The following is a 114,733-nucleotide window of genomic DNA, read 5'->3' on the forward strand; positions in this document are numbered from 1 at the left end:
GGATGACGATCGGGACGCCGCCGATCTCGTGGAGGTCGTTCATCACGCGGTCGCCGCCGGGCGCGAGGTCGGCGATCTTCGGCGTGCGCTGGGAGATTTCGTCGAAGTCCTCGATCTCGAGGTCGACGCCGGCCTCGCGGGCGAGCGCGAGCAGGTGAAGCACGCCGTTGGTCGAGCCGCCGATCGCGGTCTGGAGCGCGATGGCGTTCTCGAAGGATTTGCGGGTGAGGATGTCCGAGGGGCGGCGATCCTCTTCGACGACTTCGACGGCGAGTTCACCGGCGCGGCGGGCGACCTCGTAGCGCTCCTCGTCCTCTGCGGGCGGGGAGGCGCTGCCGAGGGGTGCGAGGCCGAGCGCTTCGGAGATGGACGCCATCGTGTTCGCGGTGAACATGCCGCCACAGGAGCCCGCGCCGGGGCAGGCACTGCGCTCTAAGTCGTCCAGCTCCTCGGCGTCCATCTCGCCGGTGCCATAGGTGCCGACGCCCTCGAAGACGCTGACGATGGTCACGTCCCGGCCCTCGTGCTGACCTGGCATAATCGAGCCGCCGTAGAGGAAGACCGAGGGCAGATCCGTTCGGATCGCGGCCATCATCATCCCGGGCAGGTTCTTGTCACAGCCCGCGACGGTGACGAGGCCGTCGATGCGCTCGCCGAACGTCACGAGTTCGACGCTGTCGGCGATGAGTTCCCGCGAGATGAGCGAGGCCTTCATCCCCTCGGTTCCCATCGAAATCGCGTCCGAGATGGTGATCGTGCCGAACTCGATCGGCATCCCGCCGGCTTCGTCCGCGCCCTCGAGTGCGGACTCGGCGACATCGTCGAGGTGAACGTTACAGGGAGTGATGTCGGCCGCCGGGTTCGGCACGCCGATCATCGGCGAGGAGAGATCGTCGTCGTCGAAGCCCATTGCGCGGAACATCGCCCGGTGGGGTGCCTTCTCCGCCCCTTCGGTGACCTCGCGGCTCCGGAGGCGTTCGTCTTTGCCGTAGTCGAACTCGTCGCTGCTCATGCTCGGACCTTGCGTCGGGAGACCATAAGTCACCGTTTGTCGGTCGTTCTTTCCACGGGTGGCCCCGAGAGTGACCGCGGGCACTGCGACCATCCGGTCACAGTTTGTCCAACTCGCGTGACGTTCACAGATTCTTACCGATCCTGGAGGAAGAAAGTTTATACCCTCCCATTTATCTCATCGAAGCATGGCACGCGACGATCCGGTACAACAGGATTCGGACGCACAGTCAGCCAACCAACTCCCTAATCTCGTGACGATCGTTGGTCGCGGGGTTCCCTCGATGTTCGAAATCGCCGTCGACGGCGAGATCGAGATGGTCGCAGACGACCCCGTTTCCGAGGGTGTCGTGGTTTCTGAGAAGGTTGCAGAGGGAACGATTGATGTGGGTGTCCAGCGATTCCGATTCGACGGCGAGATGGCGAACGTCCACGTAGTCGACTGGAACGGTGTTCCCGCGCCGGAATCCGCGAGTACGCCGACGGTCCACGTCGAGTACGGCGCACCAAGTCGGTAATCACTGCGTGTAACGCCCCTATTCTGCGGTCTTCTGTCTTCTGTCTACTGCCTACTGTCTGCCATCTCCTCTCTGCTAGCTCACAGTGACTGTCGTCAGGCGTTGCCAGCGCCGAAACCTCCTTTCCAAGACCGACCGATAGTGTGTACATATGCCGAACGCGAGCGACCCGAGCGTTGGCCCCACCTCACAGGCCGACAGAGAACACGGCATCACTGTCAGCGCCGGCGCTCGTCTCCACGTCGGCTTCCAGAACCTCTCGCTCGCTCGCGAACGACTCTACGGCGGTATCGGTATCGGACTCGAGACGCCCCGCGTCACCGTCACAGCAACTCGCGCCGACAAACTCGTCGCCGACGACCCGCTCGTTCGTGAGTACGCCGAACGGGCTCTCGACGTCCTCAACGTCCCAGGTGTCGAGATCGGACTCGAGAAGCCACTGCCACGACACGTCGGTCTCGGGAGCGGGACCCAGCTCGCCCTGTCTGTGCTCGCGGCGACGGCTCACGCCTACGGCCAGAATCCACGAGTCAGGACGAACGCACCCGCACTGGGCCGGGGCGGCCGCAGCGGCGTCGGCGTCGCCACCTTCGAGAACGGCGGCTTCGTCGTCGACGCGGGCCACCCGACGAATCGCTTTACGACTGCCCCACCCGAGGAGGGCGACTGGACAGTGCCACCCGTCGTCGCCCGCCACGACCTCCCCAACGACTGGTGCTTCCTCGTGGTCGTCCCTGATGCCGACCCCGGCCGCAGCGGCGAGAACGAGGATGCCAGTATGCGCACCGTCGTCGAACGCGCCGACCCCGCCATCGCGGACGAACTCGCCGGCGTCGTCACCCGGAAACTGCTGCCCGCCGCGGCCGCAGGCCGACTCGAGGCCTTCGGCGAGGCGATCCGCGAAATCGGCCGGAAGAACGGCGCGTGGTACGCGGACGCCCAGGGCGGCGTCTTCCGCCCACCCGCCGGTGAACTGGTGGAGGCACTCGAGTCCTGTCCGGTTCTCTCGGGGATCGGGCAGTCCTCGTGGGGTCCAGTCGTCTACGGCGTCACGGATCGCGGCCACGCCGAGGAAGCGGTCGCCGCGGCCGAGGACGCACTTGCAGAACGCGGGCTGTCGGGTGAGGTACTCGTGTCGCGTGCGGCACCAGTCGGGACGGGTGCAGAGGTTCGGATCGACGGCGAGTGAGGAACGCGAGTGACAGACACTCGCCAGACGTGGCACTTTTGCTCCGGGCGTTCGTACACCCAGGGTATGCAGTTCTGTGACGACTGCGGCTCGATGATGATGGCCGAGGACGACCGGATGGTCTGTACGAACTGTGGCGCCGCGAGCGAACGCGACCGCGAGCGCGAAGACGAGTTCGTCACGACCGAGTCCCAGACCGACGACGAGGTCATCGAGTCCGACGAGAACGCGAACTTCGAGGGCAAGCCGAAGGCGACCGACGTCGTCTGTGACGAGTGTGGCACTCAGGAAGCCTGGTACACGCTGAAGCAGACCGCCTCCGCAGACGAGCCACCCACACGATTCTTCAAGTGCACGGAGTGTGGCCATCGCTGGCGGGGTTACAACTGAGTCAGGGCCGGAACCTCACTCGGCGCTGCCACACCGGACGCAACGTTCACAACGCCCCTCCCATACCTCTAAACGAACGCATAGAGACAGCGGAAACTCACACAGCGCCAGACACAGACACAACCGACATCCAGCCACTCAGCCACCCAGACACCAGACCCAACCAATGCCCAACGGGCCACAACTACCCGGCGTCGAAACCGAGGACACCGCAGACCGCATCGTCCTCCACGTCGACGCCGACTGCTTCTACGCCGCCTGCGAGCGACTCCGCGAGCCCGAACTCCGCGACGAACCCGTCGTCGTCGGCATGGGCTACGAACCCGGCGACACCATCGGCGCCGTCGCAACCGCCAGCTACGAAGCCCGCGAGTTCGGCGTCGAAAGCGCCCAGGCAATCTCGACCGCACTCGAGTCCCTGCCGCGGCGCGCCGCTCTTTCACCAGACACAGAAGACCACGATCCGGACCTGACCGAGGACGAGACCGGCTACTACCGCCCCGTCGATATGGACTTCTACGAGTCCGTCGCGGCCGACGTTCGGGAGATCCTCCACGACTGCGCGGACATCGTCCGCGAGGTGAGCATCGACGAGGCCTACCTCGACGTGACCGAGCGCACCGCCTGGGAGGTCGCGGACGGCTTCGCCCGACACGTCAAGGACCGCATTCGGCGCGAGGTCGGCGTCGTCGTCAGTATCGGCGTCGCGCCGACGATGAGCGCGGCGAAAATCGCGAGCGACTTCGACAAGCCGGACGGGCTGACCGTCGTCGAACCCGGTGCGGTGCGGGAGTTTCTCGCCCCGCTGGATGTCGAGTTGCTCCACGGCGTCGGTCCCGTGACGGCGCGCGAACTTCGGGAGATGGGACTCGAGACGGCCGCCGACGTGGCCGCGGCCGATCCCGATCCGCTGGTCGAGCGCTTCGGCGAGCGCGGTCAGGAACTCTACGATCGCGCCCGCGGCGAGGACGAGCGCCGTGTCGAACCGAAGGGTGACCCCAAGAGTTTCTCTCGGGAGTCGGCCTTCGCCGAGCCGGTCTCCGACCCGGAGCCCAAATACGAACAGATCGAGACTCTCGCGGCGGCCGTCGCCGACCGCGCCCAGCGCGAGGGGGCGCTGTACAGAACCGTCGGTATCAAGGCCGTCCTGCCGCCGTTCGACGTCAACACCAGAGCCCGGTCGCTTCCCGGCCCGGTCGACGATCCCGACCTCGTCGAGCGGATCACCCGCGACCTGTTCGCCGAGTTCGAGACGGAGCCGGTTCGAAAGCTCGGTGTTCGCGTCGCCAATCTCGAGTTCGCGACGGCGGATCAGACGAGTCTCGACGGCTGGGACGGCGCGGCGACAGCGTCCGGTGAGTCTGAAGCAGAGATAGCAGATGTGCGGACTGGTGGGGCAGAATTGGAGGAAACGGAGGGACTCGAGTCCGGTTCAGGTTCAGGTTCAGATCCAGATTCTGGTTCAGAGTCCGAAACAGCATCCGACGCGAGGCCGGAGTCGGAGTCTGACACCGGTCCGGAATCGAACTCCGAGACAGATGCCGTTGCCCGCTACGAGTTTGAAGCCAAGGCCGGATCCGAGGCGGGATCCGAACCCGAGCCTGAACCTGAAACCGAACCCGAGCCCGAACCCGAACCCCACTCCAAAACCGAATCCAGCCCCACTACGAGCGCTGATGGACAGGAAGCACTGACGGCGTTCACCGGTAGTGTCGAACACGACCGTACCACAGAAGACGCAACCACTGACGACGATAGCACACCAGTCGGAACCAGCGATGAAGCCGAGCCCGAATCTACCCAGTCCAAAACGGAGTCGCCTCGGTCATCCCATCGGATACCCGAGGACCAGACAGTACTGGCTGATTTCACATAGTTCCGAGAGGGCAGTGCCACTAACTACCCGCCCCAGTTACCTGGAAAACGGCCGTTCTCGAACCGGCCGACGTTCTAACTGGTCGGAACGACGAGAACACTGATATTATAACAGTTCCCGCACAACGGCAGCGTAGACAGTACGCTCTCGATCGTTTATGACTGAGGATTTCTACGACCTTCTCGAGCTTTCATCCGACGCCTCCCAGGAGGAGATCAAAGACGCCTACCGCGAGAAGGTCCGCGTCTACCACCCCGATTTGAACGACGACGACCGCGCGCAAGCGCAGTTCGTCGCCGTCAAGAAAGCCTACGAAATCCTCAGCGAACCGGTCGAGCGCCAGGCCTACGACCGCCTCGGACATAAAGACTACGTCGCCAAACGAACCAGCGGCATCCCCGACCCCGAAGTCTGGGCGAGTTCGGACGACGACTCGAGTTCGAGTACGGGTACGGGTACGAGTTCCAGTTCCAGTTCTGACACGGGCTCACGCTCGAGTAGGAGTAGCAAGCGAACGACGAAGACGACAGCTGGGCGGTCTTCGACATCGACATCACGGTCGACATCGACGAGTGGGGGCAAAACCGGAGGAAGCGAGCGGAGTAGCAGCCGAAACCGAACGAAGCGCGACTCGTTCAAGTCCAGTCGGAACTCCCGCTCTCGGTCCAGTTCTAACGCCAATACAGGCTCCAGGAGTGGCTCCGGATCCAGTCGGAACTCGAGTTCGTCATCGAGTTCTACCTCTCGTTCCCGGTCCCGTTCACGCTCCGGTTCCAGCACCAGTTCGGGCGGTTCCAGCTCGAGTTCGAGCGGCACCTCGTCCAGTTCCGGCCGCCGGTCGAGTGGGTCGTCGGGGTCGGACTCGAGTTCGTCTTCATCTTCGAAGACGAATACGAGCTCGAATTCGCGTTCCCGAACGAAGACAGAGACGGCGTCGGCCAGCACCTCACGCGGGACAGCGACCAACCGGAACTCGAGGACACGCACACAGCAGGGGTCGGGGACAGCTACTGGTGGGCAGAAGAGCGGAACGGCGAACACCACTGACACCGCCGACTCGAGTACAGCCGCTGATTCCGATTCCGATACCGACGACTCCAACACCCGCTTCACCTGGCTCCGAACCAACCCCCTCGCTCGCTGGTGGCGTCGCCAGCGCTTCGGTCTCGCCTTGCTCTGGCTCTCGGTGCTCGTCTACCTCGCCGGTCTCGCCGACTTCGCGCTCGGCAACGAGACGGGACTCGAGTCGCTCCGTGCCGAACTGGCTGCCGTCGGAACGGACCCTGCCGAGATCTGGGGGGTACTCGAGAGCAGTCGGTACGGCATCGACACCGGCGCGGTGTTCGTCCAGCGCTCGGAGATCGTGACACCGCCAGTCGCACCGATGGAGTGGTACGCTGCGCTGGGTGGGTTCGTCGCGCTCGTGCTCGGGGCGATACTCGTCGTCCGCCTCGGCTGGCGTGAGGAGACCTGGCGGCCGCTCTCGATCGACGAGACCATCCTGCTCGCGATTGCGCTCGGGATTTCGACGACGCTGGTCGGCGGACCGCTGCTCGCCGGCGCGGTGTTGATGCCGTTCCTGTTCACCGTCATCGTCGCGCACACGCGTCGCGGGCCGGGTTGGACGCCGTCGTACGCGTACGTGCTGCCGGTGCTCGCGCCGCTGTGTGGGTTCGCCGCCGGGCTCGCGGGCTACGCGACGCTGCCGGTCGATCTGGTGTTGTTCGTCGTCCTGCCGCTGCTCGGGGCACTCGGGCTCCCGTTGCGGGCGACGATCAGAAAGCACCTCGGCCGCTGAGACGCTGGAAACGGACGCAACGGGACGGAATTCAGCAGCAACAGCAGTACGTCTACCCGATCCGCGTCGCCACGCCCTTCGTCTGTCGATAATCACTCGCCAGAATCCCACGTAGCGTCTCGACAATCGCCTCGCGGTCGTCATCATCCCACTCGGATGGATTTCGAATCGGGACGACCATGAAGCCGCGGCCGCGGATTTCGGTCGCGTGAAGGTCAGCCATATTCAGGTCGAACCGTCGGCGCTGCGTCGTGTACTCTCGGAGGACGTGATCCGTCGCCTGTTCGCCGACCGGCAGCAGAATGTGGGCGTTGATCGCCCGAAGTTCGGCATCGAAGTAGCGCTCGAGTTCCGCGTAGTCGCTCGCAGTCGGCTGGTGACCGTCCGGGAGGCTACACATGTGGACGTAGCTCAGGTAGCAGTTCTCGAGTACGGGCCGGTCGCGGGGGCCGCTCGCGAAGTCGATGTCGGGGTCACGGAGAACGCCCTGAATCGCGTTTCCGTTCGCGATTTCGGTGAAGGGCACGCCGGTTCGCTTCCCGCCGTGGAGACCGGGATGGTCGCCGATGACGTGGAAGTCGGCGTTGGCGTCACCGTAGCCGAAGACGGCGGTCCGTTCGTTGGGGCCGCTCCGATCGAACGGTGGTCTGAGTCCGAACGGGTTGCTCGTCCTGTCGGTGACGTTTTGCACGTTCGTCCGAAGGAGTGGCTGGCTCATAACGGCCGCGGTTGTGGTCTATTGCGTCTGTGTGTTATAGTAGCCACTGGAAGTCACTGCACACCTGATCGCACGATAGCAGCGCGGTTCGGAGCCAGCGCGGTTCGGAGCGAACGAAGTGAGTGAGAATCGCGGACGAGGAGCGGGGAACAGCGTGACCCGCGAGCGAGTGAAATGCGCGAGAACCGCGGACGTCGATCAGTGTGTAACTAGTTCCAGTTGTTACTAGAGTTGCGCTGCTGTTCGTTGGCGCGGTTCGTTGGCACTGTTCGTGCAGCAGACTACCCGTCACGATTCGACAAAGTACTGCCGTGCGCTTCGGCTATCGAGTTCCCACTGTAACAGTTCTCTCCACCCGGCCGCTGTGGATCACTCGCGGTCCGCTGTCAACGGTCAACGGTCAACTGTCGGCTGTCAGCTGTCGGCTAACCGCCTGAATCTACTCCTGTGATCTGTCCGACCGATTCGGACCGCCCGACCTGTTCGATCCGTCCGACTCGTTCGACTGGATCTCTGGACCGCCACCCTCACGCTCATCCGCACTGTCGGATCCCGTCCTCGCTGACTCATCCACAGTGTCTTTCCCCTCAGCTGTCGGTGTCGACTCGTCGCTGTACTCGTATTCGTACTGCTCTGTCTCCCTCTCGTCCGACGATACCTCAGACTCGGTGTCATCACTGACGGTAGTGTCCGGGTTCACGGCGGTGGTACTCGAGTACCCCGAGTCCTCGGTCTGGGTGTGATGCGGGTCGATTGCCAGTGTCGAGCCGATGAGCGTCGAAAGGCCGCGCCGAAGCCGTTGGGAGACTGCGGAGTCGGAGATTCCGAGTTCGTGGCCGAGTTCGACGAGTGTGGTCTCGCGGGGAACGTCGAAGTACCCCGATTCGTAGGCGGCGATGATCAACTCCCGCTGGGCGGTCGTGAGACCGAATCGCTGGTCGTCGCTCGCGCCGACGGCCTCGTGAAGCTGGAGGAGTTCGATCGGGATCTCGCGCTTGACACAGGCAGTGTAGAACGCAGACAGGGAGTCATAAGAGGGGAATCGAAGCCGAAACGTCCACTGGTCGGCGGTTCCCATGGCGTTCGTTACGAGTGCGTCACTCTCCTGGATCGATGCGAGAATTCCGTTGACGGTCGTTGCCCATTCGATTTCGACGAGGACGGTGTCGTCGAACTCGTCGATAATCGAGACACCGGCAACCGTCGACCGGGACTCGAGTGTCGTGACGACGGCGTCGGCGACGTCACCGGGGACCCAGAGGTAGGGGATCACCCCTTCGTTCGTTGGAATTGTCGTTTCGATAGAGACTGTCGCATCGCCTGTGCCGGCGGTATCCAGTACAGAGCCAAGCGGAAATGTCGTTGCTGGAACGGCGACGGTGGCGATAACACTCATCTGTCGGCGGTGGTGCCGATAGTGGTCGGCTGGAGGTGTGGTCTGGCGGTCACGGGGGGATCTCTCGGATGGGGTTGGTCAGCTCTCCCTCGGCGATGCATACTGACTATCTTCGCTGATATATTCCCACGGACTTACAAGTAAGTCCTCGTTAGATATCGAAGTCGTTTATCACAGTCGTGGCAGTCACCCCGAGCAGAGAGTCCGGTCGCCGTTCTGTTGTGTACGTCCGCTGTATTCCGATACCGGCGCGTTCCTGCCGGCGGTTCATATCCAGTGACGGTGACCCATACTCGTTTCGCGGAGGATTTATATTTGGCCGCTGTCTCTCTGGTTACAAATGTATCAGGTCGGCCATTACGGGGCTGCCCTGCTGGTGTACGCGCCGCTTGGGACTGCGGTCGCAGTTGGGGGGTACGAAGGGCTCGCACTCATTGGCGGAGTCATCACTGTCGCGCTCTCGACGCTGCCGGATTTCGACCAGCAAGTGCCGCTGATCGACCATCGTGGACCCACGCACACGGTCGGGTTTGCGCTGCTCGTTGGGATCCTCGTTGCGACGGCCGCTGCCCTGCTGGTCGGCCAGTCGTCACCGTTCGTGGGGCTCGGGCTGATTGCGTTCGCGTTCACTGTTGGGACGCTCGCAATCGTCTCACATCTTCTTGCAGACGTACTCACGCCGATGGGGATCCGTCCGTTCTGGCCGCTTTCGGGCCGACACTACACGCTTGACCTGACGCGGGCAGCGAATCCGGTCGCGAACTACGTGTTGTTCGGTCTCGGCGTCGGTGCCATCGTCTGTGCGGTCGGTGTCGTGGCGATGATCGGGTGATGGACTCCGTAACTTCTAACCTGTGTGCCGTGGCCCGAGAAACGGAGTCTCGTTACTGCTGGGTCCGATAGATCGCGACACCGAACGCGAGAAAGAGCACGCCGGCGAGGACGAGATACAGTTGATCGAGAGCGGGGTTGAGCGTCATCACCGCACGACGCCCGAGGTAGGTTACGGCGAGCGTGAGGACGGTCATCCCGGCGAGCGAGCCGAGAAGTGTCCGATCCTGTCGCCGCCAGTTAGTCACCATGGTGGCAACGATGACGGATGCGAGCAGCGAGAGGGTGACGCCGTACTGGAGCAACTGTACCGTCGGAGAGTAGTCCGAGACGAGCCCCAGATCGGTCGGGCTAAGCGCGACGTGCAGTGGCAGTGAGATCAACCCAAGCGCCAGCACTGCAGGGATGTGAGCGGACCGAAGGCGTGGTTTCCAGACGAGTGCCGTCGCGACGACGAACATTGCGAAGATGAGAATTGCAGTCCAGAAGTGCAGCGAGAGAATCTCCATCTCGTAGCTCAGAACCGTCTCGCGGCCGAGGTAGACCTGAATCGGCGTCAAGACCATCCCGAGGACGACGAGCGTTGCGACGCGGCGGTCAACGTCAGGGCTGCGCCACGCCGAGACGGCGGAGCCGACGATGGCAAAGCCCGCGAACATGGCGACGAAGCGGTGGAACCACTCGTAGAAACTCGGCAGATTGGCTGGCAGCAGGTTGAACGGCCCGGCATCACACTGCGGCCAGTTCGCTTCACAGGCGAGTCCCGACCCAGTTGCCTTCGCGGCGACACCAAGCAGGATCGTTCCGGCGACGAGCACGAGCGTCGTCGCGAGCAGGTGCGGCACACCGAACCTGGCGATCAGCGAGCGAAGTCCCCTATCGGCGGTTTGGCTGTCGGACGACACGAATACGCGGGGGTTAGGACCAGCCGTACTTACATTGCCCGAGTCGTGGTCAGTCAAAGGTCACCGAACACGTACAGGCCCCTCCATCAGGACTGTGGCGCCGGATCAGTGGTTCGTCGGATTCAAGACGCCGCCACGCCAGCACCCGGCATGGACAAACGCGCGCGACTGGACGACTATCTCGAGCGCAACGAACTCGAGTCGGTCTGGTTCGCCCGACCGAACGCCTTCGCCTGGCTTACCGGCGGTAACAGCGTTGTCGACCGGGAGACGCCGACCGGCGTGGCCGTCGCCGGCTACGACGGCGACGACGGCGACGACGTGCGGATCGTGACGACGAACAACGAAGCGAACCGAATCGAAGCTGAGGAGCTACCGGACCTCGACGCAGACACCGTCTCCGTCGAGCAGTTCGGCTGGCACACCGACTCGCTCGCCGAGGTGATCGCCGCCCGCGTCGGCGAGGACGAGCGCGCTGCCGCCGACATCGACATTCCCGGTCTCGAGCGAGTCGATCCGACGCCGCTCCGGCAACCGCTAACCGAACAGGACCAGGAGCGCTACCGGCGACTCGGCCAGGAGACTGCCGCTGCCGTCGAATCCGTCTGCCGAGAGCTGCGGTCGGGGGACAGCGAACACGAGGTGGCCTCTGCACTGCGGGTTGCGCTCTCGGCACGGAATATCGAAGCCCCAGTCATCCTCGTCGGCGGCTCCGAGCGCGCACAGCGCTATCGCCATTATACGCCGACTGACGCCGAACTCGGCGACTACGCGCTCGTCTCGGTGACGACCGAGCGGGCCGGCCTCCACGCGAGTTGTACCCGAACCGTCGCGTTCGACGCACCCGAGTGGCTGATTGACCGCCACGAAGCCGCCGCACGCGTCGAGACAACCGCACTCGCCGCGACGCGCAAAGCCGCCGCCACCGGCGGCACAGCCGGCGACGTGTTCGGTGCGATTCAGGACGCTTACGACGAGGTCGGCTATCCCGGTGAATGGAACGAACATCACCAGGGCGGCGCTGCCGGCTTTTCCGGCCGCGAGTGGATCGCAACGCCCGACCATGAGGCGAGCGTCGTCGCGCCAATGGCCTACGCCTGGAATCCGACTATCGAGGGCGCGAAAAGCGAAGATACCGTGTTGCTCGCTGATGGTGAGTTCGAGGTCCTGACGACAACCGATCGCTGGCCGACGACGACGGTGCAGGCTGTTGCATCTGCTGGTGAAACTGCACGCGGGCACGGAGGCGAAGGCGAAACAAAAAGCGATCTCGAGCTCGAATTAGAACGAGAACTCGAGCGCCCAGCCGTACTCGAGTTAGACTGACTGGCCAACGAAGGAGCTCCCAAACCGTAGTTGCGAGGAGCGGCCGAGTTTCGGCAGACAGCGGATGTCAGACGTGTTATCGGCCGCGGGTGTCTGACGAGTCGGTGTCGGGGGATGGATCCGTGTCGGCTGCTGATTCGTCGACGGTTGTGTTTGTGTCCTCAGCTGCGTCGGTGTCGTCGTTGTCAACCGTGATAGTCACCGGTTCGGAGCCGTTGGCCTGGGAATCACCAGTTCCGCCTGCGGAGCGGTCGAGTACGCGGTCGAGCGTAAAGATGGTGTTCAGTTCCTGCTGGACCTGGTCGACGACGCCGCCGACGAGGTCGCTCGGCTGGATTGCGGTGTACTCGTAGGGATTGTTCCCCGCGCCTTCGCTGGCGCGTTTCTGGCGTGTGACGCGCTCTTCGTCGTGGAGTTCGGCGAGGGCTTCGCGAACGGTACTCGGATAGAGACCGGTCCCCTTCGCGACCTCCTCTGAGGTGCTTGCGGGGTGGGCGAGCAGGTGGACGTAGATTTTCGCGCGGGTTTCGGTGTCGAGGATCCACGAGAGCAGGTCGACGATACGTTGGTCGACTTCTTCGACGGCGGCTGTTCGCACGCCCTCGCTGGAGTCGTCGTTCTCGGTTGCCTCACTGGGTTCGCCCGCCTCGTTGGCCACGTTGGCCACGCTGGCCTCGTTTGTCTCGCTGGTTTCGCTGGGGCTGCCAGCACTACGGTCGGCTTCACTCCGAGTGTCAGGGTCACCATTAGCATCAGCATCAGCATCAACATCAACGTCGGCGTCTGCGTCGCCGTCAGTGGCGTTGACCGCTGTCGAATCGGGGACGCTCCGACCGTCGGCTCCCGTCTCGTCGTCAGCCTGGGCAGACGGCCGGCTGTCACCCGTGGTGTCGTCCACCTGTCGCTCGGTTGTATCGTCTGGATCCATGTGTCCTCTTGCCCGGGACAAAGTCTCGCTGCTGGTTAAACCTTTGTGAGCGCCTGTAGCGGGTAAATCTCGGCTGACGCGCCGATTGTGACCGTCCAGTTAGTGACTGGGTCGTCCGGAGTGCCCAGTCCAGTATCACTTTCACTCCGGTAGCACACACCTTTTAGCCTCCCCGTTAGTACAAGGGGATGATGACGTCGTTCCAGTCGACACTCGGTGAGGAATCGGGGATCGCCGAGGAGCTGGCGGAGAGCCAGCAAGCGATCTCCATCGCCGAGTTCTTCGAGAAGAACAAGCATATGCTCGGCTTCGACAGCGGTGCTCGAGGCCTCGTCACGGCCGTCAAAGAGGCCGTCGACAACGCGCTTGACGCCGCCGAGGAAGCCGGTATTCTCCCGGATATCTACGTCGAAATACAGGAGGAAGGCGACTACTACCGCCTGATCGTTGAGGACAACGGACCGGGACTCACCAAGGAATCGCTGCCGAAGGTCTTCGGGAAGCTCCTCTATGGCTCTCGCTTCCACGCCCGCGAACAGTCCCGCGGACAGCAGGGGATCGGTATCTCCGCCGCCGTGCTCTACTCTCAGCTCACGAGCGGCAAACCCGCGAAGATCACCAGCCGGACCGAAGGCACAGACGAGGCACAGTACTTCGAACTCATCGTCGACACGGACGACAACGAACCCGAGATCAGCGTCGAGGAGACGACGACCTGGGACCGCCCACACGGGACGCGCATCGAACTCGAGATGGAGGCGAACATGCGCGCCCGCCAGCAACTTCACAACTACATCAAGCACACGGCGGTCGTCAACCCTCACGCCCGACTCGAGCTTCGCGAACCCAAGGCACACTTCAAATTCGAGCGGGCGACGGATCAGTTGCCGAAGGAGACCGAAGAGATCCGCCCACACCCACACGGTGTCGAACTCGGGACCGTGATCAAGATGCTCGCGGCGACCGACTCCCAGACCGTCTCCGGCTTCTTACAGGAGGAGTTCACCCGCGTCGGGAAAAAGACCGCCGAGTCGGTCATCGACGCGTTCCGCGACCGTCACTACGGCCGCGAGATGCGCTGGCGGCCGCCCGAAAGTCACGAGTCGGTCGATCTCGACGCAGCAGTTACCGACGCCACCGCGAACAAGGGAGCAGACGCGACGGCTGCGTTCGCCGGAGCAATCGAAGACGAGGTCGCCGACTTCGACCGAATCGCTCACTACGAACTGCGCGATGTCGTCGACTCCGCGGCTGACGACGTCGAAGACGAGCACGGAACGACGTTCGGCGACACCGTCCGCGAGAACGCCGTCGACGCAGTCTGGCTCGAACTCATCGACGCCGCACCGGCGGACGATGACGAAGCAGCCGAACCAGCGGCCGACGACGCTATTGAGAGCGAGTCCCGCCTCGTCGCCGACCTTTACAACCTCGCCGACGACGCCACGAGCACCCGTAAGGACGACGAGGTCATCCAGGCCTTCGCCGTCCGACTCGCCGGCACGTTCGAGGACGAAACCGACGACGACCCGCGTCACCGGCTCACCCACACGACGCTGCGGGAGTACATCGACCGCGCGGCCGAACTCACCGAGGAGTACGACGATGTCGCGTTCGGCGACACCGCCCGCGAGAACGTCGTCGAGGCGATCTGGGACGTGATGGCTACCGTCCCCGATGACCCGCCGCTCGTGCGCGAACTCGAGGGCGACCGCGACGCGACGAGCGATCTGGTCGACGGAATGCGTGCAACCGACATCATGGCCCCGCCGACGCGGTGTCTCTCACCCATTTCCGACGACCTCATCCAGGCCGGCCTGGAGAAGGAGTTCGATGCGGAGTTCTACTCCTCGGCGACGCGAGACGCCGAAGTTCACGGCGGCGATCCGTTCGTCGTCGAAGCCGGCATCGCCTACGGCGGCGAACTGCCGGCCGAAGGCAGCGCGAACGTGATGCGATTCGCAAACCGCGTCCCGCTGGTCTACCAGCGCGGCGCGTGTGCCACGACCGACGTGGTCAAATCCATCGGCTGGCGCAACTACGGGCTCGACCAACCCGGCGGCTCCGGACTCCCCAACGGCCCCGTCGTCATCATGGTCCACGTCGCCTCGACGAACGTGCCGTTCACCAGCGAATCGAAAGACGCCGTCGCGAACGTCCCCGAAATCGAAGACGAAATTGAGCTCGCGATCCGGGAAGCCGCCCGCGACCTCAAAAGCTTCCTCAACAAGCGCCGCTCGATGCAAAAGCGCCGGAAGAAACAGAACGTCCTCGGCACCATCCTGCCCGAGATGGCCGAGAAGGTCGCCGAGGTCACCGGTCGCGACGAACCCGACATCGACGACGCCATCGCCCGCATCATGAACAACGTACTCGTCGAGCGCGAGCTCGAACAGAACGGCGACGGCCAGGCCGTCTCCGTCGTCGTCGAGAACAACTCGAGTACGAACGAGACGCTCGAGATCACCGACATCGTCTCGGCCGAACCGAGCAGTCTCTCCGACGGCGCGACCGTCGTCGAGATGGACGGCGAGTGGTTCGTCAAGTGGGAAGCCGACGTGTCGAGCGGCGACGACGCGGTACTCGAGTACGAGGTTGCAGACGACGCGAGCTTCGATCTGGACGTGAAGGGTGTCGAAACCGAGAAACTGACGGTGAAACAGTAATATGAGCGCAGACAACGAGCAAGCCAGAGAGCAGTTGATCGATCTCGCGGCGCAGTTCTACGACCAGTTCGAACTGGGCGAGATTCCACACATGTCCGTCCCAACGCGGACGAAGAACAACATCGAGTACGACGAGGAGATGGACGTCTGGGTCTACGGCGACCGCGAATCGACCCGCTCGGCCAACTCTGTCCGTGGCGCACGCAAACTGTTGAAGGCCGTTTACACCATCGAGTTCCTCGCGGACCAGTTAGAGGAAGACCGCTCCTCGACCCTGCGTGAACTCTACTACCTCTCCGAAAGCTGGGACAACAAGGAGGCCCAGTTCAACGACCAGGACGAGTCCAACGGCCTAATCGAGGACCTTGAAATCGTCTCCGGTGTCACCCGTGAGGACTTCCACATGCGTCCGGAGGAGTCCGGTGCGACTCTCATGGGGCCGCTGCACCTGCGTGAGCAGACCCGTCGCGGCGAGCGCGAGATACACTGCCAGGAAGATGTCGGCGAGGGTGGCTACCAGATTCCGAACAACCCGGACACGATCGAGTTCCTGGGCACCGACGCGGACTTCATTCTCGCGGTGGAGACCGGTGGGATGCGCGACCGCCTCGTCGAGAACGGCTTCGACGAGGAGTACAACGCGTTGATCGTCCACCTGAAGGGCCAGCCCGCCCGTGCGACCCGGCGAATTACGAAGCGCCTACACGACGAACTCGACCTGCCAGTCACGGTCTTCGCCGACGGTGACCCGTGGTCGTACCGGATCTACGGCTCGGTCGCCTACGGCTCGATCAAGTCGGCACACCTCTCGGAGTACCTCGCAACGCCCGAGGCACAGTACATCGGCATTCAACCTGCGGACATCGTCGAGTACGACCTGCCGACCGATCCGCTGTCGGATTCGGACATCAACGCGCTGGAGAGTGAACTCGAGGACCCGCGCTTCCAGACGGAGTACTGGGAGGAACAGATCGAGTTGCAGTTGGAGATCGAGAAGAAGTCCGAACAGCAGTCGCTCGCGTCCCACGGTCTGGACTTCGTGACGGATACGTATCTGCCGGAGCGTCTCGACGCGATGGGAGTTATCTAACGGCCCACTAAACGAGTAACTGCTACCGGAATCAGAGGCAGAACATGACGACCGAGGAAGGTTCAGAGCCCGGTACCCCGCTCAATGAAATGATGGACGGCATCCGACGAGAACTCATTCAGCAGGTGGCAGCGGCTGACCGGGACGCGAACCGAGATATCTACGACGCGCTTGAAGACGAGTAACGAACTACGGTATTATTGGTTTGCACTCACCACCTGGGCTAGCGTCTGTGAGTGCCGACAGTGCACTCAACGTACAAACCCCGTTCTCGACTTCATGATCGCTACAGATTCGAACTGACCATAGCTAGTGTAAGACAGGGAAAACCTCATGTTTTTATACAGATACCGTGTAGGACAAACAATGGACAGCGATTCAGACCGAATTTTCGGGTACCCACGCAAGACAGTGCTACTCGAGATCTGTCGAATCTCGTATGCAGTCGGGATTACTGCCGCCATAATGATTATCGCGTCGTTTAGCCTTTATTGGGTTGATACAGGAGCACTGGGAAGCGCAGAATCAATCGTTGGTGGTCTACTGTTTGTGGTTTTTCCGCTAGTGCTCGTCTTTGGCTTGTATATGTATGACCGCCGCCACGAACGTGACTTGATTATTGCAGATGCAGTACTGCATGTGGTTCGCCCCATTGCCGTGCTGATTCGTCTTCTCCGGGGTGCAGGACCGTAACGATTATACGTTGCAGCACTGCTACCAGATTATAGAGCGGCCGGTAGGTCACTGTGACAACTGACTTCTCGATACTGAACGCTGTTCTCGACGAAGATGCGTGGAAGTGCGTAAATTGCTTTCAGTTGGCACTCACGATCTTGATTACCATATCTGAGTACACACAGTGTACACAACGTATAAACTCGATATTGATTTTCTTTGACCTTCGCGGTCACTACAGGTGCATACCGAACTTTTGCTCTGCGGGCGCGACTCCGTCGCGCCCTCGGCAAAACTTCGATGAAAAGCACTCCTCCCTCCCCTACGGGTCGGTCGTCGGCCCGCTCGCTCACTCCGTTTGCTCGCGGTGAGTGCACACTGCTTGCCCTGTACTGATCACCGCGCCCGCCTAAAACGCAGAGTCTTATTTGTCACAATATAGTCAGTTAGTAGATACGATCTTGATTACGTCCCCTTCTGTGAGCTCGTACTCCTCACCTACGTCCCGGCCCGACTTCGCGTCCACCGCGTGAAGGTACCCGTCGCCGATGTCAGAGTGGACTGCGTAAGCGAGGTCGACCGGCGTCGCTCCGTCTGGCAACAAGAACGCATCCGGAAGCACGTTCCCACTCCCGTCGGACCACTTCGACGCATCCTCGACGGGATAGGCCGTCAGGTGATCGAGCAGATCATACACCGCGTAGTCCAGCGCCGACTGGATACCCGTCCCGTCCCACTCGCCCATCGTGTCGGCGAGGTCCTCGAGTGCACCCCGCTGTGCATCGCTCACGCCGTCGCCGATCTCGAGTGCCTCGTCGCCGGGGTCGTAGTCGACGAGGTCGTTGTCGGCGGCGCGCCGGAGCGCGAGTTCGCCCTCGGCCGTGGTCGGAATGACCGGCTTGTCGAGTTCGAGCAGTCGCTCGACGTTTTCCTGGGGGGCCACGTCGATCTTGTTCGCCGCGACGACGATCGGCTTGGTTCGCTGGCGGACGTCACGGGCGAGCGCCTCGCGGTGCTCGTCCTCCCACTGAATGGGGTCCTCGGGGTAGTCCAGGTCTCGGAGGACCGTCGCGATCTGTGTCGGCGAGGCACCGAAGCCCGAGAGCATGTCTGCGAGCGCCTCGTCGATGTCGAAGTCAGGCGAGCGGGACTTTCGCTCGACGGACTCCCAGTTTCGCGCGACGATATCCGCGAGCCAGAGGTCCATCTCCTCCTCGACGAAGTCGATGTCCTCGAGTGGGTCGTGTTCGCCGATGTCCACGGGTTCGCCCTTTTCGTTGGTGCCGCCGGAGGCGTCGATCACGTTGATGATGACGTCGGCGTTCGTGAGTTCGTCGAGGAACTGGTTCCCCAGACCCTTGCCCTCGTGTGCGCCGGGGACGAGACCGGCGACGTCGATGAGTTCGATCGGGACGTAGCGTTTGCCGTCCTCGCAGTCGTCGGCGTTGCAGCGCTCTTCGCGCTCGAGACAGGGGCAGTCGGTGCGGACGTAGCTCACGCCGCGGTTGGCGTCGATGGTCGTGAACGGGTAGTTGGCGACGTCGACTTCGGCCATCGTTGCCGCGGTGTAGAACGTGGACTTGCCGGCGTTTGGCTTTCCGGCAAGCGCGATCGAAAGCATGGGAACCAGTAGCTCCGTCCGCTCAAATTGTCTTTCGGTTCTGGCACACGATTCTGCAGGGACGGTCCGGCGACACGAGCCACCAGCCGCGGATGCTCTGGGCCGAAAGAGGGGTCTAGCGCGTTGGGCTGCCCAGCTTCCCGAAGAGCTCGGCCGCTTCCTCGAGGACGTCGACGACGTCGAACGCTTCGAGTTCGAGGAGTTCATCGGCCGGGTCAGCGAGCGCTCGGAAGTCGGCGAGGACGATCAGGCCGATGCCGCGTTCCACGCCCAGCTCGTCATGGAAGTCGTGACTGCGGCCGTCGAACCGGGTGCGATCAACGACGTTCGCGACCAGGTGCCGACCGACGAGGGGTACGGCAATCTGTTCGATCTGGCCGAACAGGAGGAGAGTCCGCGCTGACTGCTGGCCGCGAACCGCGAGCCGCGAACCGCTGGCACTACTCGTTCACTCTTCGTTTGGTCGTTCACTCTACTCGAGTAGACCGACACACATCCGAAATCGAGATTCCAGCCGAGGGCACGGCTGGGACCGAGATTGGGCTGGACCGAGTCTGGTTTCCGACCGTCGTCCCGGAGGTGACGAAACTACAACTCGATCGCCATCATCACCTCGTCTACGTAGTGACCGTTGAGTTTGTAGTGATCCTCACGAACCGCCTCCGTCTCCCAGTCGTGCGTCTCGAGGAACGCGATCGCCTCCTCGTTGCTCGAGGGGACGCTCTGGTAGACCTTTTCGTACTCATTCGAGCCTGCCCACTCGAGTCCACGCGCGAGCAGGTGCGAGCCGATGCCGTGACCGCGGTAGCCTTCCACGACACCGACGGTGAGTTCGGCCGTGTGGCTCAGCTTCTCGAGTTCGGGTGCGTAGAGGTGAACCCAGCCGACGACCTCGTCTTCGACGGTTGCGACGAAGAACATCCGGGACTCGAGTTCGTTGTGTCTGAGCAGGGCCTGCTCGTGGTCGATTTCGTCGGCGACGCTCTCGCCTTCGATATAGGTTTTCTCCTCTGCAACCTGTCGAATTGCGCCGACGATGCCCGCGAGGTCTTCCTGTCTGGCCGGGCGGATGTGGAACGAGACCTCGCCGGCGGCATACTCCTCTTCGGCTCCGGCATCGATCGTGACGTGGAGTTCGCCGTCGGTCTCCTCGAGTTGGCCGTCGCGTTTGAGGATCGCGACGTGGTGGCGAAAGCCGCCAGGGTCGATTCCGAGTCGCTCCTGGACCTCGTCGGGAGAGACGGTGCCGTGGCGTTCGACGTACTCGTAGATAGCCTTCCGGTCGGCGTGGCCGAACTCGAGTGTATCTCGTAGTGCCATGGTATAACACACCACTCGGTGCCACTTAACCGTTGGCGCGCTGTGTTCGTCCGGACTTAAAGCACTCATCGATACAGGCGGGGGGCTTTGCCTGTCGACGCTAACCACTTTGGTGGTGGGATGGCTGGACGAACGATATCACGGCGTTGGGATGTCTCTCTCGGGTGGTTCCCGTCCGAACGATGAGTGAAAATATGGTGACTGTGGCCCTAAGTGGTGGGGCGCTAGCGATTGCGGTCGCTGTTGGCCTGCTAGCACACGAGTGGATGCACGCGGTTGTCCTCCGTGTTGCACGGATCGATTACAATCTCACGTACTTCCCGGGGAGTGGTGCGGGATTTGCAGGCGTACTCGCCGGACGTCCGTGGGCGGTCGTACACCCACGACCGCGCGGACACGAACCTGCGTGGATACTTCGGGTCGCGGCACTCGCGCCGCTTTCGCTTGCAGTTCCCGTCTTCGCCGTTGGTGCTGGATTCGTCTCGCCCGTTCCGGTTCCCGTTGACATCGACACGACGATTGCGACGGCGTTTGCAATCGGCTGGCTCGCCTGTGCGATTCCGAGTCCGCAAGACTTCTCGGTCGCGTTCTACGCACACCGTGCACTCAAGCCAGTAGCTGACTCCCCATCGGTGGGCACTCGTTCCCGCGCTGATTGACGGTCGCCGGGAACCCACCGCCGGGATGGCTTTTGTGTCCGCCTTCGTGTTTTCGCTTTCGTCTTTTTGATTGTAGCGGGGGTTCTGTTCGTATTCGTGTTCGTACTTGCAGTTCTGCACCAGGTAGCGTCTCGACTGAACGTAGAACACAGGTCACCATCTCGGGTGATCGATTTCCTCTCAGAAGGTGTGTCTGGAAGACGGCGACAGGCACACAGCCACGAATGCCTGCCGCCGACGATTGAGCAGAGTGTTCCACCGGCACTCGCAGTTGTCAGTCGATAGCCAATGCGTCGCGGGGTCGGCGGGTAGCCGACATGAGAAGTAACGATCTGTCCACTAATCAATCTAGTTGTTGTGGCCAATATGCCACTATCGCTCGAACTATTGTACGATCATCTCCATAGAGACGTCTTATATTTCGAACGTCTAATTTCCGAGGGGCGTCCGAAGTGCAACTACCCGTTCGTCGCGTTTCCTGCCGATATACGGCTGACAACCAGTGGTTCTCACAGCACGCGAGGCAGGGGTGACTATACGTACGATATCGTGATAGTCACGGGTGCCGGACGTAGTCCGGTATACAGGGACGAAAGACAGGGCCGACCAGTAGTCGTCGCCGCTGCAGTGCACCTACGACGGGATATCGGCGTGTGACGTACCCGTCTACGTGCTTCGGTTCGTACCGCTGGAGTCGATTGCGTTCGCCAGTGAGGTCGTGACATTGTCCCCGCATGTACACGACCGCTTACCGTCTCAGTGGCCAATCGATCGCGTGCCTCACGCGCTTATCCACCTCCCACCACCCACCCCACTTCCCCTCACCATCCACCCCTCACATCCACCGTTTTTTCGCTCACCTGTGTTGTATCGAACGCGCCTCAGAGCGAACGTCGATAGTTACAGTGTGGGCAGAACAACAGACCATCTGCGGCCATCAGATAGCTGCGCTCACAGTGTGCACACGGTGCGCCAATCGAGATGTTCGCCGCATGTGCGACAGCGACGAGCGTATTCTGGAGTTGAATGAGCTGTTGCTCTGGAACGGTAACCATCCGATCCGTGTTGTCCGCCCGCCGAACAGCGTCCGGGTCATCCTCGGACCGAGATCCACTACGTTCGGCGGTCTTGGTGTCCTCATCATCCTCACTCTCGTTGTGGTCATCACCAGTATCCCGACTCGTCCGCCGGCCAGTTGCCGACCGGTCATCACGACCACGTCGGTCGAGTGGGACACTCGGGTCGAGCCGTTGCGAGCGGGCGATACTGGAACGGGCGTGCCGGGCATGCCGCTGCCGCCCGTCACGCGGTTGTGATCGGTACAGCCGCTGCTCATTGTCCACTGGTACTGGGGGTGTCATCGATACACATAGGTACCGCTCTGCTAAAACGGTCGCGCCCCTCACTGTCAGCGACGGTCAGTTCGGCTGATAGAACATCGCTTCACTCTGTTGTGGTATGGGATGGCAAAGCTTGCCCGCAGCTAATGCATTATTACCGTGTACTCTCAATGTCGGAGTGGTCTCGTAGCCGGATTACTCCCCCTACTGCGAGGCTAGCATTCCAACACGTCTGCAACACGTGTATTTCGTCTGTCAGGGATGACTACCCTGACACTCTTCAGACTGCGCTCTCGTTACTGATCCGGTTCCTCACCAGTACCTGTAGCTCTCCTGGTGTGTCACGTCTGTTGTTGTATGAGACGACAGGCTATAGTAGCCACTGAAAGTCAGTGCACACCCAATCGCACGAAGGCTGTGCGATTAGCGTGTAAACAGTTTCAGTTGTTACTATAGTGNGCTATAGTAGCCACTGAAAGTCAGTGCACACCCAATCGCACGAAGGCTGTGCGATTAGCGTGTAAACAGTTTCAGTTGTTACTATAGTGGGATAGCTGAGCCGCACAGATACCCGCTGACACGGCCAACACACGCCGACACACACACTCACACTCACGTCGACACTCTCTGACTATAGATACCGGTCGAACTCGAGTATCCAATAAAAAGAGCCCGCGCTCACAACGTTATTTGTGGTGAGGAAATGGGTCGGAGGGATTTGAACAACGCCCGAGAACCTGATCACTGCGTTCGCAGAACCTCGGTCTCGTTCAAATTCTCCGAATTACATACCTACGCCTCACGAGTTTGTTCGGCGCAGAGGTATGGGGTCGGAGGGACTTGAACCGCGAGGACTTCGCTTCGCTCGTCCTCTGGGCTCAAATCCTCCTCGTTCAATTACTGTCGCTCGCGGATTTGCTCGCGATAGAAATGGGGTCGGAGGGATTTGAACCCCCGATCGACTGATATCTCCGGTGCGCCTCGGAACTCCAGAGGGTCATCACACGGACACTGATCAGGTGTCCGATCAGTATATCAGTCTGGAGTGTCGTCCCGGGCGCGGTGCCTCTGGAGTCAGTCGCCATCCCTGGCTTGGCCACGACCCCTCGATATCTCGTTGGGGGATGGTGCCTAAAGTGGTTTCGATTCGGACTAGAGCCAGGGGGCGCGTCCTTCGGTTTCGGTGGTGTCGTCACCGGGGTAGGCTCCGTTGTCGTCGTCATCCTGGCTGGTCGACTGTTCGGGGCCGGGATCCTGTGCCTGAACCTGTGGTTGTTTGCGCTTACGTTCAGATTCCGGTTCGGACTCGGACTGGGTCTCGGTCTCGGCCGCAGTCGTGTCTGCATCTTTCTTCGAACCCGAATCGCCTGCCGCAGCGGTTGCAACGGGCGTTGACTCGTCGGAACTGTCCTCACCACCATCGGCGAGTGGCCCGGTTCCGACAGCCGGGACGAACGACGACGGCGTTGGTGACGAGTTCGACGACCTCGTTGGACTCCGTGATGGCGTCCTGGTGTTCGTGGGTGCCGACGCAGTCGTGGAAACCGGTGCCGGGCCGTCAGATGGTCCGTCCGAGCTGGCAGACTTCGAGTCGCGTTCGAACGGGAACTCGATCGCGAACAGGGCGGCCACGACGAGCGCAGCCAGCGGTGCCTGTCCGAACGCCATGCCGAGCAGCGACAGTGGTAACAGTCCAAGCGCGACAGCACTGCCGAAACGGAAGCGGTCGATATCCATGTACTCGCGCAGGTACGGACCGCTAACCGCAATGGCGAGTGCGAAGGCGACGCCGGCCACTGCTGCGAGCGTCGCGTTCACGACGAGCGTGGGGTCGTCCATCATGGTGAACGCAGCACCGTTCGGGTCGATGCTTGCGACCAGCCCAAGCCCGATGATGACACCCGGACTCGGGAGGTACTCGCCGATAGTCGCGCTGGCAGTCTTGGCGGCGATCGCGAGGATAACGACCGCAGCGAAGCGCGTGATGATCTCCTCGTTTAGGACCGTCTCGATCGCCGGCGCAAGTGCGGCTTGCACGGCGGCGAGCAGTATGAGCGGAATCCCGACGAGCAGGACGATTGCGACCTGCTCGCGGGGCGTCCCGTTCATCTCGGCGAGCATGACGGCGACGGTTGCACTACCACCGAAGATGAGGAGACCGACCTGAACGGCGCTCCATGGGTCGTCGATCGCACCCGCCAGAATGAGCGCCGGGAAGACGCCATCGATCAGCGGGAGCATCATCACGAGCGCCAACAGCTTGGCGTCACCACCGACTAACCGCTCGAGGCGGAGTGCGACCGGGTGCTGAGATGCGCTCATCGCTTAGGAACGATGGCCATGACCCGAGGCCGATGGGTGATATGATAACCGGTCACGCACGGACAGGTTCGGTACCCGCCAGTTCGTCCGGATACGGCCTCGTGCTGTGAGTTTGAAAGGAAGTGTAAATTTCCCGAACATATTTTTGGCGACGGAGACGGCGTTCGTCCGGCCAACGGTTCGGGTCTCGCTGGAACTCACAGCGTTCATACACGAGTGGAACACCGGGCTATCAATAAACGTTGCGTGAGATACGGTTACACAACTCGGCATACTTTCGCCGTCAACGCGCAGATCCTGACGAAGGTGCACTTATCTGCCCGACAGGTGGTATCCCTCAACCTGGACCGCGTAAACGGTGGACGCCAGACCAGACAGTTCGACGGTTGTCCGATCACGCTATGGGCGTGTTGTACTCCTCGGTTGTGTTGCTCGTCGTCCGAACTCATCACACCCGTCAGCAGTTCGCATTCGGTACGTATCTCGCAACGCTTTTTGCTCGGGCGTTCGGACAGTTTACATGGCGAACGACGTTCCTGAGCACGAGCCGTACTCTTCAAAACTCACCGTCCCAGAGGCGCTTACGTTCGACGATGTCCTCCTTCGACCCAAGGAGAGCCGTGTCGAACCAGATGATGCAGACCTCACATCGAACGTATCGACCACCGTCGAGCTCTCAGTCCCGATTCTCTCCGCCGCGATGGACACCGTCACCGAGAGCGGCATGGCAATCGCGATGGCCCGCCACGGCGGCCTCGGCGTCCTCCATCGCAACATGAACATCGACGAGATGGTCGAGGAAATCGAGCGCGTCAAGAGCGCAGACGAGCTCGTCATCCCCTTTGACTCTGTCGTCACCGCAGATCCCGAGATGTCCGTCCGCGAAGTCGACGACCTGATGGCCCGACAGGGCGTCGGCGGCGCACCTGTCGTCAACACCAACGGTGAGGTACTCGGGATCATCTCGAGTACCGACATCCGGCCACACCTCGAAGTCAACGAGGACGACCCGGTGACGGAAGCGATGACCGACGAGGTCATCACGGCACCAGAAGAGATCAACGCCCGCGATGCGTTCGATCTGATGTACGAGCACAAAATCGAGCGCATTCCGGTCGTCGACGACGAGAACCTCCTCGTTGGCCTGGTGACGATGCAGGGCATTCTCCAGCGCCGCGAGTACAAGGAAGCCGTTCGCGACGAGGACGGTCGTCTGCGCTGTGGAGTCGCAGTCAGTCCGTTCGAGCAGGAACGTGCCGAGGCCGCAGACGAGGCGGGCGCGGACGTGCTCTTTATCGACACCGCACACGCGCACAACCTGAACGTCATCGACGGCGCTCGCGAGATCAAAGAGAGCGTCGACGCCGACGTCGTAGTGGGCAACATCGGAACCCGTGAGGCGGCCGAAGAACTCGTCGACTTCGCAGACGGCCTCAAGGTCGGTATTGGACCCGGATCGATCTGTACGACCCGTGTCGTCTCGGGATCAGGCATGCCACAGATCACGGCCGTCGCGCAGGTCGCAGACGTCGCGAGCGAGTATGACGTTCCCGTCATCGCAGACGGTGGCATTCGGTACTCCGGCGATGCGATCAAGGCGATCGCCGCCGGTGCAGACGCCGTCATGCTCGGTTCTTACTTCGCCGGTACCGACGAGGCCCCCGGCCGCGTCGTTACGATGAACGGCAAGAAGTACAAGCAGTACCGCGGCATGGGGAGCGTCGGCGCGATGAAATCCGGCGACAGCGACCGGTACCTCAAGGAGGAGCCAGACGAGGAGGAAGACTACGTCCCGGAGGGTGTCGAGGCAGCGACGCCGTACAAGGGCTCGCTTCAGTCTGAACTCCACCAGCTCGCCGGCGGGATGCAGTCCGGGATGGGCTACGTCGGCGCAGCAACGATTCCGGCGTTCAAAGAGCGCTCCGAGTTCGTTCGCGTCTCCTCAGCTGGCCAGGCCGAGAGCCACGCTCACGACGTCGTCATTACGGACGAAGCGCCGAACTACTCGCCGAACGACAGCTAATCTGTTTTCGTCCCCGGTCTCTCCTCTCCCTCGTCTCGAGTACCACTCAGCCAAGCACGAACGAGTTTTCGCAGTCCGTACAGGTGAGTTCGAACGCACCCCCATCCGTAATCGTGAGCCCGTGCCCTCGTTCGTCCTCGCAGATTCGACAGTGAACCAGTGACTCGATCTGGTCCCACTCGTGCTGTGCGCCTGGTGCACCGAACGCAAAGCCGACGACTCGCTCATCTGTGTCGTCAGGATTGTATCCCTGTTGGAACTCACCCGGTGCAAAGCGGATTATCTCGCCCGAACTGACCGTCACGGTTCCGTCTTCGGTATCGAACTGTGCTGTCCCGTCCTCCACGTAGAAGACTTCCTCCTGATCGTGGTGTGTGTGGTAGCCGCCCGAGAAGGATTCGCCGGGCTCGAGTTCGAAGTAGTTCATCGCGAAGTCAGAGAAGCCAAGCGCCGCCGAGATCGGTCGTCGAACCGAGTGGACGCCCATCGGATTCGTTTCGTTGTCGACCTCGTCGATCGAGACTTTTTCCATAGCCTGCTATTCGCGCTCGGTGATAAAATGGTTGGGTAGAGTTCACACGCGGCGGTGGCTCGCAAAAGGTAACACATACGTTTGCTCGGTCCCGAATCGCGTGTGTGAACCGCCGTACGGCACTCCGATCCGCAGGCGTCCTCGCCACCGTCGGTCTCGCGGGCTGTGTCGATGCCGTCGAGGAGCACTTTCAGGGACGGTTCCAGGGAATCATCCCCATCGAAATTCACAGCGAGGCTGAGCGGTCGCACAACATTGCGATCGAAGCGTACGACCAACAAGCAGGTCGTCAGACCTACGACGAGAGCTACACCGTCACGCCGGACCAGAGAGTGAGTCCGCCCCACCTCGAGGCGACCACACAGAGCGTTCGGTTCGTGCGATACGACGGCACGGACGAAGAACAGGCGGATGTCAGGGAGGTCTCTGTTACCTCGAACACCATGCTCGTCTCCGTCCGAATTCACGACGACGATCTCGTGATCGAGGTCCAGCGGGGCGATACCGACGGAGAGCCAACAGAGAACGAGACGATCGACAACGAGACTGCAGGTGAACTCGAGGACGAGTCAGAACTACCGGACAATCAGACAGAATCCGAGTCTGATTCTGATTCCGACTCTGACTCTAATTCTGACTCCGACTCCAGCGCCGACTCGTAATTGCCCTCACAACGCCAGAATCAGCCACTTCGCTTCGTGTTGGGGTCTCGCCGGCACCGCAGTATCGATTCCGAGCACTCCGCGCAGGTCGACAGCGACAGTGGCAGTGACAGTTTCAAACGACTCGCACAGTCAGGGATACGGATGATACGCCCGCTCCAGTCTCGGCTCGAATCCCATCTCCTCCGGAACATGCCGCGCTCGTTCACCGAAGAACGGCTCGCCGGTAAACAGCGGCTGTGCGCCGGGAACAACGACGCGAACCCCCTCGAATCCCACAGCGGCCACGTCTCGCGTCGTAAGCCGTGCCGCGTACGGCGTCAGCCCCACATCCTGCACTCGGTCGACGACCAACTCGAGTTCGTCGCGTCCGCTGGGTTGGTCCCCGTCCCCGTCCTCGCCCCCGTCCCCGCCGTCGTCCGTCAGCCCGACACTCGCTGCAGGTACCGTCTGTTCGACGTCGATAAAGGAGCGCGCAGCATCTGAGAGTGGCGCGGCGGCGTACTCGCCGATCGCGCCCGACGCTGTGGCCGCCTCGTCCGGGCCAATATTACGCAACTCCATCCAGTTCTGGAGGGCCTCCTCGAGTGCGGAGACAGCAGCGGCGCTTGCATCGAGACCGGCAGCGGAACCGGTGGCGAAGACGGGCCAGGCATCGTTTTCGGATTCGTCGGGTATGTCGTCTCGATGCACTGCAACCGCGACGACGGGGACGTCGATATCCTGCGTAACGAGCAACGGTGTCACGGTGAGTCCCTCGCTTCGCGCGCGGCGCTCGAGAACATCGAATGCCGGGTCGTCGACGGAGAGCCCGAGCGGGTCGAACGTCGAGTACCACGCGAGCATCGTCGCGTCGCGCTCGATGACCTCTGTCAGACCGGAGAGGAGCGCGTCGACGGTCGAGGAGCCGAGTCCCAACCCAGTCGTAATGCCGGGAACCAGCGACTCGCCCGGCTGTGGGAACTGGACTGCGGCGGCTGGGAGATGGACCTGCTCGCCGGTCGCGAGGTTCTCGCCAGGCACCCAGCGGTGCTCAGCCGACGAGTCGTAGGTGGGCGCGTCGTCCGGCCGCACGAGTTCCGTCGGCGTTACTGCGTCGTCGAGGGCCGCCTCGCTCGCGTGAACGAACTCGTCGTCCCGATAGACGCCGGCGCAGTAGCGCTCGAGTCCCTCGCCGACGGCCTTCATCAGCGCGGCGTTCCAGTCGTCCGCCACGCCCGCAGCCTGCGCTGGCGCGCTCGCATCGCTGAAGCCGCGCGTCTCCGCGCTCGTCGCGAGATAGTAGGGAACAGGGAAGGATTCGATCTCGCCGATCGTCTTGACGATCCCAACCCGGTCGTCGATCGCCTGCTCTGCGTGTTCGACCGCCGCATCGAGTCCGAGCGCGTCGTCGTCCCGCGAGAGCGCCCGGTCGCGTTCGCCCGAGGCACATGCACAGCCCGGGACCGGCAGCACCCGCCGTCGGACGTGGGGCAACTCGAGTACGTGGCCGATCACGGACTGCTCATCGCCCGAGAAGATGCGGATGCACTCCCGGCCGGCGAGCGCGCCGGCGAGGCGGGCGGTGGAGCGGTCGGTGCTCGGACGGCCGCCGGCTGTTTCGGTCGCGTTCGTGTCGGCGTCGGACTCGAGTCCGGCTGCGACGCGCGTCCGGAGACAGTCGTAGCAGCCGACACCGGGGCCGGACGCCGGTGCGAAGCCGGCGACGGCGGCGTCTACGGTGGGGAGGGGATGACCGCCGACGCCGCCGATTTCGACGGCGACCCAGGGTGTGTTGCCTGCGAGAGCTGCCTCGTTGGCCTGCTCGAACGTCTGTGCGCCGGCAACGTCGCTGACGACGGCAAAGCGGGCGTCGTCGAGGGCTGCGGGCTCGGCGTCCTCGACGGTGATGTCGACGTCTCCGAGCGCGGCGACGAGCGCCGCGCGGACCGGGTCGTCGGCGACGACGTGTACGTGCATACCTGAATCTCACAGGCAGCGGGCAAAAGTGTCGTGCTCGATGCCGTTTGTGAGTGGGCGCGCTGACACCCTACTCCGAGTCGGCGTCGCTATCCTGGCGCGTCTCCGCAATGTCGATCGTCTCACCCGTCTCAGCGCCCATATCCTCCCCCTCTTTGATCGCCTGGGCTTCCTGCTCCATCGCTTCGACGTCCATCTCGGCTTCCTCGTCGATCTCACCGATGATCTCGCTGATGTCGTCGAGGCCGATCAGTTCGCGGGTCTCCTCGTCGAACGAGAGGCTCTCGAGTTGGCCGTCCTGTTGCTCGACGTCGCTTCCCGAGAGGTGCTTGCCGTAGCGCCCGATTAACGAGGAGAGTTCCTGCGGGAGGACGAAGGTCGTGGACTCGCCCTGGCCGATATCGGCGAGCGTTTCCATCCCTTTGTCGATGACGGCGCGTTCGCCCATCGATTCGGCGGAGCGAGCACGGAGCACAGTCGAGATGGAGTCACCCTGCGCTTCGAGGATCTGGCTCTGCTTTTCACCCTGTGCACGGATGATGTTCGACTGCTTGTCTCCCTCTGCCTTCTCGACGGCACTGCGGCGTTCACCCTGTGCTTCGAGAATCATGGCGCGGCGTTTGCGCTCTGCGGAGGTCTGTTGCTCCATCGCGCGCTGGACATCCGGCGAGGGGTTGACCTCGCGGACCTCGACGCTCTCGACGCGAATCCCCCACTCGTCGGTCGGTTCGTCGAGTTCCTGGCGGATTCGCTCATTGATCATCTCGCGGCGACTGAGCGTGTCGTCGAGTTCCATATCGCCGATGACGGCGCGCAGCGTCGTCTGAGCGAGGTTAGAGACCGCCTTCTCGTAGTTGTCGACCTCGAGGAACGCTCGCGTGGCGTCCATCACTCTGATGTAGATCACAGCGTCGGCCGTAACGGGCGAGTTGTCCCGAGTGATTGCCTCCTGGCTCGGCACGTCGATCGTCTGCGTTCGCATGTCGAACGTGTAGACCCGTGAGACGAACGGTGGGACGATATTCAGCCCCGGTTCCAGGAGTTTGCGGTACTCGCCGAAGACCGTGAGCGCCCCCCTGTCGTAGGCATCGACGATCTCGACCATCGACCAGACGGTGACTACGACGAGGACGAGTAGGAGCACCCCTGCCAGCACCAGGGGGTCCTCGAGTTGCACCTGGAGCGGCGCGGCAGCCGTCGCGTTTTGTATTGTGTTACCGATTGACAACATGACTAGTAGTCATTCTAGGGACGCTGGTCGAATAACTCTTGGCGTGGTGACGGAACCGAACCAACGCTGCAGTCGGCACCAGAACGTGTTGGCAATGCCTGGAAGCGACTGAAGCGAAACGGAACAGCAACCCACTACAGCGTGGGCAGAAAACGACTGGGTAGTCGGTATCCCGAGACTACGCGGACTGGCTGTCAACCGTGTCGTCACCGTTTCCAGCGTCGTCACCATCACCACTGTCGTCAGTTTCGGAGTCGGCTGCTCCGTCCTCGGCAGTCGCTAACTCGCCGTTCGAGACCGTCACCTGTGCGTTCTGGATGACTTTCTCACCCATCTCGTAGCCAGGCGTGTAGACGTCCGCGATGGTCCCTTCGGGCTGGTCGCTGTCGACCTGCATCATCACTTCGTGGCGCTGCGGATCGGTCTCCGTCCCGGGTTCGGGGTCGATCTCGGTCACGTTCTCGTCCTCGAGAATGCGGTCGAACTCGCGCAGCGTCATCTCGACGCCGTCCCGGAGACCGTCGACGTCGTCGCTTCCCTCCTCCAGCGCGCGCTTTAGGTTGTCCCGGACACCGATGAGCCGCTCGACGAGATCCTCCGTCGCACGGTCTTTGATCTGGTCCTGGCGCTTTTTCGCGCGCTTCTTGTAGTTCTGGAAGTCCGCCTGCTTGCGCTTGAGACGACTCTTTAGGTCCTCGACCTCCTCCTCTTTCGCCGCAAGTTCTTCTTCGCGCGCGTCAAGTTCGTCTTGCAAGTCGCCAATCGTCTCGGCCTGGGCCTCGACGCGCTCGGTCAGGTCCTCGAGTTCGGCTCGCTGATGCTCGACGGTACTCGAGAGCTCTTGTGCCTGGCTGACGACCGTGTCGATGGTCTGTGCGAGATCCTCGTCGTACTCGGCGAGGCGGTCGACGAGTTGCTGGGCGTCGGAGGGTTGGTTCTGGTTTTCGTCTGCGTCTGCGTCTACGTTTGCCTCTGATTCAGAGGCAGAGTCCGATCCGGGTTCGGATCCAGGTTCGGATTTGGATTCGGGTTCGGACCCGGATGCTAGTTCCGATGCGGATTCCTGTTCCTGTTCGGCCGCAGCATCTGTACCGTCTGTCGATGGTTCGTCAGCAGTCGATTCGGCCGGTTCGGCTGACTCGGTCGACTCCGGTTCGCCTGGCTCGTGGTCCGATGCTGGTGCGTCCGAGTTGGAGTCGTCGGCCACGTCGTCTGCGTCCGTCTCCGTGGCAGACTCCGCCGGTGCAGTCTCGTCTGCAGTATCGGCAGTCTCTGTGTCCGGTTCCGACTCCGTCTCCGCCGATTCGGATTCGGCTTCCGCGACGGCCGACGCAACGTCTTCGTCAGCCGCCGTCTCGGCGGATTCGTCCTCGGACGGGACACCCTGGGCTGGCGTGTTCGTGCCCTCGTCGTCACTCATATTCGGGTCAACGAACAGCGATACTAAAAGGGTTGAGGTCGCCGCCTGACTCGATAGCTTATTGCGCCTCGACAACGGCCTCCGATTTCTCACCACGAGTCCAGTCGATCGTACGGCTCTCCCCCCATCCAACAGTATATGTATCTCTCTCCCCGAACACCGTCCGTGAGTCGGCCCTCGGATCCCACACCGATTTCCATCCAGTACGAGGACGGAACGATTCGGCTCGAGACACGCGAGCACACGACCATCGAGTCCCCTCGAGACACCTCGCCAGACACACTCGAGTCCGTCCTTCCGTTCGAACGCAACTCCGACCTCGAACTCGAGTACGATCCGCGATCAGAGACCTACCGTACACCAGCATTTCGGTACGCTGCGATCCGGCGGGCGCTGTCTGCAGTTTCGTCCGACCGCGGTTTCGCTGCTGTCGATGGGGATGGGGATGGCGATGTCGAGGGCAACTCCGACACCGGGGTCGACATCGACGACCGAGTACTCGACCTCCCGAACCTCTCCGCTGGCCTGCACTCCGCGTACGAACTCCGGCCGTACCAGCGGGAGGCACTCGAGTCCTGGCTAGAGACGGACCGGTGGGCCGACCTCGACCTCGACCTCGGAGCGACGACCTCTGCCGTCGAGCGCGCACCCGCCGGCGTTCTCGAACTCCCCACCGGTAGCGGCAAGACCGTTATCGCGCTGAAGGCGATCGAACGCCTCGGCGTCCCAACGCTCGTCGTCGTCCCCACCATCGACTTGCTCGAGCAGTGGCAACGCGAACTTGAGTCCGAACCCGAGTTCGACTGCACAGTCGGTCGCTTCGGCGGCGGCGAGCAGCGCCGCGAGCCGATCACGGTCTCGACGTACGACTCGGCGTATCTGAAGGCCGATTCCATCGGCGACCGGTTCGGGCTCGTCATCTTTGACGAGGTTCACCACCTCGGCGGCGAGGGCTACCGCGAGATCGCGCGCTTGCTCGCCGCACCCGCCCGCCTCGGACTCACCGCGACGTTCGAACGGCCGGACGACGCTCACGAGATCATCGAGGATATCGTCGGCCCGCTCGTCCATCGCGTCGACGTCGACGAACTGGCGGGCGACCACCTCGCAGCCTACGACGTCAAGCGACTCGAGGTGTCGCTCACGCCGGCCGAGCGCGAGGAGTACGAGGCGAAGCAGAACGTATTCTCGGACTACCTCGCCCGGTCGAACATCCGCATGCAAAGCGGCTCTGACTACCAGGAACTCGTCAAACGCTCCGGGAACGACCCCGCAGCTCGCGAAGCGCTGCTGGCCCGCCAGCGTGCCCGCGAAATCGCCCGCGGGAGCGAGGCGAAACTCGACGCCCTGCAGGACATTCTCGACCGCCATCGCGAAGATCGGATCATCGTCTTCACCGCGTCCAACGACCTCGCGTACGACGTGAGCGAGCGTTTCCTGATCCCGACGATCACCCACCAGACCGGTGCCGCCGAGCGCCGAGCGCTACTCGAGTCCTTCCGCGATGGAACCTATACGCGCATCGCGACCTCGAACGTCCTCGACGAGGGGGTCGACGTTCCCGACGCCAACGTCGCGGTCGTTCTCTCGGGCAGCGGCAGTGAGCGGGAGTTCACCCAGCGACTCGGTCGGATTTTGCGGCCAAAAACTGGTGACCCATTGGGTTCTGGTGGCGCTGGTGGCACGAAGGACGCTGACACCGGACTGAACTCGAGTACGGACCAGTTTGCAGACGACATCTCTGCGGCCCGTGCCGGCCGTGCGATTCTCTACGAGGTCATCAGTGCGAACACCTCGGAAGAAAACGCCGCCCAACGCCGGTCCTAATGGCTGTTAGCCAGTCTTGACGAACGTGGCAGTTGCATCCTGTTCGACCGTGATCCGGTACGACTTGTAGCTAAACTCGACTGCCATCTGTGCCTCCGGCGAAGGCGGCTGGGAGAAAAGATTGTCGAGCATGCCGTCCACGCAGTCGTACATCGTCGGGAGGCGCGTGGGCTCGGTGTTCTCGAGTTCGGCGACGATTTCTGCGATCTGGACCGCTGGGTTGGCGGCGGACTGGTCCAGTTCTCGGCGAACGATCTCTCGTTCGGTTTGATCAGACATTGTACCACTGGCTGATGCGAACGGGTGGTATAGGTATTGGTGGCGTGTCGACTGAAAGACAGCCTTACTGACTGGTTTGGCTGTGGTCACCGGTGGTTTCGAGAGGGCAGTTGAGTGTGGTTCGATAGTACCACCGTAGAAACAGGATGACTCGGCTGTCTTCCCGGTTGAGACTGTTTCACTCCGGTCCACGTGCGGTTATTATCCCAACCGTGGTCGGGATTCCTCCGCCTTCAGGCGGAGGAGGATGTCAAGCGTCCGCCCGATTCACGCATGAATATCGCATCCGGTATCGCGACAACGTCTCTGTTTCCGTCCGTCTCGAGACGCCAGCGTGGTTCGCCGTCCGTTCGTGCGAGCGCTGTGAGTGTTCCGTCCTCAGAGATGAGCACCTCGTCACCGACAACGGTTGGCGGGCCGCCGCTTCGCTCAGAGAGAGGGTACTCCCACCCGTGCTCGCCGCCTCGAGTGATCGCGTGGAGGGTGTCCACGGTCGAAACGTAGATGTGCTCGTCGTCCATCGCGAGCGGGGTTTCCCAGTAGTCGTCGACCACGTTGAACGTCCATCGCTCAGTTCCATCCCGCTCGAACGCCGTGAGGACGCTCCCGGCCTGAACGACAACCAATTCGTCATCGACGACTGGGCCCGCTATCACACGGTCGGTAGCGTGAGCCCAGCGGTCGTCCCCGGTCGCAGCATCGACGGCAAGAACACCAGCTCGTCCCGAGTAACCTCCCACAAACAGCGTTTCGTCGTGAACGGCAACCGGTTTGGCAACCGTTCGATTCGACTCATCTGCTCCGACCTGCCGAGACCACTGAACCGAGCCATCGGCTACCGAAAGCGCGTGAACGTATCCGTCCCAGTCGGGGAGATAGACAGTCCCGCGGTCGATCATCGGCGAGGCGGTCACCCGTGCATCGATATCGTAGAGCCAGCTTTCGCCACCGTCGCGTTTCTCGAATCCAACGAGCCGTCCCGCTTCGAGCCCGCGCTGTGCACTGACGATTACCCGTTCGCTGGCGACTGCTGGAGAAGCGTTCGGATCTGACCGAAGTGAGACACGCCAGCGCTCCTTGCCGGTTCCGGCCGCCAGCGCATGCAACTGGTACCGGTGTCGCGCACGATCAGAGACCGCATCGGCTGGAACGTAAATACGCTCGTCGGCTATCGACGGCGTTCGAGTCGCCCGCACGTCCTCCAGTTCGGTCGTCCAGACCGCCGCCGGCTCAGCGGGTGTCTCACTGACCGAGCGAGTTCGGCCGGATTCGCTTCCGTCGACCGGCCACTCTCCATCAACCGGCCCGAGGTCGCCGGACGGGGCGCCACGAGAGAGACACCCAGCGAGACCAGCGCTGGCCGCTCCAAGTAATGTGAGCGCCCGGCGGCGCGTACAGGAGGGCATTTTCCGATAGTTTCTCCTGCTGGCCAATAAAAACAGTGGGTGAAGGTGCGTAACCAGTCCGGCTGTACTATCAGAAAGTGATTCTGACGAGGCGGCCGAAAGACGAGTGGGTGAACGAACTACTGAGGGTCGCCGCGGTCCGACGATTTTCAGGCCATCTTGGTCTCCGTTCGTTCCGCAACCGACACCGACCCCGTCAGCTGTGAATGCGGGTACGGCATGTCGATCCCTTCTGCGTCGAGACGCTTCTTGCCAGCCTCGATATAGGCCGTTCGTGCAGCAGCAGGTCGGTACTCCGCCGGATCGATCCAGAACCGGCCGGTGAGGACGACCGCGGAGTCACCGAGATCCGTGACAGCAACGGACGGCTCGGGCTCTGTAAGCGCGCCCGGTACCTGTTCGGCTTCCTCGATGAGCGCCGCCCTTGCCTGCTCGATGTCGTCATCGTAGCCGATGCCGAAATCATAGGAGACACGAAGGAGGTCGTTTCTGGACGGGTTCACGACGACCGAGTCGGCGAGTTCGGAATTCGGCACGGTGACCAGTTCGTTGTCGTGGCTCTCGAGTTGGGTAACACGGAGCTGAATGTCGCGAACGACACCCTGGTTGTCGTCCCACTCAATTATGTCGCCGATAGTGAACGGCTCGTCCTTGACGATGAAGATCCCGGCGACGAAGTTGGCGATGAGGTCCTGCGCAGCAAACCCGACAGCCAAGACGACGGCACCACCGAGCGCGGATAAGGCCACGAGAACGGTGCCGAAGCCGGCGACCGTCGCCGCAATCGCGACCGACCCGAGCAGGATGAGCACGGTGACGATACTTCGCGCGAGCGAGATCACCCCCTCGTTGAAGCCGCGGCTCTCGAGTGACCGCTCGGTGAGACTGAGCAAGAGTGCCTTTCCGACCCAGTAGAGCACCACGAACGCGACGGCGAAGATTGCGGCGGTTGCCACCACGTCGATGATCGCCGGCACGTATTCGTCGACTGACGGCACACTATTCACCGAACCGACTGGCAGCTGCTGTGCTATCACGTTTCGCCAATGGAAGGTCACCTAAAAGACTCTTTTTGAGCCGATGAAACACGATGGACCGGTCGCGTGACTTTTGCCCCCGTCGCTCCCAGTAGCTAGTAGGTAGCGATGCTGACGAAAGATCTGCTGCGCGTCTCCCGCGCCGGCGGCGGCTTCCACCCGCAGTTCGCCGCACGCGAGCACCGCCCGCTCGCCGCTCGCGTCATCGGCACCTACCAGGGACACGTCGGCCACCAGCGTGGCGACCTCGAGGACGCCCTCACCGACCTCGAACGGGACGCGGACGACTTCAAACTCGTTCGCGGCCTCTCGGCGTTGCTCGAGCGCGAGTCCACCTTCGAAACCGACGCCGAACTCGATCCCGAACGCGCTCGCCGCGCGGTCTTCCAGGCCGCAGACGCCGTCGGTGTCGTCACCGACGACGAGCGTGCCATGGCGCTCATCCGGGCCGGCGAATCGCTCGGCCTGTCGGCGGACGTACTCGAGTCCACTCTCTACGCAGACCTGGACGAGCGCCAGGTTCTGGCCGAAGTCGCCTCGCGCTGGGACCCCGACGCCCTGCTCGCGCAGTACAACCTCTCGCTGGCGCAGACGGCACTGTTCGACGCGACGGAACTGCGAGTCCGCTCGAGCGATCCGAAGGCGCTCGTCTCGGCGGTCAAACGGCTGCGATTGATGTACGAGATCCGGAACCCGGACGCAGCGGCTGGGTCGACCGGCAGTCTCGCGAGCGATCGTGAGGTCGTCGTCACCGGCCCGACACACCTCTTCCGGGCGACGCGACGGTACGGCACCCGCTTTGCGCGCCTCCTGCGGACGGTCGCGAGCGCCGAGACCTGGCACCTCGAGGCGACCATCGACGACCGCGGTACCGAGCGGACGCTCTCGCTCTCACACGACGACCTGGTCACGGTCCCCGACGCCGAACCGGTCACCGACGTGACCTTCGACAGCGGCGTCGAGTCTGACTTCGCCGCCCGCTTCACGCAACTCGACCTCGACTGGGACCTCGTGCGCGAACCCGAGCCACTCGCGACGGGCACGCGGGTGATGATTCCCGACTTTGCGTTCGAGTACGCCCACGGCGAGTACCGGCTCTATTTCGAGATCATGGGCTTCTGGACGCCCGAGTACGTCCAGAAGAAACTCGACCAACTCGAGTCCCTCGAAGATATCGACCTCCTCGTCGCGGTCGACGACTCCCTCGGCGTCGGCGAGGCGATCGAGACGCGAGACCACCGCGCGATTCCCTATTCTGGGACCGTCCGCGTCAAAGACGTCGTCGACGTGCTCCGGGAGTACGAGGCCGACCTGATTCGGGAGAGTGCGGCCGACCTGCCGGCCGAACTCACACCCGACGACGATGTCGTGGCACTCGAGTCCCTCGCTGCTCGCCACGGAGTCAGTGCGGACGCCCTCGCGGATAAACGGTTCCCGGACCACCGCCGCGTCGGCCGCACGCTCGTCCGCCCGCGGGTACTCGAGTCCGTCGGTGACGAAATCGAAGCCGGCATGAGTCTCCAGGAAGCCGAATCGGTTCTCGAGGAGTCTGATCTGACGGACGCCAGCGCGGTACTCGCGGAACTCGGCTACCGCGTGGAGTGGGAGGGGTTAAGCGGCGGGACGGTCGTCGAGCGCTGAGGCGCGTCGATTGCCCGCCCGACCGTTGCCGCTGACGCAAACTGCTATTACCGTTCACATACACCCACAAATATGGCATACGAGCGACAGGCAGCCAGCGGTTTTCGGGAAATCGACCGCTGGGAGGACGGAGTTGGCTGGCTGGCTCATCCCGACGAACTCGGCCAGCGGGCGAGTCACGCCGTCGTCGGCGAGTCAGGCGTCTGGCTGCTCGACCCGCTCTGGGCACCCGGCGTCGACGACCTGATCGACGACCTCGCCGAGGAGCACGACACCGCGGTCGCCGGCGTCGCAATCTGTTCGTGCTGGCACACGCGCGACGCGGATCGGTTCGCGCGGCGGTACGACGTTCCCATCGTCATTCCGGAGTGGATGGGGCGCGTCGACGACCGAACGACGGCTCCGATCGAGCGCTACGCCGACTCGTTCGATCCCGCCGTCGAGATCGTCCGCCGCCAGCCGATCCCGCTCTGGGACGAGGCGATCCTCTACTGGGATAGCCACGACACACTGTACACCCCCGAATCGATCGGTACGGCGGCCCCCTTCCTCGTCGACGACGAGCGCCTCGGTCTCGAACTCTTCTTCCGACTCGACCCGCCCCACTCGCTGCGCGAGTACGAACCCGACCGCGTCATCGTCGGCCACGGCGTCGGCATTGTCGACGATGCGACGCGGGCACTCGAGTACGCCCTGGCTGGCGCTCGGCGTCGGTTTCCGCGGGCGGTACTCGAGAACGGGCCGGGGACGGCACGGTCGCTGGTGGGGGCGCTCCGGTAGCGGGTGGAACGGGTACGTGTTCCCCATTCCACCGAAGCGTGTCCAGTACCCGTGTGAGTCACTGACGACCATCTCAAAGATGCTGTCAGGGTCGAAGACGCGGGTTCGATCACCAAAAGTGATATTTCAACCCACTGTGAGAGTGGCTGTAACGGATGAGACGAGAATATAAGTTCGTCGCTGCCGGCACGGCGGTTGCACTCGTTGGGTTTCTGCCGGAACTCTACCTCTTCGTTCGGTCTTCGCGGGCATTCTTTCTGGCTCTTGGTCTCATGATCGCCTGCTACGGACTGTTCGAGCTGATGCGACACTACGCGAAGTTCGATCTGGCCTGAGATTGATTACAGTTGCACTGAAAACGGCTGTCCAGATACAGCGACCGATTCGAACGACGACTACAACTCTCGCTGGCGTCCTTTCGGCACCATCGACCGCAGTTCGCCGTGGACGTACAGTCCGATGCCGAGCGGTTCGCGCTCGCCCGCAACAGTGTGGGCCGCGATCAAGTATCCCCAGTCGCCGTCCCACTCGAGTTCCTGGTCCTCGCCGGCGGCGAACCGGCGGGCGGCCTCGCGGTCGAGGTCGATCACGCACTCGCTGGCGTGTGCGCCGAAGCGCTGGACGAAGTCCGTCGTGGGCTTCCAGTGCTCCTGGCGGGTTCGCAGACAGGTCATGCCGATAGCCTCGATTTCGAGCGGCGAGTCGGCCTCGCCGCTGTAGAGCCAGATCTTGCCCGCGCCCTTCTCCCAGAAGGTGTAGTCGTCGAACGTTTCAGGCGGAATCGCGAAGCGATCCTCGAAGTAGTCGACGACGGCAGCGCGGCTGACGCGGCCTTCGACGGTTCGGTCGGCGTCGGTTTCGGGGAGACGCCCGAACTGTTGGCCGTCGTTTTTGTGCAGGTCGGCACTCGAGTCGTCGCTCATCAGGCGGTCACCTCCAGTTTCGCCACGAAGAAGCCGCCGGTGTCGTTGTGGTGGGGGTAGATTCGCGCGGCCTGCTCGAGTGTGGAATCGAACGTCTCGTCTCGCCACTCTGTGAGGCCGGGTGCGTGCGCCAGTTCGAGGTCGAAGTCCACGACGCGACAGTCCTCCTCGTCGATGGCGTGCTGGACGACGGCCTCGTTTTCCTCCGGCGCGAAGGTACACGTCGAGTAGACGACGGTGCCGCCCTCGCGGGTCGTCTGGATCGCCCGGCGGAGGATTCCCTTCTGGATGCCTGCGATCGTGTCGATGTGGCCCTCCGACCAGTTGTCCAGCGCGTCGGGGTTCTTCCGAATCGTTCCCTCGCAGGAGCAGGGTGCGTCCACGAGCGCCCGGTCGAACTCGTCGAACGGGAACCGCTTCATGGAGTAGTTGCGCGCGTCGTCGTTCGTCACCGCGAGGCTGGTCGCACCGAGGCGCTCGGCGTTGAACCGCAGCGCCGAGATACGCCCGAGGTTGTTGTCGTTCGCGACGACCGTCCCACGGTCGTCCATCAGCGCGGCGAGCTGGGTTGCCTTCCCACCAGGGGCCGCACAGCAGTCCCAGACGCGCTCGCCGGGCTGGGGATCGAGGACGACCGGCGGGACCGCCGAGACCTCCTCCTGGCCGTGCGTGAAGCCGTGGAAGGAGGTCCACGTCGACCCCGGCGAGTCCGTCTCGAGGCGCAATACGCGCGGGTTCCACTCGGCCTGCTCGTACGCGACATCGTCCTCCTCGAGTGCGGCGGTCGCGCGCTCGGCAGAAGCCTTGATCGTGTTCACGCGCACGGCGTTGCCGAGCGGGCGCTCGCAGGCGGCGAGGAAGGCCTCGAAGTCGTCGATGATCGGTCGGTACCGCTCGAATGGCTCCATTGGCCTCTGATTTGATTGCCCGGCGTTTGTGGGTTTCGAAGGCCGGGCCGATTGCGTTGGGTTCGCTCGCCGGCAGCGTCGTCGTTTTTATGCCCACTCGCAGAGTCTGCCAACACATGGCACGAATCAGCCTGCAGGGACCAGAGGCCGATCTCGATGACCCAACGTTCGTCGAAGGCTTTCCCGGCATCGGGCTCGTCGGCAAAATCGCGACTGACCACCTCGTCGACGAGTTCGACATGCGTTACTACGCGAGCGTCCACTGTCAGGGGTTGCCTCGAATCGGCGTCTACCGGAGTGGTGACCGAACCGCTCGGCCGCCCGTGCGACTCTACGTCAGCGAGGAACACGACCTGCTCGCACTGCAGAGCGACGCCCCGATCCGACCGGAGGCGCTCGACGACGTCGCCGAGTGCGTGACGAGTTGGCTCATCGACTACGACGCGACGCCGCTGTACCTGAGCGGACTGCCAGCCGACCGGGACAACGGCGAGCGGCCGGACCTCTACGGCGTCGGAACGGGTAGTGCACCCGATCTCCTCGACGATCGCGAGATCGACGTTCCACCGGAAGACGGCGTCGTCACCGGTCCTACGGGTGCGCTCATCAACCACGCGGCTCAGGCCGGCTACGACAGCCTCGGGCTCGTCGTCGAGTGCAGTCCGCAGTTCCCCGACCCGGAAGCAGCGAGCGTCCTCCTCGAGGACGCCGTCGCACCACTGGCCGACCTCTCGGTCGACGTGCAGCACCTCGTCGACCGCGCCGAGGAGATCCGTGAGAAACGCGAGCAGCTCGCACAGCAGATGCAGGCAGTCGGTCAGGAACAGAGCACGCAGGCACAGCCGCTTCGGATGTATCAGTAAGCCGATTTCGTCTCCGGAGAAGGCGACGACCCACGCAATTCCGTCGTCTCCGCGGCATCAAAACAGTTCCCACGTATTTTTAATTCCCGACACCCTTCAACGTGATTAGAGATGACTTCGGCTACCGAGGCCTACGATATCGTGGTCGTCGGCGGGGGGACTGCCGGCTGCTTCGCTGCGACGACCGCCGCCAAGGAGGGGCTCGACGTCGTCCTCCTCGAGCGTAAAACCGAGGAGGAGGGGGGCTACATCGCCTGTGGGGACGGCATCAAGGGGAAGAGCTCCTTCCCCGACGTGCTCGACCGCCAGCGGCTCAAAGATGAGGCGTTCACCAACCAGGGGATCGAACGCGCCATCTTCGAGAACCCACAGAGTGACGAGCGTCTCGAGATCCCGTTCAACGAAACCGGCGGCGTCGTCGACCGCTGGAAGTACGGCCAGATCCTCCTGGAGGAAACCGACCGCGCCGGCGTCGACATCCACTACAACACCGTCGTCAACGACGTCATCCAGCCGAACGGCACCGTCGAGGGCGTGACTGCGATTCGGGACGGCGAGGTACTCGAGTACCGATCCGATGTCGTCATCGACGGCGCGGGTGCGCTCTCGGTGTTGCAGGACAAGGCGGACCTCTCGGCGTCGTCGTTCGATACGAACGTCAACTACTCGCAGTTCTGTTCGGCGTATCGCGAGGTACTCGAGGTGCCGGAGCCGGTCGAGTGGGACGACGCGCTCGTCTTCAAGCCGACCGAGGAACTGGGCTATCTCTGGTACTTCCCGCGCTCGGCGACGGAGATCAACGCCGGGCTGGGGTTCCAGATGAGCCAGGAACCGATGGAGTTGGTCGACGCGCTCAAAGACGACATCGCCAATCGGGCGGAGTTTCAGGACGCGACGGTGAAGAACAAGCTTGGTGCCGCCCTCCCGACCCGTCGGCCGTACGACTCGGCGGTCCACCCCGGATACGTGGCCGTCGGTGACGCGGCGGGGCACGTCAACCCCTGTACCGGCGGTGGTATTCCGGGTGCTGCAAAGGGTGGCCACTGGGCGGCAAAGATCGCCGTCGACGCGATTTCCGACGGGGACGTGAGCGAGGCGGCCCTCTGGGAGTACAACCAGCGCGTCCAGACGGACTTCGGCAAGCGCTTCGCGGCGATGGATCTCTACAACATCTTCGGCACTGCACAGGAACTGGACGACCTCGTTTCGGTCCTCACGGCGATGCCGGGCCAACAGCTCGTCGATGCGATCGGCAAGAAGGGAACCGCCGATATGAGCCTCGGACTCAAGCTCAAGACGCTGATCAAGACATTCGGTCACTGGGATACGCTCTACGACCTCTACAAGGTCCAGCAGGCTGCCGGCTCGCTCAAGGGCGTCTACGACAGCTATCCGGACAGCCCCGACCACTTCGACGCCTGGCGCTCGGAGCGCGACAGCGTGCTCGACCGGGTCTACGATATCAGCGGCGCTGAGCCGAAGTACTGAGAATGCTGGTTCTGGAATCGATCATACGTATCTGACCTGGCCGAATTCACCGAAAGGTAATCCACTCACGCACTCATAAGACATTTATCACGATAAGCGCTAATCAAACTGTGAATCGGCGTGACATCCTCGCTACTACCGGAGTGTCTCTTTCTGTCGCGACTCTTGGCTGTGTACAGCGAACAGCGAACAACACTACCGGAACGTCGGATGAAGGCACGGGTCGAGCGGACACGATATACATCGAGAACGAAAACGAGAGCGAGTCCGTCGTCGAACTGGTTGTCACAGAATCCGATGGCACCGTTGTTATCGATCAAGAGTACGTGATACCCGGGAAAACGGGAATAGAGATACCCGAAATTGGAGAACGAGGGAACGAATATGCAGTCGTTGTGACTCACGAGGATACCATCGAGGAATCCGAATGGAGCGTCAGAGAGTGCGGCGGTGATGGTTCGACTGATCTCTCAATACAACTCTCTGAGAGGAATACCTTCGTTGGCACGGAAGGGTGTGATGAACTATCAGCTGGAATACAGCCGGACCTAACATACGGCAATCACGAGGAATACACCTCGTGACACGTCTGGTTCTCTCCGGCGCAGAGCCGACGTACTAACGCTGGACTGCGTTTCTCGCTTCTCGGAACCCCTACCGAACCCGCCGATACGCACGAAGCAACACCGAGGCTGCCGTTCCGACGCCTGGAATCCGCGAGGAGAGGGCTGCAGCCCCGAGGAGGAAGAGCCCGCTCGCCCGTCGGCCTCGCACGAACTCCATCACCGCGTCGATCACTGTCGTCGCTGTGCTCGCCTTCGTGAGCGCGTCCACTCGAGTACTGGTTGTTGTCATTGGACAGCAAAATGGACGAGTTCCGCAGCAAAACACGAGCGGCCTGCGCGTGCCGAGTGGGGGCTGGTGGTGCGCCACGGCGCTGGTGGATCGCTGCTGTCATTGGAACCCGACAGCCAGACCGCGGCCTGTCACCCAGCGGACGATAGATTCAGGTTCCTTCTCCGAGACGACCCGGTAGACACGACCCACAGATGCCCACACACCACACAGACTCGTTCGACCTGCTCGAGACCAGCGTCGCAGCCGTTCACGACGCGATGGCCGACGGCGCGGTCACCGCCGAAGAACTCGTCGAGCGCTACCTGACGCGAATCGACGCCTACGACGACGAGCTGAACGCGATCCTGACGGTGAACGACCGGGCTCGCGACCGCGCCCGCGATCTCGACGCGCAGTTCGAACGCGACGGGTTCGTCGGGCCGCTCCACGGCGTTCCGACGATCATCAAGGACAACCACGACACCCACGATATGCCGACCACGGCGGGGTCGACGACACTCGCGGATTCACAGCCGTCGCGTGACGCGTTCGTCGTCGACCAGCTTCGGGAAGCTGGTGCGATCATCATCGCGAAGGCGAACCTACAGGAACTCTCCTTCGGCGTCGACACGATCAGTTCGCTCGGCGGCGCGACGCGAAACGCCTACGATCTCGAGCACCGGCCGTCCGGCTCGAGCGGCGGCACCGCCGCGGCTATCGCCGCGAACCTGGGCCTCGTCGGAACCGGGAGCGACACCTGCTCGTCGAATCGCTCGCCGCCCGCGTTCAACGATCTCGTCGGCGTTCGCCCGACCAGAGGCCTGTGCAGTCGAACCGGGCTCGTCCCCCTCAGCGAAACGCAGGACACGCCCGGCCCCATCGCGCGAACCGTCGACGACGCCGCTCGACTACTCGAGGTCATGGCCGGCTACGATCCCGAGGACCCGGTCACGGCCAGCGGCGTCGGGCAAGTTCCCGACGACGGCTACACTGCCCACCTCGATGCGGACGGCCTCGACGATGCCAGAATCGGGATCGCTCGACAGTTCTTCGGCCTCCAGGGAGATGCCGACGAGTACGAGGCCGTCTCCGAAGACGACGCCGCAGCCGTGACGAGCGTGCTCGAGTCCGCCATCGACGACCTCGAGGCGGCCGGCGCGACGATCGTCGATCCGGTCGACGTCGTCGACACGAACTGGCTCCTGAGCGCTCGTGTGCTCGCATACGAGTTCGCCCGAGACTTCGACGCGTATCTCGAGACGCTCGGCGATGCTGCCCCACAGGAGTCACTCGCAGCCGTCGTCGACTCCGGCGAACTCGCGCCGTCGATCGAGGCCCGATTCGAGGGCGGTGACATCCTCGGAACTGATCAGGACTCGCTCGACGAAAATACGGGCTACCTCCGCCGCCTCGAGCGCCGCAAGGAGCTTCGCGATACTGTCCTGGCGACGCTGGCCGACCACGACCTCGACGCCCTGCTGTACCCGCCCTCGACGGTTCCGCCGGTCACCGTCGACGACCACCAGCCGTTCGAGGAGATGAACTGTGAACTTTCGGCGCACACGGGGTTGCCCGCGATCGTTACCCCCGCCGGGTTCACCGACGACGGGCTCCCGGTTGGACTCGAGTTACTCGGCCGCGCGTTCGCGGAGCCACGGCTGTTCGAACTCGCGTATGCGTTCGAGCAGACGACGGAGAATCGCGTGCCGCCGGAGCAGTTTGGAGCACTCGAACTCGAGTAAGCGAGCCATGCAACGAGCGCGCCAGCCGAGCAAACGTATATTCCACTCCGTGAGACAATACGGGTATGTCACGCGAGCGCCACGAAACGGATAGTCTCGACGAGTCGGCACTCACGCGGCTGTCAGCCACCGAACTCGCGAGTCGAATCAGGGACGGCGAGGTAACCGCCACCGAAGCGGTGGAGGCGCATCTCGACCGAATCGACGCACGCGACGACGAAATCAACGCCTTCGTCACCGTTTGTGCCGACGAGGCGCGCGAGGCAGCCGCCGAAGCGGACCGGGTACTCGAGTCCGCCGGCGCTGACGCCCCGGACGGGAGCGGCGATAGCGACGAACAGATCGGCCCCCTCCACGGTGTCCCCATCGCACTCAAGGACCTCGGATCGCTGAAGGAGGGCCTGCCCTACACCTTCGGCTCGACGCTGTTTTCCGACTTCGTGGCACCCAAAACGGCCGTCACCGTCGCGCGACTCGAGGATGCCGGTGCGATCGTGCTCGGGACGACGAACACGCCCGAGTTCGGCCACAAGGGGACGACGACCAACGACGTCATCGGGGCGACGGCGTCGCCGATCGACACCGAACTGAACGCGGGCGGCTCCTCCGGCGGCTCCGCAGCGGCGGTCGCGGCGGGAATGACACCCGTCGCAACTGGCAGCGACGCGGGCGGCTCGCTTCGCATTCCGGCGGCCGCCTGCGGCGTCTACGGCTTCAAGCCGACGTTCGGTCTCGTGCCCTCGGTCAGCCGTCCGAATGGCTTCGGCCGGGCGCGACACCACGTCACGAAGGGGCCACTCTCGCGCACGGTCGCCGACTCGGCTGCGCTCCTCTCGGCAATGGCCGGCCACCATCCCGGTGATCCCGAGAGCGTCCCCGTCGATATCGCGTTCCGGGACGCTGTACAGGAGCCGTCCACCGATCTGCGGATCGCCTACAGCCCGGCTCTCGACGTCTTCCCGGTCACGGACGCGGTTCGCTCGGTCGTCGACGACGCGGTGGCGTCGTTCGAGGACGCAGGTGCTACCGTCGAGGAGGTCTCCGTCGACCACGGCTACGAACTGGACGACCTCATCGAGGCGGTGATCCCGACGTTCACGACGTCGATGCTCGAGAGCGCCACCGTCACCGCGGAGTCCCACGGCGTCGACCTGCGCGACCATCCCGAGACGATCACCGACAGCCTCTCCCGGATGCTCGAACTGGGCGAGCAGTACGGCCCCGCCGACATCGCGCGCTCTGACATCGCCCGGACGGCCATCTTCGACGCCGTGCAGGATGTGCTCTCCGAGTACGACCTGCTCGTGACGCCAACGCTCTCGCGCGCCAACGTTGGCCTCCACGAAGACCTGGACGCAGAAGCCTGGGAGTGGCCGCTCACCTGGCCGTTCAACTGGACCGGCCACCCCGCCGCCTCCGCGCCCGCCGGGCTCACGGACGCGGGACACCCCGTCGGACTCCAGCTCGTCGGCCCGCGCTTCGGAGATGATACCGTGCTCGCCGGGAGCGCGGTACTCGAGTCCCACCGGCCCTGGGACCATCTGTACGAGTGACCACTGGCACGACCTGCCTGTACATGGTGATCACTGGCACGCGTTCACAACCGCTCTCCGCCCGCCGCCGCAACCCCAATCCATTTTCGCATCCCGTTCTTCTCGTCGGATATGGCAGCCGACAACGCCGAAACAATCGCACCAGAGACGTGTCCGACCGCAGCCGGCATGCCGATGCTCGGCCTGGGAACCTGGCAGAACGACTCGCCCGAGGAGTGCGCCGAAAGCGTTCGCACCGCACTCGAGGCGGGCTACCGTCACATCGACACCGCCCAGGCCTACGACAACGAGGAGGCCGTCGGCGAGGGGATCGCCGCAGCCGATGTCGACCGCGAGGATGTCTTCCTCGCGACCAAGGTCTGGCTCTCGAATCTCGCGTACGAGGACGTACTCGAGACGGCCCGCGAGAGCATCGACCGTCTCGGCGTCGACTACGTGGACCTGCTGTACGTCCACTGGCCAGCCCGAACGTATGACTCGGCAGAGACGCTGGACGCGTTCTCGGAACTCTACGAGGAGGGGCTCATCAAGAACGTCGGCGTGAGTAACTTCCTGCCCGAGCAACTCGAGGAGGCCGTCGAACGCTGTGACGCACCGATCCTCGCGAATCAGGTGGAACTGCACCCGCTGTTGCCCCAGGAGGAGATCCGCGACGCCTGCACGGAACACGACATCGAAGTCGTCGCCTACTCGCCGATCGCTCGCGGGGATGTCTTCGACCAGCCCGCGATTCAGGAGGTCGCCGACAAACACGGCGTCAGCGAGGCCCAGGTTAGCCTCGCCTGGCTGCGCGAGACGGGCGTCACCGCCATCCCGAAGGCGACCGGTGCGGAGCACATCCGGGACAACTGGGAATCGCTTGCACTCGAGTTAGACCAAGACGACATCGAGACGATCGACGCGATCGAGGAGACGGACCGGAAGGTCGATCCGGACTTCGGCCCCTGGAACTGAATCGTCGAGTGGCAGGCCTGCGATGGCCGACGTATTAGGATACTGACTGATTTGTCGAGTGGAAAAACACGAAAGGAGGAAAGTTTACGGTACGTCAGTTTTTTGGCTCAGGTATGTCCACCCGCACGCAACGTGGTGGCGGTGGCGGGATCATCGGTGCGATCAGGGCTGACCTCGATCAGTTACACGGTGCCTGGATGGAACTCGTCTTTCCGCGCCAGCGCGGTCGCGGCCACTCCGTCATGGGAAAGTGGCGTCCCGAGACGCTTCCACAGAAGATCGCCTACTACGCCTGGAGCGTCTTCGGCACGCTCGGGTTGTTGATCCTGTACCCGCTTACCGTCATTGGCTTTGCTACCCGCTACTATGCGGCGAAACTCGACTCGACGCGAACCCGCCTCGGCATTGTCGGCGTGACAGCCATCGCGCTGCTCGTCTGGGGGACGCTGACGGTGATTGCACACCTCCAGTTGCCGGTCGAAGAGACCATCGCGATCGGTGCCGCGAGCGCCGTCGCGACGATTTCGACCGCGCTTGCAGCCGGTGCGTCCAAGGTCGGCGGCCGACCCGTCTCCGTGCTGTTCGCCTACCCGTTCGCGATGACGGCGCTGTTCCTGCCGCCGGTCGTCGCCGCGCTCGTCACGCCGTCACTCGAGGGCGTCGTGCTCGAACCGAGCTACGATTTCGCGGCCTGGGCGCTCGATAACATCCTCCACGTTGGCGGACTCAACGAGTTCCTGCGCGCGAACTACGAACTCGAAGGGGCCGCCTACGCGGCGATGTGGGTCGGAATCTCCTTCCCCCTTGGCTGGTTCCTCGGAACAGTTGTCGCGCTGGCGAATCTGGTGCGGCCGTCCGAGTAATCGGCGCAAGCGCTTGCGGTTTCTTCTCGTTCACCGAACGGTCAGTTTCGATAACGTTAGGCCGATTCAGCCCCGAGCATCGGGTATGGAACTCGACCTGCCGAAAACGATCGGCGTGTTCGCTCTGATCATCGCGCTCGGAACAGCCGGGCTGATGACGATGCCGATGGGGATGGCCCAGGACACGATTCTGATGATGGTCGTGCCCTCGATGGCGGTCTTTGGTGCGATCATGCTCGTCCTCGGCGTCAAGCACGGCGAGTACCGCGCGACGAACTGAGCCTGAACTGCCACTGAGACCGCCGTAGTTCACACGAAACGCAGTTTTTGTCGACGCGCACCGCCCATACCGTAGGCGTTTCGTCGATGGGAATCAAAGTCGAGTGCGACGCAAACTGAACAGAACGCTCAACCGGTCGTCACTGCGCCCGTATCACATGTAGCCGAGGTCGCGCAGGCGCTCCATCAGGTCCTCCTTGTCCTGGGCGCGGCCCGCGCGCTCGGTCGTTCCCTCAAGGTCCTGGAGCCAGGCCGGTTCCTCGTCGCTTTTCTCCGTACTCACTTCGCTGCCGAGCGAGCGGAAGCCGGCGAAGTACTTCGGCGAGACCGGAATGTCGTCCTGCGTGAGGTCGTTCGGCAGGTCCGTGTCGCTCCCCGGCACGTAGCCGTCGTCCGGGAACTCAGACACCGTATCCGGCACGACGAAGTTCCAGAATGCCTCCCAGACCGCCGCCTCGTCGAACTGCAGGATGGGCTGGACGCGGTCGTGTGGCGGGTAGATATCCGGATCGTGACGCGGCGAGAAGAACGTCTCGTCGGCGCGAGCCTCCTGTTCGTCCCAGCGGACGCCCGAGATGACGCCGTCGACGTCGTGCTCTTCGAGCGCGTTGTTCAGCGCCACCGTCTTCAGCAGGTGGTTACCCACGTAGGTGTCGAGCAGGAACGGGAACGTGTCCTCCTCGTACTCGAGTATGTTCTCGACGTGGTGCTGGTTGTGCTCGGAGAGGCCCGAGATGTCGATGTCGTCGCCGGGTTCGAGGCCGTGCTCGTCGACGTACTCGCCGACGTCCTCGTTGCGGGCGTAGATGACCTCGAGATCCCACTCGTCGGCCCAGTGGTCGACGAAGTCGTGAATCTCGTCGAAGTGCTGGTAGTGGTCGATGAAGATTGCGGGCGGGACCTCGAGGTCGTAGCGCTCTGCGACCTGGCTGACGAAGTAGAGGACGAGCGTGGAGTCCTTGCCGCCGGTCCACATGACCGCGGGGTTTTCGTACTGTTCGAGTCCCTGGCGGGTGACCTCGACCGCCTTCTCGATCTTGTCGTTGATGTGTGGATAGTCGACGGGATCCTCGCCGGAGCCGTCGTCGTAGTCGACGCTGACGTAGTCGGGGAAGTTCTCGGTCATCTCGTAATTAGATATAATTACCACGGTAAAACGCTTTGGGGGACCGGAAACCTCTGTCGGAATCTCGGACCCGTCTATGCACTGGTTAACGGCGGTGCTTCGAGCTGTTCTTCCGGTTCGCTGTCGGCGAGGTGCTGCTGGAGCAGGCTGATAATCCGCTGCCCGGCGAGCCCGTCGCCGTACGGCCGTGGAGTCGACTTCGGTTCCCAGTCCGTCGTGAGCGCCTCGCGAATCGCGGCCGTCTCCGGCCCAACGAGCCGGTTCCAGCCACACTCGACCGTCTCGACCCACTCGGTCTCCTCGCGCAGCGTCACACAGCGCGTCTCGAGGAAGAACGCTTCCTTCTGGACACCGCCGGAATCCGTCGCGACTCGTTCCGCAGTATCGAGCAGCCGGACGAAATCGAGGTAGCCGAGTGGCTCGATCAACTCGAGTTCACTCCTCGCGCGCTCCCAGAGGCCGTGTTCCTGCAGTCGGTTGACGGTACGCGGGTGGGCGGGGAAGACGACCGGCAGGGACGCGTCGGCGAGGCCGTCGAGTATTGCCGCGAGGTTGTCGGGGTCGTCGGTGTTGCTCGCACGGTGGACGGTCGCGAGGACGAACTCGCCAGGGTAGACATCGAGATCATCGAGGATCGTCGACTGGTCGGCCGAGCGCTCGCGAGCGTCGAGGATAGCGTCGTACATCACGTCGCCGGTCCAGTAGACGCCGTCCGAAATACCCTCGGCGTCCAAATTGCGGATCGCGTCCCTGCTCGGGGCGAAACAGAGGTCCGAGGCGTGATCCGTCAGGATACGGTTTATCTCCTCGGGCATCGACCGGTTGTTGCTCCGGAGCCCGGCCTCGACGTGTGCCACGGCGACGTCGCGTTTCGAGCCGACGATCGCACCCGCGAGCGTCGAGTTCGTATCACCGTAGAGCAGGATCACGTCCGGGTCGGTCTCCTCGATGACGGGCTCGATCGCCGCGACCATCCGCGCGGTCTGTCGGCCGTGGGTATCCGACTCGATGCCGAGGTTGTACTCCGGTTTGGGGATCTCGAGTTCGTCGAAGAAGACGTCGGACATCTCCTCGTCGTAGTGCTGGCCGGTGTGGACCAGGATCTCCTCGGCGACCTCGCGAAGCGTCCGGGAGACGACGGCGGCCTTGATGAACTGGGGTCTGGCCCCGACAATGGAACAGACGCGCATCAGTCCGCACGCACCCCCGTTACGTCGACCGTGGCTGGTTGTGTACTTGGCTCGCTGTAGGACTGGGCGACGGACGTGATGATCTCGGTCAGGTTGACCATGTCCTCCGTGTAGCTGTCGCGTCGCTTCGCCCACGTCTCGGCCGTTGACTCGTCCGCAAGCAACTCCTGTGCGCGGTCGAGGACGGTCTCGAACTCGCTGCAGTTGTCGATGAGTCCGTGCGCCTCGAGTTCGAGGAAGTTCCCCATGTCGTCCTCGCCGACGAAGGAGTTCGAGCGGATCGCGGGCGTGCCGAGCAGGGCGGCCTCGGTGACCATCGTCTGCGTGTCGGCGACGAGTAGCTCAGCCTCCGCCAGCGCGTCGTGGATTCGTGCGGGATGGAGGTCGTACGGACGCACGTCGAGGTCGTCGAGAGCCAGGTCGCCGCCCTCGTCCGAGACGAAAACGGTCGCGTGGTCGGCGAGCGCCGACAGCAGCTGCCGGCGCTGGTCGACCGAGAACCCGCGCTTGCCGACGTCGTGGTGGCCGTTGAACGCATTGAGCCTGACGATGACGTACGGTTCGTCCGCGTCGACGCCGAGGTCCGCTCTGACTGAGTCGTCCGCCTCGAAGACATCGGGATGGAGGTACGCCGATTCCTTGAAGCCCCGGAACCGGTAGTGTTTCGCGCCAAGGTCCTTCCGGAACGCCTCGGGTGTCAGAATCGAGCGCACGAAGGGCTTCGAGACGACGTGGTCGAGCGAGGGCTCGGAGTCGAGCACGGCGACCGCCGGAGCACGCGTGATCGTTCCCGTATAGGCAGCGTAGGGTCCGATTCCGAAGACGACATCGGGATCGAACCGACGCGCCTGCCGAGCGATCGTCGAGAGGTGCGCCGGTACCTCCCAGAGCAACGACTGGAGCGAGTCGCTGCGATCACCGTACGTTTCGTAGGGCACGTCGTGGTACGAGAGTAGCGCTTCGGTGCACTCGTCTCCCCGCGCGAGCACGAGCACCTCGTGACCCGCGTCCTCGAGCCGTGACACGGTGTGTTTGTACAGGTGGACGTGTGCCGGCGTGTTGTTAAAGAAGAGACAGCGCACGACGGATCACCTCGTGAATCATGCACTCTCGCCTTCTCGTAGCGACCCTATCGTTATCAGCGCGCTACCGAGAAGAAGCACGTGACTGGCCTGAAAGTCTTGTTTTCGAATACGTCGAACTGAAATACGACGTGCACAATCGCCTCGAGTCACACACCGCGAACACTGCAAAACGGGTCGAAAGAACTGACTACCGCGTTCGCCCGGACTGTTCAGGATGCGTAACCGACTGAAACGGCGAACCGTCACCGGACGCCACAGGTCAGTTTCGACAAACGCGACTGGTAGTCAGCTGCTGGCTGCCGGCTGTGGCACTGATACGGCGTGCTTACGGTCGGAAAACGGCGACTACCAACACTCACTCCCGGACGCCCTCTACAGAACACATGTCACTCACTCTCGCCCTCGCTGTCGCTCTCTCGTGAAAATCCAACTGCAATCCCTTGCCCAGCTCCGCGCTCGTTCGTGTTGCTCGGTCTCGGTACTCGAGTTCACCCAGTCGTGTGACGAGGACGGGGACTCGAGTAGGCAGTGAGGTGCGAGGAGGTGAGAAGCGAGTACGGAGCAAGCCGGTAGATGCGAGCCACTGAGCGGTGAGCGACGGAAGCACCCGTATTTCGGACGCCAGACGGAAAGTTATTTTAGCGAGTTAACAGTCATCATTGAATACAATGGTCCCCGAGCCCCCCTCGCTCACCCGTCGACAGCTCCTCGCAGGTGCCGCTGGCGGCGTCGGACTCACTGGCAGCGCGGTCGTCGCACTCGGAGCAACGCGACCGACGGCGTTGCCGAACAGTCTGGTCGACGTCGCGACGAACTACTACCCAAAGCCCCCCGCACCGAGTGAGCTCTGGCAGCCGACGGTCACCGAGTCACACGCACGGATGGCGGTCGAGTTGCTCGCAGAGACTGAGACGGAGTCACTCGAGCACTGGGAGGAGATCGATGCCGACGATCGAAGGATGCGCAGTTCAGGCGGCTGGCTCGGGACTGCCGAGGACTCACTCGCGGATGGCGAGTATAACGAGGCACTGTCCAACGCCATGTATGGACTGCAGTTCGCTGGGGAACACCTGGGGGAGGCGCGGGCGAAACAGGATGCTGTTACACTCGAGGAACTCGCCGAGCGGTCGTTCGAACTCCTCGACCGAATCGACGCAGTCATTGCGGATATCGACGGCTATCCGGTCCTCGATCCGGAACGCGATCTGGCGTGGTATACCCAGATCGAATCCGAACTGCAGGTGGGTCGAGGACGGGCGGGGTGGTCTGATCTCGAGGCGTTCGACGAGTCTGCTGGAGGAGGTGACGATGACGATGCTGATGGGGGCGAAGGTGACGGAGAAGCTGATAGTGATGGCAGCGACGGTGACGACGGCGATGATGGGAGTGAGACTGAGAGTGACGGGTCTGGTGAAACTGATGGAACCGACGACACAACCACCAACAGCAGGCCCGACATCGACGACTACGACCCCGGCGACGTCGGCGACATTACCGCCGACCTTCTGCTGGCCGAACTCCACGTCGAAACCGCCGAACGCTACCGCGACCGTCTATGGAACGACGTTGGCGTCGACGGCGGCGACGCCGCCGAAGCCAGCCCGCACGCCGACCACCTCGAAACCGTTCGCGATGCATTGACCGACGAACTCGAGTCCATGCCCACACGCGACGAGGTGCAGTCGTCGTACACCGAAGATGTGGGGGGCTACGGCCCCTACGAGTTCGCACGCGACCGCCTCGCCCGATGGGTGTTTCCAGCCGGGATGCCCGTTCCGTGGCGCAGGTCGGTCGACGACGACTTCCTGTTAGTGCAGGTAGTCGGGCTGAGCCGAGGCCTGGCTGACTGGCGAGCCCACGAATTCGTAGTCGAGAACCTCGTCATCGAACCGGACGACGACGATTTCGATCCTGGTCATCTGCTGGACGAACAACGTCGTGCGCGGTCGACGTATGAGTCGACCATCGAAGCAAATCAGACGCCGTTTCTGGTTGTCCTCTCAGAGCAGGGGATTGGGGACCTCCGAGTGACCGACGTGAGTCGGAGTTCGTGGGAAGGGTACGAGGATGATGGAGGGTGGACGCCCTGGAACGAGCGTGTACAGAACTACCTGCACGCGCTTCTGGGACGAGCAAGGCTTCGCGAGTATCCCGACCTGTACGAACGACTTGTCGCCGGTGAGTGAGCACGGGAACTGGTGGGAGAGTGCAGTAGGTGCGGGTGCGGATGTGAGTGCAGAAACAGGTGGTCGAGTCCAGTAGGTGCAGGTACAGGTGCGAATCCGGCAAGCGAATCCGGCCAAGAAGAGAGCGTCGCCACTCACCACCCAAAAATCAGCGGGAAAAGTCGACCCGTTAGTCGCTGATGAACTTGTTGTCGCGCCAGTTGACGCCGGACTCGCCGGAGCCGTGATCGCGTGGCCCCTCGACGACTTCGATGTCCGCCGGTCGCGTCTCGCCGTCGACGATCCGAGTCGCCTCGAGGTCGCCGTCGCGCTCCGAAATCGCCGTCAGCGTCCCCTTCTCGGCCGCCGCTGCGATCTCACAGAGGACGAGGAACATCTCGTACTGCAACAGCGAGTTCTGGAGCACCGTCTCGCGGTCCCCCTTGAACGCGGCGTACTCGACGAGTTCGGACTCGATCTCTTCCTCCTCTTCCTCGTCCCAACTAAAGGACTTCTGACGGCGCTCGTCCGGATCCTCCTCGTACACCCGGTTCTCCGTCACGCTGGCTTTCAGCTGGGCCGTTGGCGTATACTTGCTCACCGACTGATCCTCGGCGACCGCCTTGAGGATCAGCGTGTTGTTCCGTCGCGTGATCTCCACATCGGCAATGCCGTCCGGATAGGCAGCCTCGTCGATGTGGTCGCGGAGATCTTCGAGTGGCAGTTCGAGCGTCGAGTGGAGCCGATAAACGTGTCTGGATTCCTCTGTTGACATAGTGGGAAGGTGTGAAGCGACAGTCGTTGGGTGATACTACGGGCGCGGGGCTTATATGATCTGCCATTGCGACCGTGAGTGACAGGTTCGACTGACCGGTCGTCGGCCAGTCGGGTGACCAGCCAAAGGCTGCGTAACGGACCGCCGGCGATCACGCCGTATCCAGCGTCTCTGCAAGCTCGCCGCGCTCCTCGAGTTCCGCGAGAATGTCCGAGCCGCCGACGAACTCACCGTCGACGTACGTCTGTGGGATCGTCTCCCAGCCGCTGTGCTCGTTGAGAGCAGTGCGATACTCGTCGAGGGACTCGAGTACGTCGACGGTTTCGAACTCGTCGCGGTGCTCGGAGATGAGACCGAGCGCGCGACGGGAGTAGCCACACTGGGGCATGAGTTCAGTGCCCTTCATGAAGAGGACGACTTCGTTGTCGGCAATCGTTTCCTCGACCTGTTCGGTGACTTCCTCCTGATCGAGACCCTGGTTTGGTGGAAAGTCCATTGTCGAGTAGAAGTATGGTCGTGATGGGGATAGACCTTGCGTCCGCGGCTTGCATTCGCGGCTGGCGAATGTAGTAGCAAGGATCGCAGCCAACCCGCTACAGCGAGTCGTCTCAGTCCGCGGCCGCTGCTGGCGCGTCGCTCTCTGCGCTCGCAGAGCGCCAGTAGCCCTGGAGGTACGCACCGACGAACATGCCTGCGATGCCGTAGAGGATGGTAATGTTACCGATGCCGAGGCTGGCGTAGGCCGCGCCGGGACAGATGCCCGACAGTCCCCAGCCGACACCGAAGATACCGCCGCCGATGACGACGTTCTTGTCGAGGGTCTTCAGCCGACGGCCGTAGACTGCGCCCGTCAGCGGAGCCGTACTGCGGAACTGCTTGATCCCGAAGAACGTGATGCCGGTGACGACGGCGGCACCGAACATGACGAACAGGAGCCCGAAGTCCTCGAACTGGAGGAAGTTGAGGACGACTTCCGGCTGGGCCATGTGGCTAAAGCCGAGGCCGAAACCGAAGATCAGGCCGCCGACGAAGACCAGCGGCAGGAACAGCGGGTGCTGTTCGTGTTCGGCGCTCATCGCTCACACCTCCGTTCTGGTCCCCCTTCTGATCGGTGTTCGCGGCTCGCGGCTCGCTCGCTCACGGCGTCCGGTAGTCGCCGGTCGCCGTTCGAGGATTCGCTCTCGTTCATCCTCACAGTCACTCCACGCTCGCTTTTCCGGGATCCTCGCAGGACTCGGAGCGCGCTCATTACGGGCTCACCCCCAGCGCCGCAACGAGCTGTGCGACACCGATCGCGATCAGCAGGAACGTCGCGACGCCGACGAACGAGGCACTCGAGGCGGAGCCAACGCCACAGACGCCGTGGCCGGAGGTACAGCCCTTGCCGAGTCGAGTCCCAATGCCGATGAGGACGCCACCGAGGAACAGCCGCCAGGGCTGGACCTCGGTGAGCCACAGGGTCAGACCGCCGACCTCCAGGAACTCGCCCGTGGTCGCGGGCTGGTGGAGTGAACTCGAGACGAGTCCGGACTGGAACGTTGCGGCGTAGACGAACGCGCCGGCGACGATGCCGAGGGTGAAGACGACGCGCCAATCGCGCGACGGATGGTACTGCTGGAAGCGCGAGAGGTTCGACGCGTAGGACAGCGTCGACTCGAGGAACGTGCTCGCGCCGGCGGGAATCGCGGTGCCGAGGTAGATCACGGCGACGCCGAGCCCGACGAAGAGGCCGCCGAGCGCGTAGTGTTCGATCCCGTTCGGGAACAGGTCGCCGAACGCGAGTGCGAAGAGTGAAAGTGAGAGACTCATCACTCGCGGAAAGGGGTCCTCGGCGTATAAATGCTACAGACGCAGGGAAAATTGTAGGCGTCGGTGACGCCGACAACAGCGCCTTCAGAACTGGACGCCGAGTCAGTCGGCGATCGGCTCTGCCGTCAGCACATCGAGTTTCTCCGCCGTGTATCCGAAGACGTTCTCGTAGCCGTTCGAGGACATGAGAATCGGGTAGAACGACTCTTCGGCGATCTGTTTCTCACCATCTGCGGCCGCGAAGGGATCACCTGCTGCGACTTCGGCGAAGTTGTCGACGAACACTTCATACGTCTCTGCTCGTTGTTTGTGGATGACATCGGTGAGCCGGAACACCGGCAGATCGCGCTGCACAGTGTCACCCGGCAGCGCGCCGACGGCAGTCAGGAACGCACGCGTGAGTCGGTCTGCGTTCTCGGCTGCGGTTTCCGAGCCCTGCAGTCCACACTCGACTTCGATCGTCTCGACGGACGAGAAGAGTCGCCCCTCTGCGAACATACTCGTCTCGACCATCGCAGCGACCGGTAGCTGGGGACACAGTTCTCTCGCCGTCTCCGTAACCTGGTTGACGATCGCGAACGGTTCCGCGTGGCTCTGGGTCGAGTGCATCGAGAACGTCAGGCAGTCTCCGAGTTCGTCCACCAGTTCGTTCGCGAGTCGTCCCTCGTGAGTCTTCGCGTCGGGATCGCCGGGGAAGGCACGATTCAGGTCCTCGTCGAGAAAGCGAACCTGGCGCTCGAGTGCCCGCTCGTTCGCGACGATCAGTTTAACCGGTCGCGTGACTGCGGGTCGCTCGTCGAGTAGTCGTTCGACTGCACGAACGCCACAGGGTTCGTCGCCGTGAATGCCGGCTACAACCGCAATATCCGGCGTCCCCGACCCGAGCTGTGCAACTTTCATTACACGACTATTGGTGCTTCGGCCCCAAAGGAGATTCGGTCTCCGAAGGAACATTTGGCGCGTTGACACGCCGTACGTCCTCCCGAATGCTCGCTGAACAAGCTCGTGGAGTTGAGAGTGCTCTTCGGTGCAGACGAATCGTTGTGATTGTGTACCGGTGATCGCTTGACTGGGAACCGGTTGCTGCCGACGAGTCACGGCTGCCAAGCTCACTCTTCGAGCGCCGCCACGTACTCGTAGTCCGCCGGCCCCGCGACCGGTCGCTCGCCGTCGATCGGAATCCACCAGTCGTCGACGCGGGCCGGGTTCTCGAGTGCGTTCGTGAGCACGGTCCGAACTTCGAGCAGATCGACGCCGTAGAAATCTCGCGGAACGCCCTGGAGGTACTGGAGTGCGGTCCGAAAGAGCGATCGCAGTCCCTCGTCGTTCTCGAAGTCGACCCGTTTGTAGACGCCGGCGGCGACCTGGACCATGCCGTGGCAGAACTGGCTCTCCGTGGAGCCGCGGCCGTAGTTGTACCACTCGAGTTCGAAGCAGTCGTGGCTCTCGTGGTACGCGCCGTCGTTGAAGAGACGAACACCGTGGAGGGTGGCGCGGCGGAGGGTGGCGTGTTCCCAGTGGCCGCCCTCAGTATCGGAACCTGCCCCTGCCTCACTCGCAGCCGGCACCCACCCGGTCGGCTCGTTCGCCGGCGGCCCGACCGACGGATCGTTCGTGTGCTCGTCCATGGGACTCGAGTACACCTCCGAGTTCGAGGGAGTTAGTGGTGACTCTCGAGACGGTGCGATCGCAGCCGCTGATACGTCAGGGGATGGCCACACACCACCGAGTCGGGTCACAGTACTCCATGCAGCAGACCACGAATACCGGAGACAGCGCAGCCGACAGCCACTCCGGGGATGCTGTCAGACACAGGTAAGCGAAGTGTTTATTTCGGTTGCGTCCAACGTCAGGATAGATGATTCATTCCTACGGACGGTGCCAGTGCTGTGGTGAGCGCCTCTACGAGAACGCCAGCGGCGGCTACCGCTGTCCGAACTGCCGGACCGACTACGCGGACGGCGCACTCGAGTCCCGGTTGCCGTAGCGTCGGTGTGAGTAGTACGGTATGGGGTGCGAATCGATTTTAGACCCGACACGCGATCGCGCGACGCGTACGCTGTGTCGCCGCGTCGGCCGTAATCGCGCGAACAATCGTCGTGGTGGGGCGGTAGCTGTGGCGTTCGTCCGATTCGCGGGTGACGAAGAGTTGCCAGAAGCCGGGTGAGTGAAACGTGAGCTGGCAGTAGCCGTCGGCGTTCGTCCGTGCTGTTTTCGACCCTGTTGCGGTGCTGACTGTCGCCCCCTCGACCGGACGGCAACTCGAGTCGCGAACGCGGATGGTGAGCGGGCGGCCGATGATGGCCTCGGTGTCCGCGAGGTTGACGGTGAGTTGTCTGCTGGTCGCCATGTGTGTGGTCACACAGAGCCCGTCAAAAAAGCCGGTACCTGCTGGTTAAGGCTGTGTTGAGCGTGGTCGTGGGAGATGACGGTATTTGGGATCGTCCGTGAGTATACGTGGTAGAACGGAACAGCAGATCAGACGCAGGCGAGACGGTTGGGTCTGTTGTGAGAGTAAAACCGGACCGTTTAACCCAGAGACCGACCAACTGTGGCGTGCGTGCGAGGGTAGCCAAGCGGCCAACGGCGGCGGACTCAAGATCCGCTCGTGTAGACGTTCGTGGGTTCGATTCCCTCCCCTCGCATCGCAAGATGCGGAAGATCAGCACGAAGCGATCTTCCCTCGCAAACTTCTGCGCTGACGATTGCTCGACAGCGGGTGTAGTATCTGTCACAGCCACAGTCTCGCCCAAACTGTAGCAATCGCCACCTCTTTTCAGGGCGGAACACCGATGAGTGCTAATGAGTAATCGCGACCGCGACGAGACGGCAGCGCAGAGCGAGGTCGACGCGACGGCACAACGGGCAACCGTCGCCACCCAGGCAGCCACCGCCGGGGCTGACATCGCCCAGAACGCCTTCCGAACCGATCTCGATATCGAGTACAAGGACGGCAAAACCGACGTCGTCACGCAGTCCGACCGCGACGCTCAGGACGCCGTTATCGACGTCATTCAGGACTCCTTCCCCGACGACCCCATCGTCGGCGAGGAGAACGACGCGCTGAAGGCCGTCCCCGAAGAGGGCCCCGCCTGGATCATCGACCCCATCGACGGCACCAACAACTACGTCAACGAAATCCGCGCGTTCGGCACCGCCGTCGCCGCCGTCGTCGACGGCGAGCCAGTCGCCGCGACGAACGTCTTTCCCGCACTTTCCGACACCTATCAGTTCGGCCCCGACGGCGTCTTCCGCAACGGCGAGGCGCTGTCGGTCAGCGACCGCACCGACGCCGAGGCGAGCACCGTCTGTCCAACCTACTGGTGGAACTTCGACCAGCGAGACGAGTACACCGCCGCCGCACGCGCACTCGTCACCCGCTTCGGTGACATCCGCCGCTTTGGCTGTGCCCAACTCGAGTTGGCCATGGTCGCAGCGGGGGCACTCGAGGGGGTCGTGACGAACAGACGGGCGAACGCCTGGGACACGGTCGCGGGTGTTGGCATGATCCGCGAAGCAGGCGGCGTCGTAACGGATCTCGAGGGCGAGCACTGGCGACACGACAGCGACGGACTGGTGGCATCGAACGGCGAGAGCGAAATTCACGAGGAGGTGCTCGCGGCTGCGCGAGCGATCGAGGGCGGAGCGAACTGACCGCTGTCCCCGTGTTGGTGGCGTAGCAGAAAACGAGGAAAACCGGAAACGGTAAGCACGCGCCCCCATGCATATCGGGTATGTACGAGACCGTCGAACGGTACGGCCCGCTCAAGGTCTGGGCCCTCACCGTCGTCGCACTCGCTGCCGCGGTGATATTCGCCGCGACCGCGTTTCCGGAGCGGGTGTACGTCGATATCATCTGGCAGTACTACTGGGGTCCCGTCGTCGCCGACGCCCACGGCTGGAGTGAAGTTGCCTGGGCTGGCGGTGAACAGATTCCCGCCAGCGAAGCCGGCCCTGACGCCGGCCCGACTGCGTCCCCGGGGTACACGTTCGTCTCCTATGCCGGCTACATCCCGACGCTCATCCTGGGAGTCATTGGGATCGTCTTCCTGATCGACCGACTCGAGATCGAGCGCTATCGCGCCGGCTTCTACGGACTCTTCCCGTTCATGCTCTTCGGCGGCGCCCTGCGTGTCGTCGAGGACGCGAACGTCGCCGCCTACCGCGAAACCGGTGAGCTCGCGATCCAGCTGCCATGGTCCGGCCTGTTGATCAGTCCGCTCATCTACTTCGTGGTCTTCTTCATCGCGTTCGTCGCCGTCGTCGTCTCGGTCTGGCTCGAACGCAACGACTACGTCCCGGGCTATGAGTACCCGTTGGGGGCGATCGGTACGGTGTTGCTCACCGGTACGGTCGGTTACCTCGGCTATCTCGCCTGGGCAGAGCCCTACGCCACGTTCTATCCGTGGCTTCTCATCGTGACACTCGTCGGTGCGACAGTGGCGACGTGGCTCACCTGGCGGGCAACCCACGCGTTCATCCCAGGCATCCACCGCGGGACGATGTTCATGGGCGCGGTCGTCATCTGGGCGCACGCCGTCGACGGCGTCGCGAACGTCATCGGCCTCGACTGGGCGACGGTGTTCGGACACGATCACAACCTGCTTCCGAAGCACCCGGTGAACGAAGCGATCGTCGAGACGACTCGCTCGATACTTCCCGAGAGTGTCGCAACGGTCACCGGCGCAGCGTGGCCGTTCCTGTTCGTCAAACTCGCCGCTGCAGTGTTCGTGATCTGGATCTTCGACGAAACGGTCTTCGAGGAGAGTCCGCGCTATACGATCCTCCTGCTCATCACGGTCGTCGCGGTCGGTCTCGGTCCCGGAACGCGTGACATGCTCCGGGCGACGTTCGGCGTCTGAGACAGTCTCAGCGCGCTCTCACTCAGTTTTCGCCGTCCGCGAACTCATTCCAGGGAGCTGCCCCTGCCCAGAGTTCGTCGAAACTCTCCGCTAACTCGCGTGCCGTCTCGTTATCCCGGAAGTTGACGACAGCAAGCAGTTCCTCGTCGTCGACTGGGTTGACCACCTCCAGGCAAACCTCGATCCCGTCGATAACGATGAACCGCTGCTGGGGGACTCGTTCGACCTCGCGAACGTCCAGCCCGGCATCGACGAGCGCGCCGAGTTTGTCGGTTGCACTCGAGAGATCACTCGCGAGCAGTCGAACGGAGAGCCCGGTCTCGAGGAGGTCGGCGAGCCGCGTCGAGAAGACGTCACGCCACTCGGGTCCGATATCGACCGCATCGACGGTGATCCGGATCGAGTCGTCCGCGGCGGCAAAGCGCTCGAGCAGCAGGTCCTGGGCCGCCTGATCGTGGAGCGCGCTCGTCGCGAACCCCTCGCCGGCGGTGTCACTCGAGTACGAAAGGTCAGCGAGCGCGTCGGCTGCCACGGAGGCGGTGCGTTCGTACGCCGACTGTTTGTCCTCGAGTTCGGTGACGCGGGTTTCGAGCAGTCGGTCGACGGCTTCGGTCGACTCGACGTGGACGTAGGTTCGCGGCCGGCCGTCGTCGGCGCGGACGAGCGAGCGGTCGACGAGCGAGTTTAGCACGTCGTAGATCCGGCCCTGGGGAATATCGGCTTCGCTCGCAACTTCGTCGGCGGTGAGCGAGCCGTTGTGTGCGAGTGCGAGGTAGGCTCGCGCCTCGTAGCCGGAGAGGCCGAGTTCGGCGAGTAGTTCGATGTGATCGTCGTCCATACTCGTATCACTGTGCTTAGAAACAACAAGCTTGTGGTTTGCAATAGAAAGGTTGATAGGTGAGCTGACGAAACGGTCAGGTAATGAGACGGACGTACCTCGTCGGCCTGCTTCTGGTTTTGCTCTCAGTCGGACTCGTGGCTGGCTCGCCGCTGATCGTGACAGCGTCCGAGAACCCCGACTTCGACGTGTATCTCCCCGAAAATATCGTCGAACCGGGTGAGGAGACTGCAATCGAACTCGAGATCCGGAACGGTGCGTCCGCGGAGGACGACGCTGAGGTCGGAGACACGCCACCTGGCGACGCCCGTGACATCACCGTCGATGTCAGCGCGGCGGACGACGAGACACCAGTCTCCGTCCAGACGGAGACGACGCCGATGCCAACCATGTCGAGCCAGATGCTGCTCTCGGAATCGTTCGACATCGTCGTCGACGAGAACGCCTCGGCCGGCAGCTACGAACTCGAGGTCGAAATCGACTACACCTACACGACCTCCGGCGGCTCGGAGCGAACCAGCACGGACACCGAAACCGTCGACATCGTCGTCGACGACCGCGCACGCTTCGATGCCGACCTCATCAAGTCGGAACTCATCGTCGGCGACCGCGGAACCGTCCAACTCGAGTTGACCAACACTGGCGTCGAGAACGCGAGCGATGCGGTGGTCCAGTTCGGCGCGGCCGATCAAAATCTGCAAGCGGTCACGCCGACGACCGAGGAGTCAGAGCTCTCCGCCGGAACGGAGGAGTACATCGGCGACTGGGAGATTAACGAGACCGTGACGGCGACTGCGAACATGGAACTCGCGGACGACGCCGTCGCGCGGACGTACCCGGTCACCGCTGCCGTCGAGTTCCGCGACGAGGAGGGTGTCGACCAGACCTCGCGCGAACTCCGCGTCGGCGCGCCGACGAAGGACCAGCAGTCGTTCGGGCTCGCAAACGTCACCAGTGACCTCGTCGTTGGCGAGGACGGCACGGTGAAGGGTGAACTCGTCAACGAGGGACCAAACCCCGTCGACGGTGCAGTCATCGTCGTCGACGACAGCGGTGACAACGGCATCGTCCCGGACCTCGACGACAGCCTCGGCAGCGGTTCGAACGTCTATCCGCGAGAAGGACAGTATGCGATCGGACAACTCGAGCCCGGCGAGTCCGCGCCGTTCGAGTTCCGTATCGGCGTCGGCGGCGAGGCCGAACCCGGTCCCCGCGTGATCGAGACCGACGTTCGCTATCGCAACGGTGCGGACGAGGTCCGCACGACGACCGAACCGCTCGACGCCATGGTCGACGTCGCCCCCGAACGCGACGAGTTCGCGCTCGACGCACTAAACGCGACGTTCGAGCGCGGCACCGGCGGTGACGTGGAACTCACGGTGACGAACCAGCTCAACGAGACGGTGACCGACATCGAGGCGAAGCTGTTCACGAACGATCCACTCGACAGCAGCGACGACGAGGCGTTCATTCCGGCACTCGAGTCCGGCGAGTCTGCGACTGTCGTCTTCGACGTCTCGGTCGAGGACGGCGCGATGGCCCAGACGTATCCGCTTCGTCTCGACTTCCGGTACGACGACGCGCGCTCGAACTCGCAGCTGTCGGATACCTACCGGGTGCCGATCGACGTCGTCGAACCCGAAGACGACGGCCTCTCGACGCAAGCACTCCTGGTCATCCTCGGGGTCGTTGGCGGCGTCGGAGCGGCCGTCTGGTGGTTCCGCAGCCAGCTCGCAGCTGCCGTCGAGGGTGTTCCCGTGCTCGGCCGACTCGCTGCGATCTCGATTCCGAACCCGCTCGCACGGCTTCGGCGTTCCGGAGCGGAGGGCGGCGGCGACGACTCGGCCGTCGAGACGCGGTTTAGCGAGCCCGACGACGGAAGCGAAAGCGAGCCAGCGACCGACGAGACGGGCTCGCCGTCGGACGACACCGACGTACTGGACGACCGAACGGCCGCACAGAAGGAGGCCGAACCAGACCCCGCCGAGACCGACCACTGAGACGATGGGCGACGGACTCCTCCAGCGAACCCTCGGGGCGCTCACCTACTGGATTACCGACCGGCCGAAGGCGGTCATCGTCGCCTTCCTGCTCGTCACGGCACTGTTCGCCAGCGGTCTCGGAAGCATCGAGATGGACGAGGATATCGACACGTTCGCCGACGGCATCCCGGCACAGGAGGCCAACGACGCCGTCAACGAGGAGTTCGAACCGCCGTTCGAATCCGACGCGCCGACGACACAGCTCATCCAGCGCGGCGAGAACGTGCTCACCCGGGACGCGTTGCTCCGCCTACTCGAGTTCCAGCAGCATATCGAACAGCAAGACGAGCTTCGGGTCGCCGAGACGGCCAGCACCGCACAGGGGGTCGCCCAGGCGATCGATCCGACGGCGACGACGCTCGACGAGCAGATTCGGGCGCTCGAGCGGACGGACGATGGAACCGTCCGCGAGACGGTTCGTGACCTCGCAGCCGAGCCGTCCTTTGCGGCCTCGCTGAGTGACGACTTCAGTTCGGAAGATCCCTCGGCCTCGGCGACGATCGCGACGGCGACCCACGAGAGCGATACCGATCCACAGGACGTCCAGTTCCAGCTGCAGGACGTGGCTGACTCCGCGGACGGTGAAATCGTCGTCTTCGGTGGCGGCATCTTCGATGCAGAGTTCGAGAACGTGATCGAGGACTCGCTCGGGATCATTATCCCGGTCGTGATCGTCCTGTTGCTAGTCTTCCTGGTCGTGGCCTATCGGGACCCGTTCGACCTCGTACTCGGACTGGTCGCGCTCGTGATGACCGTCATCTGGACGTTCGGCTTCACGGGATTCGCCGGGATTCCGTTCAGCATCATGATGATCGCGATTCCGCCGCTGTTGCTCGCGGTCGGGATCGACTTCGGCATCCACGCGGTCAATCGCTACCGCGAGGAGCGGGTGACCGGAGCAAGCATCAAGACCAGCATGGAAGACGCCGCAGAGCAACTGCTCATCGCCTTCTTCATCGTGACGGGGACCACCGTCATCGGCTTCGGAGCGAACGTGACGAGCGATCTCGACCCGATCCGTGAGTTCGGGTTCGTCGCGAGCATCGGGATCCTCTTTACGTTCCTCATCTTCGGCATCTTCCTGCCCGCAGTGAAGGTCTGGCTCGACCGCCTGCGCCGTCGGCACGACCTGCCGCTGTTCAGCACGTCCCCGCTCGGCTCCGAAGACTCCACGCTCGGACGTCTCCTCCCCGCTGGCGCACACCTCGGCAAGCGTGCACCGATCGCGATGTTGCTCGTTGCCCTGCTCGTGACCGGCGGCGCGGGCGCGTACGCGACCACCGTCGACACGACCTTCGAGGAGGAAGACTTCCTCCCGCCTGAGGAGATTCCGGGCTACATCGAGGCCGCCCCAGAACCGCTCGCTCCCTCCGAGTACACCGCGACCCAGACCATCACCTACCTCAACGATAACTTCGAGAGCGGCGAGGACGACCAGGTCACCGTCTACGTCGAGGGGCCGATATACGAAGATCACGTCTTAGAGTCCGTCTATCGCGCCGGCGAGGACCCACCCTCGACCATCGTCACCGAGGATGCGGCCGCCGACAGCGAGAGCATCATCGACGTGCTACACGACCACGCCGACCAGGACGACGACTTCGCTCACCTCATCGCGGCCAACGACATGAGCAACACCGGCGTCCCCGACCGCAACGTCGGCCACATCCTCGATCAGTTGCTCCAGTCCGACTCGCGCGAGGAGGCACTCGAGTACATCACCGAGGACCAGCGCAGCATGCGCGTGATCTACACGGTCGAGGCAGGTGCAACTCAGGAGGAGGTGACGGCCGACGCCGAGGAGTTGGCTGCGGACTTCCGACTCGAGACGACGCCGACGGGCGACATCGTCGTCTTCCAGGAGATTTCGGATCTGATCTTCGAGTCGTCGATGCTCAGCCTCGCGCTGGCGCTCGGGTTGACGGCGGCGTTCCTAATGCTGATCTACCACGTGCTGGAAGGGCGGGCTTCGCTGGGGATTGCGAATCTGGTTCCGATTGCGGTGACCGTGGCGTTCCTTGGGGGGACGATGCCGCTGCTCGATATTCCGCTGAACGCACTGACGGGGACGGCGCTGTCGATCACGATCGGGATCGGCGTCGCCTATTCGGTCCACGTCACGCATCGGTTCATCGACGAGTTCAACGAGTGTGGCGACGGCTACACGGCACTGGTGACGACGATGCAGGGGACCGGTGGCGCGCTGACGGGGTCGATGCTGACGACCCTCGGTGGCGCGGGCTCGCTCGTGCTCGCAATTACGCCAATTTTGGGCCAGTTCGGCCTGGTAATGGTGATCAGCGTGATCTACTCGTATCTGATGGCAGTGATCGTCCTGCCGCCGACGCTGCTGGTCTGGGAGCGAGTCTGTGGGTAGGAGTGGGCGGATGTGTTTGCTCCCGTGAGCTGGGGAGTACGTCCCACACGTTCTCGGCGGACAAACGAACCAGTTAAGAGGAAAGTCCCACTTCGGTCGAGTATGTTTGGACTGTGGGGAAACGTATCCGACCAGACGCGACTCTCGATGCCGCGCCGGATTCGCATCGCGTCCGGATACAGCATTGGAGAGGGATAGCTCGCGGAAACCACACCACGAGACAACCACAACAATGACACGACCAACACAACCACACTCACTCTCGACTTTTGACTATCGTCGACCGCGGAGGGCAGTCCGATGACCGGCAGCGACGAGGAACTCGCGAAAGACCTCGGGCTGGTCTCGGCGCTCGCGATCGGTATCGGGACCATGATCGGGGCCGGGATTTTCGTCCTCCCAGGGATTGCTGCACAGGAGGCCGGCCCACTCGTCGTGGTCTCGTTCATTGTCGGCGGTATGATCGCGATGATCAACGCCTTCTCGGTGAGTGAACTGGGAACGGCGATGCCGAAAGCCGGCGGGGCGTACTACTACATCAACCGGGCGCTCGGTCCGCTGTTCGGGTCGATCTCGGGGATGGGTGACTGGATCGGACTCGCCTTCGCGAGCGCGTTCTACAGCATCGGGTTCGGCGGCTACCTCGCAGACCTGCTCGATGGCGTCGTTGTCCCGATTCCCGGTATTGGTGAACTCGCACTCCTCCCGACGATTGCCATCGGACCGCTCGTTCTCACCGAAATTCAGATCGGTGCCGTCATCGCCGGTGCCGTCTTCGTCGGCGTCAACTACATCGGCGCAAAGGAAACGGGCGGCATCCAGACCGTCATCGTGACCCTGTTGCTCGGTCTCCTCACGATCTTCGCCATCGTCGGCTTCTTCTCGTTCGACTGGGGAACCGTCACCGCCGACGGTAGCTACGCCCCTGAGGGTGTCGGCGCGATGCTCCCCGGCGCGGCGCTCGTGTTCGTCTCCTACCTCGGCTACGCGAAGATCGCAACAATCGGAGAAGAACTCAAGAACCCCGGCCGAAACCTTCCGATCGCGATCATCGGCAGCGTCGGGATCGTGATGGTCATCTACGCCATCCTGGTCGGGCTTCTGATGGGACTGATTCCGCACGAGGAGTTCTTCCTCGATACGGTCGAGGACGCACCGATGTCCTACGCGGCCGAGATCGTCTTCGACTACCAGTTCCCGGTCGCCGGCTTCGAAATCCCGATTCTCGGGATTGGCGTCACGTCGATTACGCTCGCGGCACTGCTCGCAACCGCCTCGAGTGCGAACGCATCGATCCTCGCGTCCGCGCGTATCAACTTCGCGATGGGCCGTGACAAGATCGTCTCCGACTCGCTCAACGAGATCCACCCCCGATTCGCGACGCCGTACCGCTCGATCGCCATCACCGGTGCGCTGATCATTATCTTCATCATCGGTCTCGGTGAGACAGTCGAGATCCTCTCGAGTGCGGCCAGCGTGCTTCACCTGGTCGTCTACGCGTTGATCAACGCCTCGCTGATCGTCTTCCGCGAGACGAACCCGCCGGAGTACGATCCGGATTTCGAGGTGCCGTTCTATCCGTACCTGCCGATTGCCGGCTTCGTCCTCTCGCTCGGGTTGATCTACTACATGGACAACACGGCGACGCTGATTGCCGGCGCGTTCGTCGTCTTCGCGGTCGTCTGGTACTTCTGGTATGCTCGAACTGAGACCGAGCTCGAGGGGCTTCTTGGGACGTACATTCTCGACCGCTCCTCTGAGATGCCGGATGCAGCCGTGACCGCGGCGAGTGCTGTCAAACCCACGAACGAGGACGAACACACCGTCGTCGTCCCCGTCTCGAATCCACGAACCGAATCCGAACTACTCTCGCTCGCAAGCGTGCTGGCGAAGGCAAACGACGGTCGCGTCCAGGCCGTTCACATCGTCGAGGTGCCAGACCAGACGCCACTCGAGGAGGGCTCCGAACACATGCAACGCATCGACGCGGAGTCCCAGAAACTGATGACGAACGTCGAGCAGAGTACGGAGACGCTCGATGTGCCCGTCGACGTTCGGACGGTCGTCTCTCACCGGTCGTTCGACGAGTTGTTCAACGTCGCCCAGCGCGAGAACGCCGACACAGTGGTCATGGGTTGGGGCCCCGACCGACCGTGGTCTGCGGGTCGTGCCGAACGACCGCTTGACGAGCTCACGCACGATCTGCCGTGTGACTTCCTCGTGCTCAACGACCGCGGCTTCGATCCCGAGCGCGTGCTGGTCCCGACGGCTGGAGGCCCGACCTCCGAACTGAGCGCCGAAGTCGCACGGGACTTCCGCGAGCAGGTCGGCGCGGAGGTCACCCTCCTCCACGTCGTCGATGAGGGGACGAGCCAGCAGGACGGCGAGGCGTTCCTTCGCGAGTGGGCAACCGAACAGGGTCTCGACGATGCGGCGATCCGGATCGACACCTCCGGTAACGTCGAATCCGCGATTGCGACGGCAGCCCGCGACCACTCGCTGGTCGTCATCGGCGCGACCGAACGCGGCCTGCTCTCGCGGCTGTTCCGCGGTTCGCTGGCCTACGACGTAGTCAACGAGGTCGACTGTTCGGTCCTGCTCGCCGAACGACCGACCTCGCGGTCGCTTCGTGATCGGCTGTTTGGCCGGAAACACGAGGTGACCGATGAGGATACCGACACTGTCGGCGACACTGCCACCGACACCGAGAGCAAGATCGAGAGCGACAGCTAACCACTCCCTTCGAACGCGCTCTTTGCTGTACCGTTCGGGAACGCATATACGAGCCCGGTCACTACGATAGCAGTATGACTGACAGCGCCGCTGCGGAGTCGGCCTGGTTCGCAGCCGTCGATGGGGACGACCTCGACGATCTCGAGACACTCGACTCCCTCGACACCGTCGAGACCGATACCCGCGACTCCACCGCCGTCACCGCGATCCGCGACGGAACCGCAGCCACACCCGAAGACTGGCCAGCACTGGCCGTCGAAGCCGGTATTGCTGACGACGAAAACGAGTACTACGACCTGCTGCACACGGCGACGATGGCAGCCACTCGCGCCGCCGTTACCGAGCGCGAAGCCGCCGACGACCGCCAACTCGTCCACGCCGTCCGTGCCATGGACGACTGCGAGCGCACCGCTAACGAACTCGCCGAACGCCTCGCCGAGTGGGCCGGCACCGTCGACCCCGACGCCGGCACCGGTACCGCGTTCGCCCAGGAAATCGTCACTGGCGAGCACGCACTCGAGTCCGGTCACGAACCAATTGCTTCCCTGGCCGAACGCGTCGTCGACCTCGCGGACGAAGCCGACGACCTCCGGGAGTTCGTCGAACGCCAGACGCCAACTGTCGCGCCAAATCTCGCCGCCCTCGCCGGACCGGTGCTCGGTGCCCGACTGCTCTCGCTGGCGGGTGGACTCGAGTCCCTCGCGAAGAAGCCAAGCGGGACGATTCAGGTGCTGGGGGCGGAGGACGCGCTGTTCGCCCACCTGCGCGGGCACGCGAGTTCGCCCAAGCACGGGATCATCTACATGCACGACGCGGTTCGCGGGACGCATCCGGACGAGCGCGGCTCTGCGGCCCGGGCCGTTGCAGGAAAGCTCGCCATTGCCGCGCGGGTCGATCACTACTCGGGTGAGCGCAAGCCGGAACTGGAGGCGGAACTCGAGGAGCGCATTGAGACGATTCAGGCGCGGACGACTGGAGGCGATAATAACGACGACACTGCCGGCAACAACGCCGAGAACGGAGGCGATACCGATGAGTAACGCTCTCCCCGACGGCGTCGAGCGCCACGCGTTCGGCGGCGGCGGTGGCGATGGCGATGACAACGACCGCCTCGCCACCCGCGGCGAGCCCGTTTACGGCGAACCGACCGACGGCGAGTGGCGCGCCTGGGATCCCAGCCGCTCGAAACTCGGCGCGATGCTCGAACTCGAGATGGAGACGAACCTGGCGGGCGGCGACACCGTCCTCTATCTCGGCGCGGCGAGCGGAACGACGGTGAGCCACGTCGCGGACTTCGCCGGCCCAACCTACGCCATCGAGTTCGCGGCTCGGCCAGCCCGAGACCTCCTCGAGGCGGCGGCCTCGCGCCCGCGGCTGTTCCCGCTGCTCGCGGACGCCCGCAAGCCAGACACCTACGCCCACGTCGTGGAATCGGACGTCGACGTCATCGTTCAGGACGTTGCCACGCGCGGGCAGGCGCGGGTTGCACTCGAGAACCGGCAGTTCCTCGCGGACGACGGCCGACTGCTGCTGGCGGTCAAAGCCCGAAGCGAGGACGTGACGCGTGACCCGGCGGCGGTGTTCGACGACGTGCGCGAGGAGTTGGGTGCTGAGTACGAGGTACTCGAGACGAAGTCCCTGGAGCGGTATCATGCGGATCATCTGGGGATCGTGGCGCGGCCGCTGTAGCTGTCGGGTGCGGAGTAGTTGTCGGGTAGGGAGGGTGGTAATGCAAATGGCGGTGGCAGTGACAGTGACAGTGGCGGTGCTGGAAGTGCCGGCGACACCAGCAGTTTCGTTCGTGTTACAGAAAACCCATATATANGGTAATGCAAATGGCGGTGGCAGTGACAGTGACAGTGGCGGTGCTGGAAGTGCCGGCGACACCAGCAGTTTCGTTCGTGTTACAGAAAACCCATATATAGTGCTGTCCGACACTCACCAAGAGACGAATGAACGGACCGTGCGACCGACGAGCGTTTCTGGCGAGTGCAGCGACGGGGAGCATGCTCGGACTGGCGGGCTGTCTCTCCGGCGATGCTGAACAGGTGAGTACCGACGACGTGACGCCGTCGGTTCCGTCGGCCGATCCGAATGCAGACGTTTCCTGGGAGTCGTTCCAGTACGACGCGGGGAACACCGGTCACGCGCCGGGCGTCGGCCCGACGACAGAGGTAGAGACACTGTGGGAGTTCCCGACAGACAACAGTGTCTACAGCAGCCCCGCCGTCGTCGACGGGACAGTGTACGTCGGCAGCATGGACGGCTCACTGTACGCACTCGAGTCGGACACCGGCGACGAGCACTGGTCGTTCGCGACTGGCGAGTCGATCACGAGCAGTCCGGCAGTGGTCGATGGGACTGTCTACATCGGGAGTATGGACGGAACGGTGTACGCGCTGCCGGCAGACGAGGACGGAACGCAGCCGGAGCCGACGTGGACGTTCGGGACCGGTGACGGCGTCGCCGCGAGTCCGACCGTCGCGGACGGCGTCGTCTACATCGGCAGCAACGATGACCACCTCTACGCGCTCGACGCCGACGACGGCGAACTGCTGTGGGCGTTCACGGCCGAGGACTCGATAATGCGCGCGCCTGCGGTCGCAGACGGAACTGTCTATTTCGGGAGCACGGACCACTCGCTCTACGCGGTCGACATCGATACGGCAGCGGACCAGTGGCGCGAAGGTGCTGCCGATGACGAGACTGACAATCCGATCGACGAACGCTGGCGCGTCGAAACGGACGACCGAATCCAGAGCAGACCGACCGTCGCAGACGGCGTCGTCTACGTCGGGAGCAACGACGATCTGCTGTACGCAGTCGAGGCTGACTCGGGCGATATCCGGTGGACGTTCCAGACTGGCGGCTCGGTGACGGCGAGTCCGGCTGTCACGGAACACGCGGTCTACGCCGCGAGCTTCGACAACTACGTCCACGCCCTGTCACCAGCTGCGGGGCCGGAACCAGACGACGATGACGAGACTGCGAGTCCCGAGACGTACTTCTGGGCCGAGAGCGGCTTCCAGGGCGTCCGAAGTAGTCCAGTCGTCGTCGGCGACGCGCTCTACGTCGGGAACGAGGACGGCACCGTGCGCTCGCTCTCGGCGGAAACGGGCGAGACGAACTGGCAGTTCACGACCGAGGGCTGGGTCGCCGCCAGCCCCGCGGTCGTCGACGGCGTCGTCTACGTCGGCAGCGGTGACGGGTCGGTGTACGCACTCGCCGAGACGGACAGTAGTTAACTACCACTGCCCGGCTCACGACCGCCAGTACGCCCGCGTCAACAACACGAGCACCGGGAACAGTTCTAGCCGGCCGATCCACATGTAGAGGATCATGAGCAGCTTCGACGACTCGGGGAAGTCGCCGTAGCCCGCCATCGGGCCCACAACACCGAACCCGGGGCCGATATTTCCGAGCGTTGCGATGGAGGCGCTGACGAGATCGATCGTCCCGATATCGTATCCGATGCGTGCCGTGTCGACTGCAAGGAGCAAGATGCCGACCAAGAATATCGCAACGTACAACAGCGTAAACGCGTAGATTCCGCGAATTGCATCCTCGTCGAGCACCTGCCCGTTCATGCGGACCGGGCGCACCGCTTCCGGGTGAATCGACGTGAACACTTCCCGGCGTAGCGACTTGAGAATTACCAGCCAGCGAAGCATCTTGATCCCGCCACCCGTCGACCCTGTACTGCCGCCCAGGAACATCACGAACAGCAAGAGCGCCTTTGCCGGCCCGCTCCACCCGTCGAAATCGACGCTCGCGTACCCCGTCGAGTTCGTCAACGACACGACCTGGAACGCCGCGTGGCGCAGGCTGGACTCGAGTCCCGTCTCGGGGCCAACGTCGCTGGCCGTAACTGCGAGCACGGCGGCCAGCACCAGCGTCATAGCAGTAACGGCACCGAGGTAAAATCGGAACTCGGTATCGTCGAGGAGCGCCGTGCGGTCGCCTGCGAGCATGTGCCACCAGAGGACGAAATTGACGCCAGCGATGAACATGAACGGAATCACGAGCCACTGGACGGCCGGCGAGAAGGCAGCCATGCTGTCGGCTTCGGGGGAGAATCCGCCAGTCGGTAGCGTTGTAAAGCCGTGGGCGATGGCGTTGTACGCGTCCATCTCCGGCGCGTAGCCCGTGAGGTGGAGGCCGTATAGCAGTGCGATGTATACCAGCGTAAAGCCGATGTACGCGAGCCAGAGCACGCGAGCCGTCTCGGCGATGTGTGGCGTGAGCTTCGAGACACCGGGGCCTGGCGTCTCGGCTTCCATCAGTTGTGCGCCACCGACGGCCAACTGTGAGAGGATTGCGACCGCGAGGACGATGATTCCCATCCCACCGAGCCACTGTGTGAGCTGTCGCCACAGCATGATCGCGTGGGAGTGTTCCTCGACGGAGATCGTCTCCATCACCGTCGCACCGGTCGTCGTAAAGCCGCTCATACTTTCAAAGAGCGCGTTGACCGGATGTGCAATCGCGCCGGTTCCCGCGAGAACGTACGGTAGCGCGCCGAAGATCGCCGCGAACAGCCAGGTGAACGCCACGACGAAGAACGCTTCTCGCGCACCAGGTGTCGGGTTCGGATCGAGTCGACGCAGGAGGAGGCCGAACCCAGCAGTACCGACCATCGAGACGACGAACACCCAGAGATCCTCGCCGCCATACAGCAGGGCGGTGACGATCGGCACGACGAACGCAATCGAAAGCAGTGCAAGTAGCGTCCCCACCAGCGCCAACCCGGAACGCAAGTCGACGTGGAGGCGACGCATTAGATCACCCGCGAGACCTCATCCAGAACCGCAGAATCGACGAAAACGATGACGTGGTCGCCGGGTCGAACGACCGTCGTCCCACGCGGGGTGACGAGACGACCACCGCGTGAAATCGCGCCGATAACGACGCCGTCCGGCAGATCGTTCGTCGCAGTGGCGATTTCACGGCCCGCCAGCACGCTCTCCGGCCCGACTTCGATTTCGATGACCTCCGCCCGGTCGTGCTCGACCATCGCGATCTTCTCGGTGTGGTCGTTCCGGGTGAACCGGATGATCTCCTCGGCGGTCACCTCGCGGGGATTGATCGCGACGTCGATACCGACCGTCTCGAAGAGTTCGGCGTACTCGAGATTCTCGATCACTGCAACGGTTCGGTCGACACCGAGTCGGCGCGCGAGCAGGGAGACGAGAAGGTTCTTTTCGTCGCCGTCGAGCGCTGCAACGACGATATCCGCCTCGTCGACGTGTTCGCGCGCGAGGAACTCGGCGTCCGTGGCGTCGTTTTCCATCACCATCGTGTTCGGCAGGGCTTCGGCGCACTCGCGAGCGCGGTCGTGATCCTGCTCGATCAGCCGCGGGTTGAACCCGTGTTCTTCGAACTCGCGAGCGGTCTGGAAGCCGATTTCGCTCGCACCGACGATAACGACCTCGTCAGCGTCGGTGTCGTGGGTACAGACGATGTCGTCGGCGAACCCGGTCACGGAGTCCGGACTGCCGATAACGACGACGCGGTCACCGGAACGGATGTGCGTGTCACCAGTCGCGACGATCATCCGATCCTCGCGGAAGAGTGCCGCGAACGTCAGCGAATCGTACTGGTCTGCCTCCTGCACCGTTTGGCCGGCAACCGGACTGTTCGGGCCGATCTCGAACTCGGCCATGCGGACGAGTCCGCCGGCGAACATCTTGACGTCGTGTGCGGCCGGTAAGCCCGAAATCCGGAAAATTGTCTGGGCGGTCAACAGATCCGTACAGACCATGAAGTCGACCCCGAACGCACCCTCCGAGCCGGTCCACGTCTCGAGAAGCGTCCGTCGTCTCACCCGAGCGATCGTGAAGGTGTCGCCGTTTGCCTTCGCTGCCCCGCAGATGACGACGTTCGACTCGTCGTCGTCGGTACAGGCAATCACCAGCCCAGCGTCGTCGAGGCCGGCCTGACGAAGCGTCTCGAGTTTGGTTCCATCCCCCTGAATTGCGAGCACGTCGAGCGCGTACGTGAGTTCCTCGACTGTCTCGCCGTCGCGGTCGACGACGACGACATCGTGCGATGATTCTAGATTGGCGGCGATCGAACGGCCGACCTCACCAGCGCCTACAACGATTACGCGCATCCCGCACTCACCTCTGCCATGCCAACATCGTCTCTCATGGAACGTAGTGTACCCATCGGTTGTTCACCGTTCGAGTCGTTGGACCAGTGCTTGCCGGAACGTTCGGGGCGTTCTGGTCTCTCCTCGGGCCATGAGGACCGTTCCGTCGTGTTCCTGTTCGAGTTCCTGCGGAATCGATCCGTACAGTGCCTGTGCAACCGTGCTCGTTCCCGTTGCCCCGACACAGATGGTGTCGTAGGTGAGCACCGCTTCGAGGAGTGTATCCCGGACATCGTCGTCGACGACGACGCGGGCCTCGTATTCGTCGTCCATAAGATCGGCCGATGTCGCGACATCCACGATCGTTTCGCGGCCGATCGCAGTCGGGTCGAGCGCGGTGCCGTCTGTTGTGTCCGCATCCGCATCCTCGTTCTCGACTTCACCGTCACCCTCGCCCTCAACTGTATCCTCCGTCACACTATCGTCCGTTGCTCCCATCCCACCGTCCCGTTCCACCGGCGGCTGCACGTTCAACAGCGTCACCGAACTCTCGGGGAACGCTCGCCGAAGTTCGCCTGCCCGGCGCGCAGCAACGGGTGCGTGGGGTCCGCTCCCGGCAAGGGCAACGATGTCCCCCGGCTCCTCCGTGGGATCGCGAACGAGCGTCACGTCACACGGAGCGCGCTCGAGTACCGGATCGATTGTCGAGCCAAAGAGCACGTCTCGGCGACGACGCTCACCGGCCCAGCCGAGGACGATGTGAGCCGCCTCCTCTTCCTCGAGTACCGAGAGAATCGTTTCGCCCGCGTTTCGGCCGACGATCGCGCGAGTTCTTATATGCACGTTTAGGTCGTCGGCGGCCTCGATGGTTCGCTCGAGGAGTTTGTGCTGGTTTTCGACGCGCTCTTCTTCGAACTCGATCTGCGACGGCGAGGTTTGTGGCGGGACCTCGATGACGTTGACCGCGACGAGTTCGGCATCCTGGTCCTGGCTCGCAGCGCTCGCAGCAGCGTATCTGATCAGTGGCCGCTGCGTTTCGGGGTTCGAAACGGGGACGACGACGCGGTAGACGTCGTTCTCCGGGCGTTCCTCGTCCGCCGGTGCGACGGCTTCACCGATTAACGTCGTCGAAATCGCCTGTTCTTTCGCGTAGAAGACGTACCAGCCGATGCTGACGAGAATAATGCCGACGCCGATCAGCTGCACGGTAAGGGACATCTGGACCAGTACGACGAGACACGCGACGAAGCCAAGTATCGGGACGAGCGGATACAGTCCCGACGGAATCCGGAAGTCCGGATCGTACTCCGCCGGCTCCGCACGTCTGAGAACGACGACCGCAATGTGGACGAGCGCGTACGTGATGAGGAACATGAAGCTCGCCACGTCCGCGAGCGTGTCGATCGGGAGTGGGCTTGCGATCAGTGCGAGGATGATTGCCCCTGTCGCGAGAATCGCTCGGTACGGCGTCCGATACCGGTCGTGAATGTCGTTGAGCCAGTTCGTCAGAATCTGATCTCGTCCCATCGCGTAGTTGACCCGCGCAGCCGAGAGGATCGACGCGTTCGCCGAAGAGATCGTCGCCAAAATTGCGCCGGCGATCATCACGACCGAGCCAATCGTGGCGAACTCGAGTGTGTACTCGCCGACGGTGAGCGAGCCAAACATGCCTGCGGCGGTCGCGGCGACGTCTGCGACGGGCACGTCGGAGGCTTCGAGGTCTGGGACTGGGAGGAGACCGGTACTGACGAGCATGACGAGGACGTACAGCGCCGTCGGTGTGAGGACGGCCGCGATCATCGACAGCGGGAGGTTCCGTCCCGGATCTTTGATCTCCTCGGCGCTGGTGGCGACCACCTCGAAGCCGATGAACGCGACGAACACCGTGCCGACCGTAGCGCCGACGGCTCCCCAGCCATCCGGTGCGAACGGATCGAGGAGCGTCGCGTCGATACGCGTGAGTCCGACGGTGATGAAGACGAGAATCAGGAGGACGAGCAGGACGACGATGACGTTCTGGAGCGAACCGGTTTCCTTGACGCCCCGGTAGTTGACCGCGACCAGAAGTGCGGCCATGCCGAGTGCCGCGACGACGACGGCGGGCGCACCCGAAGACTGATCGAGGAGGTACTGGCCGAAGCCGAGCATGTAGAACGCGGTCGCGAACATCAGTCCGGCCCACATACCCCAGCCGACAATCGTGCCGAAGAAACTGCCGAGTGCGTGGTTGACGTAGTAGTAGCTGCCGCCGGCTTTCGGCATACCAGTTGCCAGTTCCGAAAGCGAAAGCGCCGCAAACAGTGCGACGAGTCCACCGACCGCGAACGAGATCATGCTCGCGGGACCGGCGCTTTCGGCGACGATACCCGGCAGAACAAAAATACCGGCACCGATCATGGTGCCGAGGCCGAGCGTGTAGGCTTCGAGGAAGCCGAGGTCGCGTGCGAGTTCCTGATCAGACATAGGCACGGACACCTCCGTAGATACCGAATAGAGAGAAAAGATACCACGTATGTTTGGGGATCGAAAGGGCACTCATATACTGAGATACTGAACACCACTCTTTGTTAAGTGTATTGACTGAGCAGGCCGGTCGATTCGAACCAGAGAGTCCGGGCTGCTATCCGCGGTTTTCCTCGATGACGGCGGTGTGACGGCAGTGAGACGGTCGACTATTTTGCTCACATGACATACGACCGGACTGCATTTTGGCGGTCTCTCCTCCGTGATCGGGCAACTATTTTGAGTTGTGCCATATTGAGTGGCCTGTATTTTCGATTCCAAAACTAGGTAGACTTATATTACTGAATCAGAAATAGTGTCATCAGTGTCCAATATGAGGCCACTGACGACAGACCACAGACGACAGCGACAACGAGTACACGACCGGTACACCGGGAGGAAACGATGACTAATTCCCTGATCGAACAGCTCCTGGTCCCGATCGCAAACGAGCGGGATGCACGCGCGACGTGTGACGCACTCGAGTCGGTCGTCGACGACGGGGTCGAGACGATCACCGTAGTCCATGTACTCGAACAGACAAGCGGTTATCCCGACAAAGCGCCGTTCGAGGCGCGAGCAACGGCGGCTGAGTCGATCTTCGAAATCGTCGAGACGTGGTTTCAGGGTGGTCCGGAGATTCGTCGCGAACTTCGGTACGGTACCGATGTCGTCGAGGAAATTATCACGGCAGCGGAAGCGGTCGACGCATCCGCTATCGGATTTGCCCATCAGCCGGAGAGTCGGCTGAAGCGACTGCTGTCGAATACGGAGTCGTATCGCCTGATCACCGAGAGTGAACAGCCCGTCCTCGTGTTTTCACGGGTCGAATCGGCCGGTTCGGACGAAACGCAGACTGATTCGGAGGCATAAGAGATGTACATCGTTATCGTTGGCGCAGGAAGTATCGGCTCGAATCTGATCGACCTCGCGGTTGCGGACGGCAACGACGTTGTCGTTATCGAAGACGACGAGGAACGCGCAAACGAAGTCGCGAGCGAGTACGACTGTCTCGTCCTCAACGCGGACGCGACGACGAATAGCACGCTCAAGGATGCCGAAATCGGCCGTGCTGATGCCGTCATTACGACGACGAACGTCGACGCGGTCAACATCATGGTCATGCTGCTCGCACAGGAACACGACGTTGCGAACCTCGTCAGCGTGGTTCACGATCCCGAAAACCTGCCGGTGTTCGAGAAGATCGGCGTTACACTCATCGAGAACCCACAGCGACTGATCGCCGATTATCTCTACCACTCGGTTCGGTACCCCGGCGTCAGCGACTTTATCGACCTCGAGGACGACACGGAACTGGTCGAGTTGACCGTCACCGAAGACGCACCGATGAGCGGGCAGCGACTCCGGACGGCCACTGAGTCCGGACGGCTCCCGGACGGTTGTCTCGTCGTCGCGCTCAAGCGCGGTTCGGAGATCCGACCACCGAAAGGCGATACGTCGATTCGGGCGGGTGACCAGGTGACGGTGTTCACAGACGATGTTTCGCTCGCAGATGCGGTCGCGGCGTTCACCGGTGAGCACTGATTCCGATGCAGTTCAGTACCGTCGGGCGGGGCGTCGGCCGCATCGTGCAGGTCGTCTCGCTCATGGCATTTCTCTCGATTCCAGTCGCCGCACTCAACGGCGAGTACTTCGCAGTGCCAGCGTTCGTCGTCTCGGGTGTGTTCATGTTCGCTATCGGGACGGCCCTCGCACGCGGCTTCGCGAACGCGCCGGACCCCGGAACGCTTCACGGAATGCTCATCGCGGCGAGCGCGTGGGGCGTCGTCGGTGTCCTCGGCGGCGTACCGTTCCTTCTGATCGCATGGACGATCACTGTGGACCCACTTCCAGCGTGGATGAACACGCCAGCGATCAACGACACGACGGCTGTCTTTCGAGCGCCGCTCAACGCAATGTTCGAAAGTATGAGCGGCTTCACCAGCACCGGGCTGACGATGGCTGCCGTCGAAGACGACCTCCCGCGGTCGCTACACTGGTGGCGCTCGTTCACAGAGTGGGTCGGCGGCGTCGGCGTTATCGTTCTGACCGTCGCCATTCTCGCGCGACCTGGGAGCGGTTCATTGACGCTCTACCAGAGCGAAGCCCGATCGGAGAAGATTCATCCCAGCATCGTCTCGACGGTTCGGGAAATCTGGAAGCTCTACCTCGGCTTTACCGCTGCAGCCATCGCGCTGTTTCTCGCCGTCGGGATGCCACTCTGGGGGGCGATCAACCACGCGATGACCGCCATCGCCACCGGCGGTTTCTCGATCCACGCCGACTCGATCGGTCACTACGGGAGTCCGTTGATCGAGTACGCTGTTATCCCGGTGATGGTCGCCGGCAGCATCGCGTTCCCGATTCATTATCTCATCCTCAAAGGTGAGCTTCGAAATATCTACGCCGATATTCAGACCAGATGGGTCTTCATCTGGTTCAGTATCGGCTCGATCGCACTAACTGCCGTCCTGTTGCTGACCGACCAGTACGAAACCGTCGAAGAGGCCTTCCGTATCGCGCTCTTCCAGTTCGTCTCTGCAACCTCGAACACCGGTTTCGGTACTGCGACGATTGGCAACGGCACGGAACAGGCCTGGACGGCCGGTGCAACGTTGCTCGTCTGTCTCGGCATGCTCACCGGTGCCGCCGCTGGCTCGACCGTCGGCGGTCTCAAACTCATCCGCGTCGCCACACTGCTCAAAGGCACCCTCTGGCAGATCCGAAGCATCTTCTCCCCGGATACGGCGATCAGAAAGCTCCGCCTCGGTAAGCGGACACTCTCAGAAACACAGGCCCAGCGAGAGTACACCGAAGCTGCCGTCGTCTTCGTCCTCTGGATCGTGTTCCTCATCGTCGGTGTCGCCGTCCTGCTCTGGACGCACTCTCCGGAGCACCCAGTCGAGTACGTCATCTTCGACGTGATGAGTGCACAGAGCAACGTCGGCCTCGATGCGGGCATCACTGGCCCGGAGATGCCCGAGACGGCCAAAGCGATGTTGTTCTTCAACATGTGGATTGGGCGACTCGAGATCATTCCGATTGCGGTGTTGTTCGGTGCGCTCTTCCGGACCGCTGGACTCTACGAGTGAGAGATAGTGAACTCACACAGCTGTCGTATATTTTGAAGCGATAAAATATCGGTCGTAGAATTCGGAATCGTAACCTAGACACTAATATATCTGCGTATCGTCAGCATCGATCGAGAACGGTACGCGACAGATGATAGCCACTCACGCAGTGAAGTCGTCTCAGTCTGCCATCGCAGCACCAGGGGGTGAACCGCGCTGAGCGGATGGATTGATGACAGTACAACAACTCCGTCGTGTAATCGTCCCGGTCGCAAACGAGACGGATGCACGACGAACGTACGAATCGATACGACAGCACGTCGCACCAGACGTGTTGATCCACGTCGTTCACGTGATCGAGAAAGCGGGGGGTGCACCCGACAAAGCACCACTCGGTGCGCGTCAGCGCCAGGCAGAAACGGTTTTCGAGCAGGCGCTCGAGACACTCGAGCCGACTGGATACGAGGTTGAAACCGAGCTCAGGTACGGGCGGGACATAATTGACGAAATTCGGACTGTCGTCGACGAACACGATGGTGCCGCCATCGCGTTCGTGCCTCGGGAGAGCAGCCGTCTTCTCCGAGTACTCACCGGCGACAAGACGCGACGACTCGTGACAGTGGGAGATGTTCCAGTACTCGTCCTCCCGGAGGAAGTATCGTGACGGTCGACATCTGTTCGCCGGAACCGGCGGGTCACTGTCGTGTCCGCTCTCTGTGTACGGTAGACCGTCCTGATGACGCAACTCGTCAGCTTCGAGAAAAACTGACAGACACAACGGTGCACACGATGCGCCAGTTACTGAACTGACCATTTTCGATGCGAAAACCAACCGACTTCAAATTAGGCGATAGAAAGTACCGTAGATATATATTCTGTCGTCACGCAGAAAGGGACATGGGAGATGGGTCCGGAGGCAGCTATCGCCTTGACGAAATCGATCGGCGAATCATTTACGCGTTGATGTCCGACGCGCGAAACACGTCGGCCCCCGCCATCGCAGAGCAAGTCAGCGTCTCCGGTGCAACGATCCGCAACCGGATCGCCCAACTCGAAGAACACGGCATCATCGACGGCTACCACGCGACCGTGGACTTCGAACACGCCGACGGCTCGCTAATGAATCTCTTTCTCTGTCACGCATCCTTCGGCGAAGTCGAGGGTGTCGCCCGTCGAATCGGGACGATTCCAGGCGTGATCAACGTCCGCGAACTCATGGGCGGGCACATGAACCTCCACGTCCTCGCTGTCGGCACCGACACCGCCGACCTCCGTCGCATCGGACGCGAACTCGAGCAACTAGACGTTGCAATCGAAGACGAGTTCCTCATGCAGACTGAGCACGACTTCCCCTACACGCCCTACGGCCCTGCGGATGGTCGCCGCCGGGAACCGCTCGCAGACTACATCAGCCTCACCGGCGGCGCGGAAGTCGTCGAAATTACCGTCCACGAAGACGCCCCGATCGCCGGCCGCACACTCGAGTCGGCAGCCGACGACGACGTCTTAGAAGACGAGACACTCGTCGTCGCAATCGAGCGCGACGATACGGTCATCACTCCTCACGGAGATACCGAAATCAGGCCACACGACGTGGTGACCGTCTTCTCACCGGACGGGACGAACGAACCGGCACTCACTGCCTTCCGCGGGCCTGATGGCACTGCACACTCGCCGACACGACCGAACTAATATACTACGATGTCACTCGACAGGCTTCTTCCGTCGTTCTTGCAACGAGAACGGGCGGATGACAGACCGCCGGCCGACGCGGATGGAGTGGTCCTCCACGAGTGTCGACACTGTGGGTCGAAGTTCGAGGAGTATCCCGAGACGTGTCCGGTCTGTGGCTCGACGGAAATTGCCACCTACCAGTTCGAATCTGACGATACGGACGACGAACACGAGACTGACGGCAACGAGGACGACGATGAGACCGGTGATACTGCGGGTGCAGATGCAGGCACAGACACAGACACGGACACGGACGAAGAGAGAGACAGCGTCGATCACGCGACGGATACGACGGACACAACGGACGCAGCGCAGGAGAATACGGGCAACCGCGACGACTCCACAGACGACGCAGAGACGAACACCGGTACAAACGGCATCGAGGATAACGCCGGTCACGACTGACGTAACGGCGCATCGATTGTGGGTCGTTCCAGCCTCGAAGCACACGTGACCGTTCGTCGGCGGTGAACAACCGAATTAGCGGATACCGACCGTTCCAGGAGTCTGGGAGACCGACCTCAGGTGACTGCGGTTCAACGGCTGTATCCAGTCCCAACAGCTATCCGATCCGTTGTGGAACCGCAATGCGGAATGTCAAACTACACCACAATCGGTGACACACTCGAACAGACAGTCGAGCGCTATCCCGACCGAGACGCGATTATCGATCCCCGTGCAGAGCAGCGCTTCACGTACGCCGAATTTGACGAGCGCGTCAATCGCGTCGCGAACGCACTCCGAGAGCGCGGCATCGAGAAGGGTGACCGCGTCGCGACGGTCCTGCACAACAGCAACGAGTTCGTTCTCACCGTCTACGCGTGCGCGAAGATTGGTGCCGTCTTCACGCCGCTGAACTTCCGCCTGCCGGGCGGTGAGATCGAGTACATCGTCAACGATGCCGAGGCAGAGCTGCTCGTCTTCGAAGGTGCAACGCGCGAGGCCGTCGAGGCTGCCCGACCCGCACTCGAGTCCGTCGACGACTACGTCTACATCGACGAGGATGTCCCGTCGTATGCGACCGCGTTCGACGAGGTACTGGAGTCCGGTGCAGCCGACCCACCCGAGGTCGACGTGGACGAGGACGACGCCTACGCGTTCATCTACACCTCGGGGACGACGGGGCGGCCGAAGGGAGTGGTTCACGAACATCGGAGCATGGTGGATCACAACCTGCTGTGTATCGCCGAGATGAACGTGACGCGCGACGACGTCGGACTGTCGGTAATGCCGTTGTACCATTGTGCAGAGTTGCACTGTAACCTGTTCCCGCGCGTCCAGCGAGGTGCGACGACCGTTATCCACCACGAGTTCGAGCCCCAGGCGGCGCTCGAGGCGATCGAGGAGTACGATGTCTCGCTGCTGTTCGCCGCGCCGACGGCCTGGAACGCGCTCTCGCTGACCGCTGCCGAGTTGGATGTCGATGTCTCCTCGCTGCGAATCGGGTTGTACGGCGCTGCGCCGATGCCCGAACAGGTACTCGAGAACTGCCGGACACAGCTCTGTGAGGACTATTTGCAGGCCTACGGCATGACCGAAATCGGACCCGCAGGTGTGATCCAGCGACCGGCGGACCAACTCGAGAAGCAAGGCTGTGCGGGACTACCGGCGCTCAACCACGAGGTGCGGATCGTCGAACCGGATGCGGACCCGGACGAGCACGTTTCACAGGGTGAGATCGGCGAGATACTCATCGCCAGTCCGTGTACGATGCGCGAGTACTGGAATCGGCCGGAGGCGACTGCGCAGTCGCTTCGCGAGCACCAGGGGACGACCTGGTACTACACCGGCGATCTGGGCTATCGCGACGACGACGGCTATCTCTACGTGGTCGACCGAAAGGACGACATGATCGTCTCGGGCGGCGAGAACATCTACCCGGCCGAAGTCGAGGATGTGCTGTTCGCCCACGACGGCGTCGAAGAGGCCGCTGTGGTCGGCGAACCGGACGAAGAGTGGGGTGAGCGGGTCGTGGCGTACGTCGTCGGCGAGAATGGAGTGGACGCGACCGGACTGGATGCGTACGCACGCGAGAGCGAGCAGTTGGCCGATTTCAAGCGCCCGCGGGAGTACGTCTTCGTTGACGAGTTGCCGAAGAACCCGAGCGGAAAGGTCCAGAAGTTCAAGCTTCGCGAGCCAGTGGATGCAACTGGTTCAGTGTAGCGGATAACTGGGGCAATATTAAATGTCAAATGCTACATTTCAAATATTGTTTCACAGACCCCTATAAAACTCATACAAGTATTACTACCAGAACGGCGTGAAACACTCTATAAGAGACATAACGTTATATTTTGGTCTGTGAGGACTAATAGTTTTCTACCTAGTTCTACTTTGTATAATACTATCGTCTTCTTATTGCTAATCGAAACAACATGGTATTTGCCTCTGAAAGGGCAGACACCACAATGAGTGATAAAAGACGGAATAATTCGAGGAAGAATTGCTCGTTAAAACGGCGTGAGATATTGGCCGCTTCCGCAGTTGGGGGGCTAGCTCTCACAGGAGCCTACACAGTCGGCGCAGCAGAAACCGAAGACGCACAAACGTCTTTTGTATCAGATTACGATATTGTCAACTGTGGTAACTGGCAATACCAGAGCCCGCACTGCCCCGAATCCACTGATGACGGACCTAATATGGACGATGTCGGCACTGAATCTTCTGAATGCTGGACTGAAACCGAATGTCGGAGTGGGGCCGAATACACTCGAGAGTGCTGTTTCGAACCGTATTTCTACCATACTGACGACGACAGCCATCAAGGTACAGGACCTGGTGGCAGTTTACTTGAGGGCAATCTCGCTACAACCGTCACCAACCTCGGTAGTGCAATAGGTGGTCAGTGGGAAGAGACAGCCAGTGGGAAGTGGCAAACTGACTTCGCTGTCCACAGCGGATACGACGTAGTCGTTGCGGATGGGAATAGCACTGCAGACGGCGATCCAGCCTACGTGATCGAAGACTTCGAAACTACGATCTCGGTGGGGACGCAACCCGCGTATATCCATACGTACACAAACATTCACGACCCTGAAGACTGGGTTGGAGCAACTAGAGATCTAGACGAATTCCAGAGCTACGATATTGCAGACTATGTAAAAGAAACTGGAACTTTTGCGATCACTTTCTTCACAGGTCGACTTCCGATTATCGGGGACGCAATTGGTACAATGGACAGTGTCGCAAGCTACGCGAACACGATGTCCAACATGCTGACTCACGATCCAACTGGTGGACAGTCGATCGATCTTGAGTACGATATGGAGCTAACGGCTACGTTCTCACCATGGGTACGGTTCAGACTCGACGAGATGGATCCCAGCCAACAGGTAACAATCGATATTTCGGATTCAAATCGATTCGGCGTCGATACAAATCTCTCCTTCTCAATCCAGGCTCCCGATGAAAATCCACTCAAACTCGCGGAGAAGAGTGAGGTAGAACTCGAAGACCGTGGTGTTGAACGATACAAGATCGGCGATCTACGAGAACAAAAAACCGAGTACCGGCCCGAAATGACGGACTCCGACATCATTCATGTGAAAGAATAAATCTATAGAATTAGGATTTCTATTCAGGTGATTGAATGATCTCACCATCATTATTAACAAAGGCAGGCGATAGAACTATTAAGTAATGCAGTTGAAAGTTCGAAAAATTGATAAGACAGAGACATCATGAATCGTCGATATATACTTAGTTCGATAGGAACTACAACTGGAACACTGCTCGCTGGCTGTCTCTCAGACGAGAGTGGAGAACCAACGGCATCACCTGCTCTCGTAGAGGTCGCAAACAAGACCGGCGAGTCACTCGAAGTGGAGGTAACGGCACGGAAAGAAGGTACGTCAGTGCACGACGAGCGATACACGATCAGAGAGGTGCGAGTAAACGAGCGCGACGACATCGGCGAATACGCGGATATTGATGGAGTCCAGATCGTCGAGGACTGGATGGAGGATCCAGCAGAGTACGAGTTCGAATTCAGGATTCCACAGCACGGATTAGAGGCCACGTTCAGCAGTTCGGATTCGATTGGCGAGTACGAGAACGCACACCAGAGTGAACTGGACGGAGAGTGTTACTTCGTTCGAGTCACCATTGGAGACGAAGCACAGCCCGATACCGCACGGGTAGACGCAACTCCGGAACGCATTCTTGTCGGAGCAGAAGTCTATCATCACGATATATTCGACCGCTCACACGCTGGTGATTGCACCTGACATCCTTCAACCCGGCATGCTGTCCGTCACAGGGTGTGTACTGTGGCATGTCCGTCGATAGAGACAGGCCAGCACCTCGGCGCATCCCAAGCGAGTCGAGCTATACGACCGGTGACACCTACGCTGCCGACTCCAAACCGTATTTACTGTCACAGACGAAACGTCCAGACGATGGAACGCGGGTCGCCGGATTCGTTCACGCGCATGGGCACGCTGGGGATCGAAGAGGAGTGTTTCGTCGTCGACGAGCACGGTCGACCCACGAGCGGTACCGACGAACTCGTCTACGACCACGACCCTCCGGAGATCCTCGCCGACAGACTCGACCACGAACTGTTCAAGTTCGTCATCGAGACCCAGACACCGCTCATCGAGGATCCCAACAATGCCCGCGAGCTACTCCTCGAGATCCGTCGTGCGCTGGTCGATCACGCCGAGCGCCACGGCTTTCAGATCGCCGCCGCGGGCCTCCACCCGCTCGCGCGCTGGCGGGAACTCGAGCACGCCGAAAAGCCGCGATATCGCGCGCAACTCGATCGCATTCAGTACCCACAGCATCGCAACACTACCGCCGGCGTCCACGTCCACGTCGGCGTCGACGACGCCGATAAGGCCGTTTGGATCGCCAACGAACTGCGCTGGTACGTTCCGATTATGCTCGCGCTCTCAGCGAACTCGCCGTACTGGAACGGCTTCGACACCGGCCTGCAGTCCGCACGCGCGAAACTCTTCGAGGGGCTTCCGAACACCGGGATGCCGACCTACTTCGAGGATTACGAGGACTTCGACCGCTTCGAGCGCCGGATGCTCGAAACCGACTCGATCAACGACCGCGGCGAACTCTGGTACGACGTGCGCCCGCACACCGAACACGGCACCGTCGAACTCCGCACACCGGACGGTCAGGCTGATCCCGATATCGTGATGGCGTTCGTCGAGTACGCCCACGCACTCGTCGAGGCGCTGGCCGAGGAGTACGAGGACGGCACCCCCAGTTCGCGCCACCGACGCGAACTACTCGACGAAAACAAGTGGCGCGCACTGCGCTACGGCCACGACGCCTCGTTTATCGACCGCGGTCTCGAGGGTACCGTCGACCTCGGCGAGGTCGTCGACCGCGAGTGTGCCCGCCTCGGTATCGACGGCATCCGCGAGGTCTACGAACGCGACAGTGGTGCCACCAGACAGCGCCGGCTACTCGAGTCCGGTGGGCCGGACGCGCTCTGTGATTCGTTGCTGTTGGGGACGGAGTAGCGACCACAACAGCGGTGCTGTTGGGTTCGAAAAGTAACTGTTAGCAGTGGCGGTTAGTTGTCTTCGTCGTCTTCGTCTTCGTCGCCGTTTTCGTCGTCATCGTCGTCCATGTCATCATCGCCGTTTTCGTCATCGTCTTCATCACCGTTCTCGTCTTCGTCGCCGTTCTCGTCATCCATGTCGTCATCATCATCGTCCATGTCATCGTCGTCGTCCATATCGTCGTCATCGTCGTCCATGTCGTCATCGTCGTCATCAACCGGATCGTCATCGTCCGCGGGGTCGTCACCCGGATCGGCCGGGTCATCCGGGTCCTCTGGGTCGTCGTTACAGCCCGCGAGTGCAGCAGCGCTTACTGCACCGCTGAGTGCGATCAGTCGTCGGCGTGTGAGTCGGTCGTCCATTGTCAGATCCTCGCTTCCATACCGGAACGGCGACCACCAATAGAATGCGGCACCTATCTCGCGGGCCCAGCGGACAAACGATTGTTACATCCACCCCACCCGACACCGATATAAATATATGGTAACATGCGGCATAAATTTGTATCTCTGAGGGTACACATACTCAGATGGCATGGCCGAGCACGGCGAATTCAGGCCATCACCTAACAATCGTTTACGAGCAGGGGTGACTCGAGCACTGAAGCGTTTCACTCAGATCACTGACTCGAACCGGAGCGAGGATTGGGATCGGTCGCGTATGGAACGCTTTCTGAGCATACTACACCACCGAGCTACTCGATCAGCCGCACACAGAGTATCACAACGCAGAAACAGTGTGCGTTGGCAGACAGTCACACTCGCTACTGACAGAGCAGGTACCGAACAGTGAGCGATATTATTCGTTTGTTCCGACACTGATCACTTGCAAGAGTGAGTAGATCGGGACGCCCTCGATCTCTTCGATTCCCTGCTTGTCTGCAAGTACGACGCAGGCAAGCGGCTCGCCACCTTCGGCGCGAATCGCTTCGATCGTCTCTCGCATCGTTGTCCCGCTCGTGATGGTGTCGTCGACGACGTAGCACTCTCGGTTGCGGATTCCCGCAAAGTTCCGGGAAAAGGTCCCACCGAGATCCTCGATATCTCCTTCCTCCCACTGGTGTTTTGCAGGTGTGTACGTGCCGAGATCCGTCTCGAGTTCCCGTGCGACGAGCGTGGCGATCGGACCACCCGCTTTCTCGATCCCGATCGTCAGGTCGACATCCTCGCCGTGCTTTGCGAGTAGATCGGCCATTGCAGCAGCGATATGGCCCATCCGCTTGCTGTCGCGACCGATCGCGGCCCAGTCGACATGAATGTCCTGTGGACGGCTCCCGTTCTCGGCAGCGGCCGTTGGTTCCGCCGACGTGTCCGTCGTGTCTGCCTTCGCATCGGACTGCGTCGTCGCATCACTGCGCTCGACGAGCCAGCTTGCAGTTTCGCGGGAGACGTTCAGTTCGTCTGCAATTTCGCCCTTCGAGAGCCCGCGCGCTGCCAGTTCGGCAGCGCTCTCGATGAGGTCGTCAACGTTTTTCATACACCGTCCTTCGGACGCGGTTTTTATAGACGTGTCGTCCTTTCGAAAATGAGCCGTGACCGCGAGCAACGAGAGAGTCGACCAGCCACTGGTGTGACGAACTGGAAACAGATCGCCGCACACGACGGAAAACGATTATCCCACTGCCACTGTCAGTTGAGCACATGGAGCGATACGATCTCGTCTACCGGCTCTACGACGAGTACGAAACCACCACGTTACAGGAGTACCAGGAGTTCGTCGACATCTTCCCCGCAGTTGACTCACGAGTTGCACTCGAGCACTGGCAGGACGCGAACGACGAACTCGAGGCGCGCAAGAACGAGATCCGCAGTGACTTCGCAGCGGGCGAGACGGTTGCAGAGATTGCAGCACACACGACTCGTGATCAAGCGTTTACGGCGCTCGATCTGGAGACCAAGTACGGCCGCGCGGTAAACGTGCTTGTGCTCGATGTCGACGAGACGCTGCGCTCGGCCGGCGGCACGGACAACGAGATTCCCCGCGAGACGCTGCACGTCCTGACGGAGTTTCACGAAGCCGGCATCCCGATCGTCATCTGTACGGGCCAGACCCTGGAGAACGTCAAGGGCTTTGCGATCCAGGGGCTGGGCAGCGAAATCGTCCATTCGGGTGATCTCTCTATCGTTTACGAGGCGGGCACGGGCGTCTTTACGCCGGGGCACGGCGCTGACACGAAACAACTGCTGTACGAGGACCTGGACGACGAGATTCGGGACGTGTTCGACGACGTACGCTCGCGCGTCCTGCCCGACGCACCGCCAGACCTGCGGCGGGGCTGTCACCTGCAGGGCAACGAATTCAACGTGACGATGAAGCCGAACTACGAAACCGGCTCGACACGCGCCCGCGAGATCATCGACGAGGCGCTGGTCTACCTCCTCGAGTTGCTCGCGGAGTCAGTAGGGTCGGTGCTCGCGTTCGGCGACGGGGACGAAACAGCCGACGCCGAAAACGGCGACACCGAACTCGAGGGCGAATCGATCACCGACTGGACCCATACCTTCTACGCCAACCAGGACCCCGAGATTCGAGCCGTTCTGGAGAGCGAAGGCACGTATCCGGATCTCGACCCTGACGCCGTTCCCGGCGACCTCGAAGCCGTGCTCGACCGAATCGACGTGGCCTACTACGAGGCCGACGCCGCCGAAATCGGGAGCCTCGAACTCAACAAAGTCGTCGGCGTCGAGCGCGCGCTCGACGTGCTCGACGTAGCCGATCCGTTCGCACTCGTCATGGGCGATTCCAAGAGCGACCTGCGTGTCATGCGCTGGGCCGACGAGAACGACGCCGGCATCGCCGCCGCCCCGGAACACGCCTCACGAGATACCTTAGAGCACGTTCTCGAGACGGACGAACTCGTCTTCGACCGCGGCCGCAGCGTCGATGTGTTGCGAACCGTGTACGCACTCAATCAGCTCGCCCGACTCGAGTAGCCCTGGTAGTCGCCACTCAGACACCACTCACGCAGAGGGAGACTGCGCTGACCGAAGTCCCTATGCGCCCACCACCCCTTCCCAGTACTGTGACCGAGTACGACGCGATCGTCTACGATCTGGATGGCACGCTCGTCGACCTCGACGTCGATTGGAACGCCGTCGCTGCCGACGTACGGAGCGTCTACGCCGACGCGAACGTCGATCCGCCGAACGACGACCTCTGGGCGATGCTCGAGGGCGCGGACGACGCTGGCCTCGCCACCGCTGTCGAGGAGGCCATCGCTGCCCACGAACGCGACGGCGCATCGACCTCTCCCCGACTCCCACACGCTGACGAACTCGAAAACGGGACGCAAGCGATGCCGGTCGGCGTCTGCTCGCTCAACTGCGAGGCCGCCTGCCGACGGGCACTCGAGTCCCATGGGCTCGCGTCGGCGGTGGACGTGATCGTCGGCCGGGATACGGTCGAGACGCAGAAGCCGGATCCGGAGCCGTTGCTCGCCGCTGTCGATGAACTCGGTGTCGAACCGACAGACGCGGTTTTCATCGGCGATTCGGCGCGGGACGAACAGACGGCCAGACGGGCCGGTGTCGAGTTCGAGTACGTCGGCGATGGGCCGTCCGGTGTCTGAAGCGGTCTTTCGACTCTCTTCTCTCACTTCGATCCCATCACAAGACAGCACAAGACAGCACAAGACAGCGCAAGAAAGAGCAGCGTTAGCGTTGCGCTCGCTTCGCGTACAGAAACACCGAAACCGAGACGACCAGCCAGATAACCGCACCGACGCGGATCGCAAACTCGGCTCGCGACCCCCACGTCGGAAGCTCTGCGCTCGTCGAGAGGAGCGCGACGATCGGTGCCCCGATCAGGATCGTGAGAACGAACGTCATCTGCATCACCCACCCGTAATCGACGCCGTCGGGCGTGGTTGTTTCGACGGGGTCTGGCACGAGTGAAAATCCCAACCCAGTCCTCTTAAGCGTCGCGACTCGCCGCTCGCAGCGGCTGTATCCCGCCTCCGACTCGCACACTACTCGAGTCGAGTCGCGATGACGCGCCACAGCGCAGATGAAGAACGGTGCTGTTTACTATTCGAACACGAACACGAACGTACGCATGACCACCGTCCGGGACGTGACCGCCAAAGCGGGCGACGAACCGATCACGATGCTGACCGCCTACGACGCGCCGACCGCCGATATCGTCGACGACGCCGGTATCGACATCATCCTCGTCGGCGACAGCCTCGGCAACACGTCGCTCGGCCACGACACGACACTCCCCGTCACCGTCGACGACATGGCCCGCCACGTCGGCGCTGTCAGCCGCGCAACCGACGATGCCCTCGTCGTCGCCGACATGCCATTCCTCTCCTTCGGCGTCGACGAAGCTGCGAGCATCGAAAACGCCGGCCGGATGCTCAAAGAGGAGGGCGCTGATGCAGTCAAACTCGAGTGCGGTCCGCACACGGTCGACCTCACCGAGAAACTCGTTCAGCTTGGGATTCCGGTGATGGCCCACCTCGGGCTGACGCCACAGCACGTCAACCAGTATGGCGGCTACCCCCGGCAAGGGACGGATCAGGCGGCTGCAGCGCAGATTCTCGACCTCGCGCGCGAACACGAGGCGGCCGGCGCGTTCTCGCTGGTACTCGAGCACATTCCGTCGAACCTCGCTGCCGAGGTGACGGCCGAACTCGAGACGCCAACGATCGGGATCGGTGCCGGTCCCGAGTGTGACGGACAGGTGCTCGTCGTTGACGACGCGGTCGGGTTGAGCGAGTGGTCGCCGTCGTTCGCGAAGCAGTTCGGGTCGGTTCGCGAGGAGATGGAGTCGGCTGTCGGTGACTATATCGATGCGGTCGAATCGGGGTCGTTCCCGGCGGACGAGCACAGTCACGAGTCGGCGGATCTGGACGAGATTTACTGAGCGTTTCGCGTCAGTGCTCGTGCTCGTGGTCGGTTCGAATTCGGAGCGTGATGACAGCGAACTCGAAGTATCTTGCTGACGGGCGTGTCACTGTCGGGTAAACACACCTGCGGTGGCCGCCCCACCGAACGCAGCGAACGCGACCCCGATGATCATCGTGACAGGAAAGGCCGGATCCTCGGCCAGCGCGCTGAGTAGTGGATTCGACGGCATGCCGCTGAGAGCGCCGAGAACGAACAAGAGCAGACAGAATACTACGAAGCCAGTAACCGCACCGATGGCACCGAGAATCCCAACGGCCGACGGCGACTGGTCGAACTGAAAGCCGGTGAGGACGCCGGTGAATGTCGCTACGACCGGCGCGAGCAAAATTGCAGAGCCGATCGCATCGACCACGATGTGGAGGCTCTCGATTTCACTTTCCATCCCGAAGGTGCCACCGAATCCGACGACAATGTTGTATAGAACCGGTGGGACACCGAATCCGATCGCGACGACCGCAAACAGAAGCACGTTAAACGTGATGACCCGCCCGTTCTCCGCCCGAACGAACGTGTCTGCGAGGACATCACTGGGAAGGCGCGGGTTCCACTCGTCGCTCTCGTCACTCTCGCTGTCTGTTCTCCCGTCCGGGTCATCGCTCGGCGACTGATCGTCCATACGTTCAGTACAGACATGTCTCACAAAACTGTTGTTGATTGATGATACAACCAAAATTGATTACAATATGGCGCTAACAGACAGTATGTCGCGTATCGTGACGTCAGTCAGTACGATCTGCCTCTTTATCGGCGGCACACTGGCGCTTGCAATCGTCCTTGCCCTGGTCCTGCTCCCACAACCCACCCTTCCGCTGTCGTCTTGCACCGACGTTGGATACGTCGGCGGACCGCCGGGGGGCTTCGAGTACGAGGGGTACTCGTGGCTCTGGCTTGAGTACTCGCCCGACGGCGGCGTGAACCGGTGTGGGACACCGATCGTCTCGATCGCAGCCGGACTGCTCGTCGTCGGTGGTGTCCTCTTCGGCATCGATCGCCGAACGCAGTAGTTCGACCGCTGGACGCAATCGTTCGACCACCGACCGCAGCCTTCACTAATTCGAAAACTGCTTCGATACCACGCCATCCGACCCCGCGTACCGCGCTCTCCCACCTACTCCACAGTCGACGCGACGAACTCACTCACCGCCTCGTTGAACGCCGCCGGCTGCTCGAGCATCGCCATATGCGCCGCGTCCTCGAGTTCGACCGATCGAGCATCGTCGATCTCGTCCACCAGAAACTCGTGATACCGCGGCGGCGTCAGTTTGTCGTGCTCACCGTAGACGACCAGCGTCGGCACGTCGATCCCACCCAGTTCGTCGCGCACGTCGAACGTATGGCACGTCTCGAAATCCCGCTGCGTGACTGCTTGCCCGCACGCGTGCATCTGGTCACTCGAGTGCGTCGCCAACTCGCTCTCGGCGTCGTGAAAGAGGCGGTCGGAACCGTGGAGGAACTCGACGGCGCGCTCGAAGTCGTCTGCGAGCCAGTTGCGGAGGTCTTCGAGCACGCCGAGGCGGGCGCCGGTGCCGGTAAGGACGACGGCGTCCGGACGGTACTCGTCGCCGCGCTCGAGGAGGATGTGCATGACGACGGCACCGCCGAGTGAGTTTCCAACGAGGACGTCGGCGTCGGTTTCGGTCGCGACGGCGATGACGTCGTCGGCGTAGGCTGAGAGAGTCGTGTAGCCGGCGCTCGCGTCGATATCGTCGGAGTCGCCGTGGCCGCTCAGGTCGAGCGTGACGACGGGATACTGATCGGCGAGGCGGTGCTGGGATTTCCAGGCCTCCCGCGTGCCGCCGCTTCCGTGAACGAAACAGATTGTCGGCCCGTCCCCACCCCGGTCTGAAACCACGTAGGCCGTTTCCCGGCCCTGGTGTGATACCGTCTCCATAGCTGTTCGCACGACCGGCGCGGGTATAAAGTCTCAGCCGGTTGGCGATCGGTGGTCAGTAGTTGCGGATGGCGATCAGTGAGCAGTAGTTGCTGATGGCCATCAGTGAGCAGTAGTATCCGACGGTCACCGGTGGTCAATAGTTGCCGATGAGCAGTCGATAGTAACCGACAAGTCAACAACCTCGACATCAAGGGTCGGGGTATCCGCCTCGACCGCTGATGAACGGCGTGACCCAGAGGGAGCGCAGTTGGCTGACGAGTTGCCACCGGTAGCCGAGAGGTGGCTGTGAATGAAGCGGGTATCGTCTATGAATCGAGCGTTATCGCCTCGTCCGCCGCGTTCTGCAACGCATCCGAACGGCCGTGGGTGCCCGGCGCGATCGCGATCGTTTCGATTCCCTGCGCCGCCGCGTGTTCCAGAACGGGTTTGAAATCGGTGTCACGCGAGGCGATTGCGAGCGTGTCGATCGTCCGGTCGGTCGAGAGCGCAGTCGCGTCGACGGCCAGTTTCACGTCGACGTCGCCACTTGTGATGATGACCTCGAAGCCACGCGCCTCGGCGGCCTGAATGAGGCCAGGTGTCGCGTGTTCGTCGAGATAGAGTCGGATAACGCCGACGCGGCCGAGATCACTCGCAACGTCGCGGAGGTCGTCGAGATCGACGTCGAACTCGTCGCGAAAGACGTTCGGCCCGTCGACGAACAGCCCGATGGCTGGCTCGCGATGGGTGTCAGTATCGGGGGCAAGACGGGCACGAACGCGATCAAACATACTGCCCGGTAGCCACGGCCCCGAGAAAGATGTAGCGAAACCGACCGCGTTCTGGCCACTGTTCACGGACGAGCACCGGTATCGGTTGCGTTCGGGCCTGTACTCCCCCTCCCAGCAGCTGTCGACTCCACTGATCAGCACACCCGATGCCGTCGGGCGAAAACAGCAAGTCTGTTTCTCGCCCCCGATTCGAATATATAGCCCGCGACCTTCAGGTGTGCAGCATTTATATACAACATATGTTTCTAGAATCATAAATTGCTCGTAAGAAATGGAGAATAAATAATCTCGAGTTCGATAAAGCACTACTACTTTCACGAAAAGATGACTGTCATCGCATGCAACCAGAACGACGCGATGGACGAAGCCGCCGATCGGTGCTCAGAGGCGCCGGCATCCTCGGTGGAATACTCGGAGCCAGCGGCCTCGCAAGTGCAACGCCCGGCCGCGACCCAGGACCGAAACAGACGGAACTACTCCTCGGAATCGATCCTGCGCACGCGCGTAGTTCGACCGACGGCACCGAACGAACGGCGCGCGACGCCGTGCCGGCCGAGGCCACGGTCGTCCACTCGAACGAACAACTCGAGTACGTCGCCGTCGAGCTCCCGTCCGAACTCCCCGCGGAGGCGGTGGACCGAGTTCGCGAGGCACTCGAGTCGAACGACGCGATCGAGTACGTCGAGGAGAACGCGACGCTGCAGTCGTTGTACACGCCGAACGATCCGTACTACGACAGCCAGCACGCACCACAACAGGTCAACTGCGCGGAAGCCTGGGCTGAAACGCTCGGTGACGAAGACGTGACGATTGCGGTCGTCGACCAGGGTGTCGAGTACGATCACGAGAACCTTGTCGGAAACTTCGATGACCGTATCGGAGAGGTCTTCGTTGGCCGGGGAAGCGACCCCGAGCCGCTCTCGAGGGACGACACCCACGGGACACTCGTCGCCGGAATCGCTGCCGGCGAGACGGGGAACGGGACGGGACAGGCGGGAATCAGCAACTGTTCGCTGCTCGCTGCGCGGGCGCTCGACGAACAGGGCCGGGGCGCGCTCTCGGACATCGCTGATGCGATCCAGTGGGCGGCGGACGAGGGCGTCGACGTGATCAACCTCTCGCTGGGGAGTTCGAGCGGACTGTGGACGCTCGAAAACGCCTGTGCGTACGCCACCGAACAGGGATCGCTCGTCGTCGCGGCGGCCGGCAACAGCGGCGGCAGCGTCATGTATCCGGCTGCATACGACGATGTCCTCGCCGTCTCGGCGGTTACGTCGCGCGATCGACTCGCATCGTTCTCGAACCGGGGCTCCGAGATCGATCTCGCCGCACCCGGGCAAAACCTGGTCTCAACGACGCTCAACGACGGCTACGACCGGATGTCCGGAACGTCGGCAGCAGCCCCCGTCGTTGCCGGGGTCGCCGGACTCGTCCGATCTGTGTATCCGGGGCTCTCGAGTAGCGCGCTGCGCGAGCACCTGCGAGACACTGCCGCAGATATCGGCCTCAGTTCGGCAGCGCAGGGTGCGGGTCGTGTCGATGCTGGAAACGCGGTCACGACAGCGCCGGAGGGGTACGATGGGCCGGATGAACGGGGCGACGACGAGGATTCGGGGAACGACGAAGACAGTGAGGACGGGGAAACCCACCTGCTCTCGTTCGTCACCGAACCCGACGCCCGATTCGCCGGCTACGAGTTCACTGCCACCGGTCCGGTCGAGTTCACGACGGCTCCCGGGCAGACACCCTCCGGTGGGACCATCGAGGGTGGCACCTACAGCGCGGAGGATTACATCGAGGAAGACGACGGCACCTGGCACGCCGGCGGCGTCACCGGCGGCGGACAGGGCGACGCCTTCAGCGTCGAGGGCGCGATCACCTCGATCGAGATCGGCCAACCCGACGTCATGTGGGTCGAACTCGACGGCGAGCGACTGTCTCCCGAGGAGGTTATCGAGGAGACGGCGGGTGACGGTGGCGACGATGGGACGGAAGACGGCGCTGACGAGGATGACAGTGACGACGAAACTGAGGACGACGAGAACGAAAACGACGAACCAACGTGTGGCGACGAAACCAATACCGCTCGTGTCGAGGGTGACCTCGACGGCAGCGGCTGGTGGCCCGACACCGCACGCTGGCGATACACACCGCAGACGGCGACCCCGTGTGAACTAACGCTGGCGCTCGACGGCCCGTCTGGCTCCGACGTTGGACTCTACATCACGCGTGACGGGCGACGGCCAACCCAGTGGGATGCCGACGAGTCTGCAACCACCACCGGTGACAGCCAGTCGCTCACGACTGCACTCGAGTCCGATGACGAGATTCGTATCCTCGTCACCGCAACGGGTGGGAGTGGGACGTACACACTCGAGTTGACAGAGCACGGCTACTGACGCGCGCCGCTCGCTGGGTGGAGTCAGTACCGGGGAGGGAGTGGAGACAGCGGCCGAGGCGGAAGGCTGCCACACAGTCTGTGGCACAAAATCACTCGCTGTTGCGCCAATATCGCCTTCGATTTCCACTCGGACACAACGTGTCTGAACCAGGGCGGAATATTCTTCGTCAGTTGCAAACTGTGTGCGTGTTTACCAACCACAAAGAACGTATCAGTAGAAACCTGTTGTCGACGGTTATTTCTTAGAGATATTAGATCGTAGAAGTGTAATAGAAGCCTAGATTTACACGTATAAATTCTATTCTGTTTCATAACATTTTAATAGAAAGTCAGTATTTTCTACGTCGTATCATGACACGTGATACCAATAGAAATGTCGGGCGGCGATCAGTACTGAAAGCGGCAAGCGCACTGGGGGCTTTCCTGGGACTTGGGGGAGTTGCCAGCGCAACACCGGGACGCGAGCCCGGCCCCAAAAAGGACGAGATCATCGTCGGCGTCTCCGAGCGCGCAGCAAGTACGGAGGCGACGGTCGAATCGAAGATTCCGGCGAACGCGGACATCGTCCACACGAACGAGACACTCGGCTACGTTGCGGTCAAGTTCCCGAGCAACGCTGCCGAACAGGCACGCGAGAATTTCAAACGGAACGTCCTCGAGGAAGACGACATCGAGTACGCCGAGGACAACGCGACCTACGAAACCCTGGAAGTCCCGAACGACCCGATGTATGGCCAGCAGTACGCGCCACAGCAGGTCAACTGTGAGGGAGCCTGGGCGGAGACCTACGGCGATGGTGACGTGACGATTTCGGTCATCGACCAGGGGATCCAGTACGACCACGAGAACCTCGCGGAGAACATGGACGGCAGCGTCTCGAACTACGGGTACGACTTCGTCGACAACGACGGCGACCCGTATCCGGTCAGTGCCGGTGAGAATCACGGGACACACGTCGGCGGCATCGCCGCTGGCGGCACGAACAACGGCACCGGCCACGCCGGCATCAGCAACTGTTCGATGCTTTCAGCACGCGCGCTCGGCGACGGTGGCGGTGGGTCACTTTCAGACATCGCCGACGCAATCCAGTGGTCTGCAGACCAGGATGCAGACATCATCAACATGTCCCTCGGTGGCGGTGGCTACAGTCAGACGCTCGACAACGCCTGTCAGTACGCCGAAGACCAGGGAACGCTGCTCATTGCCGCAGCAGGAAACGACTACGGTGGCAGCGTCTCCTACCCGGCAGCCTACGACAGCGTCATGGCCGTCTCCTCGCTCGACGAGGGCGAAACCCTCTCGTCGTTCTCGAACGTCGGTCCGGAGATCGAACTCGCCGCACCCGGTGGGAACGTTCTCTCGACGGTCAACTGGGACGACTACGACGCACTTTCGGGTACCTCGATGGCATCACCGGTCGCCGCCGGTGTCGCCGGCCTCGCACTGTCGGCCCATCCCGGTCTCTCGAACGACGAACTGCGGAGTCACCTGCAAAACACTGCGGTCGACATCGGGCTCTCCTCCGAAGAACAGGGATACGGCCGGGTGGACGCCGAATTAGCCGTCACCACGGATCCCGACGACGACGATGATGACGATGACGACGACGATGACGATCCAGGTGACGGAGAATGTGGTGACGAGACGAACACCGCAAGTGCCGATGGCTACCTCAGCGGCGGCTGGGGCGGCAACCCGAGTGACACCTACAGCTACGAGCTGTCGACTGACAACCCGTGTCACGCAACCGTCACGCTCGATGGCCCATCGTCAGGTGCGACGTTCGACCTCTACCTGACGCTCGACGGCCGTACCCCATCGACGTGGGACTACGACCGCCGCTCGTACAACTGGGGCGCAGACGAGGAGATCCAGGTCGACTTAGACGGTTCCGAGGAACTCGGTATCCTCGTCGACCGCTACGACGGCAGCGGCTCCTACACGCTCACCATCGAAGAGCTCGGCTCCTAACCGAGTCCCAACCGGGACTTCCCACAGTCGCCCACGTTCCACTCGAGTGCCGGCCACTGACACCACGGCATCGGCATACCAGCACGCACCGGTACGCACCAGCACACACCAGCAGTCAGACATCGTTCATAGCGGTAACAGCGCGGAAGCCCACGGCTTTAGCCGTGGGAGGAAGCGCGTAAACTCCGCAAGCCAATCCACCGACCACAGCATTGCCGATTTTCAACGCTATACAAAAATATTAATAAAGAATAACTATTACTGTGGCGTACATGGCGTGGGAGGTAACTCGAACGGTTCGTGTCCGTCTTGACGTGCCCGACGACCGCAAGAGCGACCTCCACGCCACCAACGACAAATTCCAGTACTGCGCGAACCGCACCGCAGACTGGGCGTGGCGCTATCCCGAACAAGACTGCGTAACCAGCAAGAGCGAAGCCGAAGCCGCCATCTACGACGACCTCCGCGAGGAAACAGACGGTCTGCACGCGAATCTCGTCCAGAAAGCTATCAAACGCGCCACCGACGACATTGACAACTGCGTTGACCGACTTGCAGACGGGGAGAACACCAGCAAGCCTCACTATGACACGTTCAGTATCGTCTACGACAAGCGGGCAGCGACCTACTACCGCGACAAAGTAAGTCTCGCCACCGTCAACGGCAGAGTCGAATGCAGATACGACCTCCCCGGCGACCCAGACGGGACACCACACGGCGAGTACTTGCTGAACGACGACTATTCCTTTTCGACCAGCACCGTTCACTACGACAGCGAAGCCGACGAGTTCTACCTGCACGCAGTGATGAAACGGGAACTCGACGTTGCCCGTCCTGAGAAAGCCGAGCATTCGAAAGTGCTTGGCGTGGACTGTAACGTTGATGACCACATTGGCGTGACCTCTACGGGCAGGTTCGTCGGCAACGCTGACTATCTCAACCATCAACGCCGCGAGTTCGAAAAACGACGTGCCAGTCTCCAACAGACGGGCACACGGAGTGCCCACTTGACATTCCAACGGATCGGTGAGAGGTTCGGTCGGTAGAGCGAAGACAACCTTCATCGGTGTTCCAAAGAGATCCTCGCGGAAGCCAAGTGCCACGGCTGTACGCATATCGCCTTCGAGGACCTAGAGCAGATTCGAGAGCGTATCAGCGACGACAAGAAATTTCAGCAGTGGGCGTTCCGCGAACTGCAAGAACAGACCGAACACAAGGCGGAACTGGCTGGCATCGTGGTCGAAACAGTCGAACCGTCCTATACCAGCCAGCAATGCTCGAAGTGTGGGTGTACGCTCGGAGAAAGCCGCGACGGGCAACACTTCGCCTGCTTAGACTGTTCGTATACGGCGAACGCGGATTACAACGCAGCGAAGAACGTGGCTCGAAAACTGACGTTGAAACTCCAGCGAGGGCAGAAGTCCCCCGCTGGAGGGGCGTTCTGTCAGTACGCCCTGAAGTCGGGAACAATGACCGTAAACGCTACTGACGTGGCGTCCGACGCCTACGTGTCGGCAGAACGGGAGTCCACCGACAAGCCAACGGCTGAAGCCGTTGATAGCTGACAAAAGACCTTACTATCCCCGGCGTGTCCTGCCGAGTATGCCGCTTCAGACGCCGCCTTTGCGTGGGATTCACGACGAACGTGGTGCCAAATTTACGGAGTTTGGCGGCTGGGATATGCCGGTCGAGTTCGACTCGATTCAGACGGAACACGAGGCCGTTCGGGAGGACGTTGGAATCTTCGACGTCTCGCACATGGGGCAGATTCACGTTACCGGCCCGGATGCGACGACGCTGATGCAACGGCTGACGTCCAACGACGTTACCCGACTCGACGTTGGCGACTCCCAGTACGCGACGATCACGGATGAAGATGGACAGATCATCGACGACACGGTTGTCTACCGTCTCCCGGACGAGGACGGCGAGGCGACCTATCTGTTCGTCCCGAACGCTGGCACCGACGAAGCGACCCACGAACGGTGGATCAGCTACCGCAACGAGTTCGACCTCGAGGCGACCGTCGACAATCAGACCGACGAGTACGCGATGTTCGCCATCCAGGGGCCGAACGCACCCGCGCTCGTCGACGATGTCACCGAGGAGTCGGTCACCGATGTCGACCGGTTTACGGCGACGACGGCAACCGTCGACGGCGTCGAGTGCTGGACCGCACGCACCGGATACACCGGCGAAGACGGTTTCGAACTGATCGTACCCGCCGGCGAGGCCGAGAACATCTGGGCACAGTTCGACTGCCAACCCTGCGGTCTCGGCGCGAGAGACACGCTCCGAATCGAAGCCGGCCTGCTGCTCGCCGGCCAGGACTTCGACCTCGAATCAAATCCACGGACACCGTATGAGGCCGGCATCGGCTTCACCGTCGCACTCGACACCGAGTTCGTCGGCCGCGATGCACTCGAGTCGGCTCGCGAGGACGGCTTCGACGAGGAACTCGTCGGCTTCCAGCTGATCGACCGCGGCATTCCGCGCCACGGCTACGACATCACGAACACGGACGGCCGCGTCGTCGGCACCGTCACCAGCGGAACGATGAGTCCGACGCTCGACCAGCCGATCGGACTCGGCTACGTCCCGAGTGAGTACGCAGAGCCGGGAACGACCCTGCAAGTCGTCGTCCGCGGCCAGTCGAAAAAGGCAAGAGTTGAAACGACGCCGTTCATCGATACGGTATAAGTTCCGGCTGCACGCAGACGAAGATAGCGACCCACGGACGAGAGACGAACCATTTCGCACACCCCACACCCCACACACACCAGACCCAGACACCACACATGAGCTTCGACATTCCCGACGACCGACGATATCTCGAATCGCACGAATGGGCACTCGAAACCGACGACGGCACTGTTCGCGTCGGCATCAGCGACTTTGCACAGGACGAACTCGGCGACGTCGTCTTCGTCGAACTCCCCGACGACGGTGACGACCTCCAGCAAGAAACCGAGTTCGGCGTCATCGAGTCCATCAAGGCAGTTTCGGACCTCTACGCCCCCGTCGGCGGCGAGGTCGTCGCCGTCAACGACGACCTGTTCAACGCACCGGAACTCGTCAACGACGACCCGTTCGGCGACGGCTGGATGCTCGAGATCGATCCCGCCGATACGGACGAACTCGAGACCCTGCTCTCGGCCGACGAGTACGAAGCCCAGGTTGCCTAATCGCGGACCCACAGCGACCAGGAGGCAGCTGTCCGTTCCCTGCCCACATAGTCTGCTGTATCAGTATCAGTACCAGCACCAACAACCGCAACCACAACCGCATCCACACCCGCACCCCGCCCACCACCGATCCCAGCCGATGACTCGAGTACAACGGCGAGACAACTCACGCCGGAGTCACTGACCGATGACGCCGACGATCACCGGGCTCGACCTGGTCGCGCTCGTGCTTCTCGGCCACATCTGGGCTGTTTTCGTTGCACTGGCGGTACACGCCGAGACCGCTGATCCGGACCCGGAGTCCGGTGCTCGTTGGGCGGGTCGGCGCTTTGCTCTCGGAACGCGACAGTACGCAGGAGCACTCTTGCTCGCGACAGTCGTCGTCTGGCTCCCGTTCGCCGTCGGTGACTATCCGTTCTGGCCGGCAACAGCAGACTCGGGAACCGTTCGTGGCGCGTTCTTCGCAACTGTTCTTGGCGGAATCGCCATCGGTGGTGGCGTCTACCTCCTCGCCGGCGGAATCGTCGCCGCAGTGACCAGTTACCGGCTCCGACGGGAGGGACCGACAGCTATCGGTGCCGTCGACGACGGACTCGTCAGCGTGTCGGGGACAGTGGTTCCGGCTACGTCTCGTGAGTCGGGCGGCGGCGCTCACACTACCGCCACCCCGCTCTCCGCACCACTGACAGGGACTCAGGCGGTCTGGTACCGGCTTACAGCAACGGATACTGGTGCTGACATTGATTCTAACATTGATTCTGACACTGACACTGACACAGCCACATCACCGTCGCCCAGTTCACGCCTCAGCAACTCGATCACGACTCGGCTCGGCATCGGTACCCGGAACAAAACACATCGCCTCGAGTGCGACCACGTCCCGTTCACCCTCGAAGACGACACCGGACAGATTCGAATTGACCCCGCCCACGCGGCAGTTGCACTCGAGTCGACCACGACACAGGTGCGGGCATCGGAGACACCGCCGGACCGACTCGCGGCGTGGCTGCGCGACGCGCGGTACGCCGACGATGTCGATCAGGATCGGACGTATTACGAGACGGTACTCGAGCCGGATGCCGAGGTGACGATCGTGGGTATTGCGCGGCCGCAGGCGGCCGATTTGGATACCACTGTGGCTGGCGATGTGGCTACCGATGGCGTTGGCATCGCCGCACGGAACCCATCGACCGAACTATTCATCGAGAACGGCCCCGAACAGACGGCGCTCGCACGGGCATGGTTCCGCGGAACGGCCGCTCGCGGGGTACTCTGGGGTCTGGTAGCGATCGCTGCCGGCAGCGCAGTGCTGTGGTGGATGACACTCACCTGGTGAGCGATGAGGTCGATCCGTCACTCCGAGTGCTGCTCAGCAACGCCATCGTCGTCGACCGGGGTCGACCGATTGAACGCGATCAACACCCCACCGGAGACGACAACCATGCCGACCGCCCAGAGTAGCCAGACTCTCGGCTCATCGAGGACGTATACGAGTGCGAGCGTTGCCAGGTAGAACACCGCCAGTGCGGCTGTCCACTGTTCTGTTCGATCCATAGCGAGCTTACTCGAGTCCGACCAGTTCGTCGAGGAGGTCCTCGAGTGGTGTCGTGGTTACGGCGAGCGAGTAGCCGTCGATGCGTGCGAGGTCGGCGGCGTGGGGCCAGAGATCGCCTTCGTCGATACCGTGGAGGATGACGGCGTTTGGCGTCGGGTTGAGTACGCGCAAGGCAACGGCGGTCGCTTCGCCGCGGGTGACGCCCGTAAAGACGAGGACGCGGTTGGTGCTCTGGCCGTAGAGACGGAAGAATTCCTCGCTGGAGAGTCTGGTTATCGCTTCGATGCTGTCGATGACGGTGTGGCCGCTGATTCGATCCGTGCCACCGGAGGCGACCTCCGTCGCGCCGACGTTGGTATAGAGTTCCGAGAGACGAACCGAACTCGCGTACTCGCGCAGGTCGAGGACGACGTCACTGTCGAAGCCGGCGGAGAGTACCCGGCCGTACTGTCGGATGCGATCGCCGCCGCGGCGCTCGTCGATCGTGAGGAGTCCCTCGACGAGCCGGCCGACGACGCCGATGCCGGGGCTCTCACGGCGGCCGCTCTCGTAGTCGGAGATCACCGACGAAGAGACGTCGAGTTCGGCCGCGAGATCAGTCTGAGAAATGTCGAAGTCGGTCCGCCACTTGCGCAGCGTCGCTCCGGGGTCGTCACTCAGCGTTATTTCGCCGGCGATCTTCTCTGCGAGTTCGCGTTTCGGCCCGCGTCCGCCCATAGTCGTCGGTCGGATGGGGTCCCCAAGTAGCTACCGGAGCGCGTCGAATTCGATCGACGGCTGCGGAAAATACGGTCGGTGCGCGTGCCGGCGTTCGATTACGCGTTGTTCATTCGCTTGCTCTCACGGTTACCACAGCGCTGGCACTCGCGAACGCGGTACGGTTCACGCGAGTACCGCGCGTTAGCGCCTTCGCCGCCTTCAGTAACGAGCTGCACAGAAACTTCGTGTAAGGTGTCAACTTCACAGACTTCACAGGGTTCAGTCATCCCGTTTGACACACCATCAGTCGTTGCCATACTCGTCACTCTCACCAACATATGATATATCCCGATCAGCGGATTCGAACGCAGAGAAGGGGTATATATAGGTATCTTCAGGAATTGAGAATAGCGGCAAGAGTATACTGTTCTACGCTGACATTACCGCGGTCCGTGTCAGTACTAGCCAATACGTTTCGGCCAATAAAAATATAACGGATGGAGAAAGTCGGCCTGACTGGGAAAGCCTTTTGCTGTGACTCGCGCAACGGGTTAGACATGAATGAGGAGTCCTCCATCGAGGAAATTCTCGATACGATCGGGGACGAGCATGCGCGGACCATTCTCGCCTCGATCAGTCGTGAGCCGGGCTCGGCAAAGGAGCTCGCAGAGCGACTCGAGCTCTCACAGCCGACGATATATCGTCGCCTCGACGTCCTCAAAGAGAACGAACTGATCAATGACCGGACGCTCGTCGCCGACGACGGGAATCACTACAAGGAGTACACGTGCAACTTCAATAGCACCGTCATCTCGCTGGAAGACGACGAGTACGACGTTCGAATCTTCCGTGAGGAGAACCTCCCTGACCGATTCACGCGACTGTGGGACGAACTCGGAGTCCAGTAGTGATCGCTGGACGCGTGATGATGATGGCAGTGGCGACGATACCTCGATACCGGTGCGAGTACAGCTCCGAAATCGACTCAGCCAACGGAGAGACGACTCCTCTCAGTGCGATTCGGTCGACGAATACGGACACAGACACGGATACGGATACGGACACAAATACAGACACGAATACGGAACCAACGCGCCTGCCAAAACCGCTACAACCCCTCCCTCCAACACTCTTTCACTTAGGTGATCTCCACTAATGCTCGACGCACTCGCAGAGGGGGTCCTCATGCTGATGCAACTGACCGTCTTTGCACTGGCACTCGGCCTCACCCTCATCAGCTTTCAATCGTACACGAAGAGTCAGTCGAAACGACTCGAGTCGGCGTTCATCGGCTTCGCCTTCCTCAGTATGGGCGTTGCCCTGACGACGATCACGTCACAGCTCCCATCGGCCGCAACGGCGTTCTACATCGTCGAAACGATTCCGTTCATCGTCGGCTTCGGCATGCTGTACGTCTCGCTGTACCGGTAGCCAAACACCGCCAGATTACTCCGACTCGAACGCTGGTTCTACCGTCTCGACACGCGACTCGACCCACGAGGCCGCCGCAGCAACCGACTCCGCGGTCGTCCCGGTGATCCGAATCCGCCCCGGTCGCTGCTCGCTGCGCGGATAGCTCCCCACACTGACATCGAACTCGTTCGTAACGGACTCGAGTACGTCGTGCAGCGAGCCCTCGGGAGCGGGGGTGTAGATCGTCCGCGCGACGGCTTCGCCGGAGAACTCGTCGGCGACGGTGTCGAACATTGCGCGCATTTCGTCGGGAATACCGGCAAAGACGTAGACGCCGTCGACGACGCAGCCGGGAGCCCAGCCCTCGTCGACGACGATGGGGGTTGCACCCTCGGGGAGTGAGGCGGCGACCTCGAGGTCGAGTTGGAGGTCGTAGTCGGCGACCAGCTCCGGGTTTTCCTCCCGGAATGCGGCGGCTTTCTCGCGCAGTCGGTCGTAAATCTCCTCGAAGACGACGAATTCGCGGTCGAGGCCGTCGGCAACAGCAGGAACAGTCACGTCGTCAGGCGTACCGCCGATGCCGCCGGTGACGATGATCGCGTCGAACTCGGGGTCGTCGTGCCAGCGAGCGACGGTGCTCGCGATGAGCTCGCGTTCGTCGGGCACCGTCAGGATGCGCCTGACGGTCGCACCGCGCTCGCTGAGCCGTGCGGCGAGCCAGGAGGCGTTGGTGTTGGTCGTCTGCCCGGCGAGGAGTTCGTCGCCGACGGTGAGGAGTGCGACGTTCATATCGACGGTTCGGGCTCGACTCAGTTAGCGTCCGCGGCTTGGCTTGCGTGCGCGGTCGTCACTGGGACCCGGATCACTGCTTGCTCCGCCGTTATTAGTCGGCTCCGACCGTGCACGTAGTCGTTCGATCCGTGCGCCGAACAATGGGTTTGGAGAGAACCACTCCCGTCCCGGATCGGTATCGTGAGCGAACCCACCCGTTTCAACAGCGTGCTCGATGGCATCCGCGAGGACGGCAGCGCCGACTTCGTCGGCGGCCCGCCTGTCGGCGTCGAACCGCAGCCGTCTGGTTCCGCTCCATCCGAGCAGGACGATACCGAGTGCGAGGACCGTACCGACAGCAGCCGCGCCGAGGAAGAACGCGAGAAGGAAGCCTACAGCTGCACCGAGAAGTGGCAGCATCACGACCAGCGTACTGTAACAGCGCTTTTGCTCACGCCGCGCGACGACCAGTGCTGTGAGCGCAGCGTCGTCGAGCGACTCGAGTGCCGCCCGCGAGACGAACAGCACTCGATACTGCGGCGGCCCGGCGAGACGACTGGTCAGGAACTGCATCTCGGAGTCGACGACACGAACGCGGACGGAGCGTGGTGTGAGCGCCGCGGACTCGAGTATGTCTGCGAGCCGATTTCGTTCAGCGTCGGTTGGCTGGCGGACAGGGGACAACAGCGAAATGAGAATCGGCGCAGTGAGCCAGCAGAGGAGACCGATGACCGGCACGAGTGCGAGTATAGCGAGTGGGCCGCCCTGTAGGACCGGTCGAACGACGGTGGGGAAGCCGAACGCGAGAACGATGATCGTCGTTAGAGCGCGAGCGTACCGCCGGCAAACACATGTCGGGTCAGCAGGGTGGAACAGGTCGGGTGTCGCTCGAAGGGTACCGGCGACGGACGCCGTTCCGACGGCTCCACCAGCGAGTCCGACCAGTAGCACTGCGAAGCCATCGGAAATGAGTCGGGGAACCGTAGCGTGTCCGAAATCGAAGTTGAACCAGAGAACAAAGGCAATAGCGGCTGCGAGGCCTGTTGCGATCACGTTCAATCTGCGTGTTGCCGTTTCTCCACTGAGCCGAGATGCGACGTGGCCGTACAGAACGCCGATGCCACCGGCAACGATTGTGGCGAGAGCGACGGTGACGGCAAGTGAGAGCCAGCCACCGACGGTGATTTCCAGCGACATAGCTGGCGTTTAGGGAGCGGATATAAACGAGTTGCTCTTCTGATGGGTACTGTTGTTTATCCGGGGAACGCTTTTCCTTTCGCCCACAGTATCTCGACTGTGGCCGACGTAGCTCTGGACGACCGCGGCCGTCTCACGCTCCCAAAGGAGATTCGAGAACGGTACGGCGACCGCTACCACATCGTGCAGCTTCACGACGGAATCAAGCTTGTGCCAGTCGCCGAGGACCCACTCGAGGCGCTCCGGGACGAATTCGATGATGTCGAGAAATCGGCTGACGAACTTCGTGACGACGCACGAGATCTAGCCCTCGACGAGGCCGGCCGATAGATGTACGCGGAGACCGATTTTCTGCTGGCGCTCATCAAGGACGAGGACTGGCTCGGTGATGCCGCTGAGACAGTGTATCGAGAGCATCGGGACGAACTGTGGACCTCACAGTTCACGCTCATCGAACTCCTGATGGTCACCTACCGGGAGGACCGAGACACCGAACGCGTCGTTTCGAACGCCGCCAACCTCGTCGAGGTACGCGGTGACGTGGAGACGGTCGTTACGGCGGCGACGTACGTCGAAGACCACGGGTTCACGCCGTTCGATGCGCTCCACCTCGTCGAATCGAGCGGTGAGACGATCGTCTCGACTGACGACACGTACGCAGACGTAGCTCCCCGACTTGACCTGAAGACGGTCGCCGAGGAGTGATGCTCCGCAATCCCTAAACGCGACTCGGTCCAATAGCCAGCAATGAGCGACTGGACCGAAACGTACCGTCCGACGACGCTGTCGGAGGTACGCGGGAACAACAAGGCCCGTGACAAACTCAAGGAGTGGGCCGAGACCTGGGACGACCACCGGGACGCGGTGATCGTCCACGGGAGCCCCGGCGTCGGGAAGACCTCGGCCGCCCACGCGCTGGCGAACGATCTGGGGTGGCCCGTGATGGAACTCAACGCCAGCGACAGCCGCGGGGCCGACGTCATCGAGCGCGTCGCCGGCGAGGCCGCAAAGAGCGGGACACTCACCGGCGGCGAGTCGGGCCGACGGCTGGTCATTCTGGATGAAGCGGACAACTTCCACGGCAACGCCGACTACGGCGGCTCGCGTGAGGTCACTCGCGTCGTCAAGAGCGCCAACCAGCCGATGGTGCTCGTGGCCAACGAGTTCTACGACATGAGCCAGAGCCTCCGCAGCGCCTGCGAGACGATCGAGTTCCGCGACGTTTCGAAGCGCTCGATCGTTCCCGTCCTGCGGGATATCTGTCGGCGCGAGGATATCGAGTTCGAGGACGAAGCCCTGCAGAAGATTGCCGAGGACACGAGCGGAGACCTCCGATCCGCGGTCAACGACCTTCAGGCAGTCGCCGAGGAGGCTGAACGACTAACCGTCGACGACGTGGTGACTGGCGACCGTGACACCACGGAAGGCATCTTCGACTTCCTTGACACGCTCATCAAGGAAGAAGACGCCGAAGGAGCACTCAAAGCGTCCTACGACGTCGACGAGAATCCGGACGAGATGCTAAACTGGATCGAGGACAACGTCCCCAAGGACTACCAGGGCGCGGAACTGGCAGACGCCTACGAGTTCCTCGCAAACGCCGACCGCTGGCTGGGCCGGGTTCGCTCGACGCAGAACTACTCGTTCTGGCGCTACGCCTCGGACAACATGACTGCCGGCGTCGCCGCCTCCCGCCGCGAGCCCAAAGGCGGCTGGACCAGGTACGGCCCGCCGAGCTACTGGCGCAAACTCGGCAGCAGCAAGGGCACACGCAAGACACGCGACGCAATCGCCGAACGGATCGCCGAGCGCGAGGGGACGAGTGTCGGGACGGCCCGCCGGGAAATCATGCCCTTCCTCTCGGCGATGACCCACCACTGCAAGAACAGAGAGTTGACCGTGCGGATGGCCGCGACGTACGACCTCGACGAGAAGGAAGTCTCGTTCGTAACGGGCAGCGGAAAGAGCACCAACAAGGTCCAGTCGATCGTCGAGGACGCCGAAGAGCTGATTACCGAGCAGACGGTCGAACACTCCGGTTCCGCGTTCTTCAACGCGTCCGATTCCGAGACTGATCCAGAAGCGGAGACGGACGCGAAAGCGGATTCACCGGCCGGTGACGAGGCGTCCCAGGCAGCCAGCGATGGCCAGGGACAGGGTCAGGAAACGCTCGTCTCTGCGGGAGAGGACGGGAACAGTTCGTCTAGCGATGAACCGGCCGACGAACCCGCTGAAACAGGTGCCCCGGACGAGACTGACGACGATCAATCCGGCCTGAACGACTTTTTCTGACCAAGTGCATCCGATTTGGCCGTCGACAGTGTCTACATCCGATTACGAGTCCAATTCTCCAGAGATGTAGAAAGACCTATACGTTCCGCGTAAACACGTCGTCGTAATCGCGGTTCGGTCCAGTGGTCGCCGCCCTGAGTACCGGTCCACACGAGTTAGCACATGAACGACGGAACCGACTTCACAACGGGTGACAGCGATACCAACAGCCACACACCAGACACCAGTGACGCAGGCGACAGTGAAAACGACACCGAGACCAAGACCAGAACTGAACCAAATCGCCGGAAAGCCCTCCTGTTACTCCTCGTCGGTGTCGGCATCATCTGGCTCGGCTACTCCGACTACACTACCCAGGAGGAGCGCCTCGAGAACGCAGTCGAGGTCGACGCCGAAATCGTCGAGACGGACGTCGACCGACGAAGTTCAAGCAGCGGCAGTAGCGGCTCCACGTACTACCCCGTCGTCGAATTCGAATACAGCTACGAGGAGTCGACGTACACCAGTTCGAATCTCCACGCGAGTGACTCTCGCAGCGGGCACTCGAGTCGGTCGGCAGCCCAGTCGATCACCGACGAGTACCCGGAAGGTGAGCAAGTGACGGCATATCTCGATCCGAGCGAGCCCGAGGCGGCGTTTCTCGAGACGGAGCAGTCGAACGCCCCCTTCCTCTGGATGGTGTTGGGTGCGTTCTTCGTGCTGGTCGGGGGTGGAATGGTCGTGAAGGGACAGTTAGCGACGCGGGGAAGCGAGGAGAATGAGCAGGCGGAGTGGCAGTAGCGCCACAGGGGGTCCGAGTCTCACGTAGAACAGACGCTGAGCGGAAGCGAGACCAAGGCCAGCCAACACATCGAACGGCCGCTACAATACACCGAGTTCAGAGCCGACCGTCCGGAACGCCTCCAGACACGTGATAATGTCGTCGCGGTCGTGTGTCGCGATGGGTGCGACACGAAGCCGACTCTCGCCCTCAGGTACCGCTGGCGGCCGAATCGGTGGGACGACGATCTCGCGGGCGCGAAGCCCGTCCGCGAACGCGAGCGCATCTCGCTGGTCGCCGACGACAACCGGGAGAATCTGAGACTCACCCGGGATCGAGAATCCCATCGTCTCGAGTCCGTCTCGGAGATGCGCGACGTTCTCCCAGAGCTGTTCGCGCGCCTCGCTGTGACGTGCAAGATGGAGCGCCTCGCTCGCGGCCGCGGCTGCCGTCGGCGCGAGTCCCGTCGAGAAGGCGAACGAGCGGGCCTCGTTGAGCAGACTCTCGATGAGCGCGTCGCTGCCGGCGACGTAGCCGCCTTGGCTCGCCAGCGCCTTCGAGAGGGTACCCATCTGGATGTGAACCCGGTCCTCGAGTCCCTCCGCCTGCACGACGCCGCCGCCGTCCACGTAGAGCCCCGTCGCGTGGGCCTCGTCGACCATCACCCACGCGCCGAACTCCTCGGCGAGGTCACAGAGTGCCGAGAGCGGGGCGACGGTACCGTCGACGCTAAAGACCGTGTCGGTCACGATGAGCCAGGACTCGTCCTCGCCGTCCGCGTCCGTTCCCGTGCTGGCGTCGGCTGCGGCACGGGACTCGAGTGCATCACGCAGACTCGCCGGATCGCAGTGGTCGTAGACGACGGTCTCACAGTCGGCGAGTCGGCAGCCGTCGATGAGGCTCGCGTGGTTGCGTTCGTCGGAGAAGATGACGTCCGGCTCGAGTGCGGTGATCGTGCCGACGTTCGCGGCGTAGCCGGAGGAGAACGCGAGCGCGCGCTCGGTGCCCTTGGTTTCGGCGAGCAGGCGCTCCAGATCGTGGTGGACCATGGTGTCGCCGGTGATAATGCGGCTCGCACCGGCACCAGTACCGACGGTGGCGGCGGCCTGTCGCGCGGCGTCTTGCACCTGCTGGTCGTCTGTCAGCCCGAGATAGTTGTTCGAGGAGAAAACGAGCGCCTCGTCGGCGTCGAGTACCGGCAGGTCGC

General features: G+C 62.3%; 108 protein-coding genes, 2 tRNA genes and 2 pseudogenes (1 of these 112 cut by a window edge). 66 read left to right on the plus strand and 46 right to left on the minus strand.

What is annotated here, in order from left to right; genetic code table 11:
* A partial coding sequence (locus C483_RS03050; protein ID WP_006651882.1) for a dihydroxy-acid dehydratase domain-containing protein occupies window positions 1-1,012 on the minus strand: 1,012 nt, incomplete at its 3' end.
* 187 nt (window positions 1,013-1,199) lie between these two features.
* On the opposite strand from C483_RS03050, the gene C483_RS03055 reads away from it, so the two are divergent.
* The 5 genes and pseudogenes from C483_RS03055 to C483_RS20730 form a co-directional block, all read left to right on the plus strand.
* A complete protein-coding gene (locus C483_RS03055) occupies window positions 1,200-1,529 on the plus strand; it encodes a hypothetical protein (RefSeq protein WP_006651883.1) in 330 nt (109 codons plus the stop codon).
* A 151-nt stretch (window positions 1,530-1,680) separates the two neighbouring features.
* Window positions 1,681-2,718, plus strand: a complete 1,038-nt coding sequence (locus tag C483_RS03060; protein ID WP_006651884.1) for a beta-ribofuranosylaminobenzene 5'-phosphate synthase family protein — start codon at window positions 1,681-1,683, stop codon at window positions 2,716-2,718.
* A gap of 66 nt (window positions 2,719-2,784) precedes the next feature.
* Window positions 2,785-3,108 (plus strand): transcription factor S, encoded by a 324-nt coding sequence (locus tag C483_RS03065; RefSeq protein WP_004216366.1) that lies wholly within the window; start codon window positions 2,785-2,787, stop codon window positions 3,106-3,108.
* A 166-nt stretch (window positions 3,109-3,274) separates the two neighbouring features.
* Window positions 3,275-4,984, plus strand: coding sequence for a DNA polymerase Y family protein (locus C483_RS03070; protein ID WP_006651885.1), 1,710 nt, complete (start codon window positions 3,275-3,277; stop codon window positions 4,982-4,984).
* A 157-nt stretch (window positions 4,985-5,141) separates the two neighbouring features.
* Window positions 5,142-5,276: pseudogene (locus tag C483_RS20730) on the plus strand (DnaJ domain-containing protein); the annotation flags it as partial.
* 77 nt (window positions 5,277-5,353) lie between these two features.
* Here C483_RS20730 and C483_RS20735 read toward each other — a convergent pair.
* Window positions 5,354-6,088, minus strand: a complete 735-nt coding sequence (locus tag C483_RS20735) for a hypothetical protein (protein WP_241431468.1) — start codon at window positions 6,086-6,088, stop codon at window positions 5,354-5,356.
* 67 nt (window positions 6,089-6,155) lie between these two features.
* Between C483_RS20735 and C483_RS20740 the strand changes: the two genes are divergently transcribed.
* Window positions 6,156-6,782 (plus strand): hypothetical protein, encoded by a 627-nt coding sequence (locus C483_RS20740; RefSeq protein WP_006651887.1) that lies wholly within the window; start codon window positions 6,156-6,158, stop codon window positions 6,780-6,782.
* A 52-nt stretch (window positions 6,783-6,834) separates the two neighbouring features.
* Here C483_RS20740 and C483_RS03085 read toward each other — a convergent pair whose 3' ends face one another.
* Complete coding sequence (locus C483_RS03085; RefSeq protein WP_006651888.1) at window positions 6,835-7,500, minus strand: uracil-DNA glycosylase family protein; 666 nt, start codon at window positions 7,498-7,500, stop codon at window positions 6,835-6,837.
* Window positions 7,501-7,939: 439 nt separating this feature from the next.
* Window positions 7,940-8,896 carry a helix-turn-helix domain-containing protein gene (locus tag C483_RS03090; protein WP_006651889.1) on the minus strand — a complete coding sequence of 319 codons (957 nt, stop codon included), beginning with the start codon at window positions 8,894-8,896 and terminating at the stop codon, window positions 7,940-7,942.
* A gap of 340 nt (window positions 8,897-9,236) precedes the next feature.
* Between C483_RS03090 and C483_RS03095 the strand changes: the two genes are divergently transcribed.
* Window positions 9,237-9,728, plus strand: a complete 492-nt coding sequence (locus C483_RS03095; RefSeq protein WP_006651890.1) for a metal-dependent hydrolase — start codon at window positions 9,237-9,239, stop codon at window positions 9,726-9,728.
* A gap of 52 nt (window positions 9,729-9,780) precedes the next feature.
* Here the strand turns inward: C483_RS03095 and C483_RS03100 are convergent, their stop codons facing one another.
* The gene (locus tag C483_RS03100) at window positions 9,781-10,632 is read right to left on the minus strand and encodes a COX15/CtaA family protein (RefSeq protein WP_049912401.1); all 852 of its coding nucleotides are present in this window, start codon (window positions 10,630-10,632) and stop codon (window positions 9,781-9,783) included.
* Window positions 10,633-10,782: 150 nt separating this feature from the next.
* Between C483_RS03100 and C483_RS03105 the strand changes: the two genes are divergently transcribed.
* Window positions 10,783-11,958 carry a M24 family metallopeptidase gene (locus tag C483_RS03105; protein WP_006651892.1) on the plus strand — a complete coding sequence of 392 codons (1,176 nt, stop codon included), beginning with the start codon at window positions 10,783-10,785 and terminating at the stop codon, window positions 11,956-11,958.
* A 76-nt stretch (window positions 11,959-12,034) separates the two neighbouring features.
* Here the strand turns inward: C483_RS03105 and C483_RS03110 are convergent, their stop codons facing one another.
* Window positions 12,035-12,886 carry a helix-turn-helix domain-containing protein gene (locus C483_RS03110; protein ID WP_006651893.1) on the minus strand — a complete coding sequence of 284 codons (852 nt, stop codon included), beginning with the start codon at window positions 12,884-12,886 and terminating at the stop codon, window positions 12,035-12,037.
* 191 nt (window positions 12,887-13,077) lie between these two features.
* On the opposite strand from C483_RS03110, the gene C483_RS03115 reads away from it, so the two are divergent.
* The 4 genes from C483_RS03115 (at window position 13,078) to C483_RS03125 (ending at window position 17,335) form a co-directional block, all read left to right on the plus strand.
* A complete protein-coding gene (locus C483_RS03115; RefSeq protein WP_006651894.1) occupies window positions 13,078-15,552 on the plus strand; it encodes a DNA topoisomerase VI subunit B in 2,475 nt (824 codons plus the stop codon).
* A 1-nt stretch (window position 15,553) separates the two neighbouring features.
* The gene (locus C483_RS03120) at window positions 15,554-16,642 is read left to right on the plus strand and encodes a DNA topoisomerase IV subunit A (RefSeq protein WP_006651895.1); all 1,089 of its coding nucleotides are present in this window, start codon (window positions 15,554-15,556) and stop codon (window positions 16,640-16,642) included.
* Window positions 16,643-16,686: 44 nt separating this feature from the next.
* Entirely contained in the window at window positions 16,687-16,827 is a 141-nt protein-coding gene (locus C483_RS20340; protein ID WP_006651896.1) for a hypothetical protein, read from the plus strand.
* Window positions 16,828-17,008: 181 nt separating this feature from the next.
* A complete protein-coding gene (locus C483_RS03125; RefSeq protein WP_006651897.1) occupies window positions 17,009-17,335 on the plus strand; it encodes a hypothetical protein in 327 nt (108 codons plus the stop codon).
* A 424-nt stretch (window positions 17,336-17,759) separates the two neighbouring features.
* On the opposite strand, the gene C483_RS03130 is transcribed toward C483_RS03125, so the two are convergent.
* Window positions 17,760-18,938, minus strand: coding sequence for a redox-regulated ATPase YchF (locus C483_RS03130; protein ID WP_006651898.1), 1,179 nt, complete (start codon window positions 18,936-18,938; stop codon window positions 17,760-17,762).
* Here C483_RS03130 and C483_RS03135 point away from each other — a divergent pair.
* Entirely contained in the window at window positions 18,937-19,341 is a 405-nt protein-coding gene (locus tag C483_RS03135) for a DUF2267 domain-containing protein (RefSeq protein ID WP_006651899.1), read from the plus strand. The genes C483_RS03130 and C483_RS03135 overlap by 2 nt on opposite strands.
* Window positions 19,342-19,526: 185 nt before the next feature.
* On the opposite strand, the gene C483_RS03140 is transcribed toward C483_RS03135, so the two are convergent.
* Window positions 19,527-20,258, minus strand: a complete 732-nt coding sequence (locus tag C483_RS03140; RefSeq protein ID WP_006651900.1) for a bifunctional helix-turn-helix transcriptional regulator/GNAT family N-acetyltransferase — start codon at window positions 20,256-20,258, stop codon at window positions 19,527-19,529.
* Window positions 20,259-20,452: 194 nt separating this feature from the next.
* On the opposite strand from C483_RS03140, the gene C483_RS03145 reads away from it, so the two are divergent.
* Window positions 20,453-20,917: a hypothetical protein gene (locus tag C483_RS03145; protein ID WP_049912409.1), complete on the plus strand. Its 465-nt coding sequence runs from the start codon at window positions 20,453-20,455 to the stop codon at window positions 20,915-20,917.
* 992 nt (window positions 20,918-21,909) lie between these two features.
* On the plus strand, window positions 21,910-22,233 hold the full coding sequence (locus C483_RS20195; protein ID WP_160166248.1) for a hypothetical protein: 324 nt from the start codon (window positions 21,910-21,912) through the stop codon (window positions 22,231-22,233).
* Window positions 22,234-23,188: 955 nt separating this feature from the next.
* Here C483_RS20195 and C483_RS19815 read toward each other — a convergent pair.
* Together C483_RS19815 and C483_RS03155 are read right to left on the minus strand one after the other, a co-directional pair.
* Window positions 23,189-23,363, minus strand: a tRNA-Trp gene (locus C483_RS19815).
* A 46-nt stretch (window positions 23,364-23,409) separates the two neighbouring features.
* The gene (locus C483_RS03155; RefSeq protein WP_006651903.1) at window positions 23,410-24,579 is read right to left on the minus strand and encodes a DUF5794 domain-containing protein; all 1,170 of its coding nucleotides are present in this window, start codon (window positions 24,577-24,579) and stop codon (window positions 23,410-23,412) included.
* A 520-nt stretch (window positions 24,580-25,099) separates the two neighbouring features.
* On the opposite strand from C483_RS03155, the gene guaB reads away from it, so the two are divergent.
* On the plus strand, window positions 25,100-26,602 hold the full coding sequence (gene guaB / locus C483_RS03160) for an IMP dehydrogenase (RefSeq protein ID WP_006651904.1): 1,503 nt from the start codon (window positions 25,100-25,102) through the stop codon (window positions 26,600-26,602).
* Window positions 26,603-26,648: 46 nt separating this feature from the next.
* Here the strand turns inward: guaB and C483_RS03165 are convergent, their stop codons facing one another.
* Window positions 26,649-27,134 carry a cupin domain-containing protein gene (locus C483_RS03165; RefSeq protein WP_006651905.1) on the minus strand — a complete coding sequence of 162 codons (486 nt, stop codon included), beginning with the start codon at window positions 27,132-27,134 and terminating at the stop codon, window positions 26,649-26,651.
* A gap of 104 nt (window positions 27,135-27,238) precedes the next feature.
* On the opposite strand from C483_RS03165, the gene C483_RS03170 reads away from it, so the two are divergent.
* The gene (locus C483_RS03170; protein WP_006651906.1) at window positions 27,239-27,796 is read left to right on the plus strand and encodes a hypothetical protein; all 558 of its coding nucleotides are present in this window, start codon (window positions 27,239-27,241) and stop codon (window positions 27,794-27,796) included.
* Window positions 27,797-27,928: 132 nt separating this feature from the next.
* Here the strand turns inward: C483_RS03170 and C483_RS03175 are convergent, their stop codons facing one another.
* The 3 genes from C483_RS03175 to grpE form a co-directional block, all read right to left on the minus strand.
* Window positions 27,929-29,755: a YcaO-like family protein gene (locus C483_RS03175; RefSeq protein WP_006651907.1), complete on the minus strand. Its 1,827-nt coding sequence runs from the start codon at window positions 29,753-29,755 to the stop codon at window positions 27,929-27,931.
* Between the two features lie 70 nt (window positions 29,756-29,825).
* A complete protein-coding gene (locus C483_RS03180) occupies window positions 29,826-30,986 on the minus strand; it encodes an SPFH domain-containing protein (protein ID WP_006651908.1) in 1,161 nt (386 codons plus the stop codon).
* A 178-nt stretch (window positions 30,987-31,164) separates the two neighbouring features.
* Entirely contained in the window at window positions 31,165-32,406 is a 1,242-nt protein-coding gene (gene grpE / locus C483_RS03185; RefSeq protein WP_006651909.1) for a nucleotide exchange factor GrpE, read from the minus strand.
* A gap of 138 nt (window positions 32,407-32,544) precedes the next feature.
* Here grpE and C483_RS03190 point away from each other — a divergent pair, with 138 nt between their 5' ends.
* Window positions 32,545-34,233 (plus strand): DEAD/DEAH box helicase family protein, encoded by a 1,689-nt coding sequence (locus C483_RS03190; RefSeq protein WP_006651910.1) that lies wholly within the window; start codon window positions 32,545-32,547, stop codon window positions 34,231-34,233.
* Window positions 34,234-34,239: 6 nt separating this feature from the next.
* Here C483_RS03190 and C483_RS03195 read toward each other — a convergent pair whose 3' ends face one another.
* The 3 genes from C483_RS03195 to C483_RS03205 form a co-directional block, all read right to left on the minus strand.
* The gene (locus C483_RS03195; protein WP_006651911.1) at window positions 34,240-34,512 is read right to left on the minus strand and encodes a HalOD1 output domain-containing protein; all 273 of its coding nucleotides are present in this window, start codon (window positions 34,510-34,512) and stop codon (window positions 34,240-34,242) included.
* Window positions 34,513-34,745: 233 nt separating this feature from the next.
* Window positions 34,746-35,918, minus strand: a complete 1,173-nt coding sequence (locus C483_RS03200; protein WP_006651912.1) for an outer membrane protein assembly factor BamB family protein — start codon at window positions 35,916-35,918, stop codon at window positions 34,746-34,748.
* A gap of 149 nt (window positions 35,919-36,067) precedes the next feature.
* Entirely contained in the window at window positions 36,068-36,955 is an 888-nt protein-coding gene (locus tag C483_RS03205) for a mechanosensitive ion channel family protein (protein WP_049912403.1), read from the minus strand.
* Window positions 36,956-37,063: 108 nt separating this feature from the next.
* On the opposite strand from C483_RS03205, the gene C483_RS03210 reads away from it, so the two are divergent.
* The 3 genes from C483_RS03210 (at window position 37,064) to C483_RS03220 (ending at window position 39,711) form a co-directional block, all read left to right on the plus strand.
* Window positions 37,064-38,596, plus strand: a complete 1,533-nt coding sequence (locus C483_RS03210) for a DUF790 family protein (RefSeq protein WP_006651914.1) — start codon at window positions 37,064-37,066, stop codon at window positions 38,594-38,596.
* Window positions 38,597-38,668: 72 nt separating this feature from the next.
* Window positions 38,669-39,376, plus strand: a complete 708-nt coding sequence (locus C483_RS03215; RefSeq protein WP_006651915.1) for a hypothetical protein — start codon at window positions 38,669-38,671, stop codon at window positions 39,374-39,376.
* A 155-nt stretch (window positions 39,377-39,531) separates the two neighbouring features.
* Window positions 39,532-39,711: a hypothetical protein gene (locus C483_RS03220; RefSeq protein WP_006651916.1), complete on the plus strand. Its 180-nt coding sequence runs from the start codon at window positions 39,532-39,534 to the stop codon at window positions 39,709-39,711.
* Window positions 39,712-39,771: 60 nt separating this feature from the next.
* On the opposite strand, the gene C483_RS03225 is transcribed toward C483_RS03220, so the two are convergent.
* The gene (locus C483_RS03225; RefSeq protein ID WP_006651917.1) at window positions 39,772-40,299 is read right to left on the minus strand and encodes a DUF7122 family protein; all 528 of its coding nucleotides are present in this window, start codon (window positions 40,297-40,299) and stop codon (window positions 39,772-39,774) included.
* A complete protein-coding gene (locus C483_RS03230; RefSeq protein ID WP_006651918.1) occupies window positions 40,299-41,207 on the minus strand; it encodes an RsmB/NOP family class I SAM-dependent RNA methyltransferase in 909 nt (302 codons plus the stop codon). Before C483_RS03230 ends, C483_RS03225 begins: the two co-directional genes overlap by 1 nt.
* 116 nt (window positions 41,208-41,323) lie before the next feature.
* On the opposite strand from C483_RS03230, the gene C483_RS03235 reads away from it, so the two are divergent.
* The 3 genes from C483_RS03235 to C483_RS03245 all read left to right on the plus strand — a co-directional run bounded on the left by C483_RS03235 (window position 41,324) and on the right by C483_RS03245 (window position 44,142).
* Window positions 41,324-42,070 carry a proteasome assembly chaperone family protein gene (locus C483_RS03235; protein WP_006651919.1) on the plus strand — a complete coding sequence of 249 codons (747 nt, stop codon included), beginning with the start codon at window positions 41,324-41,326 and terminating at the stop codon, window positions 42,068-42,070.
* Window positions 42,071-42,181: 111 nt separating this feature from the next.
* Window positions 42,182-43,558, plus strand: coding sequence for a geranylgeranyl reductase family protein (locus C483_RS03240; RefSeq protein ID WP_006651920.1), 1,377 nt, complete (start codon window positions 42,182-42,184; stop codon window positions 43,556-43,558).
* A gap of 110 nt (window positions 43,559-43,668) precedes the next feature.
* Window positions 43,669-44,142, plus strand: coding sequence for a hypothetical protein (locus tag C483_RS03245; RefSeq protein ID WP_006651921.1), 474 nt, complete (start codon window positions 43,669-43,671; stop codon window positions 44,140-44,142).
* Between the two features lie 70 nt (window positions 44,143-44,212).
* Here C483_RS03245 and C483_RS03250 read toward each other — a convergent pair whose 3' ends face one another.
* On the minus strand, window positions 44,213-44,413 hold the full coding sequence (locus C483_RS03250; protein WP_049912404.1) for a hypothetical protein: 201 nt from the start codon (window positions 44,411-44,413) through the stop codon (window positions 44,213-44,215).
* A gap of 194 nt (window positions 44,414-44,607) precedes the next feature.
* Between C483_RS03250 and C483_RS03255 the strand changes: the two genes are divergently transcribed.
* The 5 genes from C483_RS03255 to C483_RS03275 all read left to right on the plus strand — a co-directional run bounded on the left by C483_RS03255 (window position 44,608) and on the right by C483_RS03275 (window position 49,787).
* Window positions 44,608-46,137, plus strand: a complete 1,530-nt coding sequence (locus C483_RS03255) for an amidase (RefSeq protein WP_006651923.1) — start codon at window positions 44,608-44,610, stop codon at window positions 46,135-46,137.
* 65 nt (window positions 46,138-46,202) lie between these two features.
* Window positions 46,203-47,690: an amidase gene (locus C483_RS03260; protein ID WP_006651924.1), complete on the plus strand. Its 1,488-nt coding sequence runs from the start codon at window positions 46,203-46,205 to the stop codon at window positions 47,688-47,690.
* 111 nt (window positions 47,691-47,801) lie between these two features.
* Complete coding sequence (locus tag C483_RS03265; protein ID WP_006651925.1) at window positions 47,802-48,644, plus strand: aldo/keto reductase; 843 nt, start codon at window positions 47,802-47,804, stop codon at window positions 48,642-48,644.
* 113 nt (window positions 48,645-48,757) lie between these two features.
* Window positions 48,758-49,507 carry a hypothetical protein gene (locus C483_RS03270; protein WP_006651926.1) on the plus strand — a complete coding sequence of 250 codons (750 nt, stop codon included), beginning with the start codon at window positions 48,758-48,760 and terminating at the stop codon, window positions 49,505-49,507.
* An 85-nt stretch (window positions 49,508-49,592) separates the two neighbouring features.
* Window positions 49,593-49,787: a DUF7333 family protein gene (locus C483_RS03275; RefSeq protein ID WP_006651927.1), complete on the plus strand. Its 195-nt coding sequence runs from the start codon at window positions 49,593-49,595 to the stop codon at window positions 49,785-49,787.
* A gap of 153 nt (window positions 49,788-49,940) precedes the next feature.
* Here the strand turns inward: C483_RS03275 and C483_RS03280 are convergent, their stop codons facing one another.
* From C483_RS03280 to C483_RS03290, 3 genes are all read right to left on the minus strand, one after another.
* Window positions 49,941-50,912, minus strand: a complete 972-nt coding sequence (locus C483_RS03280; RefSeq protein ID WP_006651928.1) for a phosphoadenosine phosphosulfate reductase family protein — start codon at window positions 50,910-50,912, stop codon at window positions 49,941-49,943.
* 74 nt (window positions 50,913-50,986) lie between these two features.
* A complete protein-coding gene (wecB, locus tag C483_RS03285) occupies window positions 50,987-52,102 on the minus strand; it encodes a non-hydrolyzing UDP-N-acetylglucosamine 2-epimerase (RefSeq protein WP_006651929.1) in 1,116 nt (371 codons plus the stop codon).
* Entirely contained in the window at window positions 52,102-53,184 is a 1,083-nt protein-coding gene (locus C483_RS03290) for a DUF354 domain-containing protein (RefSeq protein ID WP_006651930.1), read from the minus strand. The genes wecB and C483_RS03290 overlap by 1 nt, the downstream gene beginning before the upstream one ends.
* 671 nt (window positions 53,185-53,855) lie before the next feature.
* Here C483_RS03290 and C483_RS03295 point away from each other — a divergent pair.
* Window positions 53,856-55,373, plus strand: coding sequence for a hypothetical protein (locus C483_RS03295; protein ID WP_006651931.1), 1,518 nt, complete (start codon window positions 53,856-53,858; stop codon window positions 55,371-55,373).
* Window positions 55,374-55,542: 169 nt separating this feature from the next.
* Here the strand turns inward: C483_RS03295 and C483_RS03300 are convergent, their stop codons facing one another.
* From C483_RS03300 to C483_RS03325, 6 genes are all read right to left on the minus strand, one after another.
* Entirely contained in the window at window positions 55,543-56,127 is a 585-nt protein-coding gene (locus C483_RS03300; protein WP_006651932.1) for a DUF7110 family protein, read from the minus strand.
* Between the two features lie 151 nt (window positions 56,128-56,278).
* Window positions 56,279-56,623, minus strand: coding sequence for a glutaredoxin family protein (locus C483_RS03305; protein WP_006651933.1), 345 nt, complete (start codon window positions 56,621-56,623; stop codon window positions 56,279-56,281).
* Between the two features lie 112 nt (window positions 56,624-56,735).
* Window positions 56,736-57,203 (minus strand): DUF6691 family protein, encoded by a 468-nt coding sequence (locus C483_RS03310; RefSeq protein WP_006651934.1) that lies wholly within the window; start codon window positions 57,201-57,203, stop codon window positions 56,736-56,738.
* A gap of 172 nt (window positions 57,204-57,375) precedes the next feature.
* Window positions 57,376-57,936: a YeeE/YedE family protein gene (locus tag C483_RS03315; protein ID WP_006651935.1), complete on the minus strand. Its 561-nt coding sequence runs from the start codon at window positions 57,934-57,936 to the stop codon at window positions 57,376-57,378.
* A 102-nt stretch (window positions 57,937-58,038) separates the two neighbouring features.
* Window positions 58,039-58,836 (minus strand): succinylglutamate desuccinylase/aspartoacylase domain-containing protein, encoded by a 798-nt coding sequence (locus C483_RS03320; RefSeq protein WP_006651936.1) that lies wholly within the window; start codon window positions 58,834-58,836, stop codon window positions 58,039-58,041.
* 209 nt (window positions 58,837-59,045) lie between these two features.
* On the minus strand, window positions 59,046-59,564 hold the full coding sequence (locus tag C483_RS03325) for a DUF309 domain-containing protein (RefSeq protein WP_006651937.1): 519 nt from the start codon (window positions 59,562-59,564) through the stop codon (window positions 59,046-59,048).
* Between the two features lie 230 nt (window positions 59,565-59,794).
* Here C483_RS03325 and C483_RS21045 point away from each other — a divergent pair, with 230 nt between their 5' ends.
* A complete protein-coding gene (locus tag C483_RS21045) occupies window positions 59,795-59,923 on the plus strand; it encodes a hypothetical protein (protein WP_006651938.1) in 129 nt (42 codons plus the stop codon).
* Window positions 59,924-59,962: 39 nt separating this feature from the next.
* Here the strand turns inward: C483_RS21045 and C483_RS03330 are convergent, their stop codons facing one another.
* Window positions 59,963-60,286 (minus strand): carboxypeptidase regulatory-like domain-containing protein, encoded by a 324-nt coding sequence (locus C483_RS03330; RefSeq protein ID WP_006651939.1) that lies wholly within the window; start codon window positions 60,284-60,286, stop codon window positions 59,963-59,965.
* Window positions 60,287-60,498: 212 nt separating this feature from the next.
* Between C483_RS03330 and C483_RS03335 the strand changes: the two genes are divergently transcribed.
* From C483_RS03335 to C483_RS03345, 3 genes are all read left to right on the plus strand, one after another.
* Window positions 60,499-60,581 (plus strand) — tRNA-Leu (locus C483_RS03335).
* A gap of 157 nt (window positions 60,582-60,738) precedes the next feature.
* Entirely contained in the window at window positions 60,739-61,590 is an 852-nt protein-coding gene (locus C483_RS03340; protein WP_006651940.1) for an inositol monophosphatase family protein, read from the plus strand.
* 80 nt (window positions 61,591-61,670) lie between these two features.
* Window positions 61,671-62,798 (plus strand): DUF63 family protein, encoded by a 1,128-nt coding sequence (locus C483_RS03345; protein WP_006651941.1) that lies wholly within the window; start codon window positions 61,671-61,673, stop codon window positions 62,796-62,798.
* Window positions 62,799-62,820: 22 nt separating this feature from the next.
* Here the strand turns inward: C483_RS03345 and C483_RS03350 are convergent, their stop codons facing one another.
* The gene (locus tag C483_RS03350; RefSeq protein WP_006651942.1) at window positions 62,821-63,636 is read right to left on the minus strand and encodes a TrmB family transcriptional regulator; all 816 of its coding nucleotides are present in this window, start codon (window positions 63,634-63,636) and stop codon (window positions 62,821-62,823) included.
* A gap of 83 nt (window positions 63,637-63,719) precedes the next feature.
* Between C483_RS03350 and C483_RS03355 the strand changes: the two genes are divergently transcribed.
* The 6 genes from C483_RS03355 (at window position 63,720) to C483_RS03380 (ending at window position 74,033) form a co-directional block, all read left to right on the plus strand.
* The gene (locus C483_RS03355; protein WP_006651943.1) at window positions 63,720-65,636 is read left to right on the plus strand and encodes a COG1361 S-layer family protein; all 1,917 of its coding nucleotides are present in this window, start codon (window positions 63,720-63,722) and stop codon (window positions 65,634-65,636) included.
* A 4-nt stretch (window positions 65,637-65,640) separates the two neighbouring features.
* Entirely contained in the window at window positions 65,641-68,055 is a 2,415-nt protein-coding gene (locus C483_RS03360; protein WP_006651944.1) for an efflux RND transporter permease subunit, read from the plus strand.
* A gap of 300 nt (window positions 68,056-68,355) precedes the next feature.
* Window positions 68,356-70,788 (plus strand): amino acid permease, encoded by a 2,433-nt coding sequence (locus tag C483_RS03365; RefSeq protein ID WP_006651945.1) that lies wholly within the window; start codon window positions 68,356-68,358, stop codon window positions 70,786-70,788.
* A gap of 74 nt (window positions 70,789-70,862) precedes the next feature.
* Window positions 70,863-71,828 carry an NOP5/NOP56 family protein gene (locus C483_RS03370; protein WP_006651946.1) on the plus strand — a complete coding sequence of 322 codons (966 nt, stop codon included), beginning with the start codon at window positions 70,863-70,865 and terminating at the stop codon, window positions 71,826-71,828.
* Window positions 71,821-72,477: a fibrillarin-like rRNA/tRNA 2'-O-methyltransferase gene (locus tag C483_RS03375; protein WP_006651947.1), complete on the plus strand. Its 657-nt coding sequence runs from the start codon at window positions 71,821-71,823 to the stop codon at window positions 72,475-72,477. The genes C483_RS03370 and C483_RS03375 overlap by 8 nt, the downstream gene beginning before the upstream one ends.
* A 263-nt stretch (window positions 72,478-72,740) precedes the next feature.
* The gene (locus C483_RS03380) at window positions 72,741-74,033 is read left to right on the plus strand and encodes an outer membrane protein assembly factor BamB family protein (protein WP_006651948.1); all 1,293 of its coding nucleotides are present in this window, start codon (window positions 72,741-72,743) and stop codon (window positions 74,031-74,033) included.
* A 15-nt stretch (window positions 74,034-74,048) separates the two neighbouring features.
* On the opposite strand, the gene C483_RS03385 is transcribed toward C483_RS03380, so the two are convergent.
* The 3 genes from C483_RS03385 to C483_RS03395 all read right to left on the minus strand — a co-directional run bounded on the left by C483_RS03385 (window position 74,049) and on the right by C483_RS03395 (window position 79,342).
* The gene (locus tag C483_RS03385) at window positions 74,049-75,566 is read right to left on the minus strand and encodes a TrkH family potassium uptake protein (protein WP_006651949.1); all 1,518 of its coding nucleotides are present in this window, start codon (window positions 75,564-75,566) and stop codon (window positions 74,049-74,051) included.
* Window positions 75,566-76,900, minus strand: coding sequence for a Trk system potassium transporter TrkA (gene trkA, locus C483_RS03390; protein ID WP_006651950.1), 1,335 nt, complete (start codon window positions 76,898-76,900; stop codon window positions 75,566-75,568). Before trkA ends, C483_RS03385 begins: the two co-directional genes overlap by 1 nt.
* A 63-nt stretch (window positions 76,901-76,963) precedes the next feature.
* Window positions 76,964-79,342, minus strand: a complete 2,379-nt coding sequence (locus C483_RS03395; RefSeq protein WP_006651951.1) for an amino acid permease — start codon at window positions 79,340-79,342, stop codon at window positions 76,964-76,966.
* A 444-nt stretch (window positions 79,343-79,786) separates the two neighbouring features.
* Between C483_RS03395 and C483_RS03400 the strand changes: the two genes are divergently transcribed.
* From C483_RS03400 to C483_RS03445, 10 genes are all read left to right on the plus strand, one after another.
* The gene (locus C483_RS03400; protein ID WP_006651952.1) at window positions 79,787-80,254 is read left to right on the plus strand and encodes a universal stress protein; all 468 of its coding nucleotides are present in this window, start codon (window positions 79,787-79,789) and stop codon (window positions 80,252-80,254) included.
* 3 nt (window positions 80,255-80,257) lie between these two features.
* Window positions 80,258-80,926 carry a potassium channel family protein gene (locus tag C483_RS03405; protein ID WP_006651953.1) on the plus strand — a complete coding sequence of 223 codons (669 nt, stop codon included), beginning with the start codon at window positions 80,258-80,260 and terminating at the stop codon, window positions 80,924-80,926.
* 5 nt (window positions 80,927-80,931) lie between these two features.
* Window positions 80,932-82,473, plus strand: a complete 1,542-nt coding sequence (locus C483_RS03410; protein ID WP_006651954.1) for a TrkH family potassium uptake protein — start codon at window positions 80,932-80,934, stop codon at window positions 82,471-82,473.
* 211 nt (window positions 82,474-82,684) lie between these two features.
* Window positions 82,685-83,116: a universal stress protein gene (locus tag C483_RS03415; RefSeq protein WP_006651955.1), complete on the plus strand. Its 432-nt coding sequence runs from the start codon at window positions 82,685-82,687 to the stop codon at window positions 83,114-83,116.
* Window positions 83,117-83,349: 233 nt separating this feature from the next.
* Window positions 83,350-84,144 carry an Lrp/AsnC family transcriptional regulator gene (locus C483_RS03420; RefSeq protein ID WP_006651956.1) on the plus strand — a complete coding sequence of 265 codons (795 nt, stop codon included), beginning with the start codon at window positions 83,350-83,352 and terminating at the stop codon, window positions 84,142-84,144.
* Between the two features lie 9 nt (window positions 84,145-84,153).
* Window positions 84,154-84,591, plus strand: a complete 438-nt coding sequence (locus C483_RS03425) for a hypothetical protein (protein WP_006651957.1) — start codon at window positions 84,154-84,156, stop codon at window positions 84,589-84,591.
* A gap of 189 nt (window positions 84,592-84,780) precedes the next feature.
* Window positions 84,781-86,349, plus strand: coding sequence for a fatty acid--CoA ligase (locus tag C483_RS03430; protein ID WP_006651958.1), 1,569 nt, complete (start codon window positions 84,781-84,783; stop codon window positions 86,347-86,349).
* Window positions 86,350-86,561: 212 nt separating this feature from the next.
* Window positions 86,562-87,740: a hypothetical protein gene (locus C483_RS19820; RefSeq protein WP_152419818.1), complete on the plus strand. Its 1,179-nt coding sequence runs from the start codon at window positions 86,562-86,564 to the stop codon at window positions 87,738-87,740.
* A gap of 300 nt (window positions 87,741-88,040) precedes the next feature.
* Window positions 88,041-88,412, plus strand: coding sequence for a hypothetical protein (locus C483_RS03440; protein ID WP_241431466.1), 372 nt, complete (start codon window positions 88,041-88,043; stop codon window positions 88,410-88,412).
* Window positions 88,413-88,583: 171 nt separating this feature from the next.
* Window positions 88,584-89,666 (plus strand): glutamate--cysteine ligase, encoded by a 1,083-nt coding sequence (locus tag C483_RS03445; protein WP_006651961.1) that lies wholly within the window; start codon window positions 88,584-88,586, stop codon window positions 89,664-89,666.
* Between the two features lie 53 nt (window positions 89,667-89,719).
* Here the strand turns inward: C483_RS03445 and C483_RS03450 are convergent, their stop codons facing one another.
* Together C483_RS03450 and gfcR are read right to left on the minus strand one after the other, a co-directional pair.
* The gene (locus C483_RS03450) at window positions 89,720-90,070 is read right to left on the minus strand and encodes a hypothetical protein (RefSeq protein ID WP_006651962.1); all 351 of its coding nucleotides are present in this window, start codon (window positions 90,068-90,070) and stop codon (window positions 89,720-89,722) included.
* A 436-nt stretch (window positions 90,071-90,506) separates the two neighbouring features.
* Window positions 90,507-91,184, minus strand: a complete 678-nt coding sequence (gene gfcR / locus C483_RS03455) for a transcriptional regulator GfcR (RefSeq protein WP_006651963.1) — start codon at window positions 91,182-91,184, stop codon at window positions 90,507-90,509.
* A gap of 164 nt (window positions 91,185-91,348) precedes the next feature.
* Here gfcR and C483_RS03460 point away from each other — a divergent pair, with 164 nt between their 5' ends.
* Both C483_RS03460 and C483_RS03465 read left to right on the plus strand, forming a co-directional pair.
* Entirely contained in the window at window positions 91,349-92,641 is a 1,293-nt protein-coding gene (locus tag C483_RS03460) for an HAD family hydrolase (RefSeq protein WP_006651964.1), read from the plus strand.
* A 62-nt stretch (window positions 92,642-92,703) separates the two neighbouring features.
* Entirely contained in the window at window positions 92,704-93,276 is a 573-nt protein-coding gene (locus C483_RS03465) for an HAD family hydrolase (RefSeq protein WP_083860387.1), read from the plus strand.
* An 85-nt stretch (window positions 93,277-93,361) separates the two neighbouring features.
* On the opposite strand, the gene C483_RS03470 is transcribed toward C483_RS03465, so the two are convergent.
* Window positions 93,362-93,595, minus strand: coding sequence for a DUF5822 domain-containing protein (locus C483_RS03470; protein WP_006651966.1), 234 nt, complete (start codon window positions 93,593-93,595; stop codon window positions 93,362-93,364).
* A 166-nt stretch (window positions 93,596-93,761) separates the two neighbouring features.
* Between C483_RS03470 and panB the strand changes: the two genes are divergently transcribed.
* Window positions 93,762-94,574, plus strand: coding sequence for a 3-methyl-2-oxobutanoate hydroxymethyltransferase (panB, locus tag C483_RS03475; RefSeq protein WP_006651967.1), 813 nt, complete (start codon window positions 93,762-93,764; stop codon window positions 94,572-94,574).
* 87 nt (window positions 94,575-94,661) lie between these two features.
* Here panB and C483_RS03480 read toward each other — a convergent pair whose 3' ends face one another.
* Window positions 94,662-95,234 carry a hypothetical protein gene (locus C483_RS03480; RefSeq protein WP_006651968.1) on the minus strand — a complete coding sequence of 191 codons (573 nt, stop codon included), beginning with the start codon at window positions 95,232-95,234 and terminating at the stop codon, window positions 94,662-94,664.
* An 85-nt stretch (window positions 95,235-95,319) separates the two neighbouring features.
* Between C483_RS03480 and C483_RS03485 the strand changes: the two genes are divergently transcribed.
* Window positions 95,320-95,622: a hypothetical protein gene (locus tag C483_RS03485; RefSeq protein WP_049912407.1), complete on the plus strand. Its 303-nt coding sequence runs from the start codon at window positions 95,320-95,322 to the stop codon at window positions 95,620-95,622.
* Window positions 95,623-95,726: 104 nt separating this feature from the next.
* Here the strand turns inward: C483_RS03485 and C483_RS03490 are convergent, their stop codons facing one another.
* Together C483_RS03490 and C483_RS03495 are read right to left on the minus strand one after the other, a co-directional pair.
* Window positions 95,727-96,509, minus strand: a complete 783-nt coding sequence (locus C483_RS03490; RefSeq protein ID WP_006651970.1) for an alpha/beta fold hydrolase — start codon at window positions 96,507-96,509, stop codon at window positions 95,727-95,729.
* Window positions 96,510-96,817: 308 nt separating this feature from the next.
* Window positions 96,818-97,282, minus strand: coding sequence for an NYN domain-containing protein (locus tag C483_RS03495; RefSeq protein WP_006651971.1), 465 nt, complete (start codon window positions 97,280-97,282; stop codon window positions 96,818-96,820).
* 338 nt (window positions 97,283-97,620) lie between these two features.
* Between C483_RS03495 and C483_RS03500 the strand changes: the two genes are divergently transcribed.
* From C483_RS03500 to C483_RS03525, 6 genes and pseudogenes are all read left to right on the plus strand, one after another.
* Window positions 97,621-99,681: a S8 family serine peptidase gene (locus C483_RS03500; RefSeq protein WP_006651972.1), complete on the plus strand. Its 2,061-nt coding sequence runs from the start codon at window positions 97,621-97,623 to the stop codon at window positions 99,679-99,681.
* A 353-nt stretch (window positions 99,682-100,034) separates the two neighbouring features.
* Window positions 100,035-101,654 carry a S8 family serine peptidase gene (locus tag C483_RS03505; RefSeq protein WP_006651973.1) on the plus strand — a complete coding sequence of 540 codons (1,620 nt, stop codon included), beginning with the start codon at window positions 100,035-100,037 and terminating at the stop codon, window positions 101,652-101,654.
* Between the two features lie 272 nt (window positions 101,655-101,926).
* Window positions 101,927-103,219: pseudogene (locus C483_RS21215) on the plus strand (RNA-guided endonuclease InsQ/TnpB family protein).
* Between the two features lie 37 nt (window positions 103,220-103,256).
* Window positions 103,257-104,354 (plus strand): glycine cleavage system aminomethyltransferase GcvT, encoded by a 1,098-nt coding sequence (gene gcvT, locus C483_RS03515; protein ID WP_006651976.1) that lies wholly within the window; start codon window positions 103,257-103,259, stop codon window positions 104,352-104,354.
* Window positions 104,355-104,452: 98 nt separating this feature from the next.
* Window positions 104,453-104,839, plus strand: coding sequence for a glycine cleavage system protein GcvH (gene gcvH / locus C483_RS03520; RefSeq protein WP_006651977.1), 387 nt, complete (start codon window positions 104,453-104,455; stop codon window positions 104,837-104,839).
* A 187-nt stretch (window positions 104,840-105,026) separates the two neighbouring features.
* Window positions 105,027-106,175, plus strand: a complete 1,149-nt coding sequence (locus tag C483_RS03525) for a GIDE domain-containing protein (protein WP_006651978.1) — start codon at window positions 105,027-105,029, stop codon at window positions 106,173-106,175.
* 17 nt (window positions 106,176-106,192) lie between these two features.
* On the opposite strand, the gene C483_RS03530 is transcribed toward C483_RS03525, so the two are convergent.
* The 3 genes from C483_RS03530 to C483_RS03540 form a co-directional block, all read right to left on the minus strand.
* Entirely contained in the window at window positions 106,193-106,393 is a 201-nt protein-coding gene (locus C483_RS03530) for a hypothetical protein (RefSeq protein ID WP_006651979.1), read from the minus strand.
* A 7-nt stretch (window positions 106,394-106,400) separates the two neighbouring features.
* Window positions 106,401-107,111, minus strand: coding sequence for a helix-turn-helix domain-containing protein (locus C483_RS03535; RefSeq protein WP_006651980.1), 711 nt, complete (start codon window positions 107,109-107,111; stop codon window positions 106,401-106,403).
* A gap of 98 nt (window positions 107,112-107,209) precedes the next feature.
* Window positions 107,210-107,410 carry a DUF7835 family putative zinc beta-ribbon protein gene (locus C483_RS03540; RefSeq protein ID WP_006651981.1) on the minus strand — a complete coding sequence of 67 codons (201 nt, stop codon included), beginning with the start codon at window positions 107,408-107,410 and terminating at the stop codon, window positions 107,210-107,212.
* Between the two features lie 240 nt (window positions 107,411-107,650).
* On the opposite strand from C483_RS03540, the gene C483_RS03545 reads away from it, so the two are divergent.
* Together C483_RS03545 and C483_RS03550 are read left to right on the plus strand one after the other, a co-directional pair.
* The gene (locus C483_RS03545; RefSeq protein ID WP_006651982.1) at window positions 107,651-108,001 is read left to right on the plus strand and encodes an ArsR/SmtB family transcription factor; all 351 of its coding nucleotides are present in this window, start codon (window positions 107,651-107,653) and stop codon (window positions 107,999-108,001) included.
* Between the two features lie 247 nt (window positions 108,002-108,248).
* Window positions 108,249-108,524 carry a DUF7521 family protein gene (locus C483_RS03550; protein ID WP_004216484.1) on the plus strand — a complete coding sequence of 92 codons (276 nt, stop codon included), beginning with the start codon at window positions 108,249-108,251 and terminating at the stop codon, window positions 108,522-108,524.
* Between the two features lie 15 nt (window positions 108,525-108,539).
* Here the strand turns inward: C483_RS03550 and C483_RS03555 are convergent, their stop codons facing one another.
* Window positions 108,540-109,295 carry a competence/damage-inducible protein A gene (locus C483_RS03555; protein ID WP_006651983.1) on the minus strand — a complete coding sequence of 252 codons (756 nt, stop codon included), beginning with the start codon at window positions 109,293-109,295 and terminating at the stop codon, window positions 108,540-108,542.
* A gap of 24 nt (window positions 109,296-109,319) precedes the next feature.
* Window positions 109,320-110,474: a hypothetical protein gene (locus C483_RS20745; protein WP_006651984.1), complete on the minus strand. Its 1,155-nt coding sequence runs from the start codon at window positions 110,472-110,474 to the stop codon at window positions 109,320-109,322.
* 99 nt (window positions 110,475-110,573) lie between these two features.
* Here C483_RS20745 and C483_RS03565 point away from each other — a divergent pair, with 99 nt between their 5' ends.
* The 4 genes from C483_RS03565 to C483_RS03580 all read left to right on the plus strand — a co-directional run bounded on the left by C483_RS03565 (window position 110,574) and on the right by C483_RS03580 (window position 113,546).
* Window positions 110,574-110,804 carry an AbrB/MazE/SpoVT family DNA-binding domain-containing protein gene (locus C483_RS03565; protein WP_006651985.1) on the plus strand — a complete coding sequence of 77 codons (231 nt, stop codon included), beginning with the start codon at window positions 110,574-110,576 and terminating at the stop codon, window positions 110,802-110,804.
* Complete coding sequence (locus tag C483_RS03570; protein ID WP_006651986.1) at window positions 110,805-111,179, plus strand: PIN domain-containing protein; 375 nt, start codon at window positions 110,805-110,807, stop codon at window positions 111,177-111,179. It begins immediately after the preceding gene.
* Window positions 111,180-111,221: 42 nt separating this feature from the next.
* Window positions 111,222-112,766 carry a replication factor C large subunit gene (locus C483_RS03575; protein WP_006651987.1) on the plus strand — a complete coding sequence of 515 codons (1,545 nt, stop codon included), beginning with the start codon at window positions 111,222-111,224 and terminating at the stop codon, window positions 112,764-112,766.
* A gap of 162 nt (window positions 112,767-112,928) precedes the next feature.
* A complete protein-coding gene (locus C483_RS03580) occupies window positions 112,929-113,546 on the plus strand; it encodes a DUF3592 domain-containing protein (RefSeq protein ID WP_006651988.1) in 618 nt (205 codons plus the stop codon).
* Window positions 113,547-113,627: 81 nt separating this feature from the next.
* Here the strand turns inward: C483_RS03580 and C483_RS03585 are convergent, their stop codons facing one another.
* Window positions 113,628-114,733, minus strand: partial view of an aminotransferase class I/II-fold pyridoxal phosphate-dependent enzyme gene (locus C483_RS03585; RefSeq protein ID WP_006651989.1) — the 3' portion only. Its footprint extends 130 nt past the window's final position; 1,106 of the gene's 1,236 nt are visible here — the last part of the coding sequence; the start codon falls outside the window, past its right edge; it ends in the stop codon at window positions 113,628-113,630.

Source organism: Natrialba hulunbeirensis JCM 10989, from assembly GCF_000337575.1.
GTDB lineage: Archaea > Halobacteriota > Halobacteria > Halobacteriales > Natrialbaceae > Natrialba > Natrialba hulunbeirensis.

Coding starts and splice junctions, on each gene's coding strand:
- C483_RS03095 (WP_006651890.1), top strand. CDS start 9,237: ATGTATCAGGTCGGCCATTACGGGGCTGCCCTGCTGGTGTACGCGCCG.
- wecB (WP_006651929.1), bottom strand. CDS start 52,102: ATGCGCGTCTGTTCCATTGTCGGGGCCAGACCCCAGTTCATCAAGGCC.
- C483_RS21045 (WP_006651938.1), top strand. CDS start 59,795: ATGATTCATTCCTACGGACGGTGCCAGTGCTGTGGTGAGCGCCTCTAC.
- C483_RS03505 (WP_006651973.1), top strand. CDS start 100,035: ATGACACGTGATACCAATAGAAATGTCGGGCGGCGATCAGTACTGAAA.
- C483_RS03200 (WP_006651912.1), bottom strand. CDS start 35,918: ATGCCCTCCTGTACGCGCCGCCGGGCGCTCACATTACTTGGAGCGGCC.
- C483_RS03495 (WP_006651971.1), bottom strand. CDS start 97,282: ATGTTTGATCGCGTTCGTGCCCGTCTTGCCCCCGATACTGACACCCAT.
- C483_RS03270 (WP_006651926.1), top strand. CDS start 48,758: ATGTCCACCCGCACGCAACGTGGTGGCGGTGGCGGGATCATCGGTGCG.
- C483_RS03525 (WP_006651978.1), top strand. CDS start 105,027: ATGACGCCGACGATCACCGGGCTCGACCTGGTCGCGCTCGTGCTTCTC.
- C483_RS03320 (WP_006651936.1), bottom strand. CDS start 58,836: ATGAAAGTTGCACAGCTCGGGTCGGGGACGCCGGATATTGCGGTTGTA.
- C483_RS03295 (WP_006651931.1), top strand. CDS start 53,856: ATGGTCCCCGAGCCCCCCTCGCTCACCCGTCGACAGCTCCTCGCAGGT.
- C483_RS03275 (WP_006651927.1), top strand. CDS start 49,593: ATGGAACTCGACCTGCCGAAAACGATCGGCGTGTTCGCTCTGATCATC.
- C483_RS20195 (WP_160166248.1), top strand. CDS start 21,910: ATGTGCGACAGCGACGAGCGTATTCTGGAGTTGAATGAGCTGTTGCTC.
- C483_RS03115 (WP_006651894.1), top strand. CDS start 13,078: ATGACGTCGTTCCAGTCGACACTCGGTGAGGAATCGGGGATCGCCGAG.
- C483_RS03300 (WP_006651932.1), bottom strand. CDS start 56,127: ATGTCAACAGAGGAATCCAGACACGTTTATCGGCTCCACTCGACGCTC.
- C483_RS03400 (WP_006651952.1), top strand. CDS start 79,787: ATGACTAATTCCCTGATCGAACAGCTCCTGGTCCCGATCGCAAACGAG.
- C483_RS03530 (WP_006651979.1), bottom strand. CDS start 106,393: ATGGATCGAACAGAACAGTGGACAGCCGCACTGGCGGTGTTCTACCTG.
- C483_RS03140 (WP_006651900.1), bottom strand. CDS start 20,258: ATGGCACTACGAGATACACTCGAGTTCGGCCACGCCGACCGGAAGGCT.
- C483_RS03175 (WP_006651907.1), bottom strand. CDS start 29,755: ATGCACGTACACGTCGTCGCCGACGACCCGGTCCGCGCGGCGCTCGTC.
- C483_RS03090 (WP_006651889.1), bottom strand. CDS start 8,896: ATGAGTGTTATCGCCACCGTCGCCGTTCCAGCAACGACATTTCCGCTT.
- C483_RS03575 (WP_006651987.1), top strand. CDS start 111,222: ATGAGCGACTGGACCGAAACGTACCGTCCGACGACGCTGTCGGAGGTA.
- panB (WP_006651967.1), top strand. CDS start 93,762: ATGACCACCGTCCGGGACGTGACCGCCAAAGCGGGCGACGAACCGATC.
- C483_RS03365 (WP_006651945.1), top strand. CDS start 68,356: ATGACCGGCAGCGACGAGGAACTCGCGAAAGACCTCGGGCTGGTCTCG.
- C483_RS03535 (WP_006651980.1), bottom strand. CDS start 107,111: ATGGGCGGACGCGGGCCGAAACGCGAACTCGCAGAGAAGATCGCCGGC.
- C483_RS03545 (WP_006651982.1), top strand. CDS start 107,651: ATGAATGAGGAGTCCTCCATCGAGGAAATTCTCGATACGATCGGGGAC.
- C483_RS03420 (WP_006651956.1), top strand. CDS start 83,350: ATGGGAGATGGGTCCGGAGGCAGCTATCGCCTTGACGAAATCGATCGG.
- C483_RS03465 (WP_083860387.1), top strand. CDS start 92,704: ATGCGCCCACCACCCCTTCCCAGTACTGTGACCGAGTACGACGCGATC.
- C483_RS03385 (WP_006651949.1), bottom strand. CDS start 75,566: ATGCGTCGCCTCCACGTCGACTTGCGTTCCGGGTTGGCGCTGGTGGGG.
- C483_RS03355 (WP_006651943.1), top strand. CDS start 63,720: ATGAGACGGACGTACCTCGTCGGCCTGCTTCTGGTTTTGCTCTCAGTC.
- C483_RS03215 (WP_006651915.1), top strand. CDS start 38,669: ATGGCATACGAGCGACAGGCAGCCAGCGGTTTTCGGGAAATCGACCGC.
- C483_RS03145 (WP_049912409.1), top strand. CDS start 20,453: ATGGTGACTGTGGCCCTAAGTGGTGGGGCGCTAGCGATTGCGGTCGCT.
- C483_RS03130 (WP_006651898.1), bottom strand. CDS start 18,938: ATGCTTTCGATCGCGCTTGCCGGAAAGCCAAACGCCGGCAAGTCCACG.
- C483_RS03135 (WP_006651899.1), top strand. CDS start 18,937: ATGGGAACCAGTAGCTCCGTCCGCTCAAATTGTCTTTCGGTTCTGGCA.
- C483_RS03120 (WP_006651895.1), top strand. CDS start 15,554: ATGAGCGCAGACAACGAGCAAGCCAGAGAGCAGTTGATCGATCTCGCG.
- C483_RS03410 (WP_006651954.1), top strand. CDS start 80,932: ATGCAGTTCAGTACCGTCGGGCGGGGCGTCGGCCGCATCGTGCAGGTC.
- C483_RS03405 (WP_006651953.1), top strand. CDS start 80,258: ATGTACATCGTTATCGTTGGCGCAGGAAGTATCGGCTCGAATCTGATC.
- trkA (WP_006651950.1), bottom strand. CDS start 76,900: ATGCGCGTAATCGTTGTAGGCGCTGGTGAGGTCGGCCGTTCGATCGCC.
- C483_RS19820 (WP_152419818.1), top strand. CDS start 86,562: ATGGTATTTGCCTCTGAAAGGGCAGACACCACAATGAGTGATAAAAGA.
- C483_RS03240 (WP_006651920.1), top strand. CDS start 42,182: ATGACTTCGGCTACCGAGGCCTACGATATCGTGGTCGTCGGCGGGGGG.
- guaB (WP_006651904.1), top strand. CDS start 25,100: ATGGCGAACGACGTTCCTGAGCACGAGCCGTACTCTTCAAAACTCACC.
- C483_RS03230 (WP_006651918.1), bottom strand. CDS start 41,207: ATGGAGCCATTCGAGCGGTACCGACCGATCATCGACGACTTCGAGGCC.
- C483_RS03265 (WP_006651925.1), top strand. CDS start 47,802: ATGGCAGCCGACAACGCCGAAACAATCGCACCAGAGACGTGTCCGACC.
- C483_RS03340 (WP_006651940.1), top strand. CDS start 60,739: ATGAGTAATCGCGACCGCGACGAGACGGCAGCGCAGAGCGAGGTCGAC.
- C483_RS03490 (WP_006651970.1), bottom strand. CDS start 96,509: ATGGAGACGGTATCACACCAGGGCCGGGAAACGGCCTACGTGGTTTCA.
- C483_RS03125 (WP_006651897.1), top strand. CDS start 17,009: ATGGACAGCGATTCAGACCGAATTTTCGGGTACCCACGCAAGACAGTG.
- C483_RS03165 (WP_006651905.1), bottom strand. CDS start 27,134: ATGGAAAAAGTCTCGATCGACGAGGTCGACAACGAAACGAATCCGATG.
- C483_RS20340 (WP_006651896.1), top strand. CDS start 16,687: ATGACGACCGAGGAAGGTTCAGAGCCCGGTACCCCGCTCAATGAAATG.
- grpE (WP_006651909.1), bottom strand. CDS start 32,406: ATGAGTGACGACGAGGGCACGAACACGCCAGCCCAGGGTGTCCCGTCC.
- C483_RS03310 (WP_006651934.1), bottom strand. CDS start 57,203: ATGAGCGCCGAACACGAACAGCACCCGCTGTTCCTGCCGCTGGTCTTC.
- C483_RS20745 (WP_006651984.1), bottom strand. CDS start 110,474: ATGTCGCTGGAAATCACCGTCGGTGGCTGGCTCTCACTTGCCGTCACC.
- C483_RS03110 (WP_006651893.1), bottom strand. CDS start 12,886: ATGGATCCAGACGATACAACCGAGCGACAGGTGGACGACACCACGGGT.
- C483_RS03485 (WP_049912407.1), top strand. CDS start 95,320: ATGTCGCGTATCGTGACGTCAGTCAGTACGATCTGCCTCTTTATCGGC.
- C483_RS03370 (WP_006651946.1), top strand. CDS start 70,863: ATGACTGACAGCGCCGCTGCGGAGTCGGCCTGGTTCGCAGCCGTCGAT.
- C483_RS03255 (WP_006651923.1), top strand. CDS start 44,608: ATGCCCACACACCACACAGACTCGTTCGACCTGCTCGAGACCAGCGTC.
- C483_RS03260 (WP_006651924.1), top strand. CDS start 46,203: ATGTCACGCGAGCGCCACGAAACGGATAGTCTCGACGAGTCGGCACTC.
- C483_RS03065 (WP_004216366.1), top strand. CDS start 2,785: ATGCAGTTCTGTGACGACTGCGGCTCGATGATGATGGCCGAGGACGAC.
- C483_RS03280 (WP_006651928.1), bottom strand. CDS start 50,912: ATGACCGAGAACTTCCCCGACTACGTCAGCGTCGACTACGACGACGGC.
- C483_RS03445 (WP_006651961.1), top strand. CDS start 88,584: ATGGAACGCGGGTCGCCGGATTCGTTCACGCGCATGGGCACGCTGGGG.
- C483_RS03425 (WP_006651957.1), top strand. CDS start 84,154: ATGTCACTCGACAGGCTTCTTCCGTCGTTCTTGCAACGAGAACGGGCG.
- C483_RS03500 (WP_006651972.1), top strand. CDS start 97,621: ATGCAACCAGAACGACGCGATGGACGAAGCCGCCGATCGGTGCTCAGA.
- C483_RS03085 (WP_006651888.1), bottom strand. CDS start 7,500: ATGAGCCAGCCACTCCTTCGGACGAACGTGCAAAACGTCACCGACAGG.
- C483_RS03070 (WP_006651885.1), top strand. CDS start 3,275: ATGCCCAACGGGCCACAACTACCCGGCGTCGAAACCGAGGACACCGCA.
- C483_RS03330 (WP_006651939.1), bottom strand. CDS start 60,286: ATGGCGACCAGCAGACAACTCACCGTCAACCTCGCGGACACCGAGGCC.
- C483_RS03555 (WP_006651983.1), bottom strand. CDS start 109,295: ATGAACGTCGCACTCCTCACCGTCGGCGACGAACTCCTCGCCGGGCAG.
- C483_RS03395 (WP_006651951.1), bottom strand. CDS start 79,342: ATGTCTGATCAGGAACTCGCACGCGACCTCGGCTTCCTCGAAGCCTAC.
- C483_RS03250 (WP_049912404.1), bottom strand. CDS start 44,413: ATGACAACAACCAGTACTCGAGTGGACGCGCTCACGAAGGCGAGCACA.
- C483_RS03550 (WP_004216484.1), top strand. CDS start 108,249: ATGCTCGACGCACTCGCAGAGGGGGTCCTCATGCTGATGCAACTGACC.
- C483_RS03210 (WP_006651914.1), top strand. CDS start 37,064: ATGCTGACGAAAGATCTGCTGCGCGTCTCCCGCGCCGGCGGCGGCTTC.
- C483_RS03060 (WP_006651884.1), top strand. CDS start 1,681: ATGCCGAACGCGAGCGACCCGAGCGTTGGCCCCACCTCACAGGCCGAC.
- C483_RS03450 (WP_006651962.1), bottom strand. CDS start 90,070: ATGGACGACCGACTCACACGCCGACGACTGATCGCACTCAGCGGTGCA.
- C483_RS03430 (WP_006651958.1), top strand. CDS start 84,781: ATGTCAAACTACACCACAATCGGTGACACACTCGAACAGACAGTCGAG.
- gcvH (WP_006651977.1), top strand. CDS start 104,453: ATGAGCTTCGACATTCCCGACGACCGACGATATCTCGAATCGCACGAA.
- C483_RS03540 (WP_006651981.1), bottom strand. CDS start 107,410: ATGGCAACGACTGATGGTGTGTCAAACGGGATGACTGAACCCTGTGAA.
- C483_RS03220 (WP_006651916.1), top strand. CDS start 39,532: ATGAGACGAGAATATAAGTTCGTCGCTGCCGGCACGGCGGTTGCACTC.
- C483_RS03225 (WP_006651917.1), bottom strand. CDS start 40,299: ATGAGCGACGACTCGAGTGCCGACCTGCACAAAAACGACGGCCAACAG.
- gcvT (WP_006651976.1), top strand. CDS start 103,257: ATGCCGCTTCAGACGCCGCCTTTGCGTGGGATTCACGACGAACGTGGT.
- C483_RS03375 (WP_006651947.1), top strand. CDS start 71,821: ATGAGTAACGCTCTCCCCGACGGCGTCGAGCGCCACGCGTTCGGCGGC.
- C483_RS03580 (WP_006651988.1), top strand. CDS start 112,929: ATGAACGACGGAACCGACTTCACAACGGGTGACAGCGATACCAACAGC.
- C483_RS03345 (WP_006651941.1), top strand. CDS start 61,671: ATGTACGAGACCGTCGAACGGTACGGCCCGCTCAAGGTCTGGGCCCTC.
- C483_RS03350 (WP_006651942.1), bottom strand. CDS start 63,636: ATGGACGACGATCACATCGAACTACTCGCCGAACTCGGCCTCTCCGGC.
- C483_RS03415 (WP_006651955.1), top strand. CDS start 82,685: ATGACAGTACAACAACTCCGTCGTGTAATCGTCCCGGTCGCAAACGAG.
- C483_RS03460 (WP_006651964.1), top strand. CDS start 91,349: ATGGAGCGATACGATCTCGTCTACCGGCTCTACGACGAGTACGAAACC.
- C483_RS03380 (WP_006651948.1), top strand. CDS start 72,741: ATGAACGGACCGTGCGACCGACGAGCGTTTCTGGCGAGTGCAGCGACG.
- C483_RS03105 (WP_006651892.1), top strand. CDS start 10,783: ATGGACAAACGCGCGCGACTGGACGACTATCTCGAGCGCAACGAACTC.
- gfcR (WP_006651963.1), bottom strand. CDS start 91,184: ATGAAAAACGTTGACGACCTCATCGAGAGCGCTGCCGAACTGGCAGCG.
- C483_RS03480 (WP_006651968.1), bottom strand. CDS start 95,234: ATGGACGATCAGTCGCCGAGCGATGACCCGGACGGGAGAACAGACAGC.
- C483_RS03155 (WP_006651903.1), bottom strand. CDS start 24,579: ATGAGCGCATCTCAGCACCCGGTCGCACTCCGCCTCGAGCGGTTAGTC.
- C483_RS03195 (WP_006651911.1), bottom strand. CDS start 34,512: ATGTCTGATCAAACCGAACGAGAGATCGTTCGCCGAGAACTGGACCAG.
- C483_RS03315 (WP_006651935.1), bottom strand. CDS start 57,936: ATGAGTCTCTCACTTTCACTCTTCGCACTCGCGTTCGGCGACCTGTTC.
- C483_RS03325 (WP_006651937.1), bottom strand. CDS start 59,564: ATGGACGAGCACACGAACGATCCGTCGGTCGGGCCGCCGGCGAACGAG.
- C483_RS03305 (WP_006651933.1), bottom strand. CDS start 56,623: ATGGACTTTCCACCAAACCAGGGTCTCGATCAGGAGGAAGTCACCGAA.
- C483_RS03360 (WP_006651944.1), top strand. CDS start 65,641: ATGGGCGACGGACTCCTCCAGCGAACCCTCGGGGCGCTCACCTACTGG.
- C483_RS03055 (WP_006651883.1), top strand. CDS start 1,200: ATGGCACGCGACGATCCGGTACAACAGGATTCGGACGCACAGTCAGCC.
- C483_RS03235 (WP_006651919.1), top strand. CDS start 41,324: ATGGCACGAATCAGCCTGCAGGGACCAGAGGCCGATCTCGATGACCCA.
- C483_RS03180 (WP_006651908.1), bottom strand. CDS start 30,986: ATGTTGTCAATCGGTAACACAATACAAAACGCGACGGCTGCCGCGCCG.
- C483_RS03570 (WP_006651986.1), top strand. CDS start 110,805: ATGTACGCGGAGACCGATTTTCTGCTGGCGCTCATCAAGGACGAGGAC.
- C483_RS03190 (WP_006651910.1), top strand. CDS start 32,545: ATGTATCTCTCTCCCCGAACACCGTCCGTGAGTCGGCCCTCGGATCCC.